This is a genomic window from Psychrobacter sp. 1176_08 (genome assembly GCF_052850615.1).
The window spans coordinates 57,672-173,014 of sequence record NZ_VXCU01000007.1 but is presented as its reverse complement, the minus strand read 5'-3'; the positions used below and the strand labels follow the sequence as shown (position 1 = coordinate 173,014).

General features: G+C 43.6%; 99 protein-coding genes, 2 tRNA genes and 1 riboswitch (2 of these 102 cut by a window edge). Of the genes, 49 read left to right on the top strand and 52 right to left on the bottom strand.

The genetic code is table 11. From position 1 onward, the window contains the following. The 3 genes from FW759_RS10645 to FW759_RS10635 all read right to left on the bottom strand — a co-directional run. Window positions 1-491: the 5' end (the start) of a hypothetical protein gene (locus FW759_RS10645; RefSeq protein ID WP_446442980.1), read on the bottom strand. The gene continues 694 nt to the left of window position 1, outside the view; only the first 491 of its 1,185 coding nucleotides appear in the window; it begins with the start codon at window positions 489-491; its stop codon lies beyond the left edge, outside the window. Between the two features lie 251 nt (window positions 492-742). After that, complete coding sequence (locus FW759_RS10640) at window positions 743-1,240, bottom strand: cupin domain-containing protein (protein WP_062843460.1); 498 nt, start codon at window positions 1,238-1,240, stop codon at window positions 743-745. A gap of 145 nt (window positions 1,241-1,385) precedes the next feature. Further along, complete coding sequence (locus FW759_RS10635) at window positions 1,386-1,517, bottom strand: hypothetical protein (RefSeq protein WP_446442979.1); 132 nt, start codon at window positions 1,515-1,517, stop codon at window positions 1,386-1,388. A gap of 40 nt (window positions 1,518-1,557) precedes the next feature. Between FW759_RS10635 and FW759_RS10630 the strand changes: the two genes are divergently transcribed. Then, window positions 1,558-2,721 (top strand): MalY/PatB family protein, encoded by a 1,164-nt coding sequence (locus FW759_RS10630; protein ID WP_446442978.1) that lies wholly within the window; start codon window positions 1,558-1,560, stop codon window positions 2,719-2,721. Between the two features lie 124 nt (window positions 2,722-2,845). On the opposite strand, the gene FW759_RS10625 is transcribed toward FW759_RS10630, so the two are convergent. After that, entirely contained in the window at window positions 2,846-3,718 is an 873-nt protein-coding gene (locus tag FW759_RS10625) for a hypothetical protein (RefSeq protein WP_446442977.1), read from the bottom strand. A gap of 714 nt (window positions 3,719-4,432) precedes the next feature. Here FW759_RS10625 and guaA point away from each other — a divergent pair. Beyond that, the gene (guaA, locus tag FW759_RS10620) at window positions 4,433-6,043 is read left to right on the top strand and encodes a glutamine-hydrolyzing GMP synthase (protein ID WP_131395816.1); all 1,611 of its coding nucleotides are present in this window, start codon (window positions 4,433-4,435) and stop codon (window positions 6,041-6,043) included. Between the two features lie 132 nt (window positions 6,044-6,175). Here guaA and FW759_RS10615 read toward each other — a convergent pair whose 3' ends face one another. Then, the gene (locus FW759_RS10615; protein ID WP_446442976.1) at window positions 6,176-6,628 is read right to left on the bottom strand and encodes a GNAT family N-acetyltransferase; all 453 of its coding nucleotides are present in this window, start codon (window positions 6,626-6,628) and stop codon (window positions 6,176-6,178) included. Between the two features lie 85 nt (window positions 6,629-6,713). Then, complete coding sequence (gene soxR / locus FW759_RS10610) at window positions 6,714-7,163, bottom strand: redox-sensitive transcriptional activator SoxR (RefSeq protein WP_131395820.1); 450 nt, start codon at window positions 7,161-7,163, stop codon at window positions 6,714-6,716. Window positions 7,164-7,267: 104 nt separating this feature from the next. On the opposite strand from soxR, the gene FW759_RS10605 reads away from it, so the two are divergent. From FW759_RS10605 to FW759_RS10590, 4 genes are all read left to right on the top strand, one after another. Continuing rightward, window positions 7,268-8,443, top strand: coding sequence for an MFS transporter (locus FW759_RS10605; protein ID WP_446442975.1), 1,176 nt, complete (start codon window positions 7,268-7,270; stop codon window positions 8,441-8,443). An 89-nt stretch (window positions 8,444-8,532) separates the two neighbouring features. Then, the gene (locus FW759_RS10600) at window positions 8,533-9,066 is read left to right on the top strand and encodes an NADPH-dependent FMN reductase (protein WP_443570715.1); all 534 of its coding nucleotides are present in this window, start codon (window positions 8,533-8,535) and stop codon (window positions 9,064-9,066) included. 265 nt (window positions 9,067-9,331) lie between these two features. Next, window positions 9,332-10,219 (top strand): sce7726 family protein, encoded by an 888-nt coding sequence (locus FW759_RS10595; RefSeq protein WP_443570714.1) that lies wholly within the window; start codon window positions 9,332-9,334, stop codon window positions 10,217-10,219. Continuing rightward, complete coding sequence (locus FW759_RS10590; RefSeq protein WP_446442974.1) at window positions 10,185-11,117, top strand: sce7725 family protein; 933 nt, start codon at window positions 10,185-10,187, stop codon at window positions 11,115-11,117. The genes FW759_RS10595 and FW759_RS10590 overlap by 35 nt, the downstream gene beginning before the upstream one ends. Window positions 11,118-11,264: 147 nt before the next feature. Here the strand turns inward: FW759_RS10590 and FW759_RS10585 are convergent, their stop codons facing one another. From FW759_RS10585 to FW759_RS10570, 4 genes are all read right to left on the bottom strand, one after another. Beyond that, window positions 11,265-12,269, bottom strand: a complete 1,005-nt coding sequence (locus FW759_RS10585) for an oxidoreductase (protein ID WP_446442973.1) — start codon at window positions 12,267-12,269, stop codon at window positions 11,265-11,267. Between the two features lie 152 nt (window positions 12,270-12,421). Next, window positions 12,422-13,399, bottom strand: a complete 978-nt coding sequence (locus FW759_RS10580; RefSeq protein WP_446442972.1) for a zinc-binding dehydrogenase — start codon at window positions 13,397-13,399, stop codon at window positions 12,422-12,424. A gap of 246 nt (window positions 13,400-13,645) precedes the next feature. Beyond that, window positions 13,646-14,257: a GDYXXLXY domain-containing protein gene (locus FW759_RS10575; RefSeq protein ID WP_446442971.1), complete on the bottom strand. Its 612-nt coding sequence runs from the start codon at window positions 14,255-14,257 to the stop codon at window positions 13,646-13,648. Beyond that, complete coding sequence (locus tag FW759_RS10570; RefSeq protein WP_446442970.1) at window positions 14,254-16,494, bottom strand: DUF4401 domain-containing protein; 2,241 nt, start codon at window positions 16,492-16,494, stop codon at window positions 14,254-14,256. The genes FW759_RS10575 and FW759_RS10570 overlap by 4 nt, the downstream gene beginning before the upstream one ends. Before the next feature lie 1,043 nt (window positions 16,495-17,537). Between FW759_RS10570 and FW759_RS10565 the strand changes: the two genes are divergently transcribed. From FW759_RS10565 to oppF, 5 genes are all read left to right on the top strand, one after another. Further along, entirely contained in the window at window positions 17,538-19,208 is a 1,671-nt protein-coding gene (locus FW759_RS10565; protein ID WP_443570751.1) for an ABC transporter substrate-binding protein, read from the top strand. A gap of 157 nt (window positions 19,209-19,365) precedes the next feature. Further along, entirely contained in the window at window positions 19,366-20,286 is a 921-nt protein-coding gene (gene oppB, locus FW759_RS10560; protein ID WP_446442969.1) for an oligopeptide ABC transporter permease OppB, read from the top strand. A gap of 32 nt (window positions 20,287-20,318) precedes the next feature. After that, complete coding sequence (gene oppC / locus FW759_RS10555; RefSeq protein ID WP_446442968.1) at window positions 20,319-21,224, top strand: oligopeptide ABC transporter permease OppC; 906 nt, start codon at window positions 20,319-20,321, stop codon at window positions 21,222-21,224. A gap of 57 nt (window positions 21,225-21,281) precedes the next feature. After that, window positions 21,282-22,307, top strand: coding sequence for an oligopeptide ABC transporter ATP-binding protein OppD (gene oppD, locus FW759_RS10550; RefSeq protein WP_446442967.1), 1,026 nt, complete (start codon window positions 21,282-21,284; stop codon window positions 22,305-22,307). 3 nt (window positions 22,308-22,310) lie between these two features. After that, window positions 22,311-23,342 carry a murein tripeptide/oligopeptide ABC transporter ATP binding protein OppF gene (gene oppF / locus FW759_RS10545; RefSeq protein ID WP_446442966.1) on the top strand — a complete coding sequence of 344 codons (1,032 nt, stop codon included), beginning with the start codon at window positions 22,311-22,313 and terminating at the stop codon, window positions 23,340-23,342. Between the two features lie 168 nt (window positions 23,343-23,510). Here oppF and FW759_RS10540 read toward each other — a convergent pair whose 3' ends face one another. After that, a complete protein-coding gene (locus tag FW759_RS10540) occupies window positions 23,511-23,765 on the bottom strand; it encodes a DUF2798 domain-containing protein (protein ID WP_446442965.1) in 255 nt (84 codons plus the stop codon). Window positions 23,766-23,869: 104 nt separating this feature from the next. Next, on the bottom strand, window positions 23,870-25,381 hold the full coding sequence (locus FW759_RS10535) for a right-handed parallel beta-helix repeat-containing protein (protein ID WP_446442964.1): 1,512 nt from the start codon (window positions 25,379-25,381) through the stop codon (window positions 23,870-23,872). A gap of 263 nt (window positions 25,382-25,644) precedes the next feature. Here FW759_RS10535 and FW759_RS10530 point away from each other — a divergent pair, with 263 nt between their 5' ends. Next, window positions 25,645-26,364: an aspartate/glutamate racemase family protein gene (locus tag FW759_RS10530; RefSeq protein WP_446443022.1), complete on the top strand. Its 720-nt coding sequence runs from the start codon at window positions 25,645-25,647 to the stop codon at window positions 26,362-26,364. A 93-nt stretch (window positions 26,365-26,457) separates the two neighbouring features. On the opposite strand, the gene FW759_RS10525 is transcribed toward FW759_RS10530, so the two are convergent. Beyond that, entirely contained in the window at window positions 26,458-28,020 is a 1,563-nt protein-coding gene (locus FW759_RS10525) for an MATE family efflux transporter (protein WP_446442963.1), read from the bottom strand. Between the two features lie 499 nt (window positions 28,021-28,519). Between FW759_RS10525 and FW759_RS10520 the strand changes: the two genes are divergently transcribed. Then, window positions 28,520-29,473: an alpha/beta fold hydrolase gene (locus tag FW759_RS10520; protein ID WP_446442962.1), complete on the top strand. Its 954-nt coding sequence runs from the start codon at window positions 28,520-28,522 to the stop codon at window positions 29,471-29,473. Between the two features lies 1 nt (window position 29,474). On the opposite strand, the gene FW759_RS10515 is transcribed toward FW759_RS10520, so the two are convergent. Continuing rightward, window positions 29,475-30,521, bottom strand: a complete 1,047-nt coding sequence (locus FW759_RS10515) for an NAD(P)H-dependent flavin oxidoreductase (RefSeq protein ID WP_446442961.1) — start codon at window positions 30,519-30,521, stop codon at window positions 29,475-29,477. Window positions 30,522-30,763: 242 nt separating this feature from the next. Between FW759_RS10515 and FW759_RS10510 the strand changes: the two genes are divergently transcribed. Then, the gene (locus FW759_RS10510) at window positions 30,764-31,660 is read left to right on the top strand and encodes a hypothetical protein (RefSeq protein ID WP_446442960.1); all 897 of its coding nucleotides are present in this window, start codon (window positions 30,764-30,766) and stop codon (window positions 31,658-31,660) included. 183 nt (window positions 31,661-31,843) lie between these two features. Here the strand turns inward: FW759_RS10510 and FW759_RS10505 are convergent, their stop codons facing one another. The 3 genes from FW759_RS10505 to FW759_RS10495 form a co-directional block, all read right to left on the bottom strand. Continuing rightward, window positions 31,844-32,386 carry an acyl-CoA thioesterase gene (locus FW759_RS10505; RefSeq protein ID WP_446442959.1) on the bottom strand — a complete coding sequence of 181 codons (543 nt, stop codon included), beginning with the start codon at window positions 32,384-32,386 and terminating at the stop codon, window positions 31,844-31,846. Window positions 32,387-32,460: 74 nt separating this feature from the next. Beyond that, window positions 32,461-33,546: a YheT family hydrolase gene (locus FW759_RS10500; RefSeq protein ID WP_446442958.1), complete on the bottom strand. Its 1,086-nt coding sequence runs from the start codon at window positions 33,544-33,546 to the stop codon at window positions 32,461-32,463. Between the two features lie 224 nt (window positions 33,547-33,770). After that, window positions 33,771-34,367 (bottom strand): YigZ family protein, encoded by a 597-nt coding sequence (locus FW759_RS10495; protein WP_446442957.1) that lies wholly within the window; start codon window positions 34,365-34,367, stop codon window positions 33,771-33,773. Window positions 34,368-34,563: 196 nt separating this feature from the next. Here FW759_RS10495 and FW759_RS10490 point away from each other — a divergent pair, with 196 nt between their 5' ends. Together FW759_RS10490 and FW759_RS10485 are read left to right on the top strand one after the other, a co-directional pair. Further along, complete coding sequence (locus FW759_RS10490) at window positions 34,564-35,268, top strand: pseudouridine synthase (RefSeq protein WP_446442956.1); 705 nt, start codon at window positions 34,564-34,566, stop codon at window positions 35,266-35,268. A 481-nt stretch (window positions 35,269-35,749) separates the two neighbouring features. Further along, a complete protein-coding gene (locus FW759_RS10485) occupies window positions 35,750-36,814 on the top strand; it encodes a disulfide isomerase DsbC N-terminal domain-containing protein (protein ID WP_446442955.1) in 1,065 nt (354 codons plus the stop codon). 139 nt (window positions 36,815-36,953) lie between these two features. On the opposite strand, the gene FW759_RS10480 is transcribed toward FW759_RS10485, so the two are convergent. Then, window positions 36,954-37,604, bottom strand: a complete 651-nt coding sequence (locus FW759_RS10480) for a DUF2939 domain-containing protein (RefSeq protein ID WP_446442954.1) — start codon at window positions 37,602-37,604, stop codon at window positions 36,954-36,956. Window positions 37,605-38,029: 425 nt separating this feature from the next. On the opposite strand from FW759_RS10480, the gene dnaJ reads away from it, so the two are divergent. From dnaJ to FW759_RS10465, 3 genes are all read left to right on the top strand, one after another. After that, on the top strand, window positions 38,030-39,163 hold the full coding sequence (dnaJ, locus tag FW759_RS10475) for a molecular chaperone DnaJ (RefSeq protein WP_062843485.1): 1,134 nt from the start codon (window positions 38,030-38,032) through the stop codon (window positions 39,161-39,163). A 185-nt stretch (window positions 39,164-39,348) separates the two neighbouring features. Then, window positions 39,349-40,179: a 4-hydroxy-tetrahydrodipicolinate reductase gene (dapB, locus tag FW759_RS10470; RefSeq protein ID WP_446442953.1), complete on the top strand. Its 831-nt coding sequence runs from the start codon at window positions 39,349-39,351 to the stop codon at window positions 40,177-40,179. Between the two features lie 44 nt (window positions 40,180-40,223). Continuing rightward, window positions 40,224-41,138 carry a hypothetical protein gene (locus FW759_RS10465; RefSeq protein WP_446442952.1) on the top strand — a complete coding sequence of 305 codons (915 nt, stop codon included), beginning with the start codon at window positions 40,224-40,226 and terminating at the stop codon, window positions 41,136-41,138. An 87-nt stretch (window positions 41,139-41,225) separates the two neighbouring features. Here FW759_RS10465 and FW759_RS10460 read toward each other — a convergent pair whose 3' ends face one another. The 8 genes from FW759_RS10460 to erpA form a co-directional block, all read right to left on the bottom strand. Then, window positions 41,226-42,401, bottom strand: coding sequence for a type III PLP-dependent enzyme (locus FW759_RS10460; RefSeq protein WP_062845776.1), 1,176 nt, complete (start codon window positions 42,399-42,401; stop codon window positions 41,226-41,228). 151 nt (window positions 42,402-42,552) lie between these two features. Then, the gene (gene def / locus FW759_RS10455; protein ID WP_446442951.1) at window positions 42,553-43,107 is read right to left on the bottom strand and encodes a peptide deformylase; all 555 of its coding nucleotides are present in this window, start codon (window positions 43,105-43,107) and stop codon (window positions 42,553-42,555) included. Window positions 43,108-43,341: 234 nt separating this feature from the next. Further along, the gene (locus tag FW759_RS10450) at window positions 43,342-43,596 is read right to left on the bottom strand and encodes a GlsB/YeaQ/YmgE family stress response membrane protein (protein ID WP_446442950.1); all 255 of its coding nucleotides are present in this window, start codon (window positions 43,594-43,596) and stop codon (window positions 43,342-43,344) included. A 351-nt stretch (window positions 43,597-43,947) separates the two neighbouring features. After that, window positions 43,948-45,426, bottom strand: a complete 1,479-nt coding sequence (gene mpl / locus FW759_RS10445) for a UDP-N-acetylmuramate:L-alanyl-gamma-D-glutamyl-meso-diaminopimelate ligase (protein WP_446442949.1) — start codon at window positions 45,424-45,426, stop codon at window positions 43,948-43,950. A gap of 397 nt (window positions 45,427-45,823) precedes the next feature. Next, window positions 45,824-46,465, bottom strand: coding sequence for a copper resistance protein NlpE N-terminal domain-containing protein (locus FW759_RS10440; protein WP_446442948.1), 642 nt, complete (start codon window positions 46,463-46,465; stop codon window positions 45,824-45,826). A gap of 480 nt (window positions 46,466-46,945) precedes the next feature. Then, window positions 46,946-47,473 carry a disulfide bond formation protein B gene (locus FW759_RS10435; RefSeq protein WP_062843492.1) on the bottom strand — a complete coding sequence of 176 codons (528 nt, stop codon included), beginning with the start codon at window positions 47,471-47,473 and terminating at the stop codon, window positions 46,946-46,948. 56 nt (window positions 47,474-47,529) lie between these two features. Beyond that, window positions 47,530-49,104, bottom strand: a complete 1,575-nt coding sequence (gshA, locus tag FW759_RS10430; protein WP_443570691.1) for a glutamate--cysteine ligase — start codon at window positions 49,102-49,104, stop codon at window positions 47,530-47,532. A 329-nt stretch (window positions 49,105-49,433) separates the two neighbouring features. Next, window positions 49,434-49,814, bottom strand: coding sequence for an iron-sulfur cluster insertion protein ErpA (erpA, locus tag FW759_RS10425; protein WP_062843495.1), 381 nt, complete (start codon window positions 49,812-49,814; stop codon window positions 49,434-49,436). Between the two features lie 460 nt (window positions 49,815-50,274). Between erpA and FW759_RS10420 the strand changes: the two genes are divergently transcribed. Beyond that, window positions 50,275-52,335 (top strand): ATP-binding cassette domain-containing protein, encoded by a 2,061-nt coding sequence (locus FW759_RS10420; RefSeq protein WP_443508151.1) that lies wholly within the window; start codon window positions 50,275-50,277, stop codon window positions 52,333-52,335. Between the two features lie 107 nt (window positions 52,336-52,442). Here the strand turns inward: FW759_RS10420 and FW759_RS10415 are convergent, their stop codons facing one another. Beyond that, window positions 52,443-52,805 carry a septal ring lytic transglycosylase RlpA family protein gene (locus FW759_RS10415; protein ID WP_062843497.1) on the bottom strand — a complete coding sequence of 121 codons (363 nt, stop codon included), beginning with the start codon at window positions 52,803-52,805 and terminating at the stop codon, window positions 52,443-52,445. A gap of 619 nt (window positions 52,806-53,424) precedes the next feature. Between FW759_RS10415 and FW759_RS10410 the strand changes: the two genes are divergently transcribed. Together FW759_RS10410 and FW759_RS10405 are read left to right on the top strand one after the other, a co-directional pair. After that, complete coding sequence (locus FW759_RS10410) at window positions 53,425-54,438, top strand: DnaJ C-terminal domain-containing protein (RefSeq protein ID WP_062843498.1); 1,014 nt, start codon at window positions 53,425-53,427, stop codon at window positions 54,436-54,438. A gap of 90 nt (window positions 54,439-54,528) precedes the next feature. Beyond that, window positions 54,529-54,852 (top strand): chaperone modulator CbpM, encoded by a 324-nt coding sequence (locus FW759_RS10405; protein ID WP_062843499.1) that lies wholly within the window; start codon window positions 54,529-54,531, stop codon window positions 54,850-54,852. Window positions 54,853-54,987: 135 nt separating this feature from the next. Here FW759_RS10405 and FW759_RS10400 read toward each other — a convergent pair whose 3' ends face one another. From FW759_RS10400 to FW759_RS10380, 5 genes are all read right to left on the bottom strand, one after another. After that, on the bottom strand, window positions 54,988-56,175 hold the full coding sequence (locus FW759_RS10400; protein ID WP_062843500.1) for an MFS transporter: 1,188 nt from the start codon (window positions 56,173-56,175) through the stop codon (window positions 54,988-54,990). A 554-nt stretch (window positions 56,176-56,729) separates the two neighbouring features. Then, window positions 56,730-57,932: a serine/threonine transporter SstT gene (gene sstT / locus FW759_RS10395; RefSeq protein WP_062843501.1), complete on the bottom strand. Its 1,203-nt coding sequence runs from the start codon at window positions 57,930-57,932 to the stop codon at window positions 56,730-56,732. Window positions 57,933-58,136: 204 nt separating this feature from the next. Further along, complete coding sequence (locus tag FW759_RS10390) at window positions 58,137-58,616, bottom strand: DNA polymerase III subunit chi (RefSeq protein WP_446442947.1); 480 nt, start codon at window positions 58,614-58,616, stop codon at window positions 58,137-58,139. 21 nt (window positions 58,617-58,637) lie between these two features. Beyond that, window positions 58,638-60,302, bottom strand: a complete 1,665-nt coding sequence (locus tag FW759_RS10385; protein ID WP_446442946.1) for a leucyl aminopeptidase — start codon at window positions 60,300-60,302, stop codon at window positions 58,638-58,640. Window positions 60,303-60,571: 269 nt separating this feature from the next. Further along, on the bottom strand, window positions 60,572-61,177 hold the full coding sequence (locus FW759_RS10380) for a cysteine hydrolase family protein (protein ID WP_446442945.1): 606 nt from the start codon (window positions 61,175-61,177) through the stop codon (window positions 60,572-60,574). A 564-nt stretch (window positions 61,178-61,741) separates the two neighbouring features. On the opposite strand from FW759_RS10380, the gene FW759_RS10375 reads away from it, so the two are divergent. Beyond that, on the top strand, window positions 61,742-63,043 hold the full coding sequence (locus FW759_RS10375) for an LPS export ABC transporter permease LptF (RefSeq protein WP_446442944.1): 1,302 nt from the start codon (window positions 61,742-61,744) through the stop codon (window positions 63,041-63,043). After that, window positions 63,043-64,251 carry an LPS export ABC transporter permease LptG gene (gene lptG / locus FW759_RS10370; RefSeq protein ID WP_446442943.1) on the top strand — a complete coding sequence of 403 codons (1,209 nt, stop codon included), beginning with the start codon at window positions 63,043-63,045 and terminating at the stop codon, window positions 64,249-64,251. The genes FW759_RS10375 and lptG overlap by 1 nt, the downstream gene beginning before the upstream one ends. Before the next feature lie 293 nt (window positions 64,252-64,544). Here the strand turns inward: lptG and FW759_RS10365 are convergent, their stop codons facing one another. Further along, window positions 64,545-65,153 (bottom strand): class I SAM-dependent methyltransferase, encoded by a 609-nt coding sequence (locus FW759_RS10365; protein WP_446442942.1) that lies wholly within the window; start codon window positions 65,151-65,153, stop codon window positions 64,545-64,547. Window positions 65,154-65,385: 232 nt separating this feature from the next. Here FW759_RS10365 and FW759_RS10360 point away from each other — a divergent pair, with 232 nt between their 5' ends. Continuing rightward, window positions 65,386-66,087, top strand: coding sequence for a hypothetical protein (locus FW759_RS10360; protein WP_446442941.1), 702 nt, complete (start codon window positions 65,386-65,388; stop codon window positions 66,085-66,087). Between the two features lie 55 nt (window positions 66,088-66,142). Here FW759_RS10360 and FW759_RS10355 read toward each other — a convergent pair whose 3' ends face one another. From FW759_RS10355 to recN, 7 genes are all read right to left on the bottom strand, one after another. After that, the gene (locus tag FW759_RS10355) at window positions 66,143-66,604 is read right to left on the bottom strand and encodes a tetratricopeptide repeat protein (protein WP_446442940.1); all 462 of its coding nucleotides are present in this window, start codon (window positions 66,602-66,604) and stop codon (window positions 66,143-66,145) included. A gap of 20 nt (window positions 66,605-66,624) precedes the next feature. Next, window positions 66,625-67,563, bottom strand: coding sequence for a site-specific tyrosine recombinase XerD (gene xerD, locus FW759_RS10350; RefSeq protein WP_446442939.1), 939 nt, complete (start codon window positions 67,561-67,563; stop codon window positions 66,625-66,627). Between the two features lie 48 nt (window positions 67,564-67,611). Continuing rightward, on the bottom strand, window positions 67,612-67,923 hold the full coding sequence (tusA, locus tag FW759_RS10345; protein WP_446443021.1) for a sulfurtransferase TusA: 312 nt from the start codon (window positions 67,921-67,923) through the stop codon (window positions 67,612-67,614). A 201-nt stretch (window positions 67,924-68,124) separates the two neighbouring features. Beyond that, window positions 68,125-68,610 (bottom strand): hypothetical protein, encoded by a 486-nt coding sequence (locus FW759_RS10340; protein ID WP_446442938.1) that lies wholly within the window; start codon window positions 68,608-68,610, stop codon window positions 68,125-68,127. A gap of 95 nt (window positions 68,611-68,705) precedes the next feature. Further along, window positions 68,706-69,236: a Holliday junction resolvase RuvX gene (gene ruvX / locus FW759_RS10335; RefSeq protein ID WP_095569373.1), complete on the bottom strand. Its 531-nt coding sequence runs from the start codon at window positions 69,234-69,236 to the stop codon at window positions 68,706-68,708. A 47-nt stretch (window positions 69,237-69,283) separates the two neighbouring features. Next, window positions 69,284-69,847, bottom strand: coding sequence for a YqgE/AlgH family protein (locus FW759_RS10330; RefSeq protein WP_062843512.1), 564 nt, complete (start codon window positions 69,845-69,847; stop codon window positions 69,284-69,286). A gap of 116 nt (window positions 69,848-69,963) precedes the next feature. Next, window positions 69,964-71,643 (bottom strand): DNA repair protein RecN, encoded by a 1,680-nt coding sequence (gene recN / locus FW759_RS10325; protein ID WP_446442937.1) that lies wholly within the window; start codon window positions 71,641-71,643, stop codon window positions 69,964-69,966. A gap of 718 nt (window positions 71,644-72,361) precedes the next feature. Between recN and ppnP the strand changes: the two genes are divergently transcribed. Further along, entirely contained in the window at window positions 72,362-72,697 is a 336-nt protein-coding gene (gene ppnP, locus FW759_RS10320; RefSeq protein WP_062843514.1) for a pyrimidine/purine nucleoside phosphorylase, read from the top strand. Between the two features lie 213 nt (window positions 72,698-72,910). Next, window positions 72,911-73,681, top strand: coding sequence for a 23S rRNA (guanosine(2251)-2'-O)-methyltransferase RlmB (gene rlmB / locus FW759_RS10315; protein ID WP_446442936.1), 771 nt, complete (start codon window positions 72,911-72,913; stop codon window positions 73,679-73,681). Here rlmB and coaE read toward each other — a convergent pair. The 4 genes from coaE to pilB form a co-directional block, all read right to left on the bottom strand. Next, window positions 73,644-74,327, bottom strand: coding sequence for a dephospho-CoA kinase (gene coaE / locus FW759_RS10310; RefSeq protein WP_446442935.1), 684 nt, complete (start codon window positions 74,325-74,327; stop codon window positions 73,644-73,646). The genes rlmB and coaE overlap by 38 nt on opposite strands. Before the next feature lie 130 nt (window positions 74,328-74,457). Continuing rightward, window positions 74,458-75,357, bottom strand: coding sequence for a prepilin peptidase (locus FW759_RS10305; RefSeq protein WP_446443020.1), 900 nt, complete (start codon window positions 75,355-75,357; stop codon window positions 74,458-74,460). Window positions 75,358-75,364: 7 nt separating this feature from the next. After that, window positions 75,365-76,588 (bottom strand): type II secretion system F family protein, encoded by a 1,224-nt coding sequence (locus tag FW759_RS10300; protein ID WP_446442934.1) that lies wholly within the window; start codon window positions 76,586-76,588, stop codon window positions 75,365-75,367. 219 nt (window positions 76,589-76,807) lie between these two features. Then, window positions 76,808-78,514 (bottom strand): type IV-A pilus assembly ATPase PilB, encoded by a 1,707-nt coding sequence (gene pilB / locus FW759_RS10295; protein ID WP_446442933.1) that lies wholly within the window; start codon window positions 78,512-78,514, stop codon window positions 76,808-76,810. A gap of 435 nt (window positions 78,515-78,949) precedes the next feature. On the opposite strand from pilB, the gene tpiA reads away from it, so the two are divergent. The 14 genes from tpiA to pnp all read left to right on the top strand — a co-directional run bounded on the left by tpiA (window position 78,950) and on the right by pnp (window position 92,844). Continuing rightward, entirely contained in the window at window positions 78,950-79,756 is an 807-nt protein-coding gene (tpiA, locus tag FW759_RS10290) for a triose-phosphate isomerase (protein WP_446442932.1), read from the top strand. 215 nt (window positions 79,757-79,971) lie between these two features. Further along, window positions 79,972-80,280 (top strand): preprotein translocase subunit SecG, encoded by a 309-nt coding sequence (gene secG, locus FW759_RS10285; RefSeq protein ID WP_025652589.1) that lies wholly within the window; start codon window positions 79,972-79,974, stop codon window positions 80,278-80,280. A gap of 146 nt (window positions 80,281-80,426) precedes the next feature. Continuing rightward, window positions 80,427-80,511 (top strand) — tRNA-Leu (locus FW759_RS10280). A gap of 125 nt (window positions 80,512-80,636) precedes the next feature. Then, window positions 80,637-80,713: transfer RNA gene (locus FW759_RS10275), tRNA-Met, on the top strand. A 423-nt stretch (window positions 80,714-81,136) separates the two neighbouring features. Then, window positions 81,137-81,637, top strand: coding sequence for a ribosome maturation factor RimP (rimP, locus tag FW759_RS10270; protein ID WP_062843521.1), 501 nt, complete (start codon window positions 81,137-81,139; stop codon window positions 81,635-81,637). A gap of 187 nt (window positions 81,638-81,824) precedes the next feature. Further along, complete coding sequence (nusA, locus tag FW759_RS10265) at window positions 81,825-83,309, top strand: transcription termination factor NusA (protein ID WP_062843522.1); 1,485 nt, start codon at window positions 81,825-81,827, stop codon at window positions 83,307-83,309. A 146-nt stretch (window positions 83,310-83,455) separates the two neighbouring features. Next, a complete protein-coding gene (gene infB, locus FW759_RS10260; protein WP_062843523.1) occupies window positions 83,456-86,182 on the top strand; it encodes a translation initiation factor IF-2 in 2,727 nt (908 codons plus the stop codon). A 221-nt stretch (window positions 86,183-86,403) separates the two neighbouring features. After that, a complete protein-coding gene (locus FW759_RS10255) occupies window positions 86,404-86,793 on the top strand; it encodes a ribosome-binding factor A (RefSeq protein ID WP_062843524.1) in 390 nt (129 codons plus the stop codon). 9 nt (window positions 86,794-86,802) lie between these two features. After that, entirely contained in the window at window positions 86,803-87,825 is a 1,023-nt protein-coding gene (truB, locus tag FW759_RS10250; protein ID WP_446442931.1) for a tRNA pseudouridine(55) synthase TruB, read from the top strand. Between the two features lie 427 nt (window positions 87,826-88,252). After that, window positions 88,253-88,777, top strand: a complete 525-nt coding sequence (locus tag FW759_RS10245) for a type 1 glutamine amidotransferase domain-containing protein (protein WP_062843526.1) — start codon at window positions 88,253-88,255, stop codon at window positions 88,775-88,777. Between the two features lie 66 nt (window positions 88,778-88,843). Then, window positions 88,844-89,005 (top strand): hypothetical protein, encoded by a 162-nt coding sequence (locus FW759_RS10240; RefSeq protein ID WP_157769645.1) that lies wholly within the window; start codon window positions 88,844-88,846, stop codon window positions 89,003-89,005. 202 nt (window positions 89,006-89,207) lie between these two features. Beyond that, window positions 89,208-89,381 carry a hypothetical protein gene (locus tag FW759_RS10235; RefSeq protein ID WP_446442930.1) on the top strand — a complete coding sequence of 58 codons (174 nt, stop codon included), beginning with the start codon at window positions 89,208-89,210 and terminating at the stop codon, window positions 89,379-89,381. 362 nt (window positions 89,382-89,743) lie between these two features. Further along, window positions 89,744-90,010, top strand: a complete 267-nt coding sequence (rpsO, locus tag FW759_RS10230; RefSeq protein WP_045443035.1) for a 30S ribosomal protein S15 — start codon at window positions 89,744-89,746, stop codon at window positions 90,008-90,010. 731 nt (window positions 90,011-90,741) lie between these two features. Continuing rightward, window positions 90,742-92,844 (top strand): polyribonucleotide nucleotidyltransferase, encoded by a 2,103-nt coding sequence (pnp, locus tag FW759_RS10225; protein WP_446442929.1) that lies wholly within the window; start codon window positions 90,742-90,744, stop codon window positions 92,842-92,844. A 257-nt stretch (window positions 92,845-93,101) separates the two neighbouring features. Here the strand turns inward: pnp and FW759_RS10220 are convergent, their stop codons facing one another. From FW759_RS10220 to FW759_RS10205, 4 genes are all read right to left on the bottom strand, one after another. Continuing rightward, window positions 93,102-93,665: a hypothetical protein gene (locus FW759_RS10220; RefSeq protein WP_446442928.1), complete on the bottom strand. Its 564-nt coding sequence runs from the start codon at window positions 93,663-93,665 to the stop codon at window positions 93,102-93,104. Between the two features lie 35 nt (window positions 93,666-93,700). Further along, entirely contained in the window at window positions 93,701-94,213 is a 513-nt protein-coding gene (locus FW759_RS10215; RefSeq protein ID WP_446442927.1) for a hypothetical protein, read from the bottom strand. A gap of 150 nt (window positions 94,214-94,363) precedes the next feature. Then, window positions 94,364-94,621 (bottom strand): YheV family putative metal-binding protein, encoded by a 258-nt coding sequence (locus FW759_RS10210; protein ID WP_062843530.1) that lies wholly within the window; start codon window positions 94,619-94,621, stop codon window positions 94,364-94,366. Beyond that, entirely contained in the window at window positions 94,622-96,826 is a 2,205-nt protein-coding gene (locus FW759_RS10205; RefSeq protein WP_446442926.1) for a M3 family metallopeptidase, read from the bottom strand. A 498-nt stretch (window positions 96,827-97,324) separates the two neighbouring features. Here FW759_RS10205 and FW759_RS10200 point away from each other — a divergent pair, with 498 nt between their 5' ends. From FW759_RS10200 to FW759_RS10190, 3 genes are all read left to right on the top strand, one after another. Further along, window positions 97,325-98,437 (top strand): AOC03_06830 family ribosome hibernation factor, encoded by a 1,113-nt coding sequence (locus tag FW759_RS10200; protein ID WP_443505359.1) that lies wholly within the window; start codon window positions 97,325-97,327, stop codon window positions 98,435-98,437. Window positions 98,438-99,041: 604 nt separating this feature from the next. Next, window positions 99,042-99,797 carry an endonuclease/exonuclease/phosphatase family protein gene (locus FW759_RS10195; RefSeq protein WP_062845779.1) on the top strand — a complete coding sequence of 252 codons (756 nt, stop codon included), beginning with the start codon at window positions 99,042-99,044 and terminating at the stop codon, window positions 99,795-99,797. A 74-nt stretch (window positions 99,798-99,871) separates the two neighbouring features. Then, the gene (locus tag FW759_RS10190) at window positions 99,872-100,867 is read left to right on the top strand and encodes an NADP-dependent oxidoreductase (protein ID WP_446442925.1); all 996 of its coding nucleotides are present in this window, start codon (window positions 99,872-99,874) and stop codon (window positions 100,865-100,867) included. On the opposite strand, the gene FW759_RS10185 is transcribed toward FW759_RS10190, so the two are convergent. Then, a complete protein-coding gene (locus tag FW759_RS10185; protein WP_446442924.1) occupies window positions 100,864-101,481 on the bottom strand; it encodes an alpha-ketoglutarate-dependent dioxygenase AlkB family protein in 618 nt (205 codons plus the stop codon). The two genes, FW759_RS10190 and FW759_RS10185, sit on opposite strands and share 4 nt — an antisense overlap. 225 nt (window positions 101,482-101,706) lie before the next feature. Then, on the bottom strand, window positions 101,707-103,611 hold the full coding sequence (locus tag FW759_RS10180; RefSeq protein WP_446442923.1) for an ABC transporter ATP-binding protein: 1,905 nt from the start codon (window positions 103,609-103,611) through the stop codon (window positions 101,707-101,709). A 378-nt stretch (window positions 103,612-103,989) separates the two neighbouring features. On the opposite strand from FW759_RS10180, the gene FW759_RS10175 reads away from it, so the two are divergent. Together FW759_RS10175 and FW759_RS10170 are read left to right on the top strand one after the other, a co-directional pair. Beyond that, a complete protein-coding gene (locus FW759_RS10175; protein ID WP_446442922.1) occupies window positions 103,990-104,838 on the top strand; it encodes an EamA/RhaT family transporter in 849 nt (282 codons plus the stop codon). Between the two features lie 160 nt (window positions 104,839-104,998). Further along, window positions 104,999-105,889, top strand: coding sequence for a fructose bisphosphate aldolase (locus tag FW759_RS10170; RefSeq protein ID WP_062843537.1), 891 nt, complete (start codon window positions 104,999-105,001; stop codon window positions 105,887-105,889). Window positions 105,890-105,984: 95 nt separating this feature from the next. On the opposite strand, the gene FW759_RS10165 is transcribed toward FW759_RS10170, so the two are convergent. Both FW759_RS10165 and thiC read right to left on the bottom strand, forming a co-directional pair. Beyond that, the gene (locus FW759_RS10165; RefSeq protein ID WP_446442921.1) at window positions 105,985-109,701 is read right to left on the bottom strand and encodes an autotransporter domain-containing protein; all 3,717 of its coding nucleotides are present in this window, start codon (window positions 109,699-109,701) and stop codon (window positions 105,985-105,987) included. 211 nt (window positions 109,702-109,912) lie between these two features. Next, complete coding sequence (gene thiC, locus FW759_RS10160; protein ID WP_446442920.1) at window positions 109,913-112,060, bottom strand: phosphomethylpyrimidine synthase ThiC; 2,148 nt, start codon at window positions 112,058-112,060, stop codon at window positions 109,913-109,915. 236 nt (window positions 112,061-112,296) lie between these two features. Then, a riboswitch (TPP riboswitch) is annotated at window positions 112,297-112,426 on the bottom strand. Window positions 112,427-112,680: 254 nt separating this feature from the next. Between thiC and pstS the strand changes: the two genes are divergently transcribed. The 3 genes from pstS to pstA form a co-directional block, all read left to right on the top strand. Beyond that, entirely contained in the window at window positions 112,681-113,859 is a 1,179-nt protein-coding gene (gene pstS / locus FW759_RS10155) for a phosphate ABC transporter substrate-binding protein PstS (protein WP_095569349.1), read from the top strand. 217 nt (window positions 113,860-114,076) lie between these two features. Continuing rightward, window positions 114,077-115,030 (top strand): phosphate ABC transporter permease subunit PstC, encoded by a 954-nt coding sequence (pstC, locus tag FW759_RS10150; RefSeq protein WP_062843540.1) that lies wholly within the window; start codon window positions 114,077-114,079, stop codon window positions 115,028-115,030. Between the two features lie 70 nt (window positions 115,031-115,100). Continuing rightward, window positions 115,101-115,343: the 5' portion of a phosphate ABC transporter permease PstA gene (pstA, locus tag FW759_RS10145; RefSeq protein WP_062843541.1), read on the top strand. 663 nt of this gene lie beyond the right edge of the window; only the first 243 of its 906 coding nucleotides appear in the window; the start codon lies at window positions 115,101-115,103; its stop codon lies off the right edge, out of view.

Below are 115,343 nucleotides of genomic sequence, written 5' to 3'. Positions count from 1 at the left end.
GTTTTATATAAGCTTATTAAATATTTGTATCTTGCAAATAGTTCTGAACTATTATTTCTAACACTTAGTTTAGAATCCTCTACAGCTTGAGACGCTAGCCATTCAAAATAAGGTTTAGCTACTTTAATTCCTTTTTGAATACTCCTTACTATTTTTTGAGCATCTATCTCATCCGTTTCTAAATTACTTGCAAACACACCAACACCAAATTTACGGTGTTCGATTAGAAAGGCTTTGCCCTTAAAGTCTATAGGAATTGACCATGAGATCTTTTCAAATTTGCCTAAGTTTCTAAAATTCAGTAAATCATGTAAGAGAAAATAGACAAGATAATATGGTGGTAGCGCTCTTCCTGCTTCTGTGCGTTTAGCCTCGAATAAAAAATTTCTATCTGCTTTCGTTTCTTTAGTTGCAGGCTTAACATCACCTAACACTAACAATGCTCTCTGTCTCATTAACTCAAGATCATCAGGTATATTAAATTTTGACATTCCATTACTACTCCATAATATTCTAATTAGTGTATGTTAGCGATAATATAGTTTATGAAATGTAAATCACTAAATTTTCAAATGATGGCTTATATTTTATCAACTATTTTTGTGTGCTCTTATTATAAGCGCTACAGTTCGTAAATTTAATAATTAATATATCAGGGGCTTTAAGGCGAGTTTCAGCCTCGCCACGCCTAGATAAGCAGATAACAGCGGATGGCAGGATTGGCTACTTTCTACTACACAGTTCAAACCTTACCCAAGTCCTCAAAATCCACATACTCTTTTTTGCCATGAATGTTGTACATTTTGCGGTCAATTTCTGGATACAAGGTAATGTCAATCGGTGGCCTACTACCGCCCATCAAGTAAGTGGCATCGGCATTGCTGTTATTACGCATCGAGTGCGCCGCGCCATGTGCAGGGAAGCCCACAAAGTCACCAGCACGCAATTGATAATGCTCATCGCCATAGCGCAGCGACAGCTCACCTGACAGCACATAAATGAACTCATCGGATTCCTCATGATAGTGGTGCGTCGTCGTCTCATCGCCTGCTTCCACGCGTACGAGGTGCAAGCCAAACTTCGTGAGACCGACGATGTCGCTGAGCGAAACCGTATGGCGAATGGCGTGCTCATTGAACTGATGGACGTGTTTGGTCTCGGGCGTGTTATCGATATCAGACTTGGTTAGGACGTAAGCGTGCGTATCCTTAGGCGGCTTTTGGTCAGGTAGGGTCATCATCTGTCTCCGTGATTGATGTTTTGAGTGTACCTCACTATGAGCCAGTCGTGCTAGGTGTCAAACGTGGTAAAAGAGAGGTGTCTCAGTAGCATGGTGATATAGTCAATTCACTTTAAAAAGCGATACAAAGCTGCTGGGATACATTTTACGCCGCCTCTGTCAGCGCAGACACAGCAAGCAAGTAAAATTTATACCAATAGCGAATCAAGATTGATTTATCGATTTTATTTTGAGATGACGATATACCCATAAAGCGATTGGTTCTGACGGCGCTCATGTTGTACCCTAAGAGATTATTTTTGTGTGAGGAGAGGCCAGTGTTATACAACTTTGATGAAGTCATCGACAGACGGGATACAGGATCGGTCAAATGGCACTACAGCGATGACACAATTCCGCTATGGGTGGCGGATATGGACTTCAAAGCGGCTGCGCCTATTTTACAGTCGATTGAGCAAGTCACGCAGTATGGCATATTGGGATATACCAAACCCACCGAGGCACTATACGAGGCGATTATTGACTGGCATCGCAGTCGTTATAACTTGCAGCTGGACAAAGACAACATCTTATTTTCCCCAGGGGTGGTGCCAAGTTTGGCGCTGATGATGCATGTCTTTACCGAGGTAGGGGACGCGGTACTGATCAATGATCCCATTTATGCGCCGTTTATGAGTAAGGTTGAACAGAATAGTCGCACGCTTGTGACCTCAGCGCTCAAAGACGTTGAGGGACAGTATCGTCTGGATTTGGCAGATATCGAAGCCAAAATCACCCAGCATGACGTCAAGCTGTATTTATTGTGCAATCCGCACAATCCGGGCGGGCGCGTATGGACGGCTGAAGAGCTTGAAGCGATTCTGACCTTGTGTAAAAAATACAATGTCGCCATCGTCAGCGATGAGATCCATCAAGATTTGACCTTGAGCGGACACACATTCACGCCTTTATTAACGCTCGCAACAGGTTATGAGCACAATGTCATGAGTCTGACCTCAATGACCAAGACCTTTAATATCGCTGGTATCAAAGGCTCGATGATATTTGCTAAAGATGAGGGACTAATCAAAAAAATCAGTCAGCAGCAGCACTTAAACGATGAGTATGAGCTGAATTTGTTTGCTTATACAGCGATGCGTAGCGCGTATGGGCAAGGTGGCGCATGGCTCACGCAAGCGCTTGAATATATTGAGGCCAATATTGATTTGACCGTGCGATTTTTAGAAGAGTATTTACCTGATATTAAAATCATGCGTCCAGAAGCGTCTTATCTGATTTGGCTGGATTGCTCTGCGTATGCCAAAGACGATCAAATGCTCTATGACACGTTGAGAGCCGCCAAGGTTGAGTTAAATGCAGGGATCAAATACGGTCAGGAAGGGCATCTTAAAATGCGTATCAACGTGGCTTGTCCCAAAGCGCTACTGACAGAAGGGTTAAATCGTATTTATCAAGCGTTAGAGAACAGCAGCAAGCATTGATAATACCAACATGAGAGCTGGGTACTACTTTTATTTTAGATGAATGAAAGCCATAAAAAAACCCTGCCATTGCAGGGTTTTATTGATTTCGATTAAAGGAATGCTCTCTACTTTTATAATCGGCTTATTGAGCAGACTTATAATAGTCAACCATCATCGTACCCAACGTGCCGTTTTCATCAATGGTTACTATCTTGACAGTACCCGACTGCGATGCTGTACTAGCGTTGACTTGACCAGCATTGCCTAAGACGACTTGATTTCGATTAGCCGCTTTTGTGCTGTTACCGATAGCGATGCTATTTAAACCACCTGCCATTGCCATATTACCAATCGCTACAGAAGACTCGCCTTTTGCCATGGCAGCTTCACCAACGGCAGTGGCACGCATGCCACTGGCATCAGCCAAATGACCAAACGCTTGCGCGCGTTCCCCTGTTGCTTTTGATTGCCAACCAATAGAGGTTGAGCCTAGACCCGCTGCGTTGGCTTGACCGCCGACCGCAGTGGCAGAATTCATACCAGCTTTGGCTTGGTTACCGACCGCAACCGTATCATTATTACCGCCAGCCATTGCCGCTTCACCAACGGCAGTTGCGCGTACGCCACTGGCATCGGCTAAATGACCGAACGCTTGTGCGCGCTCCCCTGTCGCTTTTGACTGCCAACCAATAGAGGTTGAGCCTAGACCGCCTGCATTTAAATCAGTGCCTGCTGCTACGGTTCCAGTGAAGGCTTCGCCGCCGACCGCAGTTGTAGAGTTGCCAGTGGCATTTGCGGCATTACCGATAGCGACGGTGTCGTTAGCACCACCAGCGACTGCGGCATTGCCACAAGCGAGTGCTGTGACACCATTACTGGTTGCGCCTCCAACAGTGCCATCATTGAGTTGACATTCAGCCGCCATGACGGTGGTGGTACTAAGAGAAGCGGCAGCGATTGCAAGGGCGAGGGTGCTGATTTTGAGAGCTGAGGGCGATAACAATTCCATTTTCATTATTTGTATCCTTTTGAGAAAGCCGTCATGGCTTTACGGTGGTTTGGTTGGATGTTGACAGAGATCATTGCGCACTTGGTATCAAGACGCTCCGACATGAGTAATCTAACAATTGACCATCTAGTAGTGCAGGTAGTGGGACTAGGTCACTTACGGGTCACATACTTAAAGGAACGATAATAGATTGGTCTAAACGCTGTCCTGCGATTAACGAACCAACCTACTGCGATATGTCAAAACATAAGCCATTTACCGCATTCAAAACTTTTTTGCTTGGAATAATGGATATTGATGGCTCATATTATTGGCAATCACTTCTTTACTGTACACGGTTATATAACAAAATTCGACTACTAATCGGGGCTTATTGTTAACAAATCCTACATAAACTAAGGGATGAGAAAAGCTATTTTGTAAGCAAAAGTTTCAAGCAAATACAGGATTAGGGAATGACTATCGTTCTCAAACACAGTTGTACCTGACCTTGATAGTAAAGATCATTAAAAATTATTCTCTAGGTTAAAAGTAGAAGAGCAAACTATTAGCAATAAAAGACCGCCTCATGAAGTGCCTAAATAGAAGATAGTTAGTACTATAAAATGTTTTTTCTTAATAAAGTGTTTGAAACACGAAATTTTGCTGAGGAAGTAACCCTGATGCGGCCTAAACTTGTTAAAATAGGGCACCAATTTATCAATTGATGGATATCGATTTATGACTACTGCTGCTGCCACTCCCACCATTAAAGAAGATCGCATCTTAATTCTCGATTTTGGCTCACAATATAGCCAGCTAATCGCTCGCCGTGTACGCGATTCTGGCGTGTTTTGTGAGATGTTACCTTATGATATCGACACCCAGCGCATCACCGAATTTGGCGCAAAAGGCGTTATCTTATCGGGTGGTCCTGAGAGCGTACATGCAGAAAATAGTCCACGTATCAATGACGCTGTATTTGAGTTAAATGTGCCAGTATTGGGTATCTGTTATGGCATGCAAGCGATGGCGGATCGCTTCGGTGGTCAGGTTCATGCCAGTGATATTCATGAGTTTGGCGCAGCGACTATTGAAGTGACAGGTCATTCGCATTTGACTGAAGGCATTGAGGACAGTAAGAGTGAGGCATCGTTAGCCAAGCTTAATGTGTGGATGAGTCACGGTGATAAAGTGATAGAAGCGCCAGAAGGTTTCGATATCATCGCCAGTACACCAAGCTGCCCAATTGCGATTATGGCCAATGATGACAAGCAGTATTATGGTCTACAGTTCCACCCTGAAGTGACGCATACCCTGCAAGGTCAAGCACTACTCAGTCGTTTTGTGCATCAAATTTGTGAGTGTGCAGGCGAGTGGACGCCAGACAACATCATCGATATGCGTGTGGCGCAGCTAAAAGAGCAAATTGGTGACAAGCAAGTATTGCTTGGTTTGTCAGGCGGCGTGGACAGCTCAGTGGTCGCAGCCATTCTGCATAAAGCCATTGGCGATCAGCTGACTTGCGTGTTTGTTGATAATGGTCTCTTGCGTCTGCATGAAGGCGATCAAGTCATGCAAGTGTTTGCCGAAAACATGGGCGTGAAAGTGATTCGCGTCGATGCCGAAGATTTGTTCTTAGATGCGCTAGCAGGCGAGTCTGACCCAGAAAAGAAACGCAAAATTATCGGTAAAACCTTCATCGACGTATTCGCCAACAGCGCACGTGAAGTGAGCGAGCAAAGCGATGGTAAAGTCGTTGAGTTCTTAGCACAAGGTACGATTTACCCAGACGTGATTGAGTCTGCCAAGTCACATCAAGGCAAAGCTCACGTCATCAAGAGCCATCACAATGTTGGCGGATTACCAGACGACTTGGCATTTGAGTTGGTCGAGCCGCTACGTGATCTCTTTAAAGACGAAGTGCGCAAATTGGGTATCACTTTAGGCTTACCAGAAAAAATGATCTATCGTCATCCGTTCCCTGGTCCAGGTTTGGGCGTGCGTATCCTTGGCGAAGTCAAAAAAGAATATGCTGATATCCTGCGTTTGGCTGATGCGATCTTTATGCAAGAGCTTGAGCGTTCAGGCTGGTATGAAAAAACCGCGCAGGCATTTGCTGTATTCCAACCAATCAAATCGGTCGGTGTGGTGGGCGATGGCCGCCGCTATGCATGGGTCATTGCGTTACGTGCGGTTGAAACAGTAGACTTTATGACGGCGCGCTTTGCGCATCTGCCATATGAGCTGATTGAAACAGTCTCAAATCGCATCATGAATGAAATCGCGGAAGTATCACGCGTGACGTACGATGTGTCGAGCAAGCCACCAGCGACGATTGAGTGGGAATAATCCTTCCTTAGACATTGTTAAATAGTTATAAAAAACGCCCACGTGATTGTGGGCTTTTTTGAATCTGAATGTTTGATAAAGCTATTAATAGCAATAAAAAATAGCGTAAGTCAGTTACCGATAGAGGAATATTTATTTTTCCAAAATCATATCAATATGTGGAATGTCATCTTCTAAATACATGTCTGACGTTTTGACAAAGCCATGTTGTGTATAAAACGCTTCTAGATACTCTTGCGCGCCAATCTCAATAGATTCATTGGGCCATAAAGACTGACAAGCTCTCAAGGCTTCTTCTAACAGTTGATGACCAATACCGCCGCTACGATGATTGGCTGAGATAGCAACACGGCCAATACTGACGGATGGATAACTCACGCCTTTTGGTAATAAACGGACGCAGGCGACAAGTTTGTCATTGTCATAACCTAACAAGTGATAAACGTCCTTTTGATGATCTTTGTCATCCAATTCAGGATATGGACATTTTTGTTCAACCACAAACACGTCCACTCTGAGTTTAAGGAGTTGGTACAGTTGGATGGTTGTTAATTCAGTGAAAGGCTTGAGCTGCCAAGTTATCATAAGGTTTCCGTCTGATTATGGATAATACTCTACTGTAGCAAGGTTGGCGTATTAGGTCATGACTCATTGTTGATTAAGACTGTGTTTATCCTGTCAGCCGCTGTGGCCCTGCGCCTTTTTCACCCAATTCATCATAAGGATTGAGCAGTTTACAACGCTCAAGTGATAGGCAACCACAGCCGATGCAGTCGCTCATCATGTCTCTCAATTCTGTCAATTGTACAATCTTGCGATCCAGCTCTCCTTGCCATCTGACGCCCAGCGCCTCCCAATCTTCAAGGGTAATGCGAGTATGATTTGGCAATTCTTGGAGTTCTAATAATATGTCTTCTAGCGAAAAACCCGTACGCTGCGCCACTTGAATCAAAGAGACGATACGAATGACGTGCTTTGGATATTGCCGATGATTTGAGACATTTCTTTGGCTTTTGATTAGCCCTTTTCTTTCGTAGAAATGTAAGGCTGATATCGATACGCCTGTCCTTTCACTAAGTACACCCACCGATATCCATTCAGGAATGAGTTTTTTTTGCATTTTTCGCTTGACCTCAACTTAGGTTTAGGTAGCAGAATAGGTGCAAATTAATATGAGTTCAAGTCAAATATATGAACACATAGCCGACTAAAAGAGAACAATCCATGAAAGCTAACGTATTAGCATCAAGCTCACTATGCTTGCTTTTGATTTCTACTTTAACCGTGATGTCCAATGCGACCATTGCACCTGCGCTACCGGGTTTGGCCAGCGAGTTTTCGGGAACGCCTTCTGCTGAGCTTTTGGTAAAAATGCTGCTACCGATACCCGCACTATTCGTGGTGATTTTTGCGCCTATCTTAGGCTGGACCGCCGATAAGTTCGGTCGTAGAAATCAGATTATTCTCTCAACCCTCATGTTTGCGATATCGGGTGCAGCAGGCGCAAAGCTGGCAGGACTGGAGGCTATCCTCATCAGTCGCGCACTCTTAGGTATCTGTGTCGCTGGTCTGATGACCGCGATCACGGCTTTGATAGCGGATTATTTTTCTGGTCAACAACGCAGTCAGTTCATGGGATTGCAACAAGCATTCTCTAATATTGGCGGCATCGTATTTATCGTCACCGCAGGATATTTGGCCAGTATTAGCGCACGCTTGCCTTTTTATATTTATGGACTCGCCATTTTTTTGGTGCCGTTGGTGTTTGTCTCTATCAAAGACAATAAACCTAGCGATACCAAAGACAATCAACCGCCAGAGGATACCGATGTGAATAGTGGCTGGAAACGAATCCTTGCAGGCTGTGCTGTTTTTCTTTTTTGTCACTTAGTCGTCTTTTATATTCTACCGACGCAAATACCGTTTTTTATGGTTGATATCGGTATTATAGACCCAAGTAAAGCTGGGTTGGCTATGGGTGCAGGCACACTTACAGCAGCGATATCCGGTGTCTTTTTTGGCAAGCTTGTCGCTAAGATTCATAGTCATGGTGTGGCGTTTGCAGGATTTATGGCCATGAGCGTGGGTATGTTGGTGCTCTCACAGGCCAGCTCTTTTGGCTTGGTCACCTTTGGGTGTGCGCTCATGGGCGTTTGTATGGGCCTTGTGATGCCAAATTTTATGGTAACAGGATTGGCGTTTGTCCCCAGTGACAAGCGGGGATTGGCGTCAGGTATACTGACAAGCAGCATTTTTATCGGACAGTTTGTATCGCCACTGGTTACGTCTGCACTTATCTCAGCACTGGCTTATAGCCATTTTTATTTGGTAATGGCGGGCTTCACGTTAGCGCTGGCAGTCGCAAGCGCCTTCATGCTAAAAGCGCAGTCCGTATCATAATATGTGGTGGTGTCGCATCACATCTAACCGCAACGCGTTTTTTACTCTCACGACAAATTAAAAATAACAACGATCATAAGGATTTTATAATGAAAGTACTAGCCTTTGGTACCAGCAACAGCAGAAATTCAATCAATCAAAAATTGGCTCGCTATAGCGCGGCGCAAATCGATGATGCCATAGATAATGTAAATGTCACTCTACTCGACATTCATGATCTTGAGATGCCAATCTTTAGCGAAGAGCGCGAAAAAGAAAGCGGTATCCCTGCTTTCGCGCATGATTTTTATCAAGCGATTGGTGAGGCGGACGCGATTGTCATCTCGTTTGCTGAATACAATGGCTCGTATACGTCTGCTTATAAAAACTTATTTGACTGGGCATCACGCATCGACATGAAGGTGTATCAAGACAAGCCAATGATTATGCTGGCCACGTCACCAGGGCCTAGCGGTGCTCAAAGCGTGCTTGCTGCGGCAGAAGGTTCAGCGCCGTTCTTTGCAGCTGATGTCAAAGGCGCACTGTCATTGCCAAACTTTTTTGATAACTTTGATGTTGAGACAGGCGTTGTCACTGATGAGGCGTTTAATCAAAAATTGAATCAGGCTATTAGTGCGCTTTAACCCTTGATCTGACTGTAAGAAGCGATAAAAAAACACTCAACTTGGTTGGATGTTTTTTTACGTTGACTAACTAGGTGTGAATAGATAAGGCATAAACCTATGTTTTTGTATATATTAACCGCTATAAAAGTATTGACTAGAATGTAACAACGAAACACTACAAGCGGCATTCAATATAATATTGTTTCTAACTTCTCAATTTGCCATTATAGAAACCTTTGAAAGTTACTATGTTAATGAATCTACTAGAAATGCGAGCTAAAAGATGAATTATAGAGAGTTAGCGAAAATATTTACAAGTTCGAATATTAACAAGGTCGCTCAAGGCGATCTTAGTAATATTTATGATGTTATCTCTAACTTTTCAACACTTAGTAGTTGCAATACACTACAAGAAGTATATGACGAATCATATAAGTTACTTTGTAAATACTATCCAAATGAATACGTAGTTAAAAATATTATCGCAAATAATATTTTGATTGGAACTCATTCTATGAATACTGCGAGTATGCTCAGTGAGCTTAGAGTTGGGTCAAATAAGGCAGACTGCGTGATTATAAATGGTTCTTCAACTTGTTATGAAATAAAAACAAAGTTTGATTCATTAAAAAGGCTTTCTGATCAGCTCTCTTCATATGTTCAAGCATTTGATCAAACGTATGTTGTAGCTCATGAGCTACATCTTGATGCAATACTTCAAATTCATTCTGAAAACCCAACATTTGGTATTATCATATCCAATGATCGTAATAGCTTAAGTAGAAAGATTATTGCGCCAAAAAATAATTCTTTTAATGCGGATGTTATGTTCCATACATTGAGAAAAGAAGAGTATACTGACATTATTCGAGAAGTTACTGGAGTGCAGCCTGACTTTCCATCTACAGAGCTGTTTCGAGAATGTAAGAAGATCTTTTGTAATCTTGAAAAGGAAGAAGCGAATAGAGAGTTTAAGAGGGTGTTAAAGAAGTATCGTCGTAATGATGATAGCTTCATCAATAAATTACCTAGATCAATGAAAAACTTAGGGATAAGTTTTAATATTAATAAAAGAGATAAAATTAATATTACGTCGTCTCTTTTAGAAAATAGTCTATTAAACAAGGAAGGAAACAATGTATTTTCCATATATGAGAGGAAAGCAAAATGAATTATCTGCTTTAATAGAGGTAATTACCGGACTACAAATAGATAAGGTTCAACCAGTTATTGAGCCTGTCAACCGCAGTACAAAGCCTCTTATAAATGCTATAAATGCTCTTAATAGTGGGGAAATTATACCTCACATTATCGTAAATCCAGAAGTAGGTCAGTTAGCCAGTGACTACCCTGACCATCTATACAGCCTTCTATCTCAAGAAAATGTAAGGTTCGTCCCTTGTATTCGTTTACACAATCAGAATATTACATCTGTGAATATATTTTTAAATAAGCTTATCAGTCATGAGCTAAAATTTTCCTTAATATTGCAGGAAGATATTATCCCATCCAATGCCAGTTCTGTTATTTCAAAAGCTATTGCAAATTTAATTATAGACCAAAGTAGATATTCTAATCAGTTTACAAACTCTTTACCTAACTGTGTAATTATCAGTAGCTCATTCCCAGCAAAAGATAAGAATGCAAATTATAGTTCTATGTCTCAGTTTTTTTCCGACGCTCATACCACTTATAATCTTCCTTTGGTTCGAAACCAAATAGGTTTTGGAGATTACTTAATCATTAGCAATGTATGGAGTACTAAGGGCGGACCAGCTTATGTTGTAGCTTTACACATTACTTATATTGAAAAAAGTAATTCAAATATGTATGTGAAGCATAGCTTGTCAGTAACGAATCCAAACAATCAAAGTGATACTGCAGGTAAATTTCAAGAAGCTCTTGATACCATGATTCAGTTTGCAAACCAAACTCCAAGTTTGGATCAAAATACTCTAGGTTTCCAACAATATATTAATCTTCACAATATCAACCATTTCCCAGGTTTAGGTATACCGAAAAAGCTAAGTATGATGCATCATATAGAAACGATAAGTAATTGCTTATAATTGATATGTCTTCAGTAGAGCCCTTTATTTGAATTGAACTAAAAGGTAAGTTGATATCATAATAAAGTTTTGACTATTTCAAAAAGTAAAAGCAGCACCTCAAAAGAAGTGCTGCCTTTATTTACATCAATACTTAAACCTAAAATCCTAACCCCGCACATTCACCACATAACGCCCAACCGTTTTACTCGCGATAAACCGATCCAAGTATTCAGGCGTTTGTGCCAATGTAATCTCTTCGCCATAGCTTTCCAGATTGGGCAGTTTCATGTCGGTGGCAACGCGCTGCCAAATCGCCTTTTTATCTTCCAGTGGGATATAGACCGAATCAATACCCAATAACGACACGGCTCTTGTGATAAATGGCATGACTGTCATTGAAAACTCAGGGGAGGCTGCCAAGCCGCAGCTGGTGACCGCGCCGCCAGCTTTGGTTTGTTTGAGCAAGTTGGCTAAGTAATCGCCGCCAATGGTATCAATCGCATTTGCCCACAGCTCACGGCCGATAGGTTTTTGTCCGATCTCATTGATGGTATCGCGATGACGGACTTCGCTTGCGCCCAGTGCTTTTAAGTGTTCGCTTTGTTCAGGTTTGCCTGAGAACGCAATCACCTCATAACCCAAGTGTTTTAAGATTGCTATACTGATGGTACCCACGCCGCCCGTGGCACCTGTAACTGCAACTGGGCCATCGCTAGGTTTTGCGCCCATTTTTTCTAGCTTTTGGATGCTTAAGGCTGCTGTCAAACCGCCTGTGCCGTATATCATCGCTTCTTTTAATGTTAACGATTCTGGACATTCTATCGCCCAGTCAGCAGGTATAGAGATTATTTGACCAAGTCCGCCTGCGGTGTCCATGCCGAGATCATAACCAAATACCACGACTTCTTGACCTTCTTCAAAAGTGCCAGACTTGTCACTAATGACGACACCAGCGGCGTCAATACCGGGTGTGTGCGGGTAGTGCTTGGTGATTCTTTTATTGCCTGATGCTGACATTGCATCTTTATAGTTAAGTGATGAATAATGCACTTCAATGAGTAGCTCGTTTTCGGGTAAGTCAGTGAGACTGCGCTCTTGGATGCTTTTGTTAAAGTTGCCATTGGCGTCTTCTTCGACGACTAAGGCGTTAAAGGTTGGTTGGTTTGACATGGTGATATCCCTATTTATTCTTTGTTATTGGTATTTATGAGTGACTGTTTGCTTATCTATTTAAGCAAAAAAAGCCCACTGTATTGTTATATGAATACCAATGGGCTCTTGCATGTGTTTTGCGTGAGTAGACTTTGACAGTCAGTGAGATATTAAGGTTTTAATAACACTTTACCGTTTTTGCTGGATTGCAAATCACCATCGACCGCCTTTTTGATATCTGCCAAATCAAACGTGGCTTCGACAGGCAGTTTTAGATTGCCATTGGTCGCGCGTTCGATCAGCTCATCAATCAAGCGTTGCTTGTTATCCACACTCATCTCTTGGCTGATTTTACTGCCCCAGAAGCCTTTGATAACTGCTTGTTTAAAGATGATATTGGTTGGGTCTAGGTTCATTGGCTTACCTGACATGATACCAAACGAGGCCAACGTGCCACCATGACCAAGCAATTCTAGTAGGTCATTACTAGACTCACCGCCGATTGAGTCAACCGCCGCGCTTATTTTGTCATCGCCCACAAGTTTACGAACTTGATCTTTCCAGTCGTCATCTGAGGTATTGATGTTATTTTTGATACCCAGCGCGTCCAGCTCTTTTATTGCGTCCGCACTACGGACGACATTGATAGTATTGATACCGCGTGCAGCAGCCAGCATCGCAAGTGATTTACCGACCGCACCATTGGCTGCATTATGAATGACCCATTGTCCTTCTTTTAACTCTAAGAACTCAATAAGCATCAAGGCACTAAGCGGCATGGCGATAAGCTGGCCTGCGATTTGATCTTCTAAGCTATCAGGAACAGCAAACACCATGTCTTTTGAGGCCACAAAGTACTCTGCCCATGTTGCTTGTACGCTGGCAGCCGCGACACGCTGACCGACTTTGACGTCTTTCACATTATCCCCAATCGCATCAACGATGCCGACGGCTTCACTACCACCAATGGCGGGCAGTTCTGGTTTAAAGCCATACTGACCGCGAATGGTGAGTAGGTCATGGTTATGGATAGAGGCCAATATGGTTTTGACTCGTACCTCATCGGCTTTTGGTTCAGGAATAGGGCTGTCGCCAAGACTTAAGACTTCGGTAGGTTTGCCAAATTTGCTATAAGTTGCGCTACGCATGGGTGTGTCCTTTTTATTTATTTTGAATGAAATAATCGTATATGACTGAATAGATTATTATTGGTTGATTATCAGCTCATTCATTATTATCAGTTCATTTATCAATGTTTAGTTATCAGCGCTCCGTCAAGAAGCGCGTTATCCGGTCACCACAGTAGCAAGTCCAGCTTATCGTTATCAGTACTTATTTGGTTAAATAAGGTTAGTCTTTGCTTACAGTTGTGAAGTAGCAGTTGCCTATTTTATTTAATTGTTAACTTTGGCTTTATCTTTATCTGTTGGGTCAATCACTTCAAATGTCTCGTTGACGAGATTGGTCAGTAGCGGATCACCCTTGTCATTGACGCGAAACAAGCCGTATTCTGCTGCTTCAAAAGCATTGGCATGACCTTCTTGAAAGAAAAAAGCATTGGTTGCAAGTTTTACTGAGCCGTTGCGCAGACGGTAACGGATAGCTTTTTCATTGGTCGCCAATGTATTGGGCTGATGACTATCTGCCAAGCGTACAAAGTGCCCGACATCATGCTCATCTAAAGCGACTATCACATAGCCCTCAGCCGATTTAGGACGGTCGCCAGTTTTATCTAATGTATCCAAAACATCACGCTCCAAGGCATAACTGAGTGTCATATAATCGCCTTGCATAAAGCCGCGTGGATCAACAGGCGCCAGTTGTAATAACACAGCATCACCACTGGCAAGATGCGTTTCATACTTCATCACATTCATACTGATAAAGGTCAAAATACCGACCAAACCCAGTATGGCAATAGTGATGGTCACTGCTCGTTTTTGCCACCATCCTAGAGCAGAGGTAGAGACGTTGCTTGCATCAGTACGTTTATGCGCATCATTCATGATAAAGGCTCCTCACTATCGGCCTGACTGGCGTTATGCTGGATGCGCGCTCCAGAGGCGGATAAGCCGTGAGCACTATAGCGTTTGACCAACACCCAACGCAGCAGCAACAGCACGAGACCGACCACCAGCACGGAGACAGATTTGACCAGTAAAGACGTATTGAGTTGGTAGTAGTACCAAAATACATAACAAACCAAGGCGAACACGCCAATACCTAACAGAGTGCGTTTGATATTGGCCATGGCAATTATGATAATCAAACTGGTGGCCAGTAAGCCTGTAACATAGGTCGATACAATACCCAAGACAATGACAGCGCTGCCAGTTATCAGCCCTACGGCAGAGTGCCATTGGACACGGTAACGCTTCAAAATGAGGTAGGCGGCATATAGGCTGGCGAGTGTGAGCAGTCCTTGTGCCCAGTAGTAATGATAACGAAACAGCCCGTCGTTATTATCAGAGCCATAGCGGTACTCGTCGACAATGAAATAGACAGAAATGAATAAAAGCATGAGCGCACTGCCATAACCAATGGCTTTTATCACCTCAGAGCTTACTAAATGCCACCGAGCTGGAATGCGTTGCAATAACCGATAGCGCTGTAAATGACTGACAATTGCAATCAATGCCAATAGACCCAAACTGACTTCGGGTAGCGCGTAATAACCGAGTAAAAAAACCATGCAGCCAAACACCACTAAGCTCCCAATCAATCGATACATAAAGCTTGGCACGATAAAGATCAAAGCACTTTGTAGCAATAAAAATACCCACACATCGAGTGGATGACTGATGCCACTTTCGCTCAAGCCATACACCACGTATGACTGACCTGCCACGCTGATCATAAAAGCTAAACTGCTCAAAAACATGCTGCGCCGCTGGTGTTCATATTTAAATGCGATCAAGCCACACACATTTAACAACAGCCCAATCATGCCTATCATCATTGCATTGTCTAACGCGCCAGTACTTTCTAATATTAAGGTCAAAAAACCAATAAAAAACAGGCTGGCTAACAGCCCACTAAAGCTAAAAAGAATCTGTACAAACCAAGGCGTATCCTCTTGATCATGACCATTGCCAAGGTTGGTTTCACTATTTTTATCAATTGCACTTCTATCAGTCGCATTGACCTCAACCGATTCGTTAACCATGTCACTTGTCGTAGTGCGCTTATGACTTAAACGAGCCGCTTTACGTAGCCAAACAACGGCCGCTGAACTCATGCCAACCAATAGCAGCGCTAACATTAAAAAACCACTGCTATTAGTGTTTTCTAATAAAAATCTACCTGCCCAACACATCACCACGATAATGGCAGAGCCACTGACATAGGTCAGCATCAATACATCAACACGGTATCGGTAAAATCGCCACACCATAAAGCCACACCAAATGGCCCATAGCGATAATAAAATAATGGGTATCTTGAAATTACCGTTGTCAAAAATGGTGAAGATGGCGAGGTGAGTGATGGCGTAGGTACTTAATAGACCCACCACATAAGTGCTCCAGTGCAAACCAGCTCTAGTCTGATTTTGTGTATGAGCGGCGGTAGGAGACGGAGTGTCTATATCTGCATTGGCAGAAGTTGTTTGAGAGGGGCTTTTGTGATCAATAAAAAATAGCCAGAGATTCAGTGCGACAAAATTAATGACGGCCAGCGCGCCTATTTCTATCACGCCTTGGTATACATTATCGTTGAACAAAAAACCAGTCACGTCTAAATAGGACAATAGGCAGGCATTCAGCAGACCCAACCATAACAGCCACAGCGCAGGGAAACGAGCAATCACGGCCCACGGCGTAATCAATAGCGCCCATACGAAAAACAGTTGCCATGTGTCTGCGCCTGTCTGATAAGTCTGTCCAAACAAAGCCAGTAAGCTGCCAGTAATGATACTGGCAATGAGCAAAAGCAGTTGACGAATGAGGAGAAATTGTCGCCTAACACACAAGCCAACGTATAGGGTAATGGTTATAACCAGTGCGCCTTCGACCAACGCAAACTTACCCATTTTGCCCATGTCTAACCAGTTATAAGCGATAAAGAAAACAAGGGCTAACGCCAGTGCGACTGATCCAATCACCAGCAGCGTTTTATCAAAAAAAGCAAGCCATGTCTGCTTGGTGGGGTAGACGTCAAAGTGGGCAGCCGTATCATTGGGGCGTTCGATAGGAGAGGTATCGTGTTTAAGCGAATGCTCAGTCGTGCGCTGTGGGTGATTCATAGCACGCTCTCATTAAAAACAGTGTAAAGACTATCTTATCAAAACTACCAGCTTAACCCAGTCATTTATCGACAATCCTCTTAGTATTATTGTAGCGTTTTTAAGACAGCTCAATTCGATACAGTCTTGGCAAAAATAGTTACAAGATGATGAAACGATAGGGACTCATTTCGTTACTGACCTTGTTCAACAGAAAACTGCTGATGACGCTATTGCCTCCAAATACTTTTTTAACGTTTATTTTTGCCACAGTTTTATCCAAGTCTTACAAAAATAAATGACAGAAAAAAATAAAATATTGAGAGGGTTTTATCACAGAAAATAAGTTTGACGATAGATACCACCGTCACAGGATTGGCGGACAACTATATTCAACGGTCTTTTACGACCAGTGATTAGTTATTAAAAACAATATTGTAAGTGGAAATTACCATATTTTTTTGTGCGTTTTGCTCGATACCTTATAAATACAGACCTTGCGAATCATAACCGTTGGCTAAAATCATAAAGCAAGTCGTATCAAACAGAGAGATATAAACGGTATGTTTATGACGATAAAAGGTTATAAATACAATAAAAAACTTCTGTTATTACTGGATTTTTACTCAATTTTCAGCCATCAAAAAAACTTATTTTTAGATATTTTTCGCACTTATGTTCAATCTGAGCATATTGAAAATTGTTGACATTGATACTGTTTTTTATTACTAATGGTTATCCATAATGTTACTAATAATTATCCAAAGTCATCTCTATTACCATAATTAAGTCTCAATTTCGTTCCAAGATTTATACTTCAACGGTCGAATAAAGCGACGAGTGGTATAAATATTGAGAATTAGTTTGTGCTCAGATCTAACGCCTTCAAGCCTATCAGACCGCGATTTCAGGAGCACTGCAGCATTGGTTGCTGTGACGATGATTGCTGTGAGCGTGGTTAGAGTATGAATAGAGTGGATAAGTATCAGCATACGGATAAATTAAATGGACTTACTACAACTCAGTAAATCCGCCCAGCCACTTACCTGCTAGGATATTACATGATGCGCCCTTCCAACCACCTTCTGACGTCTGTGTTTTTACCCACTTCTCTTGTACTGGCCATGTTTATGACAGGCTGTAGCAACAACTCTACAAGTGATGGCACTGCCAGCCAATCTTCAAATATCGATCCAAACGTATTGGCCGACACTCAAGAATTGGTTGTCAATAACGCTGCCGAGCCAGAGTCGCTTGATCCACACAAAGTCTCTGGCGTCCCTGAAGCAGGTATCGACCGTCAGATGTTTGAAGGGCTGACCAATACGGATGCGGATGGCAAAACCATTCCGGGTATGGCGACAAGTTGGGAGAGTTCAGACAACAAAGTGTGGACGTTTAAGCTGCGTGATGCCAAGTGGTCAAATGGTGATCCTGTGACCGCAGAGGATTTTGTTTATAGCCTGCGCCGTCTGGTCGATCCAAATACCGCTTCTCCTTATTCGAGCTATTTGGTCGATGCCAAGATTGTGGGCGCTGAGCAAATCGTTGAGGGTAAAGCGGGTATAGACACCCTTGGCGTAGAAGCACTAGATGACAAAACTCTGCAAGTGACTTTATCAGAGCCTGTGCCTTATTTCCCAGACATGATGATTCACAACTCGGTCAAGCCCGTCCACCAAAAAACGATCGAAGCGTTTGGTGATAAATGGACAGACCCTGCCAATATCGTGGTCAATGGTCCTTATAAAGTCAGCAAATGGCAGGTCAATGATCAAATCGTCCTAACGCGTAACCCTGCTTATTACGATGACGCCAATACCAAAATTGATACTGTCACGATGCTCGCGATTCCTTCTAGTACCACCGATGTGGCGCGCTATCAGGCAGGCGAGGTCGATATGACCTACAACGAAATCCCAACTGAGCAATTTGCGTCTCTCAAAGAGCAGCTTGGTGATGAGCTAACCGTCTCTCCTTATCTGTGTACTTACTATTATGAATTTAACAATGTCAAACCGCCATTTGATGATGTCAAAGTGCGCCGTGCGCTCGCCTTGGCATTAGATCGTGACACGGTGGTCGATAAGGTCATCGGCCAAGGGCAAACAGCGGCGTATCAGCTCACACCGACCGCGACTAATGGCGGTGTAAAAAACATGCCAGAGTGGGCAACATGGGATAAAGAGAAGCGTCTGGCAGAAGCCAAAAAACTGCTGAATGAAGCAGGCTATAGCGAAAGCAATCCACTGACATTTGAGCTGCTGTACAACACCAATGATCTTCATAAGAAAACGGCCCTTGCCGTCGCCTCGCTATGGAAACAATCGCTTGGCTTCGTGGATGTCAACTTGATCAATAAAGAATGGAAAACCTACCTCGATACTCGCCGTAATGGTAACTATCAAATCGCGCGCGCGGGTTGGTGTGGTGATTACAACGAGGCCTCAACTTTCTTGAACATCGTAAAAACAGGTAATAGTAACAACCACGGCAAATACTCCAATGCCAACTTTGATAGCCTGATGGCACAAACGCTAAAACCAGGTGTGACGCCCGAGCAGCGCGTTGATTTATACAACAAAGCCGAGGCTCAGCTGGACAAAGACATGCCTTTATTGAATGTTTATCACTATGTTAGCCCTCGTTTGGTTAAGCCTTATGTTATTGGTTTCCCAATGAAAGATGCCCTAAATAACTGGCAAGCAAAAGATTTATCCATTGCTAAACACTGATAGATCAAGAGTTTAAAAGTGAGTGCGATGATTGAGACCTCGGCTGACTCATCGCACTCACTGCTATTGCCAGTAAGCCATCATGGCGTGTTAAATCTGCTGTATCTTTCTAGCTTTTATTGAGCCTAGAAGCCAGCATTTCCATAGAAGAGGTATTATGTTAAAACTGATTTTTCGGCGTATTCTAGAGGCCATCCCGACCTTATTTGTTTTGATAACCGTCTCCTTTTTTATGATGCGCTTAGCACCAGGCAATCCTTTCTCAGGCGAGCGTACCTTATCCCCGGCCGTACTGGCCAATATTGAAGCCAAATACAATCTTAATGATCCTCTTTGGTTACAGTATATCCATTATCTGGGACAACTTGCTGTTGGCGACTTTGGACCTTCCTTTAAATATAAAGACTATACGGTCAATGAGCTATTGTCACAGTCATTTCCAGTGTCGATGGAGCTTGGGGTTTATGCGTTTATCTTAGCATTGGTCTTAGGGTTGATTTTTGGAGTAATCGCAGCGCTTAAGCAAAACTCATGGATAGATTATGTGCTCATGGCATTTGCGATGACGGGGGTTGTGATTCCAAGCTTTGTTAAAGCCCCATTATTGGTGCTCATTTTTGCAATCATTTTACACTGGCTACCAGCTGGTGGTTGGAATGATGGCGCGTTACAAAACCTTATCTTACCCGTCACAGCCTTGGCACTGGCATATACCGCCAGTATCGCGCGTATCATGCGCGGGTCGATGATTGAGGTGATGAACAGCCAGTATATTCGAACAGCGAGAGCCAAGGGCTTACCGATGCGCCAGATCATTATGAAGCATGCGCTGAGGCCCGCTATGTTACCTGTGATTTCCTATCTAGGCCCCGCCTTCGTCGGTATTATTACTGGTTCTATTGTGATTGAGACCATTTTTGGTTTGCCAGGTATCGGGCAGCTATTCGTGAATGGCGCACTTAACCGTGATTATGGCGTGGTGCTTAGCTTGACGATTTTGGTGGGTGTACTGACCATTACGTTCAATGCCATTGTCGATATTTTATACGCCGTGATTGATCCAAAAATTCAGTATTAATCATTACTTAAGTAGATATTACAAGGACCACTATGAGCCTTATTGTAGACCAGCCCACCGACGTTATCCTGTCGCCAGCTAAAGAGATTAAAGGTCGGAGTCTTTGGCAAGATGCGTGGCGACGTTTTTATCAAAACAAGGCGGCTGTTGCCAGTTTCTTTATCTTATTACTGATTGGTGCTTTTGTCCTATTTGTCCCTTTGTTTGCTCCTTTTGGCTATGCGGAAACCGACTGGAACTTTATGCAAGCGGCGCCTTCTATCGAAAATAAGCATTACTTTGGTACCGATTCACTTGGTCGCGATTTATTGGTTCGTACCGCTGTTGGTGGCCGCATCTCCTTGATGGTCGGCATTGCTGGAGCGACAGTTGCTGTACTTTTCGGTACGGTCTATGGCGCAACGTCAGGGTATCTTGGCGGCAAAGTTGACATGGTGATGATGCGGTTTTTGGAAATTTTAAGCGCCTTTCCGTTTATGTTTTTTGTGATTTTATTGGTCACGATCTTTGGACGTAACTTAATCTTGATTTTTGTCGCTATCGGACTGGTGTCTTGGTTGGATGTCGCTCGAATTGTCCGTGGTCAGACACTCAGCCTTAAAAGCAAAGAGTTTATTGAAGCGGCTCACGTGGGCGGCGTCTCAGGCTTTAATATTATCAAGCGCCATATCGTGCCTAACGTACTTGGTGTGGTGGTGATTTATGCCTCATTACTGGTACCGACGATGATTTTATTCGAGTCGTTTTTGAGCTTTTTGGGACTGGGCGTACAAGAACCGATGACCAGCTGGGGTGCCCTGCTGCAAGAAGGCTCTCGCACCATGCAAGTGGCGCCTTGGCAGATTTTGATTCCGTCGGCTTTTTTGGTCGTGACTTTATTTTGCTTTAACTTTATTGGCGACGGTCTACGTGATGCGTTTGACCCTAAAGACCGCTAGGAGAGTGACATCGTGGTAACTAAAGAATTCAGTAACACTACTAATGACAGTCTCATTATGCCTTCTAATACCCTATTGGAAGTGAAAGACTTAGCCGTTCAGTTTAAGACCGAAGATGGTCTGGTGACCGCGGTAAATGGGTTAAACTTTGATTTACATGAGGGCGAAACTTTAGGCATCGTTGGCGAATCAGGCTCTGGTAAGTCGCAGACCGCTTTTGCCATTATGGGACTATTAGCGAAAAATGGTCTTGCTAAAGGGTCAGTGCGCTTTCAAGGTAATGAGTTACTCAGCTTGTCGCAAAAGGCGTTGAACAAAATCCGTGCTGAGCAAGTGGCGATGATTTTTCAAGACCCCATGACCTCACTCAATCCCTATATGAAGATAGGCGATCAGCTCGCTGAAGTACTGACCCTGCATAAAGGGATGAATAAAAAGGAGGCATGGGCAGAGTCGATACGTATGCTAGATGCGGTCAAAATCCCCGAGGCCAAAAAACGCATTGGCATGTATCCGCATGAGTTCTCAGGCGGTATGCGTCAGCGGGTGATGATTGCGATGGCATTGCTCTGTCGCCCTAAATTATTAATTGCTGATGAGCCGACCACCGCACTTGATGTGACGGTTCAAGCGCAAATCATGGTGTTATTGAACGAGCTAAAACGCGACTTCGGTACGACTATTATTATGATTACCCATGATTTGGGCGTAGTAGCGGGTATCTGTGATCGTGTCCTTGTGATGTATGCCGGTCGCACGATGGCTTATGGCGAGACGGAGGAGATTTTTTATACCCCGACCCATCCATATACCATCGGGTTATTAAAAGCCATTCCGCGTCTGGATAACGAGATGGGCAAGCTTGAGACGATTCCTGGCAGTCCGCCAAACTTACTGGACTTGCCTGCAGGCTGTCCTTTTTACGAGCGCTGCCCTCATGCGATGGATATCTGCCGTGATACGCCGCCGCCACTTGAGTTTTTGCCGCACGACCGTCAGCGCGCTTGTCATTGGCACCCTGAAATGAAATTAGATACCTTGACGGATATCGATGCCAATCATCCATCAGAGATAGAGGGGTAGACGATGATGACACAGATTACTAATAGCAGCGCAAGCCAGCCTAAAACACCGTTACTCAAAGTACGGGATGTCCATACCACGTTTAATATCAAACAAAAAGGCACTTACTTTTGGCAAAAGCCTGCGACGTTAAAAGCCGTCAATGGTGTCTCGTTTGAGATATTTGCTGGTGAAACCTTGGGCGTGGTAGGCGAGTCAGGCTGCGGCAAATCGACCCTTGCTCGTACTATCGTGGGTTTGATCGAAGCCAACTCTGGTAGCATCTTGTTCAATGAAGAAGAGCTAGTAGGGGCGTCCAAAAAAACCATGAGAATGAAGCGCAAAGACATTCAAATGATTTTTCAAGATCCGCTCGCCTCATTGAATCCGCGCATGACAGTGGGCGATATCATTGCCGAACCGCTACGTACTTATTATCCCAAAATGAAAAAAGGTGATGTACAAAGCGAAGTACGCGAGATCATGAAAAAGGTGGGACTGCTGCCTAATCAGATCAACCGATACCCGCACGAGTTTTCAGGCGGACAGTGTCAGCGCATTGGCATTGCCCGCGCCTTGATTTTAAAACCCAAAATCATTATCTGTGATGAGCCAGTCTCGGCTCTTGATGTCTCTATTCAGGCGCAGGTCATCAATTTGTTGCAAGATATCCAAGAGGAGATGGGACTCGCGCTTATCTTTATTGCCCACGATCTGTCGGTGATTAAGCATATCGCGGATCGAGTACTGGTCATGTATTTGGGCAATGCCGTCGAGCTTGGGGTCAATAAAGCTGTGTACGGTAAGCCGACTCATCCTTATACCCAAGCCTTGATGTCGGCTGTGCCACTACCAGACCCTATTGCTGAGCGTAATAAAACCATTCAGCTATTAGAAGGCGATCTACCAAGTCCGATAAATCCGCCTTCAGGTTGCGTGTTTCGAACCCGCTGCCCATTAGCCGATGAAGAATGTGCCCAGATCAAACCTGTGCTAGAAGGTCATATCAATCATCGTGTGGCTTGTCTGAAAAACAAGGTTGAGGTGGTATCGTAAGCTAGTAGGCGTTTAAAAATAGAAGGATTAGGAGCCGTTTATAGTCTATTTATTTCAAAAAAAGTGCAGTTCTACTGGGGTAAAAATAGACAAGGATTTTTAACAATACCAAAGGTGAATAAAATCATCTTTGGTATTTTTTTCGTTATAGGCTTAAAAAACAGTTTTTTAATAAAACTCAATACGACTGAGCACATGTTCTTGAATCATGTAGGCGCAGATATAGGCGCTCGGCCAAGCGACTAAAAAGGCGTATTTCCAAGCATGAAACAGCGTGACAAAGAAGTGATCGACAAACCCAACATTAATGAGCAGCAATGCGGTTGAGATAATAGCCGACATCAGTAGCGCCATTAAAAAGGTAAAAATCAAGCGATAGTATTTGCGGCGTGTGCGTATTCTGATGGTAGGTATTTTAGTCATAGATTGGCTTAACTCGGTAATAACAGGTCAGTAATAGAAACCAGCTAAATTACAACCAGACTCAAATATTCATTTGAGCCTAGGGCATAGTCAGTATTTATACTCTACTTGCATTGTAGCAATACTGCACAGTTTTCAAAAGCTGTACTACTAGTAAACTCTTTGCTGCCTAGTACCCATATTAAGGATAAATTGCTGCTTTGTGGGAGGTAACGGTTATTGTCAAAGCTGACTTCGCCGCGATCAAGCTGATTGGCAACGATCATATAGCGCGAGGGCGAACTGGTAAATGTATTATCCTTAATATCTAACTTTTGAATATTAAATTGCAGTAGCAGTTGCCCACCTTGTTGCTTACCAAGATCATTGTTAGTGACGGTATTATTAATAAGGGTGATTTGTCTGACGCCGCCACGTTGCTCATCATAGCCACCGACTGCGAGACCAGCATAGCTGCTATCGGTGACAGTATTGCCCTCTACCCAGACCTCTTCTGTTATCTTTTGGAAGTGTTCACTGGCGACTTCGATACCAATATCATTGCCAGTCACGGTATTGTTTTGAATAAATACTTGTTTGCCACCATCGACATAGATACCACCCGCTGAAGGATCATCACCTTTGTAACCGGGATTGCCAACGATGCTATTGCGCGTGACCGTATTGCCGATGATATCGCCTCGTCTGGCATAGTCGTTATCGGTCTCTGCTGTTCCTTCAAAACCAATGATGTCGATACCAATATTATCGTTGTTATTGACTTGGTTATGGTTCACTTCAAAGTTAGTCACATCCCCATTGAGTACGATCGCTTCACTACGACCTAAGGTGAGGTTTTCGACTCGATTGTTATTTATTTGAATATCTCTAATAGGCTGAGTACCGTACACCGCAATGCCATGCGCATTGCCGTTCTCATTCTTAACGCGTGTGCCTAGATTATGAATATAGTTGTTTTCGATGAGGATATTATGGCTACTACCTGTCACATAAATAGCAGTGGGCGTAACCTGATCGCTGGTTGTCCAGAAGTTAGTAAATTCTAAACCGCGAATGATCACATAAGCTTGGTTTTCGACATGAAACAGATGCTCATCATCAGTGCTTGGTGTGTCTGTGATGACTACTTTTGCGGATGGCATTGGCTCAAAAATAATAGGCTGCGCCAGTGTGCCAGAGTTTTCAATATAGACAGGCCCTTTATAAGTACCGGCGGCAATGTGAACCGTCGTACCAGCGGTAGCGAGATCTGCGGCTCTTTGTAATGTCAGTACTGGCGAGTTAGCACTACCTGTTGCCGTATCGCTACCCGTTGTCGCCACGTAGATATGTTTACGCGTACTGTCATCGAGCGTTACATCATCAAGGGCTGAGCTGCGATCATAAAATGCTTGGCTATTAGATGTCGGTGGTACTGTTTCAGGCGGTGTCGGGATATTTGGTATTGCGGGCGTGGCTGGTTCAGAAGTAGCAGGAGGCGTTGAAGCGTTTGAGTCTGTATCTGAGTCGCCACCACCGCAAGCAGGCAATACAATCACTACGGATGCAAGTAATCCAATAGGCAATAGCATGGATGAACGAATCTTTGAATACAGCGTTGACTGACGAGTCTTCATAGTACTTCCTAATAGTAGGATATAAGCTATCGATGAACAAAAAAATAGATAAGTCCGAAGTGATCTTTGCTATAGCGGTTATAAAAATTGTCTTAAAAATGATTTATATCATATAACGATTTTTGCTACGATTGAATGACTTTTTACGCTTACGCGTTTGTCTCTAGTCCGTTTAGATGACCATTGATTGAATTGAGGACACCTCTTAATAAGGAAGAAAAATGCCTAACCAGAATCCGCAACACTCATCCTCCCAGCAAATTATGCCTCAATACAGTACTCAAAGAGCGCTTGGCATTATCGGTGGCATGAGCTGGGAGAGTACCGAGAGCTACTATCGTCTGATTAATGAAGGCGTCAAAGCCAAGCTGGGTGGATTGCATTCAGCAGATTTGCTCATACACAGTGTCGATTTTGGCCCTATCAATACGTTGCAAGAAACGGGAGATTGGGAAGCACTGGGCACGATGATGGCGAGTAGTGGTAAACGCTTGCAAGCGGCTGGCGCGCAAGGAATCATGATCGCTTCTAACACCATGCACAAATTATTCGACGATGTGCAATCAGCCACAGACCTGCCATTGATTCATATCGCAGACGCCACTATCGATGCCATCAAAGCACAAAATCTCACCAAAATAGCGCTACTCGGCACGCAGTTTACGATGACCCAAGATTTTTATAAGCAGCGTCTGATTGATGCAGGCCTGCAAGTATTGATACCTGCCGAGGACGAACGTGCCGAAGTACATCGTGTTATAAAAGAAGAGCTGTGCGTCGGTGAGTTCAAAGCCAGCTCACGGGTATATTATCGTCAAGTGGTTGAAGCTTTAGCGGCGCAAGGAGCAGAAGGTGTGATATTAGGCTGTACTGAGATTGGTCTACTCATCACTCAAGCAGACAGCCCAATCTCAGTGTTTGATACCACCGCCATTCATGCCACCGCTGCGGTAGATTTTTTATTGTCTGATACAGGGCTTTAGTATATGCAGCAATAAGTCGAGATTATATACAGCTTACTCCTTATACCAATGAACCAGAGCCTTCAAGCTAAGCATGTATATATCGCGCCATTGTCATTTATTATTCTTTATCATACGGTGTCTATAAAGTCGTCTGCGAAGTCGTCGATGTAACCTTGTGATACGGCGTAACGGGAGCAGCTTCCACACAGTCGTTGGTGCGATATCTCGGCACGACGCAGAGGTGCCACCATGCACGCGATAGCCTTCACTGCCTTGAGCAGCCTCTTCTGCGACCAGTTTTTTACCCTTGCGCCATCCGCCATGTACATATAGTCCTGCCCCCATCAGCGCGGTGGCTACCATGCCTGCTGGGAACGACAGCCACAGTGCGTCGTCCCCAAGGAGTGGGTAAAGCCCGAACGCAAATCCAAGGCGCACGGGGTACATCGAAATCGCCATAACGATCAATGGCCAAATCACATAGCCGTTCGCCCGCATGGTGCCAAACAGCACTTGCGCTATCCCAAAAAAGACGAAACCCCATGTTGCCATTAACTGAATGTGTTCTCCAATTGGCAACGCCTCGCTATCACTACCGAGGAAAAAGCCCAAAATAGTGCCATCAAAAATCGTCAGCACCGCGATAATTGCACCGGTCAATATCACGTTAAAAATGAGTCCCCATCGCGTGATGTCTGAGACTCTACTCCATTTATTAGCACCGATATTTTGTGCAACCATCGCACTGGCGGCGGCACTGAGCGCCATCGCTGGCATCTGCACGTATGTCCACAGCTGCTGGGTGGCACTGTAAGCGGCGGTCGTCTGTACCCCTTCGCGGTTGATCAGTGACAGCATGGTCAACGCTGCCGAAGAGATAACGATCATTTGCAGACCCATCGGCAACCCTTTTGAAAACATTGACTTTAAGATTTCTCGGTCTGCACGTAAAAAGCGCAGCTCTGGCATCTTAAGTGTCAGCACAGAGCCACGCAGGTACATGGTGATCACCATGCCAATAAGTGCTAGCGTGTTTGCGGTGGCGGTTGCGAAGGCTGCGCCAAATATACCCCACTCGGGAAAGGGGCCTAGACCCAAAATCAATGTCGGTGTCAAAATTACATCAAAAATCACCGATATAATGATAAACCAAAGCGGCGTCGTAGAATCGCCTGTCCCACGCAGTGCCATCATGATCAGCGTAAACGTGAGTGTGACAGGCATTGCAACGAAAATCATGCGTAGATAGGTCAGAGCAAGATCTACTGCACTGGCTGGCGTGCCAAGCAAATCCAGTAGCATTGGCGCAAATAGCCACCCTACTGCCGACACCACTATACTGATCGGAATAATGCTGCCGAGTGCCGTTCCCATGGTTCTTTTAACCATAGTCTCGTCACGGCGACCCATGGCTTGACCAATCAAAATAGTAGACGCCATACCAAAACCAAAAACAAAGGAGATGAGTATAAACATCAAAATGTTGCCGTTCGCTGTCGCGGCGAGCGCCTCTTCCCCTAAAAACCGCCCCACCCAGACAGCATTGATTGAGCCGTTTAACGACTGTAGCGCTGATGATCCAAGTGTTGGCAAAGCAAATAGGAGCATCGTTTTGGCAATTGACCCTTCAGTGAGGTCACGCCGTTTATCAGTGGCAATACTGGTGTCGCTCAATGTCTTTCCTTTTGCACCGTTCAATTGGGCCTCGGTTTATTATAAGAATGCGTCCTAAGAAAGGTGTTAGATAACAGACTTAGGATTGATGGAATAAAAACGCTCATTATAAATGACAATGCCTATGCCATCTTGATTAGAACGGTAAACAAATCAAGTGCTGACATAAGCCCTAGTACTAACTTTGTTACTTTCCTTTTGATGTTGTGTCTTATATACGGTTAGGAGGCCAGTCCGGTTTCTACTGATGATAAAATCCTGATGGTTATAAAAATCCTAAAAAGTATGACGCTGATTTGACTACAAAGTAATAGATTTATAAATACGAAGAAGCATTTATCGTTAGAATCATAGCGTAAATACTTTTTATACTATAGTTGATGCAATTTAAGAGTGGTACAAGGCAACCGAGCGCAGAGGTATAGGTCATGCTTCAAGCGAGGTTAACGCTGTAACGCTTTTATAGTGGATTGACTATATTTCTAACAAGGATGTTTCGATGACACTAAAACGTTTAAGCCTTGTCGCACTATTTAGTCTGTCAGTCGTCGGCTGTACCACCGCGCCTAATACGCTTGCCGTCAATGCGACCCAAAAATTGATACAGTTTGAGCGCAATAAAGCCAACCTTGAAAAAAAGGTATTGACGCTGGCCTCTGGCGATACTTTGACCTATCTAGAAGGTGGCAATATTAACGGCGAGCCTTTATTGCTCGTTCATGGATTTGGGGCAAACAAAGACAATTTTACCCGTATCGCCAAGGAGCTGAGCGATTATCATCTGATCCTGCCAGACTTACTGGGCTTTGGTGAATCCAGTAAACCGCCGCAAGCTGACTATCGCGCCGATGCTCAGGCGCAGCGTTTACATGAGCTGCTGCAAGCCAAGGGCATGGCATCCAATATCCATATCGGTGGTAACTCAATGGGCGGTGCGATCAGTGTTGCTTATGCGGCCATGTATCCGGATAGCGTCAAAAGCTTGTGGCTACTCGACAGCGCAGGTTTTTGGTCAGCAGGATTCGCTCAAGATCGATTTGGCGATGGCGGTATAACAAGCAGCCCGCTATTGATCGAAACCAAAGAGGATTATTTTGCCTTATATGATTTGGTCATGTACAAGCCGCCTTACATTCCCAAAACCGTGCAAGCGGTCTTTGCTCAGACCAATATTGCCAACCGCGAACTACACGGCAACATCCTTGAACAAATCACAGCAGACAATGTGGAAGCACGTGCCAAAGTGATTGCGCAGTACGACATACCCACGCTCATCGTTTGGGGTGCTGAGGACAAAATCATCAAGCCTGAAACCGCCGTCATAATGAAACAAATCATGCCGCAAGCACAGGTGATGATGATGCCTGAGGTTGGGCATGTACCGATGGTCGAAGCGGTAAAAAAGACGGCCCATGATTATAAAGACTTTCGTGCAACGCTTATGGACAAGTAACTCACAAGTTCTTTGTTAATCGCGTCAGCAAGGCGTCTGTACTTTCGTTTCTGACCAACGTGACGCCTTGTCCTGCCCATAACGACAAATGCTCGGCGTCCAAATGCTTGGTCGCATCCGCCCGCATAAATTTAGTCATGGCATTGAGTTGCGGGTAGGGCGGTAAGTTATGCTTGCTTTCAAATTGAGCAAAGTCCCGCAGATAATCGTTTAATAAACCACGCGCAAGCTTGCCTGAAAACAGTCGCGTTAAGCGTGTCTCGCTACTGCGTACTCCTTGACTGGCATCAAGTAGCGCTTGCTTATACGTATCATTGATACCGCACTGATCTGTGGTCAAAAACGCCGTGCCCATTTGTGCAAGCTCAGCTCCTGCTACCTGCACTGCCTTTATATCTTGCGCCGTCATAATGCCACCTGCGGCAATCAATGGAATGTCGGTGAGGGCGCGTGTTTGGCTAATCAGTGTCAATAATCCCAATGGATCGGTTTCGCTTTGAGCCAACCAACCACCGTGATGCCCGCCTGCCTCGTTTCCTTGTACACAGACCGCATCTGCACCAATATCGCTCCATGCTTTAGCTTCAAGTGGATGATTGGCCGTACCGATAACACGCGTGCCCACACTTTGTAGACGCTGAACTTGCTCGGCACTGATAATATCAAAGGTAAAGCTGGCGACAGGTACAGGGTTGTCATAGAGCGCTTGCAACTGTTCAGCAAAGCTGTGTGCAGGACGCTCGGGTAACGTAAATTCGATATTATGCTCTTGATAGTAATTACTCAGCCAAGTAGGCATATCGGTATCGAAGATGCTCGACTCGTACTCAGATAACACCATTAGATTGACCATAAAGGGTCGTTCGGTCAGGGTTTTAATCGTATTGATTTGACTATCCAAAACGTCTGGTGCAGTCATGCCAGCCCCCAATGAACCTAGACCTCCAAAGTTACTGACGCAGGCGATCAACTCAGACGTGGTCGCACCGCCTGCCATTGGCGCTTGGATGATTGGGTAGGTTAGGTTAAGCGTATTGAGTAAGCTCATGACTGGCTCCGTATTATTAGGATATTTGCATGACTTACTGTAGCAGAGGAAGGCGGTGCGCGTGTTGGATAGTGTTTATTTAGTTGCTGAATAGGGTAGTGAGTTTTGACTACGAAGTTGTAGTTAAGGTGGTTGACTATGGATTTGTAGTTAAGTAATAGCATTATATAAACTAAAAAAGCTATAATACATTTTAATCAAACCAATGTTGGTACAAACTTATTAATATTCTCATTACTAATATGTTCAAAAACATAGCTAGAAAAATACGAAAGAAAAAAAATAAGTATTCGATAGTTGAGAATTATAATATTCACTATCAATCTCTCAAGATAGCTAACCGTCCTATTGAAAAAGATAAATATAGAAAAATAGTTATTAGTAATAATCAGATAAAGAATCTTTCAAATGAATTCTACTCTGAACTGTATTCTCTTAAAAATCTAACTATTCATTATTTGTTATTGATAGTAATAGTTGTTCCTCTTATATCGATGATAGCAGTATATCTTTCCTTAAATCCTGTCTCAAAATATTCTAGTCACGTTTTCCCATTTATATTAGCTATAACAAGTTCATTTATTTTTAATATATGTCGTGAAAAAAATAAAAATCTAATAATAGAAAAACAGTCAGGAATCTATAATAGAAGCTTTACTACAATTGATGAAGTAAGATTTTTTTGGCTTAAAGAAAAAATTGGTTGGGAAAGCGACTTTTATGAGTTTGCAAAAAAACTATCTGAATGGAGGCAGTTGAAAGAGAAATATAATAAAAGAAGTAGAATTGATTGGCTCAACTATATCTATGATCCTCAGTCAAAACCTAGAATTTTAGCTTTATTTATTGCTCTTGTATCCCTATGTACAATTATCATAATAAATACATTTGAAATCGATCCTTTTACAGTATTAGTTGCCTTTTTTGGTTTCAAACATATTCTAACAGAACTGACATTTCTTGTTATTTTCTTAATATTTTTTATATGCTTCTTGTCATGGCAGTTGATATTTTTAGGGCATATTTTTAGTAGAGGTATATTGTATCTTACAGATTCTCTAAACAAAAATAATTTAAGTGAAATAAAATTCAGTGTATTAATAAATTTTTTATTAGATCATTCAGATTTTTACGAGTAGTATCTAATACTAAGTACTTAAATCTAATAAGAAACTCTACCATAAATTTTGAACAGCTATTATACATACCGATTTTTTAGAATTCTAATAGATTATTTAGTTTATATAATAAAAGAGTTAATACGAAAAATTATTATAAAGAAGCTAAAAAAACCAACCTATTCATCTAACCCTAAAACTATTCTAATCGACAGGAGGCCACGGACGATCGGCATCACTCTCAATCCATTCAGCCACGTAGCCTGTTGGCGGTAGATCCCAATCAGACTGACCCAAAGCCGCCAGCACTTTTGATGTATCAATGACTCTACCGCCTTTGGTCACGCCCGTACGCAGCAACCCAGACGAGCAAGGCTTACCCTTAACCCACATCGACTGCTCGATATAGAGCCAGCGTGCATCGATACCGACGATTTTGGTTTTTAGCGTGACTTTTTCAAACGCACGAATACGCTTGCGATATTGAATGGTGCTGCCAGCGATGACCAAACCCCAGCGCTGTTTTAGTAGCTGCTTACCAAGTCCGCTACGCACTGCAAAGTCCATACGCCCCAAATCATAGAGGGTGAACACGCGACCATTATTCATCTCCAAGAAATTATCGATGTCGGTCAGACGACAGCGAAACTGAATCTCGCTGGTTTCTTTGAGCGTTAACGTATTGCCCTTTTTTGCTTGTAGAGCCGCGTGGGCGATGGTGCTGGCATAACGGATAAATGGGTACATAAAGCAGCCTTAAAGGGTTAAAGGATAGAGTGGATAGTCTTCACATCAGAGTGTATGGTCAGGGCTACTTATACCTATTTTTTACATGATTCGACGCCAATCCAATTAAAGTACGCACTCACGGTTTCGGGTATCCAATTGATATCAAACTTTGATTTTTTGCCTTTTTTATTATAAACAGTCGATGCTTGATCATAATTTTTATCTTCGGCTTGTTCGTTGTGAGAGCGATAACGCAAATACCCAATATGTCCACCATGAGCCGTATCGAGAATAGTGACACTGTCAGAGACATCATTTGGCGTAGCGGTAAAACCGATAAACGGATCGTCCTTGGCGCTAATGAGTAATAAAGGCTTGGTCACTTTTATCAAATAGGGAAGGGCTGATGAGGCTTGATAGTAGTGATTGTTAGATCGGTAGCCGTGACGCGGCGCGGTAAAGATATCATCAAAGTCGCTGATACGGTTGACCGATTTGATCGAGTCAATCTCTTCTTGAGTGATGTCATTGGCTAAAGCTTTTTTGATGATTGGGTTGAGCAAATAGGGCGTATAAATGCGATGACTCAGAAAGCTGTGCATACTAAGCGCCGCTGAGGACATATCGACTGGCGCAGAGATCACCACCGCACCACGACACAGCGCCTTATCCGCGTATTCGCCCATGTATTTGGCCAGCGCATTGCCCCCTAGCGAGACGCCAACGGCATAGATATTGGCATACTGCTGACGTAAGTTTTGTAGCGCATGATGTACCTCGTCCGTGTCACCCGCGTTGTAAAAGACCGTACCACTAGCAGGAATACCGCCACAGCTACGAAAGTGTGCCACGACAAAATGCCAGCCCTGAGCGTGCATTTGATACGCCAATGCCCGTGCATAATGACTGTCGCTGCTGCCTTCCATCCCATGAAACAAAACGATCAATGGCGTTTGTTCAAGTTCACCATCTGTCGCTGCCTCTACAGGATGCGCATCATAAAAATCGTAGGCAATATCGCTTTCATCCAAAGAATCCTTTTCGACCACACGGCGATAAGTTGGTGTTTTGGGCGCAAAAAACTTGGGCAAAATGCTTTGCAAATGTGGATTGGTGAGCCAAAACGGCGGTTTAAAAGGTGCTGGCGAAAAAGGCGTGGTTGGTGTTGACTGTGACATAGAGAGTTTCTTATTTTATTGGGTTAAAAAGTAATGCGTTATCATAGCGCCCGCCAGTATCAAAACCAACGCTTTTCAGTGAACGATTGGTTACTAAAGACTGGTTACTCAAAAGCAGTTAATCAAGACTGGTCATTTATTACTTAACATCAGTCATTCAAGGTTAATCAGTTAAAGCCAATTATTCAAACCATAGCCAATCAACAGCTCACTGGTTAAAAAGTTTACGACGGATCTAACACTCGCCCATCCATGGCAAGGCGCTCTTTTAGCGAGTCTATATTCGCCTCAGCCAGCGTCGCGGTCAATAGCACTTGCTTGCTATACGTCACCTCATCAATACGACCATTCAAGCTATCCACCACATAACGGCACTGCGCTTCGGTCGCAAACTCTGCCAGTATCTGTACTTGAATCATTGGCACATGCGCAAGCAGGGTCATCATATCCACAGCTGCTTGTGCTGATCCGGCATACGCGCGCGTCAAACCACCGGCACCCAGTTTAATCCCGCCAAAATAGCGCACCACAATGATAATCACGTTGCCAATCGACTTATGCTGCAAGACATTCAATATCGGTTTGCCTGCGGTGCCGTTTGGCTCGCCATCATCATCGAAACCTGCGCTGGTGGTATTATTGGGGTCACCAATGATATAAGCCCAGCAGTGATGGCGCGCATCGGCGTATTGTACGCGCAGTTGTTCCACGTGAAACATAGCGTCTTCTCGTGAAGTGACTGGATAGGCGTAAGCAATAAACTCAGATTTTTTGATTTCTAAGCGTGTGGTGACAGCATGTTTTAGCGTTTGATAGCTCATATTTCATCAGGTCTAGGTTGGATATGGTAAACTGGTCTAACTTTCACTGCCCGCCGTATTTGGCGCAGTGTTCATTTTATTTTTTATTATAGTACCACTTCTGACCCGTTAAGATAGCGAACAAGAGTGATGTGAAGGCTTGTGAGGTTGGCTTTTAGGCAGAATGGGTATCCCAAAACGGATGGTAGTTAAGCGTATGCGTCTAGATAAATTTATTAGTAAAGCCACTGAGCTGTCGCGCAAAGAATCAAAAAAGATTATGCACGCAGGCGAAATCACTGTGAACGATCAAATCGTCAAAGATCCAGGATTGCATGTCGATATCGCTAATGATGATGTGATGTGGGCAGGCGAGCCGTTATCGGTGGCGACTGGCAACCGTTATATCTTATTGCATAAGCCTGAAGGGTTTGAATGTACCCTAAAAGCCAAAGAATACCCAATCGTCACCGAACTGATTGCTGTACCAGAGCTGGGCAGCTTACGTATCGCTGGTCGACTCGATGTCGATACCACGGGTGCGCTGCTTATCAGTGATGATGGTGGTTGGCTACACCGTGTAACCAGTCCGAAGCATGAGCATGCCAAAGTCTACGAGCTAACTTTAGCAGATGCGATGGACAGTGATGCCCAAGAAAAAGCGGTCAAAAAGGTTGCCGAAGGGATTTTGTTAGAAGGCGATCATGAACCCACTAAGCCTGCGATTCTTGAATTCATTGATGAGACACATGCGCGCCTGACGCTAGAGCAAGGCAAATATCATCAAGTCAAACGTATGATGGGTTACTTTGGCAACAAGGTCGTCGAGCTGCATCGCGCCAGCATTGGCCATATCAACTTAGACGGTCTAGACAAAGGTGACAGTCGTCTCTTAACCGCAGAAGAAGTGGCCAAATTCTAAATTCGTCTTATTCTAAGTGTGTCCTATCTTTGAGTTTGTAGTGTCAAAAGTGGCTTTTAAACCTTAGTGGCTTTAGACATTGCCTCAAAATAATTAGCAGCATACGTATCGTCAGTTCAATATAAAAGAAATACGTTCAAAATAACATTCTGTTAGGATAAATTTTGCGAAGCATACAGCAAGCGAAATTTATCCTAGAAGCAGGGTACTCTTTTTAAATGAAATTGACTGTATCGTGTGCTGCTTTTTTTGTTAACTATGTCTCTATCCTGACTATATTGCCTGCCTCTTAAAGCTGGGTAGCAATTTTGCAATAATGCGTTTTTAAGCCTTTGCAAAAATCCTCCTCGTGCTACAGTCTATTTTTCTTTTCAATATATGTTTTTGCATAATATAAGGCTTATCTGCTTTTTATTTTCTAAGCAGTTGGGTCATTATCAGTAAAGCATACTCATTGTTAAAAACAGATAGGACGGTCTTCGTGAAACTCTCTTTCGTAACATTTGCCAGTTTGATTGGCGTCATGTCTTTGGCAACCACTGCTTGCGCTCAGCCTAGCGCCAAAGATGTCATGAATAAAAACACCAGCCAAAATGTCGCAAGTAGCCAAGCAGCTGGCACGATGAATCAATCCATCGACAGCCATTTGCGCCAAGTGCTCACGCAAGCAGGCATCAAGGCGCAGATCACCTCTATTGCGCCCTCAAACTTGCCCAATATGTATCAGGTGACTCTTGCAGGACAAGCGCCACTACATATCACCAAAGACGGCAAATACGTCATTCAAGGCGAGCTACAAAAGAACCCAAGCAAGCGGGTAGTGACCAAAACGTTGCCGCGCAGTCATAGTGAGCAAATAGGGCAGCCAGTCAGTGCAACCGTCAAATCAGCGATGCTTGCCAATACGCGTGCGCTCAAAAACATGAGCACCAAAACGCCGTTTTTTTACACCGCTGTACCGGGCGTGATTTGGGGTGCAACTTTAGAAGGCGTGCCTTTTTTACTCTCAGATGATGCGCAATATATCACCGATGGCGAGATATCTGTCATCGAGAATGGTCAGTTCGTGGGTCTGGACACAGCATTTGAACAACGCAAAAATCAGTCGGTACTGGCGACATTGGATGACAAACAGCTGATTCGCTACCCAGCTACCAGTACCGAGAAAGCCGTGATATATGTGGCTGACGACGTCAACTGCCCGTATTGCCGCCGATTGCATCAGCAAATACCCATGCTTAATGCAAAAGGGGTCACGGTAAATATTATCGGCTATCCGATCTATGAGCAGTCGCCTGCGCAAATGCGCGGCATCTGGTGCCAAACTGATGCAAACAGTCGTCGGCAAGCATTTGATAAAGCCATGTTGCAAGGTGAGATGACGCCCGCCTCTGCCAGTTGTGAGGTCGATCACGTGACGCCAAATCGTGACAAAGCGGCAGGCTTAGCTGTAATGGCGACACCTGCTATTTATCGTGAAGATGGCGTGCTATATCAAGCAAGTTTTGAGAGTCCTGAGTTTTTAGAGTTTTTAGGCATAGAATAACCATATTAGTGCCACTTAAGTTTTTCACCACTAATTACTTCAATTGACGCAAAAAAAACCGCTTTATGAATTAAGTCATAAAGCGGTTTTATCGTTTAACTTATCAATATGTTGAATATTAAAAGCGGTCTCAACTTGTCTATGGCAAGACAATATCGACGATCTTCCATTCAATAAGCCCTTGGCGCTGCATTTCTATAGTAAGCGGATAACCTTTAACTTGACCACTGATATTGAAACAATTGATACCGCAATAGCTCAGGGATGGTTTATCGCTGTCTGTGCCTTGGGCAGCCTGCTGCTCAAGCTCTGCTGCTTGTTTTTTCATGATTTGCTGCATCTGGCTTTGCACCACGGCATTCACATCACCGCGCTGGAGGATCAAATTTTGAATCAGGTTCTTTAAATCCACTTGGTTGCTCGCGATGGCCCAAGCAGCAGCCAGCTCTTTAGTGGCGGTATTGGCTTGACCTTGAGTATCAATGATCTTTTCAACGTTTTGTGGCGTAATGGCACCATCCACGGCTTCAGTAATGAAACGATTTGCCGCTTGCGTTAAGGGTTCACCGCCCAGCTCTGCGACCAAAGGATATTTGCCCATGGTCGTAGTAAATTGCGTGGTCAGCTGATTTTGAATACTAGGCTTTACTTGGTCGTAATCGATGGCGGCGGCAATGGTAGCGCCATCTTTATCTTCATAAGCATTTTTGAGCTGATAAGCACTGTAATAAGGCGAGCCTGCATATACAGCTATCGCAATCACGATTAATAACACAATCAGCTTCTTCATAAAAATGGATACCTTATCGCAAAATTAACAGAGTCAAATATAAACAAGAGATTCAATCAAACCGTTTGAATAGTGCTAAATACTAGCATGGCCTATACAAATTAAGGTATGAAAACCTTTATCCGTTCCTTAATAGAACCTTTTTAACTGGTACAAATGATTTTAGCGCGCACTTTCCCTATCTAAGCGCTTGATAAATGGCCATACCATCTCCATAAATAGCGCAAACTTTTAATAACTGATTTGGCTAAGCAGCATCCTGCCGTATTTGCTTGTAAGATTCATATTCTTCTTATTTTTGACTTTTTTATCCCCTATGTTTCATGTGAAACCTTTGTAGACGATGAAGGGTCATAGATAAAGTAGTGAAGCGTAAAATCTATGAATCGACTGGCCGGTGGACTGTAAAGACGATAGGAGAGCCCATGAGTAAGCGCGATTTTTATGAAGTATTAGGTGTCAGTAAGACGGCTGACAGTAAAGAGATTAAGCGAGCCTACCGCAAGCTGGCGATGAAATACCATCCAGACCGCAACTCTGATGATCCTGATTCTGAAGATAAATTTAAAGAAGCGTCTATGGCTTATGAAGTACTGAGCGATGAAGAAAAGCGTTCAGCGTATGACCGTATGGGTCACTCTGCATTCGAAAATGGCATGGGCGGTGGCGGCTTTGGCGGTGCAGGCGGCGGCAACTTCCAAGATATCTTTGGCGATATCTTCGGTAACTTTGGCGATATTTTCGGTCAGTCGCGCGGTGGCGGTGGACGTTCGCGCCGTGGCTCAGACTTGCGTTATGTGATCGAGTTGACATTAGAAGAAGCGGTACGCGGCTGCAAAAAAGAAATCAGCTTTACCGCCCCTGCACCATGTGATACCTGTGACGGCAAAGGCGCAAAAGATGCCTCTGATGTCGTGACCTGTCAGATGTGTCATGGCCAAGGTCAAGTACGTATGCAGCAAGGTTTCTTTGCGGTTCAGCAAGCTTGCCCGCAATGTGGCGGCACTGGTAAGCAAATCAAAAACCCTTGCCCTGACTGTCATGGTAATGGCGTCAAAGATAAGTCGCGTACCCTCGAAGTCTCTATCCCAGCAGGTGTCGATGATGGCGATCGCGTTCGCCTAGCAGGTGAAGGGGAAGCGGGCGGCGCAGGCGTGCAAAATGGTGACTTGTATGTCGAAGTACGCGTCAAAGCGCACAACGTCTTTACGCGTCAAGGGGCGGACCTTTATATGGATGTGCCCGTGAGCATCACTGATGCCGCACTAGGTAAAGAAGTTGAGATCCCAACTTTAGATGGCAAAGTAAAAATCAAAGTTGCAGAAGGCACGCAAAGTGGCAAGTTGCTACGAGTACGCGGTAAAGGCGTGACGCCAGTGCGTACCACCATGAAAGGCGATTTGATCTGCCGCGTCGTTATTGAGACTCCAGTCAACCTAACCCGTGAACAAAAAGACCTGCTACGTCAGTTCCAAGATACTTTGGATGGCGATAGTAAGCATCAGCAATCGCCTCATAAAAAATCATTCTTCAAAAAAATCGGCGACTTGTTTGACTGATTATTTAATTAAGACAGGCTGTCTTTAGGTAGCTATACTGAAAGTAAGCCCAAAGGTTTCACATGAAACCTTTGGGCTTTTTCTTGTACCGATAAAAAACCACTCAGGTAGCGATATTTGTTAAACTGACGATAAATGATATCCAAAAATAACCCCGCCAAATATAAAGTATTTAAGGTAGAGATATGAGTCAACAAACAAAAGAACAAGCCATCAAGGTTGGTGTCATCGGTGCAGGCGGACGTATGGGTCGCATGCTCATTGAAGCGGTCAATGACAATCCACAAACCACCCTCAATGCGGCGATTGAGCGTCAAGGCTCAAGCCTTGTTGGGGCAGATGCAGGTGAAGTCGCCGCTATTGGACACTTGAATGTGCAGATTGTCGATGACTTGCAAGCCGTGGTTGACGATATCGATGTGCTGATTGATTTTAGCCTGCCTGATGCCACTGAAAAAAATATGCAAGTTTGTGCTGAGCACAACGTGGCTATGGTTATTGGTACGACAGGATTTAACGAGCAGCAAGAGCAAGTATTGGAAAAGGCCAGTGAAAAGATCGCTATCGTCTACGCAGGCAACTATTCCACAGGCGTCAATCTGTCCTTAAAACTATTAGAAATGGCTGCCAAAGCGTTTGGAACAGAGGCCGATGTAGAAGTGATCGAAGCCCATCACAAGCACAAAATCGATGCGCCATCTGGCACAGCTTATATGATGGCAGAAGCCGTCGCAGATGCTCGTGGACAGAACCTCAAAGACGTTGCTGTCTATGGACGTGAAGGCCAAACGGGCGAGCGCGAAGCCGGTACGATTGGTATTCATGCCATTCGCGGTGGCGAAATCATCGGTGACCATACGGTGATGTTCATCGCTGATGGCGAAGTGGTTGAAATTACGCATAGAGCACGGGCGCGCATGACGTTTGCGGCTGGTGCAGTACGCGCGGCGACTTGGGTAATTCAGCAAAAAGTTGGGCAATACAACATGCAAGATGTGCTGGGGTTAAACGAGTAGTTACTACTTAATCATCAGGGTTTAATCATCGCTAGGAGTGAAACATGGATAAGTCGAGAGTCAATTTATTGGCGAGGCTTAGCTATACGTTTGTTGCTATGAAAAATGCTGGTTATGTTTGCCAAACTGCGTTTGTTCTTAGTGTAGCGGTGATGCCTATCGTAGGGCATACGGCGACCAATCAAAGCCGCTATCAAACCTACGTTATCCCAACTTATGGCGGTGATGCTTTACTGCCAGCAGTGCGTCAGCAGTTAAGCAATAGTCGTGACGGTGGTACGGTGGCCACTTACCAAGGCAAGCTGGTACTACAAACGACGCCCGCCAATTATCAAGCGGTACAGCAGTTATTGGCACAAATCGACAGTCAGCCGCAAGCCTTGACGGTTTCTGTACGTGTCGGCAATGACAGCCGTACTCAATACGATAATCAGCAAGGTCAGGTCGTGATTACGAGCCGAGGTATCCAAGGCACAGGAATTATCAATCAGCGTAATAACCAGCGGCAAGGCAGTAGTTTGTATCAAGTTCAAACCTTATCTGGCAGTGCGGCAAGTATTGGGACAAGCACGTTGTGGTCATTGGCTCAAAGCTACTATCCAACGGCGCCAGTGTATTCTCGTTCGCTAGGGCAAATCGTTATTCAGCAGCAAGTCTTGCTACCAACGATCCAAGGCATTAGCGTGACACCGCGGCTACTACCGAGTGGTCAAGTCGAAATAAAGCTATCACAAGTTGAAGAGCGACTGGCGCGATCTAACTCATCTTACAATCGATACGGCATGAGCAGTAACAGCATTCAGGGTCAAAGCCTCAACAGCACTATCATCGTGCCACGTGGACAATGGGTAACGATAGGTCAAATCGTTCAAAATAGTCAAAATCAACAAGTAGGGGGTAGAGGCTACGGAGCGACCAATAGTTATAATAGCGTACCGATTTCGCTATTGGTGCAGTAGTTGAGAATGGCAATAACAACCCACAAAAAAGCGCGGCACTGTGATTTACAGTGCCGCGCTTTTTACTCAATGATTTCTTAGCGATTACTAGTCAACATAGACCACTTCTAATGGCGGAAACCCATTAAACTCAACCGATGAGTACGAATTGGTATACGCACCTGTGGTCAACCAAAAGATTTTATCACCAATTTCAAGCTCTTCTGGTAATTGGTAGCCTGCCTCTTCATACATAATATCGGTCGAATCACAAGTCGGGCCTGCCAATACGACCGTACCTTCACTGGTCGAGGTTTCCATCTTTGGCGTATAGACAGGATATTTGATAGATTCACCAAGCGTCTCAATCAAACCTTGGAACAAGCCCACATCCGTATATACCCAACGCGTCAAATCTGTGTTTGATTTACGAGAAATCAATACCACATCACTGACTAGTACGCCTGAACCACCAACCAATGAACGTCCTGGCTCAAGAATGATTTCAGGCATATCTTCCGCATCATAGTCATCGGTCAAATAACGATTGATTTCTTCAGCATAAACTTTAATAGGATTTACTTCACTGATGTAATTCGCTGGAAAACCGCCACCCAAGTTAATCATTTGCAACTTGATGCCTTCTTCATTTTTCATCCAGTCAAACATGTATTTGACCTTGGCAAGCGCATCATCCCACGCAGCGACATCTTTTTGCTGACTGCCTACATGGAACGAGATACCATAAGGCACCAAACCCAATTCGCGAGCTTGAATCAAAAGCTCAATCGCCATATCAGGATGGCAGCCAAATTTACGAGACAATGGCCATTCAGCAGTTTCTGACCCTTGCACCAAGATACGCACAAATATTTTTGAACCAGGCGCGTACTTAGCGATGTTTTTTAAATCCGCTTCTGAGTCGGTCGCATACAAGTCGATGCCTTTTTCAAACGCATATTTGACATGTTCTGCTTTTTTAATGGTATTACCATAAGAGATACGTGACGCGTCCACGCCGCAATCAAGTACTCGATCTAACTCATAGATAGACGCACAATCAAAATTTGAACCAAGCTTGGCGAGTAAGTCAATGACTTCGACAGCAGGGCTTGCTTTCATTGCATAATGGATTTTGGCATTCGGGAAAAATCCCACCATTTCATGAAATTTCGTTTTGATGCGGCTTAAATCCACTACCAAAAGAGGCGTCTCGCGACCTTCAGCTGCTTTGGTGAATTTCTGCCAGCCGGCAGGGTCAAAATATTGGTCAATTTTGATCATGGTCATGGTAGGAAACCTTTAATGAAAAAACATACGTTAAAAAATGAAGGCCTAGGCCACATCGCTAGTGTAACGTCACATTATTATCATAATGTGTCATAAAGCGACGAGAATGGTACTCATGCAACATTTGGCCTAAAAAATAAATACATCAAGAGTTGGTCGGTTGTGGCTGCTTATCAACGGATTGCTCGCCTTGTTTTTCGCGAATTTTGATGACTTTACGTACCTTATCACGAGCACGCGTTTGTTTTAAACGCGATAAATAATCAACGAAGATGACACCGTTTAGATGATCCATTTCATGTTGGATACAGACGGCGAGTAACCCATCAACTTCTTCATCGATTTTTTCACCATTTTCGTTCAAAGCTTCGATACGCACTTTATTAGGACGTTCAACCTTGTCATAGACGTCAGGTACAGACAAACAACCTTCTTCGTAAGCTTGTTTGTCTTCTACCAATGGGGTCACCTTTGGATTGATGAAAACCCGAGGGCTGTTTTTATCTTCAGACAAATCCATGACGATCAGTTGAATATGTTGATCCACTTGACTGGCAGCCAGACCAATGCCTTGTGCATCATACATGGTCTCAATCATATCAGCGATTAAGGTTTTGATTTCAGCAGTCACTTCCTTGACAGGCTTTGCAATGGTGCGCAAGCGCGGGTCTGGGTAATTTAAAATAGGGAGTAATGCCATAACGCTCACCTCAATGATAAGGATAAAATAGGGTTGGTATTATAAGATAAATGGGGACAAAAGTAATGCTTATCAATACTTTGCTTATTAATACTTGCGCGCGTATATCCTCTTTTAGATTTTTATAGACGCCATATTATGACTTTCGCGAATTCAACAAAAAGCCCTGCAATTTGCAAGGCTTTTTTATCGTGAGTTTAGGATTCTTATTCACATCTTATTTATCATATAAATTTATATGCGGCGTTTACTGACAATCATTTCATACAAGAATAGGAGAATAATAGCACCGATTACAGAGAAAATTAGACCAGTAAAGCCACCATCTGCGTCAATACCGATAAGTCCTGCAAGGAAACCACCCAACATGGCACCTACGATACCCAGTACAATCGTCATAATCCAGCCCATAGGGTCACTGCCTGGTTTGATAGCACGTGCCAACAGACCTGCAACCAAACCTACGATAATCATCCAAATAAAGCTCATGTTATTCTCCTAATTTATTGTCATTTATAATAGTTTGCGAGTTTTGATAAGCTCATTGTAATGACTGCAGAAAAATAAAGGTAAGCGCGAAATGTTACCAGTGTATGAGCTATGTGAGAAAAACAAGGGATTTGCTAAGATGGAGGGAGGATAAGTAAATGAAAGGTTACAAAGGTAATTAAGACGCGAATAGCGTTCGTACCGAATCCTTAAAATCACTAGTAACCATTCGCTAAATTTTGACAATAAAAAAGCGTCGCTTGTCTACTACGACGCGACGCTTCATTTATGCATCGGAGAAACAGATACATGAAGGGAATAAGAAATCCCTTAGTTACACTGAATTTTTTACTAGCGCTGACGCAATGATGTCAGTAGACGCTGATGTATCCCTTCAAAGCCGCCGTTCGACATAATCACAATCGCGTCACCTGCCTGTGCATGGACGACAATGTGCTCAATAATGGCATCGATACTAGCAAGGACTTGTTGATCGCCGATGTTATTGTGCGCAGCATTGGCTTTTTCAATCACTTCTTTTAATCCCCATTCCAAACCTGTCGGCTCGTACCATAGGGTATGGTCAGCGAGGGCAGCAGATTCAGCCAAGCTGTCTTGATGGATACCCATCTTCATGGTGTTGCTACGCGGTTCGATAATGGCCCAAATTTGTCGACCTGCCAGTTTCTTTTTGGCGCCGTCTAGTGTGGTCGCAATGGCCGTTGGATGGTGAGCAAAATCATCAAACACCAAAATATCATGCGCATCACCGATAAGCTCCATACGGCGTTTGATACCAGCAAAGGCAGATAATGCAGCACAAGCGGTAGCAACGCTGACGCCAACGTTATAGGCGGCGGCTACCGCAACCAAGGCATTATTCACGTTATGAATACCGCTCATTGACCAATCGACAATGGCTGTTTCATTATTGTCCGTAAAAATAACTTTAAATTGACCGCCGTCTTTACTGATTAGCTCAGCTTGCCAGTCGCTACTATTTTTTAGATCAATATCTTTTGCTTGTTCATCCGTAGCATTGAGCACTGAGGTACGCCAAATTGGCGTCCATACGCCTTTTGTTAAGGTGTCTTCTAAGCTGATGGTCGCAGCTGGCATGATGATTTTGCCTGTGCTTGGAATCATGCGTACCATGTGATGGAACTGCGTTTGAATGGCATTGAGATCCGCAAAGATATCAGCATGATCAAATTCAAGGTTATTTAAAATGGCCGTACGCGGTCGGTAATGAACGAATTTTGAGCGCTTATCAAAAAAGGCTGAGTCGTACTCATCTGCTTCAATAACAAAATACCCAGTCTGTGACGTGCCATTGCTGTCTTTTTCTGCACCCAGATAACTGCTGTGTGCGAAGACCTGCTGTAGATGGACATCAGGCGTATTGACCAAGGGAACTCCCCCAATCAAAAACCCCGTATCAATACCAGCATAATGCAGTATCCAAGCCAACATCGTAGTGGTTGTGGTTTTGCCATGAGTACCAGCAACGGCGATCACATGACGCGATTGTAGGACTTGCTCAGATAAAAACTGTGGTCCTGATGTATAGCGAAGCCCTGTGTCCAGCATATACTCGATGACATCCATACCACGCTTCATGGCATTGCCGACGACGACCAAATCTGGCGCAGGTTGCAAATGCTCAATCAGATAGCCTGACTCAATCGTGACGCCTGCATTCTCAAGTTGGGTCGACATGGGCGGGTAAACATTGGCATCTGATCCTGTGACTGTATGCCCAAGTGCACGCGCGAGCAGCGCCAGCGAACCCATAAAAGTACCACAAATACCAAGAATATGAATATGCATAGACGTTCCGTACAAGCTTAATTAAGAGAATAAAAGAATAGAGTGATCCGTAATTTCAACAGGGACTTATTATCGGATATACTCGGCCTAACGATTATAAGTAGTGATGATATCTTGTTATAAAAGAGCAAGTCACGATCAAGATATCAGCGCGCTAAATAGCCATTCATTGTAAAGTAAACACCATGAGATGACCAATAAAAAACGCCTAACAAGTAGGCGTTGTTTGGTCCACACATTCGACTCATTTCATCATATTACGTATGGCATTTAAAAACTGAAAAGGTTATTTTTGTGTCTCTAACGGCATCTATATAAAGATATGCTTATCTAAAAAATGGTTCTCTAAAATTATATCCTGTAAATAAGTATCTTTTTAAAACGTTATATGATGTGATTATTGACGCGACAAAATATAGTCATTATTCGGGGTTTTGTCCGCATGCATCAAGATAAGATGATTGTCTTGGATATCATAACTTTCGATTTTCTTATCTTCATAAACAATCGTAATGGTATTGTTGTCTTGGCGATACACACCCGATTCAAGTAATGGTGCACGCGGGCTGTCAGGATTGTTATAGATACTGGTCTTTGATACTGAGCCGTCAGCGAACAGATTTAAGGTAACATCGATACTACTACAAACATCACAGGGCACCATGCCACCGTAATCTCCCATTAGTGTGGCCTGCAATGTGTTATTACGATTACTTGATTCTACTCCCATAAGAGACTGGCTGGTATTGGCATCGTTACTTGATTGCGCAGCTGCGATTAAGGACTGTCCTTGCTCTGCTTGGTCCATCGACTCATTTGACAGCTGAAGGCTATCATCTTGCAAATTTTGGGTCAGATTTTCCGAGTCATGTGCTACGTTGTCAGAAGGGGAAAGCGTATTTGCTAAATTTTTGTCATCATTAGAAGAGGCGCTATCGCAACCAATCAACGCGACACAAAGTGGCAGCACAAGTAGAGAGCGGCCAAAGCATTTGGCTACAGTAAGCATGGTCGCGCAGGTAGGCGCAGAATATATCATGGTCACCCCAAAGAACGGTTTATCAAACAGTATTTCTTGTCACACAAGGTTTTTTATCAAGCAATGCTTCTATAGATCACCAGCATTACTAACAACGCGATATGATTATAAAAAATATAAGTATGTTAAAAATAACGAATAAAAAGTGTCAGCAAATTATTTGATGTTTTAAAGCTACAATCAAGGATTTATCACTAACAATCTACGAAAAAACGATAAATATCTAATGATATCAGGCAATTAAAAATGCAATAGAATGAATCAAGATATCAAAGGTTAAGTATATCTCTGTGGACTTTTTGTTATAAACAAAAATTAAGGAGATAAAAGTAGCCGTTTAAGGAGTCACCAAGGTAACTTATAAAGGTTGTCAAAGAGACTTAACAGTCGCCTCATCCAAACAGGGACAAATAATCATATACTTATGCCTGTTTAGATGAAGGATTATATCGGAAAAATAAGTTGAATTCTAACCCTCTTTTAGGCAAGACGGTTGTGGCTAGCAGGTCGTACGATACGCCATAGTATCAGCACATGTACGATCAATAGCACAGCAAATAAAATCAAAGATTGCTCAGGAATACTCAATCCCATAAATGTCCAGTCAACCGTGGCACATTCACCAGAGCCTGCAAATACTTCTTTGAACACCTGTAAAATAGGTAAGGTATCCATCCAATAGTCCAAACCAGGTCCGCATGAAGGTACTTGGTCGGCAGGTAAATGCTGGAGCCAAACATGACGAGCTGCAACTAGCGTTGCCCAGCCAATACCTGCTAAGCTACCAATCCATAGTATCAATCTTACCACCATCGATTTTGGGTTGAATAGTGCCGATATTAAAGCGAATCCACCCATTATAATCAGACCAATACGTTGGAAAATACAAAGCGGGCAAGGTGTGAGACCTAAATGACGCTGTAAAAAGAACAGCGCAAAACTCATACCTATCACGGCCATTATCACGAGAAATACTTGTAAATTGCGGTAAGTGGTCAGCTGTAGCATCAGGTGGTTACTCTTGTAAAGTTAGTCATCTATAAAGGGTAAATAGCCATTAAGACTTAGCGATATTGCTGCAAAAATTCCATAAAGTCTTGTGTTTCGGCGGCTTCAATCTCAGCTTGCTGTAGTATGGATTTTTCTGCCAGTACTTCATACTTTGCCTGAGTATTTGGGCTAAGTGTTTGCTGCAATAAAGACTCACGATGCTGCTCAGCCAATGTAAAACCAAGCTGCCATAAGCTACCTAAGCGCTTACTATCAGAGTTGACTTGTGCTGAGATGGTTGACTCAGGATGTCCTGCTTTGCCTTGCATTAAAGCCACAGCAGCACGGTAATCATTGCCACCATAATGAGCATCTAACAAAGCTGCCAGTGGTTGCATACGCTCTAGATGGGTCAACATCCAGCTCTCAAGCAACTGCTCTTCACCATTGTCTAAGATATGCAGACCTTCGCGGCGACCTTCATTGACCACGCGCTCAAGGTTGATAGCCAACGTCTCTTCTTCTTCTGGTAGCAGATCCGGTGAGTCACTGAGTAGGCAATACAGTGCCATGACTTCTAGAAAGCAAGCGCTTGAAAGACGAATACCAACATCGCTATACGGATCGAGGTCGATGGCACGAAACTCAACATAGGCAATACCGCGACGCTCAAGCGCCTCGGTTGGCGTCTCGCCAGTCAAGGTGACTTGTTTTGGACGAATAGGGCTATAGTATTCATTTTCTATCTGTAGAATATGATTATTGATCTGAATGGGGTTGCCATCCGCATCTTCTAGACCCAGCTTCTCAAAGCTTTCATGCGGTGTTTGAATGGCACGGCGCAGTCCTTCGACATATTCTGGCAAATAATTATAGCGAATATCAAGATGCTCTTGCACGCTGTTGGTATAGCCAAGCTTGCCCATGCGCAGGCTAGTTGCCGTAGGCTTGTAGTAAGTTGACTCATTGAGCAGCTCTAAGTCATGCTCGCGGCCCGCTATAAAACAAGGACAGACGCTTGGGCTGGCACCCAATAAGTAAAGAACAAGGCTGGTCAGACGCTTAAAGTTACGGATAAGACCTAGGTATTTCTCATTTTTAAATTCTGTCAGCGTTTGGCTTTGCGTAGCAGGGGTTTGGGCTTGCCAAGCTTCAAACAACTCGTCACCAAAAGACAAGTTGTAATGCAAACCTGCAATCGTCTGCATGCGGCGACCATAACGAATACCAAGACCACTACGATACAAGGTTTTAAGCTTGCCTGTGTTAGAGCTGCCATAATCCGCCAAAGGAATGTCTTCATCGTCAGATGACAGCATACATGGCATTGAGAGTGGCCACATGAGCTCGCCTTCAGGTATGCCCTGATAGACCAATACATGCAGCTGACGGAGCATGTTTAGTGTCTCTTTTGGAGAGGTTTTGGGATCAGTGATGAGCTCAAGTAGGCTTTCTGAATAATCTGTGGTGATAAAAGGATGGGTAAGTTTTGACCCAAGTTTGGTAGGATGCGGCGTTTGAGACAAAAAACCATCAGGCTTAACGCGCAGGCCTTCTTTTTCGATACCACGCAGCATACCTGTTAAATGTTTGCTGTCAAACCAGTTGGGAATGTCAAAGCTGACAAAGCTACTCGCTGAATTACTCATAATAGTCATCTATTGTTATTTATTATGGCGAATCAAAACACGACTGACGTTTGACCATAAAAGAAGTAAATATTGGATTTAGAATTCCGTCAGTTTAGCTCAAAGCTGCTTTGAAAACCACGAGCGATTACAAATACAATAAGCTTTGCAAAGGCACACCCGCCTATCTTTTGGCAGCTGTTTGGCTTCCATAACATTTCTGCTAGACGATATAAAAATCGATAAAAAAAGCATCTACCAAATAGATAGATGCTATGAATGTACTGCACTAGGCGATGTACCATAGCGTCAGCTCACCATATAAGGCATCCTGATAATATACCGATACCTTAAATCGAGAATGACGAGCCACAGCCACAAGTGGTGGTGGCATTGGGGTTGGTCACTATAAAGCGCGCCCCTTCTAATCCTTCCGTATAATCTACGGTAGAACCTTGTAAGTACTGATAACTGAGCGAGTCTACGACCAGCGTCACATCACCATTATCAAAATTGGCATCGTCTTCGTTTAAGTCATTGGCGAAATTAAAGCCATAAGAAAAACCTGAACACCCACCGCCTGTCACGTAAACACGTAGCATAAGGTCACTGTCACCTTCTTCTTCACGTAGGCGACGTACTTTTTGCGCGGCACTATCGGTGAGTCTTAATACCGTTGGGTCTACAGGCTGGCTTGCGCTTGGATTAAATTGGTTGGCTGATTCGTTCATATCTACCTCAGTTGCTAGGATCAAATGCTTTCGTCATCCTGTTTGGGTTTGCTATATATAGGTTGCAAATAAAGATACGTACGGCGTTTGATTCGATTGGGTGCTGTCATTAGGGCGGTGCTATGGGTGCATTTTTTCTATTCTATCGAATGCCATCGCCACCATTTTGTGGCGTGCTGACACTCATCTGGTAGCAGTATATCATAATGGGGATAAGGATTCGTTTGTCAAGCGTGTGACTGCCAACCAAATTTAATGCTCTGGTACAAATCACTTATCGCGCCATTATTTGCAATAAATCACATCAATTATTCATCAAATAAATACTTAGTTTTGAAATAGTTATTTAATCATTTGCCTATGCGCCAAGCGTTTGAAATAATAGCCGCCATTAACATGCCAGATGTGTGTTTTTCTGCTTGCCCCATATTTTATATTACTGTTGAGATGAAGAAATTATATGATCGAATTTAAAGACGTTGGTGTTCGCCGTGATGGTCGAGAATTGTTTGCAGGTGCAAGCTTCCAGCTACATCCGGGCCACAAAGTTGGCTTAACGGGCAATAACGGCACAGGCAAATCTACGTTGTTTGCTTTATTGTTGACGCAGATGGGTAAGGGCGATACCGAAGTCACACTGGATAGGGGGGAGGTCAGCATTCCTGATAGCTGGCATGTGGCACACATGGCGCAAGAAGTGGGTGCCAGCGCTCAGACCGCGATTGATTATGTACTCAGTGGTGATGAGCAGTGGTATGAGATTAATGCCGCTTTGAATGATTTGAGTAGCGTGAGCGATGAGCAGATTGGTGTATTGCATCAGCAATTTGATGAGATTGATGGCTATCGCACACCAACTAAGGCGGCGCAAATCATGGCAGGTCTTGGTTTTAATACCAGCCAGCATGAGCTACCCGTAGAAGGGTTTTCGGGAGGCTGGCGCATGCGCTTAAACCTTGCCAAAACCCTGATGAGCCGTGCTGATTTGATGTTGCTCGATGAGCCAACCAACCATTTGGATTTGGATGCGATCTTGTGGCTTGAAACGTGGATTAACGCGTACACAGGGCTGGTCATTGTCATCTCGCATGATCAAGCATTCTTGGATGCGACCGTTGGTCATATCTTGCATGTCGAACAACAAAAAATCACCCTTTATACGGGTAATTATCAGCAGTTTATTCGTACGCGTCATGAGCGTATGGCGCAGCAGCAGCAAGCGTTTGAAAAGCAGCAAGCGACCAAAGCACATTTGGATGATTTTATTCGTCGCTTCCGTGCTAAGGCCAGTAAAGCCAAACAAGCCCAAAGTCGTATTAAACAGCTTGAGCGTATGGCAGAGTTGTCACCCATGATGGCAGACAATCCTTTTTCTTTCCGATTTTATGAGCCTGCCAACATGAGCTCGCCACTGATTGAGCTGACACAGGCAGACATCGGTTATAGCGACACGCCGCTATTGCACAACGCCAATGTGCAAGTCACGCCCGACACGCGTCTTGGTTTGCTTGGGATGAATGGCGCGGGTAAATCCACCTTAATCAAAGCCTTGGTGGGTGAGCTTGGGGTGTTATCAGGCACATACCGTGCATCTGACACTCTCAAACTTGGTTACTTTAACCAGCATCAAATGGACGTGCTTGATGCTGCCGCAACGCCGCTACAAATGATGCGCCGCTTGGCAGGCAAGACCTCGGATGCCGAACTGCGTTCTTTCTTAGGCAGTTTTGATTTTCGCGGTGATCGCATTGATACCCCAAGTGAGTTATTTTCTGGTGGCGAACGCGCGCGCCTGACTTTGGCTTTGATTGTCTGGCAACGTCCAAATGTCCTTGTTCTCGATGAGCCAACCAACCATTTAGATTTACAAATGCGTCAAGCCTTGACCATTGCATTGCAAGGCTTCCAAGGAGCAGTGGTACTGGTGTCGCATGACCGTGAGCTGATCGCCAATGTCTGTGACGAGTTGTTTTTAGTCCATGATGGTCAAATTGATGAGTTTGAGGGTGACATCAGTGACTATGGTAAATGGCTTGCTGAAAAGCGTAAGCAAGAAAACGCGCAAGACAAAACTGCCAGCAAGAAAAAGAACAAAAAAGACAGTAAAAAGTTTGTTTCACGTGAAACAACAAATGCAAAATCTGTTCATCAAGCGGCGTCTGGTTCAGAGACCAAATCAGGTTCAGCTTCGAGTAGCACAGCAGCGCACAAGAAAGTTTCTACTCAACCGACGCTAAGCAAAGAAGAACAGCGTAAATTGGCCGCAGAACAACGCAAACTGACTGCACCTGTACGCCGTGATATTGAGAATACAGAAAAAACATTGGCTAAAATCAATGAAAAACTGAATGCGCTTGAAGACAAGCTGGCTGACACCAGTCTCTATGAAGACAGTCGCAAATCTGATTTGATGGTGTTATTGAATGAGCAGACAGCATTACAACAGCAGCACAGTGACAATGAAGAGCAGCTATTGCAGTCAATGACGACGTTAGAAGAGATGGAAGCAAATTTTGAGTAAATAGTTAAATGTAGAGGTTTTTAACTATTTATTAGACAGTATTCTGTCTGAAAAACAGTCGTAAAAAAGGGAAGGCATAGGCCTTCCCTTTTTTATTACATCATTCTTTATTCTTTACGGTATTTACCATCTCCATACGAGAGGATTTTCATCGTAGTGGTACATAGCTGACAATCTATTTGACTGGCAGCAGCTTTTGATAAATCAAGAATACGGCCTCTAATATAGGGGCCTCGATCTGTGATTTTGACCACAACACTTTCTTTCGTCTTTTGGTTGGTTACTTGTACTTTTGTACCAAACGGCAGGGTTTTGTGCGCCGCCGTGAGAGAGTTCATATTGAAGATACTACCACTTGCGGTACGTTTACCATGAAACTTACTACCGTAATAACTCGTGTTACCAGCAAACACCGTGGTACTCAGCAATATTGACAACGTCACAACCAGAGACTTAATTAAATAAGACATTTAATACCTTTTTTCTATGAACGAAATAGACAGAAATATCTGCCTATGTTATCCATACCCCCTATGAGTATAAATAATGGGGGTATTCTACAAGCAAGAACTTGTTATATTCTTACCGTGATGTAGGAGAACTTTCAAAGGCAAATGTCTGTTTTTTAAGAGAAAAAAGTGTTTTTAAGCATAAATGGGTACGTTATAAATCTGCATAATAGTCTGTGAAGCATTGATTCTTATAAGCGAGACTATAAAAACTCTCACCAAAACCAGTTAGAAAAAATATTTTTTATTCTCATGACAGCGTGTGTACCCAAAAAGCTACGAGTAACATTTGAAGTTGGCAGTAACATTTGTAGGAGAATATATTTGTGACGTAGTTATAGTTAACCATTTATGGATCTTATATTTTCTTATCTATATCGCTGCTTTACTGAGAAAGAACGACAGCTTGGTATCACTACTGGTAATATTTATATAACGGTATTTGTTTGTTTTATTGATATCATCGTTTATAGAAGATAGTCATCATCTGTTATGTCGCAGTCAAACAAACTTCCACATTATAACGTTTTAAATTGGCATATCAGTATCATTTACCTGCTTTTATTTTGAGGAAAACAACATGGCAGAGAAAAATTACTATGACATTTTAGGGGTCAAAAAAGACGCTTCAGACGCTGATATCAAAAAAAAATACCGTAAGCTTGTGCGTCAATACCATCCAGATGTTAGCGATGATCCAGATGCTGATAATAAGATTGCAGAGATTAATAACGCCTATGAAACCATTAGAGATAAAGACAAGCGCGCTGAATATGATGCCATGCTAGACAATCCTTTTGCTGGTCAAGGGAGGGGCTTTAATGGTCAATCCGCTGGTGGGCAAGGTGGGTTTCGCTGGGAAGATATTAAGGGACAGTTCGGTGACGGCGAAGCGTATGGCGATGGTGGCTTCCGTTTCGACGATATATTTTCAGCGTTTGGCCGCGGCGCACGTGGCTCAACCAATGATCAAGCAAGCGGGCAGTCTCAACGCGGAGGTTTTGATCAATTCGGTGGCGGATTTGGTCCGCAAGACAGCAAAGGTCAAGATCAGCATGCCGAGATTATGGTTGACCTAGCCTCTGTTTATAATGGGGACGACTATAGTATTAAGTTAAATGTACCCGTTCGCCAGCCTAATGGTAGCGTCGATTATGACAACAAAACGCTCAAAATTAAAATTCCTAAAGGCATCACTGATGGTAAACAAATCCGCTTAGCAGGACAAGGTGCTGCTGGTAGTGGTGGTGGTAAAAACGGTGACTTATTCTTAAAAGTAAAAATTCGCCATGCAGACAATATTCGTATCGAAGGTGCGGATGTCTATCAAACCGTGAACATCGCACCATGGGAAGCAGCATTGGGTGAAAAAATAAACGTCACAACACCAGCAGGTACGCTGGCAGTCAGTATTCCCAAAAATAGCAAGTCGGGTAGCAATTTACGTCTAAAAGGCAAAGGCATTCCGGCCAAGCAAGCAGGTGATTTGTACTTGACCTTAAATATCGTCAATCCTGATATCACGACTGACGCAGCCACCCAAGCTTATGAGCAGTTAAAACAAGCCTTTGCCGATACCAATATTGACCGTTAATGACAGTGATTCATCATCGCTAAAAACCATTGTAAGAGAGATAAAACCATACGAGAACGACGACATAAAGCGTAAACGAGGATAATAACTATGAAACACTCGCCTGAATTTACCGATATTATCATGAGCCTAGATGAGCTGGTATCTACCTGTGGTCAAGAGCGCCAATGGGTCATCGAATTGATTGAAGAAAATATTATTGAATATGATGTGCCAGAGCGTGAGCAGTTCACGGGTTACCAGCTAACGACTGTGCGCCGCGCGTCACGTTTGAGTCGCGATTTTGACGCCAGTGTGCCAGCGATTGGTCTGATACTTGAGCTGTTGGACGAGCTTGAGCAGTTACGCCAACTAAAACGTCAGCTAGACACACAAACGCCAGTAATTGAAGTGGATATCGACCATTTGAAGTAGTGAGATAATCATACAGAATAGACGATAAAAAAGAGCCAAGTGGCTCTTTTTTATGTTTATAAATAACCGAAAATAGCAGATATACGTTGATATTTCATCAAGCGTATTCTCTTTTGGGTCGTAGTATTTTGAGTTTTAGCTCGAAACAAACCCATTTCTTCTAGCAGACCATACTACTGATAGTCCTAATAAGGCAAGCGCAAGGACTGCCCACGGAAACGATACCGCCCCAATGCGTTGTAATAGTATCGCCCCCGCTACCCCGCCGCAGGCTATCGCTAGGTTAAATACGGTCACAAGCATGGACTGTGCAACATCAGCGTTATCGCCTGCGGCTCCTGCAAGCGCAGTCTGTAGTAATATTGGTGCGCCGCCAAAGGTCAGTCCCCATATGGCTATACCCACCAGAACAATAGCTGTAGAACCACCAGAGAAACCCAATACTAATGCTCCTATCGCAAACACACTCAGACTTATCAAAGCCATCAACCGTAGCCAGTTATCTACTAGCAGTCCAGTAAGCCAAATTCCTACTATGGCAGCAATACCGAATAACAGCAATATAGCATCCACTCGCTGTGCCAGCCCAACCGATGCTAAAAATGGCTCGATGTAAGTATAGAGAATGTTGTGAGCCGCGATCCATACAAACAACGTTAGCAATACAGGGCGAATACCTGGCATCGAAAAAACGTGCCGGATTGATAGGCGCTGTTTGGCTGACTGACCGGCGAAGTCAGGTAATGCCAGACGTACCCAGATCAACGATAGCAATGTTAACGCTGACATGATCCAAAACACGCCGCGCCAGTCTAATAGTAGACCGAGCCATGTTCCTAAAGGTACGCCAAAGGCCAGCGCAATTGGCTGACCCACTCCTGTTATTGCTAACGCACGTCCCCGCATATTGTCTGCCACCATACGCAATACATAGCCAGGTAGTAATCCCCATATGACTCCAGCTGCCATACCCGCAGCAAAGCGTGCCGCTATAATGATTGCATAGCTGCTTGACAAGGCAGTAACAATATTGAATACCAATAGGCTACCAATTGCCAATAAGAATAACCGGCGGCGATTCCAACTACGAGTGGCGGCAATCACTGGGATGGCGGCTAGCACAGAACCTAGTGCATAAAACGTTATCAACTGGCCTGCTAGCGCTTTAGAGACCCCTAATGACTCACTAATTTGTGGTAACAAACCAGCTGGCATGGTTTCGGTCATGATAGTGAGAAAGCCTGCTAATGTGAATGCCAGTAGCTTCCAGATAGGTAAACTTGGGGCGTTAAGCTCAGAGGTTTTAGGTTCGTCGATATTCATATCGCTTTTGCCTCCGTTACCGTACAGAAAACAAAATTAATATAGGATATAGGGAAAATGATGCTGTTAATGTTCATGTTAATTTCTTTTAATAATAGGTAAAACCCCTGTCCATAAATGGCTAGGGTATTCGTGTATTTTGAGTATCTATCGATCGATGCGATTAAGCACCAAAACTGATGTAGACAAGGCTACAAGGGTGACTGTGGAATAGATTGAATTGTACAACTAGGGTGTGTCCTCAATTCAAACGGTTGTATCTAAATAGGCTAGATTTTGCAAAATACTATCAAATAGTTGATTGATAGCTTGATATTATTTGCACTACTTTCCTCGTTTGACTGCCATCTATCTCATTTTACGACCCTTTTTAAAATAAGGACACGTCCTAGAGTCTAAAGTAGATGTGAAGTATAACTGGGTTTTTAAAACAGACGTATGGTGCTATGTATCGTTTTCAGATTGAGAAAACATCCTAGTTCATAGGACCAAATTTTTTAGCAATAAAAAAGAGCCAAATGGCCCTTTTTTATTTGTGAGCGTGTTTTTAACTATTAACGTGAATAGGTAGGATCAGCCGCCGCTGTAAACAACACATCGGTTGATGAGTTCAGGGCCGTTTCTGCTGAGTCTTGAATCACACCGATGATAAAGCCAATGGCAACCACTTGCATGGCGATGTCGTTTGGAATATTAAACAGACTAGCGGCAAGAGGGATTAGCAGCAATGAACCACCAGCAACCCCAGAGGCGCCGCATGCACTAATCGTTGCAACCAAGCTTAATAAAAGCGCTGACGCGAAAGTCACTTCGATACCAAGCGTATGTGCAGCGGCAAGCGTCAACACGTTAATAGTGATTGCCGCGCCTGCCATGTTGATAGTGGCGCCTAAGGGAATCGTCACCGAATAAGTGTCTTCATGTAGACCCAGTTTGCGCGCCAAATTCATGTTGACAGGAATGTTGGCCGCTGAACTACGGGTAAAGAATGCTGTAATCCCTGACTCACGCAAACATCTAAATACCAATGGGTAAGGGTTTTTGCCCGTTTTGACAAGGACAATAATAGGGTTGGCGACGAGAGCGATAAATAGCATACAACCGATCAGTACCATCAAAATACGTGCATAACCAGCTAAAGCCTCAAAGCCTGTCTCAGCTACCGTATTGGCGACCAAACCCAATATACCAAAAGGTGCTAAGGCAATGACCCATTTTACTACTTGTGAGATCGCATCAGAAAAGTCGCTGACCACCGCACGCGCAGTGTCGCTGGCCTGACGTAAGGCAAAACCGATGATAATTGCCCAAGCCAAAATACCAATATAGTTGGCTTCAGCGATTGCATTGACAGGGTTTGCGACCAGATTCATCAGTAAGTTGGTCAACACTTCTTTTAGACCTGCTGGTGGTACTTGCTCAATCGTAGCATTTACCAACACCAACTCGGTTGGGAATAAAAAACTTGCCATGACTGCGGTGAGGGCTGCCAAAAAAGTGCCGAACATATACATAATCAGCACTGGCTTGACATACACTTCATTGCCACTGCGATGTTGACTAATGGCGGCCATGACCAGAACAAAGACCAACACGGGAGCAACTGCTTTTAAGGCACCAACAAATAGTGTCCCTAACAATCCCAATGCGACACCAACGCTTGGCGCTAACCAACCAATCAATACTCCCAATACTAAACCGATAATAATCAGCGGTACCAGTCCTATACGCTGATACATCGCAATCAATGAACGCATCTATACACCCTCGAATTAGTCAGTAAACAAACAAATAATGATAAAAAGTAAAAGTAGGCGCAAGATAGTAACATTTTTCAACATGAGCGCCTACCTTTAACCCTTCTCTATACGGACTGATATATCATAAAAAAAACGCCCGTATCACAAAGGATAGAGCGTTTTTTAGGGTTACAACACTGAATAATACAGTACCTTTATGCATTAGACTTTAAAGTGGGTCAACTCATAGCCCAATTGCTGATAACTTTTGTACTTATGACGACCTGCGTCCACGCTGCTAGAATCTGGTTTGATTAGCTCAAGAACCCGCGTAGGATGCGCGTTATGAGTAGCCGTCATAAATTGATTCACAGGATGTGCGGTGGTATTCAGTACAATCCCTTTAAAATCAGCTGGCATGTGGTTACCCAGCAAAACGGGAGTAGATGTTTTATCATTCATAGAAGAAGTAGCGTCAGGACGAGTAACTGTATCAGAGTCATCGATAAGCTGATGCGGTATAAAGCTGGTTGCCTCTTGTGCCCATAAAGACGCATCAAGTGACGCCAGCAATGCTTCGTCCTCAATCAGTATCAGTACCGATTGGGTGCTCTTGTTAAGGGCTGTTTGAGTGAGCTGACAAATAAAGCCCAAGAAATCTTGGGCCTTATTTTCGCTTAAAACATAAAAGCTAATATTCATAAAGTGGTGTTCATCAATGGATTAAACCATAGCGGCGCTGTTTTTTAAGTATTGCATAAACAGCGGTACAGGACGACCAGTGGCGGCTTTATTGGCACCTGAGTTCCATGCCGTGCCAGCGATGTCTAAATGCGCCCATGCTTGACCTTCTTCAACAAAACGCGATAAGAAGCAAGCTGCAGTCACAGCGCCTGCACCTTTACCACCAATGTTTTGCATGTCAGCGATAGGCGAGTCGAGCTGCGCTTGATACTCGTCATCCATCGGCATATGCCAGATAAGATCGCCTGATAGATTACTGGCGTTTTCAAGATCAAACAAAACGTCTTCATCATTACTAAAGACCGCTGAACGGACATGACCTAACGCCACCACACAAGCACCAGTCAAAGTTGCCACATCGATAATGGCTTTTGGTTGATAGCGTTGTACATAGCATAGTGTGTCTGCCAATACCAAACGACCTTCGGCGTCTGTGTTCAAGATTTCAACAGACTTGCCGTTCATGGCTTTGACGATGTCACCTGGACGAGTCGCATCCCCTGAAGGCATGTTTTCAGCACAAGCAAGAGCACCAACGACATTGATCGGTAGGCGCGCTTCACACAAGGCTTTAATCGTGCCGAGTACTGAGGCCGAGCCGCCCATGTCAAACTTCATCTCATCCATTGCCGCACCAGGTTTGATTGAAATACCACCTGAGTCAAAGGTTACGCCTTTACCTACTAAGACGATAGGAGCATCATCATTAGTCACTGGAGCAGAGGTCTCGTTATTTTTGTCTGTCTTTTTAGACGCTTTCTTACTTGGAAGCTTGGTTGGCAATTTATCAGTTAGGGCTTTTAGGCCGCCTGTTACTTTTGCACTATTAACAGACGCTTTGCCCGCGTTGGCACTAAATGCTGACTTACCTTGATATTCCATCAATACCAGCTTGCCTTCTTTGGTAGAGCCTTGCGCCACTGCTAAGAAGCAATTCATACCCAATGCTGACATCTCATCTTCACCCAATACGGTGACTTTTAATAGATCAGGATAGGTTTTGGCCAATGCTTGTGCTTGTTCTGCCATATAAGCTGGGAAGCAGATGTTACCCGGTTCATTAGCAACGTCACGAGTCAGGCTTTGACCTTTAAAGACAGCTTCAGCAAATACGAGTGAATCTTGCAATGACTTATCAGCCAACAAATAAATATCGGTCAATACAGGCGTTTTTTGTTCAGACTTATATTTATCAAAACGATAGCTTGCGGCCAATAAATTCAGCGCAAACTGACCAAATTGATTTTCTTCCAACGCATCGCCTAGGGCGACAGTAATAGAATCCACACGTTTTTGTGTGCTTTGATGAATGGTATTGGCAATTTTTTGCAAGGCGCTCTGGTTAAGCTTCTCAAGCTTACCAACACCTACCAATAATAATTGTACAGGGTTTTGCTTGGTGGTCTTTTTATCGCCTGCCAGCGCATAATCTTCTACTGTTTCACAAGCACTACCACTGAAGTGTGAGACTTCAATCAATTGTTCAATGCGTGTTTGATAGTCGCTCAAGGCTGATTCAGCAATGATGTTTTTCTTATCATCGACCAAGACCACAAGACAAGCGGCATCTTTGCTCTTGGCTTCTTTTTTGAGAATTTTTTGCGTGTGCGTCTTTGGTAAACTTTGGGTTAATTTGATATTCATATAATTATCCTTATTAGAGTTATAAAATCAGATTCATAAAAATGATCGCGTTTATTTAATTGGTTTTACTTATTAGATCCTTTGGCCTATTGAGCCACCGCTCTAGTGTAGCATATTGCAAGACCAGTGCGCAGTGAGCAAGGCTTAGGTAATATGTTAGAACAAGTTTGCTAATCTAGTTTACGTTTATCAGTATTATTAAAGGTAAATTTTTATTATAAAGTTGATGATGTAGTACATTGTGTCAAAAAATAATGGATGGATTGATGCTAGCCATTGATTAAATCATTTGTCGTCACCAAAGCGGCAAACCTGTCTTGTAGCGCTGCCATCGCGGTATCGTGCATTATCTCAGCACTGATGGTTTCTCTTTGAGCGCTTGGCAAATCGCGAGTGGCACAGGCGTCGTGACAGACGACATTATCAAACCCTAAGTCAAACGCGGCTCTGACACTTGAGCTGACACACATGTGACTCATAAACCCAGCAAAGATGATTTGCTGCTTTTGCGCTTTTTTAAGCAGGGCGTCAAGCTGCGTCTCATAAAAGGCATTGGGGTGTTTTTTGATGATAATGGTTTCATTGTCTTGAGGCTGTAAGTCGCTAACAATATCGACATTGGCCGATAAAGGGTCGAACACTTGACCGTTTTCTGCACCATGATGCGTGATATGGAAAATAGGTACGTCTTGTTCACGAGCTTTTTTTAGCAGTAGGCGTGCATTTTCAGTCGCTTTTGCACCGGCTTGCCCTAGCGGCATGGCACCATTGACGTATTCGTTTTGAAAGTCAATCAATACGAGAGCGCAGTTAGACCAATCAGGGGGCGCAAAGGCACCGCCAGCAAGTTCAAGTAAGGTAGAGGGCGTAGACATGGTAAAGTCCTTAATCAATATGATTTGTGATATTTGAAGAGTCGTATAAAATCACAGAAGCGAACGCTTTAAAAATATGGAGAGATTAGTCTAGCAATTATTGTCAAATATACGAGCGTCATGATACGAATGACAAACAAACCTTTCTAAAGTACATAAACCAAAAACGTCTAAGTAGAAATATACTCAATTTCAAACAATTGTATGTTTTGTGCGCCCTTTAATTTTTGATTATTGCCTTTATATTAGGCAGATATAACAAGCCACCAGCAAGGTGAGCGCAATCTCTTTCAAACACATTTCACAGCCATTTTTAACCAAAATATGCTAGGATTAGCGGCTATCTTTATCGCTGATATTTGTAGAGTATGGCGCAAAAATGATGCCGTTATTACGGTCACGATATTATGGTCATTATGTATATAGTCGATTGATCAGGATAGAGCCGATACAGCGTTAACATAGTGCCGATAACTGTGCTTGAAATTCCCTATAATTTATCGATAAGCATGTGATGACTCACGCGACTGCCAATCCATTACCAACCCATGAAGAGTACCTATTGTGATATTACGCCGCTATATGACTCAGCAAGTTGCCTCAACGACCGCTTTGGTGTTGGGGTTTTTAGTGGTAATAATGCTGGGCGGTCGTTTGATCCGTTACTTTGGTATCGCAGCAGAAGGCAATCTGGATATCAGTTTGTTATTCACTATTATCGGTTATAACCTGCCGTACTTCTTAGAGTTGATCTTGCCGCTGGCATTTTTTATTGCATTGATGCTGGTTTTCGGACGCTTGTATGTTGACCAAGAAGTGGCAGTAATCAATGCCAGTGGCATCTCGCGTGGTAAGCTTGCGCGTCTGATGACGCCATTGATATTAGCCTTGTTTGTGGGCGAGGCGGCGCTCTCGGTGGTTGGAAAACCGTGGGGCGTGCGATCATCCGAGAGCGTTTGGCAGCAGCAAGCATTGACCAGTGCTTTTGATTTGATTCGCCCAAACCAATTTATTAGTAGTGGCAATTATCATTTGTACGTGGGCAGTTTGAGCGATGATAAGAAACAACTGCAAGACGTGATACTTATCCAGTCGAAGCCCAAAGCCAAAGGCAGTAAATCTGTTGATATGGATGACAGTACGTCTGTTGATATGGATAACCGCATCGATGCAGAAACTGCTGAGCAGTTGGACATTCCAGAGCTGCCGAACGCACTGATGAGCAAGAACGATATTAGCAAAGACACCATCACGTTAGCCAAACGGGCTGAGCAAGTAGATACAGAGGCGAGTGGTGTGACGCAATTGGACTTATTCCAAGGACGTCGCTATGAGGTTGGCGCAGGCAATCTAAAGTATAACCAAGTCGGCTTTGATCGCTATCGCATCACGTTGACGGAATCCTCAAAAGAAGTCGTTACCGAAGACAATATCGAAACTCAAGCGATTGGGCCGCTATGGCAAGCTGCCACAGGTGGGCAAGTGGGCAGTGATAATGCGTTGCGAGCCGCACAAGGTGAGCTTGGTTATCGCTTGGCGCTGCCGTGGTTGATGATTATCGCACCAATGCTGGCCGTACCACTTGCGCAAGTACGCCCACGTCAAGGGCGCTGGTTACGTCTGTTTCCCTCCATCTTATTATTTGTCAGCTGTGCACTCGGTATTATTTCACTTAAAAATGCCGTGAGTAAAGGCAGTGTCAGCGTTTGGGCATACGCGTGGTTTATTTTAGGATTTATGGCGTTGGCACTTTATATGAATTGGGGTAGCCGTGTGCAGCATCGATTACGCTTTCGCAAGCAAGAGAATGAGCCGTTGATGACAGCTGATAGCCAACATAGTGGCTCACAAGGAGGGCAACCATAATGCGCTCCTTATTTTCAAAATCCTCAGCGACCGATCAGCTGGCAAGACTGCCGAGCAACCTCAAGGTGCTGAGCCGTTATGTCAAGCTCAATGCCTTGCTCGCCATCATTGGTGCTGTACTTGGTCTGTGGGCGCTGCAACTGGTATTTTCTTATTTATCTGAGCTAGATTCGTTGGATGACAGCTATACGATGGGTGAAGCCATCAAATACATTTTTTACCGCTCGCCTTACTTTTTAGAGCAGTTTATTCCGACGGGCGCCTTGCTTGGTGCGGTGGTTGGTTTGGGATTACTGGCAAACAAAAGTGAGCTGGTCGTGATGCGCGCGGCTGGGGTCAGTGTGTATCGTATCGTCAGCTGGGTGCTACAACCTGCCTTGATTTTTGTGATTTTGGCTTTGGCAATCAATCAGTTTGTTTTGCCGACCTCCAATCAACTGGCAAAAGAGATCAACGATGCTGACAGCAAATCGCTAGTGACGTCGGTACGAGGCTATTGGACCGTGCAGCCACGGTTTGAAAAATCAGAAGATGGCGGTGCCAAACCGGATGGTAGCGACATTCTTTATATCGATTACGCCGATGTTAACGGCAATATCGGTGAGGTCAAGCGTTGGCATTTGGACAATAGTGGTAACTTACAAACCGCAGTGCATGCTGAGGGTGGGAAGTATATTGGTCGTGAATCTTTAAACACCACCACTGACAAACTGAGCGAGCAGTATCGTTATGAGTGGCAACTGAACAATATGACTGAGCTAAGTATCAATCAAGGGTTTGAAAGCAGTCAGGCCATCTCGACATCTGATACGTTAAGCTTGCCATTTGCGCCTGAGTCCGTGTATTTGCTGACCCGTAAAGCAGAGGATTTGTCATTGACGCAATTGTATGAGCATCGGCAGTTCATGCGCCAACAAGATCAACGCTCCTTGAGTCATGAGCTGGCATTTTGGCAAAAACTACTGTCGCCGTTGTCTATCTTGTCTTTGGTCATTGTGGCCTGCTCATTCGTTTTTGGCTCGCTACGGACGCACAGTTTGGGCTTGCGTATCGTCGTGGCGTTACTATTTGGCTTGCTGTTCAGTTATGTGCAGGATTTGGTCGGTTTTGTCTCGCTGGCTACTGGGTTTTCGCCCATGCTGATGGTGATACTGCCGATTATTGGCAGTGCGATCTTGGGTGGCTATTTACTCAAACGGCAAATGTAGGTAACAACGGACAATGCAAAACCAAATCGCCCTGTACATAGTGACAAGTATTTATAGTGATAAGCGACTGGTATAAAACTTCCTTGCTTGCTGTAACACAGAGGCTGCAAAAACTTTATCCCAGTCGCTCTGTACATTATCAAAGCTCATCAACTAGCCAGTTCACCATAAAAAAGCCCGTCAAAACGATAAGTTTCGACGGGCTTCTTATTTACTCAACTTTAAAAGATTCAATTTTAAAAATCTTGAGCTTTCAATCAGCTAAGTTTTAACCACCTATTTTTTCTAAAAAATTAGTCTTTGGTTGCCATGGTAATCGTATACGTTTTGCCTTGTTTGACCTTTTCACTATTGCCAAACACTTCGGTAAACGAGCGCTTCATAAACTGGCGCAAACCATTGATGGTCACGACATAAAAACGGCCACCTTGACGCATGCGTGTATAGGCATCGAGGAAATACAGATAGTGCTGCTCTTTGCCGACTTTGGCGGGTAGGTTTGACATTACAAGGCTAAAGTCTTTGTCCTTTGCCACATGATTAAAGCCATTGGATAAATGCACGTCGACATTCTTTAGACCGTTTTTCTCGCAATTTAAGCGCGCATATTCTACTGCCATAAAATCTTTATCAATCAAGGTGTGCTGACCGTTTGGACATTCACGCGCGGCCGTCATACCAAGCACGCCATAGCCACAGCCCAAATCGATCGAATCATCATCTGCTTGAAAATCGACGTAATCAAGTAGCATTAGGCTACCGTCATCGAGCTTTTGCGGTGAAAAAATACCCCACGTGGTCGCAAAATCAAACGGCTTGCCCAGCACGTCTTGGCGAAAATTGATGTCTTCGCGCCAGTGTTGGGCGTTCTTTAGCAGGTCAGCAGGCGGTCTATGGCTCATGATATTCTCAAATAATAGATAAGTAAGAGGGGGTGCGTGGTGCAACTAGACAGCTCACGCAGTATGACGAGTATTGTAACGAGAAAAGGGCAGGTTTGCAGCTATGGATTATAGTCGTTTCTCAGATTACTCTTTTAAATAGAAAAATGTTGCTATGACTGAAAGAAAAATTATACTTTTATCAAGATAGGCAAGTGCATAATTCTACAGCGGTGACTTAAAGGAAAACAATGTGACAAGTGATCTTAATAAAGACTGGACACCAACATTTGGTACCGTTTATACATGGTTTGCCATGGATAAAGAAGGGCGAATTGCTGTTATGGTAAATAACTGCTGGGGTGACCTACCGCAATCAGTTTTAAATATTCATAATGCTGAACCGTTATTGGATGATTTAAATGATTATATATGGGAAGAGTCGAATAAGTACACGGACTACCCTCAAGATAAAGCAGGAGAGCTAATAGTGGATCTATATTCTTATTGGAGTAATAAGGATAGGTACCGCAAAAAAGTTTCGATAAGAACAGTGGGTAGAATTGGGAGGTGGCATAGATACATTATCGACTTCTACTGCTTTTTCGAAAATAAAACAATGAGTCGTCGTAAGATTGCTAAAGAATTAACTGCTGAGCTTAAACGAATAAAAAATTATAGTGACGCGAATTTTTCAGTAAACAAAGGTTACTTTTTATACTTTGCAGTAGACGGGTATAACGAAGGTGATGATTATCCAGTAGGCTATAAGGGCGCGACCAAAATAGGTGATTATTACCGTTATCTTGTACCTACAGTCTACGCGTCAATTGAGGATTTTCCGCAAGAGTTATGGCACGGTATAGCCGTTTCAGATACTCTAGATTTTACCAAAGATAGAATGCTTGATAATGATAAGATTAATACTTATTTTCCTAGAAATTATCGTAACTAACCAGCTATGTAGCTTGGTTGGTTCGAGAGTAACTTATTATCCAATGTTTCCATGCTTACATTTTTCTTAGAGAATTTAAGCTTTTCCTTATATTAATGTCTTCTGGATCTATAGCCATAGCATCCTCATAGCACTTCCTTGCAGAGGCAAACTCTCCTATACTTGCCATCAAAGCTCCTAAATCAATATAGGCATCAACAAACTCTGGGTCTAAATCGATAGATTCCTGATAGTATTCAAATGCCTGAACTAAATCACCTTTAGCAAAGAAATCAGAAGCCCATAGATAATAGTATCTTGATATTCTGTACTCATTATCTATATCAGTCACTTGACCATAAATTTCAAAAGCATTCTGATAATTTTTTTTATAAAACTCAGCATTGCCCTCACATTCTAGAGTAGCTGCATGTAACAAATTTGAACTTTTGAGCATCTTGTAGCCTGCATCAAAGTCCATATTTTTAAAATGCTCAGTAATTTTTTTAATAATATTATGATCGTTATGTCCTATCATATGTTCTTTCCTTCAAAAGGCTAACCTCTCGGATGATGCTCTGCATGCAACTGCTGCAATCTCGCTGTCGCCACGTGCGTATAGATCTGCGTGGTAGACAAGTCACTATGCCCAAGCAACAACTGCACGCTACGTAAGTCTGCGCCATGATTGAGCAGATGCGTGGCAAAAGCGTGACGTAAGGTGTGCGGTGACAACTCTTTATCGATACTGGCGACTTTCGCGTATTTTTTGAGCAAATACCAAAAGTTTTGCCGAGTCATATAACCACCTTGCGCCGTCAAAAATACCGCTTGGCAGTTGCCTGATTTTAGATACGCAATCAAATCCCCACGTCCATGCGACAGATAATCTTCTAGCGCGTCTGCTGCATATTCGCCGAGTGGCACCAATCGCGTTTTATTGCCTTTACCTGTAATCTGCAACCAGCCTGAATTGAGATTGACTTGTTCTAATGACAGATTAATCAGCTCACTGACGCGTAGACCGCAAGCGTAGAGCACCTCTAACATGGCTTTATCACGCAGTCCCAGCGCCGTACTGGTATCGGGCGCGGCAAGAAGGTTATCGACATCTGCTTCGCTCAAATCTTTTGGTAGGGGACGACCAAGTTTGGGGCTTTTGATACGCTCGCAGGGATTGTCCTCACGCAGGTTGCTTGCAATCATCCACAAGTAGAACTGACGCAAGCTTGAGAGCATACGCGCTTGGGTACGAGGGGTTTTCCCGTCTTGAGTGAGTAGGGAGAGACAGTGCAGCACATCATCAGGCTGCCAGCGTGTCAGCGCGATAGGGTTGTTCAACTCACAAGAACGCAAGTCGCGCACATAAGCGTTACGGGTACGCGTCGCTAAACCACGAGCCAGCATGGCTTGACGAAACTCTGTCATATAAGATGGCTCATCATCGACGGCCAAGGACTTGGGCTGCCTTTGTTGTACGGCGCGGTCACGGCTCATAAGACGATTCTCAGTGAATGACGAAAGATAAAGAATAGGTTAGAGCGATCATGCGCTTTTTTTCTTCACCAAATAACGATATAGCGTACTATTTACAGGCGTCTCATTATCGCCAGCGACAGTGATTTCATCAGGATCAATATCCAAACTTACATGGTCAGCCAACGTTTCTTGACCGAGCAACTCATGACCCAAATGACGACAAAAATTAGGAATGTCGCGTGTAGTGGCGGGGTCAGTGGCGAGTATCTCAATCACCTCACCGCTATCTGCTTTACGGATCACTCGGTGTAGCATCATCACAGGCTCAGGACAGATCAGGCCTTGCGTGTCTAAATGATGGTGAATAGTCGTTTGCATCGTTGAGGTCGTCATAATGTATTATTTGAATCAATTAGGTGAGTTTATAGTATAAAAGTGACGCATAAAAAGTGCGCGGCTTAGATAATTTTTTTACTTGCTGTGCCGTTGCAGACAGAGGCTTCAAAAAATCTATCCCAGTAGTACGGTATGCTTTTTAAATAAACGATGCATTCATTACAGTGATTTCATTCGTACCACTTACGTCTCTTCCATGATATCAGCGTCTTCTTGTATTTCTAAAAAGTTAAAAAAGCGTTTAAACGTCACTTTGAATAAAAACGCCACGCCCAGCCAGCAGGACAATCCCAACCACGCCGTATTAGAAAACAGTAACTCACCGATCAGAATAAGGGTAGACACACCGATACTCATGGCAATCATTGAGGGCTGGTTGAGTCGATAACGGTAAATCACTAAAGCATCATAAATGGTAATAGGAATGGTCAGTGCCACCAACGCATAAGGCAAATTGTAAAACAATTGATACAGCAACTGATTGTCATGGAAAGCCTTGATACTGGCAATGGTACCAAAAATCACAAATGCCAAAATCGCGGCATAAATAAGATAAATTGCTATCTGATTTACGCGCTGAGCACCCTTGATACGTGCGATCGCAAGCGGAGCAAAACCATGTTGCGACTTATTTTGCAAGGCTTGGTCTGAAACAGAGGTCATAGTCATCAATCACGCATTCGTTTGGAGGGGCAATAGGGTAAAAAACAACAAAGCTACAATGCCTGCCATTTATGTCTGTCACTTTTGACGCTGCTGTATCTTCATTCTGGTTTGATAGCATCAATAGCGATACTGCTATTAGGGTCAGCAAAATAAGTCGACATCAAAATACAGGCAGAGATATCATCAATGGGGTCGCGCTCATGTTTGATCCAGCCATTCTCCCATGCTATTTCTCTGGCGGCGACAGACGTCAAGCGCTCATCACATAGAGACACCGTCACAGGCAAATGCTGCTCCATGATTCTATGTGCCAAGCGACGGGCAAACTTGTGCGCCCGCTTCGACAGCATGGAACTGCTGCCATCCATGTTCAGTGGCAAACCAACCACCACTCTTGCCACGCCCCACACTTTGATAATACCCAGTAAATTATCCCAGTCTGGCTGACCATTATCCATGGCCAAAATATCAAAGGCACGCGCAGTCTCGGTGACTGTGTTGCCTAAAGCCATACCCATCTTTTTGACGCCATAATCTAGCGCCAAGATCAGATGTGGTTTGACGGTTGATTCAGAAATGCTGTCATCAATCGCTTCTACGGCATCTTCTATAAGCGTGCTATCTACCATAATAAGAGAAGTTTCCTATCGTTGAGTGTGCTATTAAGCTTGGAAGATTAAGCATGACCAATATCACTGCTCAAATAATCAAAATTCACACCAATTTTGTCAGCGGCGATTTGCCAACGTTCTTCAAAGGGCGTATCAAACAATAAGTTCAAATCAGCGGGACAGACCAACCAATCGCCATTACCCAGCTCTTTTTCCAGCTGTTTTTTGCCCCAACTGGCATGTCCCAAGCACAACTGATAATGACCCACGCCTTGACCGGCTGCAATACGTTTGAGAATGTCCTGACTGGTGGTAATACAGACGTTTTCTGAAATGGCAAAAGAAGACGCCCACTCCGGTTGTCCTGTATGCAATACAAACCCCACCTCTGGATACATGGGACCACCTTCTAATGCCAAGTCTTCCATCACTTGGCGGTTGGTCACTTCAATATCCAAGTCTTCCAAGAGTTTACCAACGCGCGCTTGCTCTAATGGACGATTGACCATAAGACCAAGTGCGCCATATTTATCATGACGACAAATATAGATTAAAGCCTGTGCAAACCTTGGATCTGATAGCTCTGGCGCCGCAATTAAGAAATGATGGGTCAAATTGGCTTTAGACATAAAAAAACACGTAACCTAAATAAAGGTGAGAGACCACTATATGGCGATAATGAGGTAAAAATCAACCAAAGTTGTTGTTTATCAACGCCTAGTCAAGAATTGAGAGTCGGTTATTTTTACTTAACATCGGTCAACAAACTACGCGCATGTTCGCGTGTCACATCAGTGATGGTCACGCCGCCCGACATACGTGCCAACTCATCCACTTGCGCATGGCCTGTTACGATGAGCAGCTCGCTTTCTGTCTGTTCTTGATGATGTTTTTGTACCAAGATATGCTGATGGGCTTGTGCGGCGACTTGGGCTTGGTGAGTGATGGCGAGCAATTGCTGCGTTTGTCCAAGTGCGCGTAATAGCTCACCGACCACTTGTGCGGTGCCACCACTGATACCGACATCGACCTCATCGAATACCAGCATCGGCTTGGCGGCATTGTTATCAGCACTCGTTGCTTGCAATACTTGCATCACAAGCGCCATACGCGACAGCTCACCGCCTGAGGCGATTTTATGTAGTGGCTGCATGGGCATACCCACATTGGCACTAAACAACAAGTCAATATCAAAGCAACCTTGTGCATTATATTGGCTGGTTTCTGCTTTTTTGGTAAACACAAACTCGCAGCGAGCATTGGGCAAGGCAAGAGGCTGTAGTTGCTCAATCAGCTGTTTACTCACCATGGGTGCAGCTTTCGTTCGCGCTTTATTCAATTGTGTGGCAAATGCCAAATATGCTTGCCATGCTTGTTCGATTTGCGACGCCATGGCATCACTGCTTGGCTCATTTTCCAATTGATCTAATTGTTCTTGCCAGCCTTTTGCTTCATGAACCAATTCACCAGCGGGCAAATTGTGCTTGCGTGATAAGCGGTGACCTAAGCTTATTAAACTGTCTAGCGTTTGCAGGCGCTCAGGGTCAGGCAATTGTTGTTCTGCATAATCCGACAGTAACGCAGTCACTTCCGTAATTTGCTGCTGTGCCAAATGCAATTGCTCAGAGGCTTGCTCAAACGTTTGGCTGACACCCACTTGGTGGTCACAGATTTTGATTGCTTGACCCAGTAAGGTCATGACATCTGGCTCATCGGTATCATTGTCTAATAAATATAAACCATGACTGGCCTCGGTCATTAGCGCTTCGATATTAGATAGCTCTTCATGCTCCGCCTCGACATCTGCATAGTCGACCGCCAGCAAGGGCGCTATGTCTGCCAGCTGGTTTTGCAAAAGCTGAATACGATCTTGACGCTGGGATTCGCGGCTAGCGATATCATCGGCACGGCGTTTGAGCTGCTGGTACTGCTGATAGCTATTGGCTGTTTGTATGGCAAGAGGCGTGGTTTGCGCCATCTCATCTAACCATTGCACCACAAATTGCGGCTTTAATAAGGCCTGCTGAGCATGTTGGCTATGAATATTGACCAGTAATGCACCCAAGCTTTTTAATTCAGCGAGACTGACTGGTGTACCGTTTAACCAGGCTTTTGAGCGCCCTGTATTGCTTAGTTGACGACGAATCAATACTTCAGGTTCTTCTAGTAGCCGCTCGTTTTTTACAAACCACTCGGCAACGATAGGATTGTTTTCTACATCAAACTGCGCATAGATATCTGCGTGCGCTGCGCCATGTCTGACCATGGCACTGTCTGCGCGCTCGCCGATACATAATGACAAAGCATCAAGTAATAGCGACTTGCCAGCGCCCGTCTCACCGGTGATGACATTAAAGCCACAAGCCACGTTTAGCTCATGTTGAGCGATCAACGCAAACTGATGTAAAGTTAATGATACTAGCATCAACGCCTCTCATGACAGATTGAAAGCTTTATATAGGCTCAAAAATCATGTCTAAAATAGGATAAAAAAAGAATAAATAGGTTCAGCTAACAGCGCGAATAGATAAATGTGATTGGCAAATATTATGGTGTTAAATGTCTTTAAATACAAATATTAAAGGCAGCAAATCTAATAAATGGGTCTGGCAAGACTACCACAAAATCGGTGGAGGTTGACTATGTGTGGTCTTTCTTTTTCTTATAATACTGATGATAAAGGTGAGCCCTTTGGCCAAATAGAACCTATCAAAGTAAAAGTCTCAAACCAGTGAAAGTGGCTAACTGTAGTCACGAAAGTAGCGAGGAATAAGGAAGTGTGACAGCATCATGATCTGCCTAGCCAAGAGAATTTACCTGCCGCTGTAACAAACTTTATAGAGATAATGTGGTAGCATAATCTCACATAATGATAAACTCTGACTATGGGTTCCATCCACTCTTTATCATGTTGCAAGTCATGGTTTCGTAAAATTAGAGGCTTATAGTAAAAGAACAGAGAACTCAGTGATGATGTCAAAATATTTTTATAGAATCTGCTCCTACAGTTAGCGGGCAGGTCTTTACCGTAATACAATCCAGCATTTAAGATTGAGCGCTTCTTCAAAAACGCCCACACTAGCTGACTCAACTCAGTTACTTATTTTTTAGTTTTATAATAATTATTTGATAAGGAAGCCACTATGACAGCGGCGCAATTTACTAATGTAACCGTCAATGCTCACGCAACCGTCTCTTATGATGGTCGCTGTTCAAGCCATACCATTATGTTTGAAGATGGGCGCCATAAAACGCTAGGCGTGATCTTGCCTTGTGACAACTTGGTTGACCACTATCACTTTAGTACCAATACCTCTGAGCGTATCGAAATCACTAGCGGTGAGTGTGAAGTCAAAATAAACGGTGATGAAGAATTCAGCTACTACCGTGCAGGTCAATCATTCGTGGTTGAAGGCAACAGCGGTTTTAATCTGCGTACCGAAGAGATTGTTCAGTATGTTTGCCACTTAGAAGGCTAATCGACAGCCAGATGAATGTCACGATAAGGTGACCTATCACGCTGTGCAGATAGGATTCAAAAAATAAACAATATCGGATTGGTATTGTTTATTTCTTTTTTTGGCCAGTATTACTGATAGCCAACCATTGATTGACTGGTACAATTGGGCCACATCTCCTTTTTTATCTTGTCGCAATATGCGATACCCACTTATATTTATAGTAGGCCTATTATGGCAAAACCCATTTATTTTTATGGTATTCACGCGATTGATGCCTTACTTGAACACCGTCCACTTGATGGACTTAGCCTGTTCGTACAGCAGGGACGTGAGAGCGACAGTCATGTACAAGCGATCATGGCGCAAGCGCGCGACAATGGTATTAGTATCCAAACCGCACAAAAAGACAAGCTAACGCAATTGTGTGATAGCCCGCAACATCAAGGCATTGTATTGCATGCCCGTCCATTGGGCTTCGCTGATGAAGGCTTACTGGACAAGATTGCTGGACGTGATCAGTGCTTGTTATTGGTGCTCGATCAAATCACGGATGCCCATAATTTTGGTGCTTGTTTGCGTACCGCTGTGGCGATGGGCGTGGACGCCGTTGTTTGTCCTAAACATCATGCCGCAAGCCTAACACCAACCGTTGCCAAAGTCTCAGTTGGCGCGGCCGAGATGATGCCTATTATCAGTGTGACCAATTTGGCGCGTGCGTTGTCACAGATTAAAAATGCAGGGGTATTTGTTTTTGGTACCGCTCTTAATGCGAATGCCAAACCCTTACATGCTGCTGATTTGACAGGTAAGACAGCAATCATTATGGGCTCAGAGGGGGAAGGGATGCGCCGTTTAACCACAGAAAGCTGTGATGAGCTGGTTTACATCCCGATGTCAGGCAATGAGCATGGCAACTTGCAAAGCTTGAATGTCAGTGTTGCCACTGGTATGGCACTGTATGAGGTCAATCGGCAGCGTACTTTAGCTGCTGGGCAAGCGTAAGATATTGTTGATGTAAGGGCTCAAGCTTGACGTAAAGAGAAGCCAAATCACTTTCATTGAGAATGACATGATCTGCATGGCGATTGCGCTCTTCTCGGCTAAGCTGATTGGTCATAATGGCTTTAATCTTTTGTACACTTTGCTCATCACGTCGGCTTGCGCGTGCTAGCTGAGTCTCTTCAGTCGCATCCATCACTAAGATGCGCTGACACAAATTGGCCAGTCCAGCCTCTGCGCCTTCAATAAGCAGGGGTGCTGACAACACCATATAGGGCGATGTACTGGCGGCCAGTTGCAGCTTTGCGGCCTCACGTATCGCTGGATGCGTGATCGCCTCTAGCTCAATAAGTGCTTCAGGGTACGTAAATACGTGTGTTCTGACCGCCGCTCTGTCCATTGTGCCGTCACTGTTCAATACCCAATCACCAAATTTTTTCTGAATCTTGCGTAAGGTTGGGCTGCCTTTAGCGGCTACTTCATGAGCAATGATATCTGCATCAATGATATCGATACCTTGCTCAGCAAACCAAGCACTGGCAGCAGACTTGCCACTACCGATGCCACCCGTCAAACCGACTACTAGCGTCTTGTTTTTGGTTTGCAGGTTTTGTGATTGATGCGAATAAAGGGTCGTCTGTTTTGACATAATGGTGACTTATCTGACTGATATAATGAGGATGGCAGTGACTTATTAATAATCACACCTCAAGGCCAAATGGCCTTTAAAGGTTGATAATAATTAAAAATGACTACCGCCAATTGGCTAAAAGAGTTTGTTAAGTATACATGCCAAGATACCAGCTGACGATATCTGAACCGTATAATAATGCAACGATTCCCGCAATAGCGATATAAGGCCCAAAAGCGAACGGCCGGCTCTCACCCTGTTTTTTCATCAAGATCAATCCAACGATAGATCCCAATAAGGAAGACAACAATATAATGAGCGGTAACATCAGTGGCCCAAGCCAAGCACCCAGTACGGCCAGTAATTTAAAGTCTCCTTGGCCCATGCCGTGCTTTTTGGTAATAAGATAAAAAATCTTAACCACTATCCACAATGACAAAAATCCAAGCAATAAGCCCCAGATGGACTGAGTAGGGGAGACAAACCAACCTTGTGAGTTGACGGCCAATCCCAAACCTGCCAATGGAAAGGTTAGACGGTCGGGCAATAGCTGGGTATCAAAATCAATGCCTGTTAAGGCAATAAGCGTCCATACCAAGACTAATGCGGACAACCCAGTAGCATTGACCCCAAATTTGTAAATTACTAATACCGATAGTAGGGCAGTAACCAACTCAACCAAAGGATAGCGCAGATTAATCGAAGCTTTGCAGTCTGAACAACGACCGCGCAACACCAACCAACTGATTAAAGGGATGTTTTCATACCATTTAATTTTATGAGCACAATGAGGGCAGCGTGAGGCTGGTCGACTCAAGGTAATGGGTTGATCATTTGCGACAATGTTGGTTAAAGGTTGCGTATGTTCACGTGGCATATCGACCTGATCAGAGATGAACTGACTGCACTCTTGTCGCCAGTCATAGATCATTATTAGCGGGGTACGATGAATAACCACATTCAAAAAACTGCCAACACAAAGACCCAGTAAACCAAATACGAGTAAAGCTAGGGTCATATTGTCTTGTAGTAACTGCATAAATTGCATCAAATCGTTATCCTACCACTGAACCCATTTGGAAGATTGGCAAGTACATTGCAATGACCAACCCTCCTACTAAAACCCCTAACACTGCCATAATGAGTGGCTCCATCAGACTGGTTAAGCCATCCACGGCATTGTCGACTTCGTTCTCGTAATAGACAGCCACTTTATCAAGCATCTCTTCTAGACTGCCTGACTCTTCTCCAATGCCGACCATTTGAATGGCCATACTTGGAAACAGATTGGTCGAGCGTATTGAAAACTGTAGCTGTTGCCCAGTTGATACATCATTTTTGATCTGCTGGATGGCATTATAAAAAACGACATTGTTTGCTGCGCCTGCCGTAGAATCTAATGCATCAATAAGTGGTACACCAGCCGCAAAAGTCGTCGATAGCGTACGAGCGAAACGGGCAATAACCGCTTGATAAGCGATGTTGCCGAATATGGGCGCTTTTAAGGCGGCGCGATCTAAAAAATCACGGAATTTTTTGGAGCGTTTTTTAGCCTCTGAAAAACCAATAATAGCACCACCAATAAGGATAATTAGGATAAACCACCGAGCCTGCATCCATTCAGACATGCTTACTACCATCTGCGTAAATGCAGGGAGCTCAGCACCAAAAGATTCAAATAGATCTGAAAACACAGGTACTACTTTGATGAGCAAAATCATGGTAACAATAATGGCTACAATAATAACCGCAATCGGGTACTTCATGGCCTTCTTAATCTTGGCCTTCAGTAATTCGCTCTTTTCTTTATAAGTAGCAACCCGCTCCAGCATGGTCTCAAGCGCACCTGATTGCTCACCAGACTCAACGAGCGAACAAAAAAGGTCGTCAAAATAGCGCGGATGTTTACGTAAGGCAGAAGCAAAGGTGCCCCCTGCCTCAATATCCGCCTTTATCTGTAATACCAATTCTTTCATGCTCGGATTGTCTAGTGAGTCAGCCACAATTTCAAAAGACTGGGTCAGTGGTACACCTGCTTTCATCATGGTTGCCAACTGCCTTGCAAAAATAGCAATATCAATGGCTTTGATAGACTTTTTAAAGGTATATAGGGGTTTGGGTTTTTTCTTAATTCCTTTGACGGTAATGCCTTGTTTACGTAATGTGGCTTTTGCTAGCTCTAAACTACGACTGGTGGTTTCGCCTTTTACTTTTTGTCCGCGCCGGTTCACTCCATCATAGACAAAGTCTAACAGCATATCGGTCTTAGCTTTTGCCATATTATTATCCTTAAAAATTGTCTGATGAAGTGTCAAGAAGTAAAATAATGCTTAGCTCACACTTTCAATTTTATGTACTTCATTTTAGCGTAAAAAACCAGACCTTATCTGTTTTATTTTTAAGCGCTTAAAGTCATTGTTGCTTGCTAATAGCTGTTATATAAGCAACAAACCCAAAATATAAAAGAAGCTACTCATAAATTGTGTGAAACTTTACCCTTATTCCGAGGTTACTCTCATCATTTCTTGGATACTGGTGACCCCTTGTAAAACCTTTAAAACACCTGAGCGGCGCAGATCTCGGAAACCATTTTTGAGTGCCGCATCTTTGATATCTATCGCATTCCCATCTTCCATAATAATGCGTGAAATATCAGGCGTGACTTTCATGACTTCATAAATACCGACACGTCCTTTATAGCCTTCACGGCAATCGTTACAACCTACCGGCTCATAAATAACATTGTCTGGATTGTCTAAATCGACATCCTTAAATCCAAGCTCAAGTAGGCTTTGGCGAGGGATATTGATAGGCTTTTTACAGCTTTTGCATAGACGTCGTGCTAAGCGCTGAGCGATAACCAAGTTGACGGAAGTAGCGATATTAAAAGAAGCCACACCCATGTTACGCAGACGGGTCAAGGTTTCAGGAGCGGAATTGGTGTGCAAGGTTGAGAGTACCATGTGACCCGTCTGAGCGGCTTTAATGGCAATCTCTGCCGTTTCAAGGTCACGAATCTCCCCAACCATCACAATATCAGGATCTTGGCGCAAAAAGGACTTAAGGGCGTTAGCAAAGGTTAACCCCACTTTGGGATTGACGTTAACCTGATTGATACCCTCTAAATTGATCTCGACAGGATCTTCAGCAGTTGAGATATTGGTCGCGCCTGTATTTAAGATATTGATACCGGTATATAGTGAAACAGTTTTACCGGAACCCGTAGGACCAGTAATCAATAGCATGCCTTGCGGCTTATGCAGCGCTTCTAAGAACATCTCTTTTTGATCAGGCTCATAACCTAAGGCTTCAATACCTAGCATGGCTGAAGAAGGATCCAAAATACGCAGAACGATTTTTTCACCGAACAGCGTTGGTAAAGAGTTCACACGAAAATCAATGGCTTTACTTTTAGATATTTTAAGTTTGATACGTCCATCTTGTGGCACACGGCGCTCTGAGATGTCCATTTGTGACATGACCTTTAAGCGTGCTGCGATTTTTCCTGCTAGCTGTACGGGCGGATTAGACATTTTCTGCATCACGCCATCGACACGAAAGCGAACACGATACGTTTTTTCATAAGGCTCAAAATGCAAATCAGAGGCGCCCATACGAATGGCATCCACCAGCATTTTATTAACAAACTTTACCACAGGGGCCTCATCCACGCTGTCTGTAAGTTTGACTTCACCTTCTTCTTTATCTTCTTCAAAGTCAACATTTAAGTCACTGTCAGAGAAGCTATCGAAGCTTTGCATGGTATCAGCATAAATTTTTTCGATATGCCTTTTGAGCTTGTCTTCTTCGACGACAATGGTTTCAATAGAAAGTCGAGAGTTAAAGGCGATGGCATCAATCGCATCGACACGGGTTGGGTCACTTAATGCAATAAATAAACGCTGTCCTCGCTTAAAGAGTGGCAAGGCATTAAATTTACGAACGATTTTTTCGTCCACCAAATCTCTTGGAATGACATCAAGATTGAGCGCATCTAAATCGAATAAAGGATCGCCAAAGGCCTGTGACAGCATCTGAGCAAGGTGGGACGCGTCGGCCAGTTTGTTGTCTACCAGATACGGCACTAATCCTATTTGCTGCTGCTGAGATTCGGTTTGCGCCGTTTTCATATTCGCTTCGCTAACGACACCTTCACTGATTAGCTGCTGCGCCAACCCGCCATATTTACTCGTTGTGACAGACATTACGACTTCTCCTTGATACCAAGTACTCAGCATACTTATCCAAAATTCACAGACTATTTGTAGTGCCTTTAGGTATATTTTATGAGTCAGCAAAACGTTACTTTCGCAAAAGATCTCGCTATCCTTACCTTTTATTAATAGTCTATATTTTTGGTCGTGCACGCTATAAGCATTTCAATGAATTAAGTTTTTGATAATATTGCGTTATTTATGAATGTTATACTATTAAAGATTTGCTTCAGTTTAAAGGCTTTATATACACTATATAACCTGTCGCACGAAAAGAATCCTTACGGGTATCAGGTTGGTTGAATCGGTACTTCAAGTGTCTTTCCATTTCTGGCGATGGCATACTATAGCACTTGTTAATTATTTGTTATACTGGCGCGCATATTAGCCGAATTGGCATGAATACATGAGACAAGGTAGATGAGTATGCAAGCTTGGGTAATTGGCAACTGGAAACAAAATCCAGCAACGAACCACGACGTGAATGCACTGTTGAACGACTTACTGGCTGTGACCGATGCACAAGCTGATACGACGCCAGTGACAAGTCGTTGCCAATTGATGGTGGCACCAAGCTGTATTCATTTGGCGGCCGTTAGTGCGCGTTTGAAAGGCACTACCATACAATGTGCTGCGCAAGATATTAGCCAACATAGTGCGAGTACAGGCGCATACACAGGCGATTGTTCAGCGCAACAAGTGGCAGATGCTGGGGCAACTTGGACAATACTGGGTCACTCTGAGCGCCGTCAATACCATAAAGAATCTCACGATACCTTAATCAAAAAGCTGACTCATGCCTTTGCAAAAAACCTAGGCGTGGTTTTCTGTATTGGTGAGACTCAAACTCAGTATGATGATCAGCAAACCTTAAACGTCATCAGTGAGCAGTTGTCAGTGCTCAAAGATTTACTTACCCAGCAGCCAGAACTTCTCTCATCGTTGTCTGAGCGCTTAATTGTCGCTTATGAGCCAGTATGGGCAATTGGTACTGGAAAAGTGCCAACGGTAGAAGAAGTCAGCAAAACGCATCAGTATATAAAACAAACGATTGCCAGTTTTGCCAAAACAGTAGACAACATGACCGTGTTGTATGGCGGTAGCGTAAATGCCAGTAACGCTGATAGTTTCGCTGCTGACGCTATGATTGATGGCGCATTGGTTGGTGGTGCTTCTTTAAAAGCTGAGAGTTTTTTAGCTATTGCTAATGCTTTTAGCTATACCCACACATAATACTCTGAACAAAGCTTGGCGCAGGCATTGCTAACTTGCCCAAAAAGTATCTTTTTCAGTTGAAAAAAGTAGGTTTAACAGTGCCCTTGCAATCGTGTACAATGCGCCTTATTTATAAAAATGATTTGGCATCAACATATATTGATCGCTATCCCTATTAAAGTTAAGATTTATTTTCCGTTATTAGTCGTCATCACACGGCAAAAGAGGACACCATGTTTACGTTTATATTAGCCCTGCACATCATCGTGGCCATTGCCATGATCGGCTTGATTTTGATACAGCATGGTAAAGGGGCAGATGCTGGAGCTTCTTTTGGTGCTGGCTCATCGGGTACCGTATTTGGTGCAGCGGGAACGGCCAACTTTTTGACTCGTGCAACCGCCGTGCTTACCGTCATCTTTTTCATCACCAGTATGACCTTAGCTGTCCATGCTCGTAAACAGGCGGAAGATCAGTTTCGTTTAGATGCACCAGTTTCAGCGCCACAAACACCGCGCCCGTTGACACAAAATCCGCAATAAAAGGATTTTAAACAAGCAGCCCTTGCTATTTTGCTACGTTAGATTTACAATGCTTTTCTGTTTTTACAGGTCCTTTTCTATCAACGCCTACCTTAAGCGTTATTCAGGATAGGTTTGAGACTAAAAGACAGAGTAATGAGAAAGATGCGATTGTGGTGGAATTGGTAGACACGCCATCTTGAGGGGGTGGTGGCGCAAGCTGTGGGGGTTCAAGTCCCCCCAATCGCACCAAGTTTTTATTACGCAGCACAGCGTAAGGTTGTTTTTATAAATAGTCATTTGGTTCATTTAAATTTATTTTAAAATAAACATTGACACTTCTATAAAACCTCCCTATAATGTGCGTTCTAGATTGATGCGGGGTGGAGCAGTCTGGTAGCTCGTCGGGCTCATAACCCGAAGGTCGTTGGTTCAAATCCAGCCCCCGCTACCACTTTTTATACTGATGTTTTGTACACTAAATTTGTCAGTAACGATTAGCCCACCATTATGTTTGTGGGTTTTTTTGTATCTGATGGTCAGTGTTATCGCGGTATCTATCCTACTTGTGCTAAGCTCTAGGTCTATAGAGTAAAATACTCTTCGTCACTTACCGCTACTAACGCGATTTTTCTTAAGCGACACTATCTGCTATTCCTTACTCTTTTATCGATAGTATTGCTTTATGAATCATAAAAGCATTGTCTGACTGAGCTTGATGTTTTCTGTGCTCGTCCCTATATAAATGCATAGCATACGAAGATTATGGTTTAAAATACAGTATCAACTATGGTGCTGACGAGTAAGAAATACATTAAAATTTTGAGACGGTTTATCAAGTACGATAGATGAGTGAATAGGAAAATACAAAGAGATTATGAAGCTTTCGACCAAAGTTGCAGAACTGACCAATATTATTGCTCCAGCAGTAGCCGCTTGTGATGTGGCACTATGGGGTATAGAATTCGCGCCACAAGGCCGTCGTTCTTTGTTGCGTATTTATATTGAGGCATTGCCCGAAGAGCAAGCTCAAGATAAGCATGTCACGATTGAAGATTGTGCTGCGGTAAACCACCAAGTGAGCGGTATTCTTGAGGTTCATGATCCTATTGCTGGTGAATATATTTTAGAAGTATCATCGCCAGGGTTTGACCGTGCGTTTTTCTCAGACGAACAAATGCATGCGTATGTTGGTCAAAAAGTGAGCTTACGTCTGATTCAGGCTATTGGTGAAGGCGATCAAAAACGCCGTAAAGCAACAGGTACTTTAGATAGTATCGATGCGAACGTTTTGACACTCACATCAAATGATGGTGAGCAGTTCGAAATTGCCCTAAGTAACATAGATAAAGCCAATTTGATCTATGAAGATGCATAATCTATTGAGAGGTTGCATTTAAGGACATTCTTAAATGAATACAATAGGCTATATAGGTTACGAGAAATAAGAAGATTATTCTCCAAACACATATCTTTAATTAAATAATAGCTTGCGGTAAAACCATACTATTGATACACAAATTATAAAATTTAAGTCAATTAAAAAATGATAGGACAGGTATAGCATGAGTCGTGAAATCTTAACGGTAGTAGAAACTGTCAGTAATGAAAAGGGCTTAAATCCTGAAGATATCTTCGAAGCCATAGAAGACGCTTTGGTGGTATCGACTAAGAAAAAAGTCTACACCGAACAGCCAGAAGTGGCTGTACGCGTTGCTATTGACCGTGCAACAGGTGACTATGATACGTATCGTTACTGGACAGTGGTTGCAGATGAAGACCATGAAATGCCTGCCTGCCAGTTAGCTATCAGTGACCTTGATGAAAATGAATGGTCAATCGGTGATGTTAAAGAGGAGCAGATTGAATCCATTGAATTTGGTCGTATTGCTGCGACTCAAGCCAAACAGGTCATCATCCAAAAAATTCGTGAAGCTGAGCGTGCATTAGTAGCCGATGCTTTCGAACCACGTGTGGGTGAAATGATGTATGGCGAGGTCAAAAAACAGACACGCGATGGTTATATCATTGATTTGGGTGACAATGCAGAAGGCTATTTGTCACGTGATCAGATGTTGCCACGCGAACAACTACGTGCAAAATCTCGTATCAATGCGATTTTGTACCATGTAAACCGCGAAAACCGCGGTGCACAGCTATTGCTTTCTCGTACACATCCAGAAATGCTTTCAGCATTGATGCAAAAAGAAGTACCTGAGATTGCAGAACAAATTATCGAAATTCGTCATGTTGCGCGCTTGCCAGGTACACGTGCCAAGATCGCAGTAAAAACAAACGATCATCGTATTGATCCAGTGGGTGCCTGTATTGGTATGCGTGGTACGCGTATCCAAGCAGTACAGCAAGAGCTTGATGGTGAGCGCATTGATGTGGTCGTTTGGTCAGATGATCCTGCCCAGTTTATCATCAGCGCTTTAGAGCCAGCTGACGTTAGCAGTATCATCCTGGATGAAGACACTCAAACAGCTGACATTATCTTTAGCACCAATGATCAGTTGGCGCGTGCGATTGGCTCACAAGGCCAGAACGTACGTTTGGCTTCTGAGTTGACAGGCTATAAGCTAAATATGATGCTAGAAGAAGAGTATCAGCAGCGTCAAGAAAATGAATCAAAAGCCTTTATCGAATTGTTCTATGAACGTTTAGAGGTCGATAAAGACTTGGCACAAGCGCTTGTGGATATTGGTTTTACCAGTATCGAAGAAGTGGCTTACGTACCTGTTGAGACTTTCTATGATATAGAAGGCCTAGACGATGAAGCGATTGAGATGATTCAAGAGCGTGCGAAAGAAGTGGTCATCGCTGACGAGCTGGTCAAACAACAAAACATGAAAGAGCCAAGTCAAGAACTTCAAGATCTTGAAGGTATGACTGTCAGCTTGGCCTATAAAATGGCACAAAAAGACATTCTTACCGTTGATGACTTGGCAGAACAAGCCGTCTTCGATCTAGAAGATATCGAAGGTTTAGATTCTGAAACCGCAGGAAAACTCATTATGAAGGCTCGGGAATCTTGGTTCAATGAATAAGCGGTAACTGCATATCGCTGTCTTTTAGTGATATGCTATCGAAATAAAGCGCTGGTATGTAATATAAATACTGGCCTTACCCCAATCATTTGTAGCCAACAACTGAATTGAACATATAGCAAATAATAGACAGTAGGTGATAATAAATGGCAGATAAGACCGTCAAAGAACTGGCAGATATGGTAGGCAAAACGCCAAGCGCTGTAAAACAGCAATTGGTAGATGCTGGACTGCCTGCTCGTGCAGAAAGTGACCTAGTCACTGAGCTTGAGCAAGAGAAGTTGGTGACGTATTTAAAGCAAAGTCATGGTCAGCAAGAAAAGCGTCGTATCAGTCTGAAATCTAAGACGACTAGCACTGCGCGTGTGACCGGCTCTTCAGGAAAATCTAAGAGCGTCAATGTTGAAGTGCGTAAAAAGAAAGTTTTCGAAAAGCCTGATCCAGAAAAAATGGCTGAAGAATTGGCTGCGCGTGAGCAAGCGATGATTGAGTCGCAAGAACGTGCCGCTAAAGAAGCCGAAGAACGTGCAGCTACTAAGAAAAAAGCTGAAGAACGTCAAGCAGCAACCTTAGCAGCAATGCGTGCAAGTTTGGGTTCTAGCAAAAAGTCAGACGATAAGAATGACGATATCTCGACATCAGTGGTCGTGAAAAAAGGCGGTAAGGCTACGGTAGAAGTTAAGCCAAAAGAGCAACCGAAGAAAAAAGTTGCTGCCACAAAACCAAAAGTTGAAACAGCGACTGAGCGTAAAGCGCGCGAAGCACGTGAGAAAGAAGAAGCTCGTCTGCGTGAAATCGAGACTGAAACACGCCGCGTTCAAGCCGAAGAAGCACAAAAACGTACGCTTGAGCAGATGCGTAAAATGGCTGGCAAATATACAGATCAACCAGCTTCTGAAGTTCGTAAAGACGAACCATTAGCAGAAGGTTTGGTAGGCGATGCTTTAGAAGAATCGTTTGAAAAAGAACGCCGCGAAATCAAGCGTGGCACCAGTAGTACTAGTGCACGTGGTCGTGGTCGTCGTAAGAATCAAGACGAGCGCGAGATCAAAAACCGCAAAAATGGTTTACGTTCAACACAAGCATCACAGCATAAGTTTGAAAAACCAGTCGAAAAAATTGTCTATGATGTTGAGATTAGCGAGCACATTACCGTTGCCGATCTTGCTCAACGTATGGCAGTGAAAGCTCGTGAAGTCACCAAATTGCTCATGAAAATGGGTGAAATGGCTCGTGAATCAGATATGATTGACCAAGCCACAGCAAGCTTGCTTGTTGAAGAAATGGGTCACAATCCAGTACCTGTCAGTGATACGAAGGTGGAAGACGATCTGCAAGACGCAGTTGATGAGCGTAGCAGTAATGTACAAACACGTCCGCCAGTCGTGACTATTATGGGTCACGTTGATCATGGTAAAACATCATTGCTAGACAAAATCCGCGAAACGAAAGTGGCAACGGGCGAAGCAGGTGGTATTACCCAGCATATTGGTGCTTACCATGTAAAAACTGATCGTGGCGTCATTACTTTCCTTGATACTCCAGGTCACGCAGCTTTTAGTGCGATGCGTTCACGTGGTGCTCAAGCGACTGATATCGTTGTATTGGTTGTTGCAGCTGACGATGGCATGATGCCGCAAACCGCAGAAGCCATTGATCATGCACGTGCTGCTGGTACACCAATCATTGTCGCTATTAACAAAATGGATAAGCCAAGTGCCGATCCTGACCGTGTTCTTAATGAGTTGACCACAAAAGAAGTGGTTTCAGAAGAATGGGGCGGTGACACACCAATGGCTCGTATCTCTGCCAAAACTGGTGAAGGTATTGATGAGTTGCTAGAATTCATTAGCTTGCAAGCTGAGCTTATGGAGCTAGAAGCCCCACTAGATGGTGCTGCTCAAGGTGTTGTTATTGAGTCAAGACTTGAGAAAGGTCGTGGTCCAGTGGTTAGTGTCCTTGTTAAGAAAGGTACACTGAAGCAAGGCGATTTGGTGCTAGCGGGTGAGCATTATGGTAAAGTCCGTGCAATGACGGATGAGAATGGTCAACGTATCAAATCTGCGGGTCCTTCTATTCCTGTTGAGATCTTAGGTTTGCCTGAAACGCCAGCTGCTGGTAGCGAATTCCTAGTAGTGACAGATGAGAAAAAAGCACGTGAAGTGGCTGACTTTAGAACCAATCGTGAGCGTGAGCGTCAACTTGAACGTCAGAATGCGATGCGTTTAGAAAGTATGTTTGACCAGATGGGTCAAGGCGATGTGTCTTTCTTAAATATCGTATTGAAAACAGATGTACGTGGCTCACTCGAAGCATTACTGTCAGCATTGAACGAGCTGTCAACTGATGAGGTCAAGGTCAGAGTCATCAGTTCAGGGGTTGGTCCTATTTCTGAGTCTGATGTTACATTGGCAGAGTCTAGTGAAGCTGTGCTATTGGGCTTCAACGTTCGCGCAGACGCAACTGCACGGCGTAAAGCAGATTCGGCTAACATGGATATTCGCTACTATAGTGTTATCTATGGCTTGATTGATGATGTCAAAGCCGCAATGAGTGGTATGCTTGCTCCTGAACATCGTGAGAAGATTCTTGGCGTTGCAGACGTTCGTGAAGTCTTCCGTTCTAGTAAGTTTGGTGCGGCTGCTGGTTGTATGGTGGTTGAAGGTACAATCTATCGCAACAAACCAATCCGTGTATTGCGTGATGACCAAGTTATCTTTACGGGTCAATTGCAATCATTACGTCGCTATAAAGAAGACGTTAATGAAGTACGTACAGGTATGGAATGTGGTCTGGCTGTTCGTGGCTATGACGTCGAAGCGGGTGATAAGATCGAAGTATTTGAAATCCAAGAGTTCGCTCGTACGATTTAAAGCGACGACTTGATAGTATGATATCTAGCCATACGATACGCCATATCGGCTAAGTAGGTAGATATCCTCTTAACCTCTAGCTGTACTTAGGCCTAACAGGTACACCCTGCTAGGCCTTTTTTAGCAATATAGTTATTATCAAATTATTAATCAGCATCACACTATCAATCAGTAAATGTATTCACAAATAAAATGAGCCATATTAGAGACAAGGTAAAAACATGAACCAACGTTTACAACGCTTAGCCGATCAAATTCAGCGTGAGCTTGCTGTACTTATCCGTGACGAAGTCAATGACCCTCGTCTAACGGGTTTTGTCACTATTTCTAGCGTTAAAGTTAGCCCAGATTTAGGCTACGCTGATATCTACGTCACCATCATGGAGCCTGAGCTTAATGATGCCATGACGAAGACCAATCATGAAGAGAGCATCAAGGTATTAAATAAAGCCGCAGGATTTTTGCGTACTGAGCTAAGCCATAGCCTAAAAACACGCACCACACCGCGCTTACGTTTTCATTATGATGAAGTCACTGCTCGTGGCAATTACATGATGGATCTAATCAACAAAGCCGTCACTAAGACAGAACAAAATGAAAATGACGAGTAAATAACCATTATGTCCATACCGATCAAGCAAGCCGATAAAATAAGAGTCTCTGGAGTTGTCTTAGTAGATAAACCTCAAGGGATGACTTCTCAGCAAGTCGTGTCAAAGGTGAAGTATCTGTTTCAGTCGCCAAGCCATGACAGTAAAAAAGCGGGACATACGGGCACGCTTGATCCAATGGCAACTGGTCTATTGCCTATTTGTATGGGCGAGGCGACTAAGTTTAGTCATTATCAATTGGATGCTGACAAGTCTTATCAAGCCACCATCTTACTTGGTCGTCAGACCGATACTGGCGACGCCGATGGTCAAATCATTGAACAATCACCTGTACCAACATTTGATGATGTGTCATTGAATAAAGTTGCTCAGCAGTTTTTGGGCGCTCAGCAGCAGATACCACCGATGTATTCTGCTTTGAAAAAAGATGGCAAAAAGCTATACGAGTATGCTCGCGCGGGCATTGAGGTAGAGCGACCGCCAAGAGACATCATTATCAAAGCCATTGAGATAAAAAAGATTGATAATGAGCAGATTCAACTGACGGTAACCTGTACCAAAGGTACTTATGTACGTGTATTGGGCGAGGATATTGCCAAAGCAATGGGGACGTTAGGTCATCTGACGACGCTTCGACGTACGCAGGTTGGGAAATTTACTATTGATGATGCGATTACGTTATCAGCGTTAGAAGCCATGACACTGGCTAATCGAGAAGAGCGATTGATGCCAGTTGATGCTTGCATCGATATCGACGCCACTTTGCTACTAACATCTGAGCAATGTACGCGTATACATATGGGTCAACGATTAAACGTGTTTGAACAGCTTACAGACGATCTTAAAGGATACATATCAGAGAAAGTCAATAAGCAGCTTTTGAGAGATAAAGATGAGGCTCATAAAGAGCAGCAGATTGAGCACGAAATACCCATCGATGTCCGTTTGGTCAATGAAGAAGGCGAGTTTCTTGGGTTGGGAGCGATCAGTCTAAATGGTCGGTTACAACCCAAAAAGCTGATTCAACGTTGATGGTAGCTTTTGACAGCACCTTGAGATTAAACCGATTTACTAACAGTTTACACTAATCACATATCGTCACATTTCATTGCAGGTTTCGCCTATAGCGAAACCTGTTTTTTTTGTACATTAGTTACACCAGCTAGGGAGAGCGGACAAAAAAATAATAATGAAAAACTGTAACGATAATGAATGGACTAATAAGAATCATCAGACGTCACTAAGCAATGAAAAATAACTAAAACGATTGTCGACTATGAAGATGACCAAAGTAGAAAAAAAGAAAATATAAAATAAAAAGTATGGATACCTACAGACAGGACGTTTTTTTATAAAAAGAAGAAGTAAAGCTTCCTATATATAATAACTAGAAATAATAAAATAGCCAGACAGACAACTTGTTGACTAACCATTCACTAATAGAAAAAGAAGAGATATTATGAAAACGATTGCCTTTTTACTCCATAGCAACTTTGAACAAGCAGAGTATGAAGATGTCAATAACCAGTTAAAAGACAAAGGTTATAAGACAGTTCTCATTACTACTAATAAAGAAAAAGAAGTTCAAGCAATGAACCAAGATGTGGATAAAGGCGATACCTTTACTGCCGATATCTTTGCAAGCGAAGCAAATGTAGATGATTATGATGCCTTGGTTCTACCAGGCGGTACGGTAAACGCTGACACCATTCGTGGTAACGAAGAAGCTCACAAAATTATCAATGCGATTAATGATGCTGGTAAAACACTAGCTGCTATTTGCCATGCACCTTGGGCACTTATTAATACAGGCATTGCTAAAGGTAAGACGCTTACCGCTTACCAATCACTTCAAACAGATTTGGAAAATGCGGGTGCCAATTTTGTAGACAAAACAGTACAGGTAGATGGCAACCTCATTACCTCACGTAATCCAGATGATATCGATAATTTTGTCGAAGCAATTGACAAAGCGCTTTCTTAATTCGATATTTTATAATGCATGACATAACGTAAGAAACCAATCATAACTAAAACTAAGGATATCCTCATGTCAAACCCTAATCCAAATGATACCGCTCTTGAACAAGAACGTTCTGAATCTGCAACTGCTGCTCTTAAGAGCCAAACTGAAAATAATCACACAGAAGACTCTGAAGGTGCAGCAGATCGTATTGCTGATAATTTAAACAGTGCAAAAGAAGACAAGTAATTGATCAATTGCCCTATAACTTCAACAGTTATGGGGCAATGATTACTGAGTTGATAGTGATCGATAGTCATAAGGGAAAGAAAGCTTTTGCTTTTTTTAATGCCTAATATTTGAAAAGCAATAACTGAATAAATTACGTTTATACAAATCGTAGCTAAACATGTAAAAGGGATACTTTACTAATAATAATTTAGGAGCCAAAATGAATAACGCATCCAACGAACTAGATGAACAAGAGCAAGAGATTCAAGAACTTGCAGCAGATATCAACCCTAGTGAAGAAACTACGCCTGATAGTCTAGCAGAAGCGACTACTGCGCCTCTTGCAGACAATGAGCTGGGCGATAACGCGACCAATGATGAGGCTAAAAAATAAGTATACTGACTTAAGACAAGTGATTTCATGCTTATTGTGTTAATAAAACTATTATGAAAAACTGCTGCTAGTTCAGCAGTTTTTTGTTATAATTGCCCGCACATTTGAATTGAGTTTTAGATAGCGCGTTGTTCTTAATCTTGCTGCTTTAGATAGTGAGCTGAGTTCTGTACTATTTCGCGTTGATTTACTTCTATTTTAAATGATGGTTACAATAATTGAGCTTATCGTACACTAGGTCAACTCTAGTAATGCAGGGTTGTCCTGAATGGCGTATGAGTTACTTTATTTATTATTTTACTGTTTTTATGAAGACTCAATTTGAGTCTGTCTGAGAACTTTTAGCATTGCCGGAGATATTTATGCTAACTAATACCGATCGTGAACAAATCATTGCACAATACCAGCGCGGCGAAAACGACACTGGTTCACCAGAAGTTCAAGTAGCTCTATTGAGTGCTCGTATCAACGATTTGCAGAACCATTTCAAAGCACACAAAGCTGACCATCACAGCCGTCGCGGTCTTATCCGTATGGTTAACACCCGTCGTAAACTGCTTGATTACCTAAAAGGTAAAGATCTTGGTCGCTATACCACCCTTATTAGCCAGTTAGGTCTACGTCGTTAATTTAGCGACAAAAGTGCAAGTGGTTGCTGAAATAAAAAGCGCCATCATATGGTATCTTTTTAAGATTTTTGCTAAACCGCTTAGAACTTACTTGCTGATATTGATACAATGGATTTTTCTAAAAACGGTGTGGAATAGTTTCACGCCGTTTTTTTATGCGTATTGGAATGGGTTTTGATGTATAGACTATTTACGCTACTATAACGGTCTGATATCAGTTTGCGAAGATAGTAAAAAACCCAGATTCACCGTAGCATGAGCAGACTAAGATTACAGTAATCAGAGCTATCAAAAATGAGTAGATGCTCAGTTTTGCAATTCATTGGTCAATGCCTATAAATCACTGTAAAATAATGTATTGTGAGTTTTACCCATGACCATTGTTCATACAGCAAGTAGTGATAGTTGATGGTCAATTAAAGAAAGTAATAAACGATAAAGTGAAAATGATCCTTGCAAGGGCTTATCGAAACTAAAAAATATCTTGTGGGTTTCATTTTTACCATTTGACAGTATTTATAATAATATCGATATCAAATGATGAGACACATATGATAGTGCAATGACTATCGTAGATATACAGATAATTAAATCACAGTATGAATCCTAGTTTATATGGCTTTTCATGAAAAGCATATCGATTAGCGGTTATATACAACGCATTTTAATGACAGATATCAGCTTGTTAATATGCTGATATTATTTTTGTCAGTCAACATTAGGAATATTATATGACAATGTTTAATACCATTAAGCGTGAATTCCAGTATGGCAACCAGCAGGTTGTTATCGAAACTGGTCGAGTTGCACGTCAGGCCAATTCTATTTTGGTACACATGGGCGGTGTGACGGTACTAGTCGCAGCGGTTGTAAAATCAGAAGCCAAAGAAGGACAAAACTTCTTTCCACTTACCGTAAACTATCAAGAAAAAATGTATGCGGCAGGTAAAATCCCAGGTGCTTATGGCAAACGTGAAGGCCGTGCTAGCGAATTTGAAACGCTAACCTCACGCTTGATTGATCGTCCGATTCGTCCACTATTTCCAGAAGGTTATGTAAACGAAATCCAGATTACAGCTACCGTTGTATCATCAGATAAGACTCAGTCTGCAGATATCGCTGCATTGATTGGTGCTTCAGCGGCATTGGCTATCTCTGATGCGCCATTCAACGGCCCTGTTGCTGCTGCGCGTGTTGGTTTCATCAATGGTGAATACGTTCTTAACCCAACCCTTGAACAGCTTAAAGAAAGTGATCTTGACTTGGTTGTCGCTGGTACCAAATCTGCGGTATTGATGGTTGAATCTGAAGCGGCAGAGCTGTCTGAAGATCAAATGTTAGGCGCTGTATTGTACGGTCATGAGCAGCAGCAAATCGTCATTGACAATATTGCCTCAATAGCAGAAGAAGTGGGTACGGCTAAGCAGCAGTATTCTGCGCCTGAGCGTGATAAGGCCTTAGAAACCAGCATGAAAGAGCAGTTTGGCGAGCAAGTGGCTGACGCTTACACCATTACTGATAAACAAGAGCGCTATACCAAACTTGACGACATTAAGCAGTCAGTTATTGATGCGCTTGCTGGTGATGCTGAATCAGAAAACTATGCTGAGACCGTATCTGAGCTAAAAGAAATCTATAACGACCTTAAATATCGTACGGTTCGTGACAATATCTTGTCAGGTAAGCCACGTATCGATGGCCGTGATCTTGAAACCGTTCGTGCGCTTGATGTACAAGTTGGTGTACTCCCTTATACGCATGGTTCAGCACTATTTACTCGCGGTGAGACGCAAGCATTGGTTACGACCACGCTTGGTAACAGCCGTGACGTTAACATGATTGATTCACTAGGTGGTACGATTCGTGATCATTTCATGTTGCATTATAACTTCCCACATTTCTCTGTTGGTGAGACAGGCCGTGAAGGTATTCCAAAACGTCGTGAAATCGGTCATGGTCGTCTAGCGCGCCGCGGTGTAGAAGCGATGCTACCAGATAGCGAACGCTTCCCATATGTTATTCGTGTGGTGTCAGAGATTACTGAATCAAACGGTTCATCTTCTATGGCTTCTGTTTGTGGCGCAAGTTTGGCATTGATGGATGCGGGTGTACCATTAAAAGCCCCTGTTGCTGGTATCGCAATGGGTCTGGTTAAAGAAGGCGAACGTTTTGCTGTCTTATCAGATATCTTAGGTGATGAAGATCATCTTGGCGATATGGATTTTAAAGTGGCAGGGTCTAAAAATGGTATCACTGCGCTACAGATGGATATCAAGATTGAAGGCATCACGCCTGATATCATGGAACAGGCGCTTAAACAAGCCCATGCTGGTCGTATTCATATCTTGGACGCCATGAACAAAGTATTGCCAGAAAGCCGTACTGAAATCAATGCTCATGCGCCTAACTATGCTGTTATCGAAATCAACCCAGATAAGATTCGTGACGTCATCGGTAAGGGCGGCGCAATGATTCGTCAGCTAACTGAAGAGACCGGTGCGGTTATCGACATCGATGATGGTGGCACGATTCGTATCTTTGGTGAAAACAAAGCAGCAACCAAAGCTGCTATCGGTAGAATCGAAGCATTGACGGCAGAAGTTGAAGTTGGCAAAACGTATGAAGGTACGGTTGCTCGTATCGTCGACTTTGGTGCTTTTGTGAATGTTCTACCAAATACAGATGGTTTGGTTCATATCTCACAAATCGCAGAAGAGCGCGTAGAGAATGTATCAGACTACCTAAAAGAAGGTCAGGTTGTTAAAGTCTTTGTACAAGACGTTGATAATCGTGGTCGTATCAAGTTAACGATGAAAGGTATCGAGCAAAACTAATTTTTAACCATTAGTTTGGTCTAGATATTTAAAAACCGCTTTGAAAGACTTTTTATGAGTCCTCAAGGCGGTTTTTTTTATGTGTTAGAGGTATGGTCAATCCAAAGTAAAAGTGGTAAATACGGTCATCATGTTCTACTGGTATAAATTCGACTCACTGGCTGTTCGCAAGCGTGACAGATACTTCGTAAAATTGACCCCAGTAGAACCGTACTCTTTTTAAGACGGGTCGACTATAGTCAAAGGCTGTGATGGATTTATATAATAATGCTTTTAGGAAGATGAATATCAATACGAAGTTTGGGTAAGGGTTGTAGATGCTGAGTCAATAACGGCAACGTATCGTGGTGCCAATCTAAAGGCAGTATATTAACTGAGCCGGACGAATCAGTCTTATAGTCTCGCGGGTTATCATACACCAGTGGGCGGGCAAGTAGAGCTACTCTACGGATGCCTTGGTAACGAATCAGCGGTAAAAGCTGCTGTTGTAAATCCAGTAAAGCCGCATCAAGCCAACTTGTGCGTGCTGGATGATAAGGGTGATCAGATACGACGAGGTTGGCAATATAACTGGGCTGATTACCACTACTGCTGGCACCTAGACCTGTTTGCTCAAGTGCGCGCTTAATCAACAAGCAGCTACCAACATTTAGATTACCATCACGACACGCTTGGTAGTAAGACTGATAATTATCAGAAAATAAGGTTTTGGTTCGTGCCAGCACAGGATCTAAAAGAATGCCTGCTGTATTCACTGGCAAGATAAGTAGCTGTGCACTGCTATTTAAAATAGGGGCATGCGTTAATTGTATGTTCGCCATTTTTTACCTTTAGCCCCTTGATAAATACAGTGATTCTATTCTACAGCTGTCTCATTCGCTTCAAGCTCAACAATTTGTTGTTCTAGTAACGCGATTTGTTCTGCTTTCATTTCAGTCAGTTTTTTGTTCATGGCCAATTGCTCAGCTGCCAGCTTTTCCTGCTCAGCCATGCGTTGACGCTCATCTTCTAAGCGATCAATCTCTTCTTTGGCGAGACTGTTTGTTTTTGGTAGGGGTGCATCTAATATAAGTTTGGGATCAATGGGTTGATTGATTGAATTGTTATCAAGGTCTGAGTCCTCACTTACTATTTCATTATTTAACGGCGTAAGTTCATTTAGCTCTGGATCCTTTATTTGCCCAGTTACTGAGCTAGAAGCGATTGGTTTAGCATCAGTTTGTTCTACTGTTGAGGGCGCAGTCGCGTCAACAGGCGCAGTATCCGATGAAACACTTCTCCAAACCAAATAACCAATCAATAGTGCTACCAATACAACGAGTAGCCACCATTTTTGAGGGAACTTAGAAGAGGTTTTTTTACGGTTCATACGATGGTCAAATTTAGGTTAGAAATATAGGTAGGTATAATATAACAAACTCAAAATAAAAAGCCTATCTATTGCTAGATAGGCTTAAAACACTATTAAATATCAGTACTCTCAATATTTTTAAAAAGCTTTAGTGGTGACAGAAACAAGTCAAGGTTTAAACTTGACTGTACCACTGGTTCCCGTAACCATTGCATCGCGAGCAAGCTGATCCTCAAGATTGTTTTTGGCACTAATGGCATCAGGGTCAGGGCGATGCTCAGTATGACCACACTGGGTGCATTCGATGTACTCATCAGGCGTCGGCGTGACGATATTCACTTGTACAACAGCATCCATCGTCTGGCACTTGGGACAGCGCACCCCTGCCAAAAATTGACGCTTTGGACGTGATGACTGATAACGCATTTAGATAACCCCGCGCGTCGTTTGAGTATTATCAGCATTAGCGGTAGCGTTGGCAAACCCACTATGACGCAACAAGGCGTCGATACTGGCACTACGACCACGGAAGTTCTCAAAATTGGTCTTGGCTGGAAAACTGCCACCAACTGACAAAATCGTATCGCGGAACGCTTTGCCAGTGTTTGGATTAAAAATACCGTCTTCTTCAAACTTACTGAACGCATCTGCCGAGAGCAGCTCAGCCCATTTATAAGAATAATAACCTGCGGCGTAGCCTCCAGCAAAAATATGACTAAAACCATTGGCAAAACGATTATAGTCAGGTGTTTGCATAATAGCGATATCGTTTCGAACAGCGTTCAAAGTGGCGAGAATACCCTCATAATCGAGTGCTGGCGTGTGTGCATGAATCAATAAATCAAACAGCGCAAATTCGATTTGACGCAATGTTTGTAGTCCGCTTTGAAAATTCTTGACCGCCAGTAACGCGTCTAGCTTATCCTTAGGTAAGGCGTCGCCTGTCTCGACATGACTACTAATCAGCGCAATGCCTTCAGCATCCCATGCCCAGTTTTCCATAAACTGGCTGGGTAGCTCGACTGCGTCCCATTCCACGCCATTGACCCCAGCGACATCGCCTACAGTCACTTGCGTCAGTAAATGATGCAAACCATGACCGAATTCATGGAATAAGGTCAGTACTTCATCATGCGTCAATAAGCTTGGCTTGCCATCCAGTGCAGGCGTAAAGTTACCAACCATAAAGCAAACAGCCAGCTGTTGATGCCCTTGTTCTTCGTAGCGATAGCGCGCTTGGAAACCATTCATCCATGCGCCGCCACGTTTGCCACTACGAGCAAACAGATCAAAATAAAAGCCACCGATCAGCTGACTATCTGCATCGAATAATTGATAAAAACGTACGTCACCATGCCAGCGAGAGACTGATTGTTCAGTCGTATTTTCTATACTTTCAATAGGTTGTTCTTTGACTGTGATGCCGTATAAACGTTCCACAATGGCAAACAGGCCACTAATAACTTTTGGTAATGGGAAGTACGGACGGATTTCTTCTTGCGATAAGCTAAACTCGGTTTGTTTTACTTTTTCGGCAATGTACGCGCTGTCCCAAGGTTGCAGCTCGTCAATGCCATAGTCATAGGCATACTGTTGCAATTGAGCCAAATCTTGTTTGGCGGCTGGCGTTGCTTGTGCTGCCAAATCTCTTAAAAACGTTTCAACTTCTGCCACACTATCAGCCATTTTGGTCGATAGCGACACGTCTGCATAATGCTCAAAACCCAGTAGTTTGGCTTTTTGTTCTCGCAATTGCAAAATTTCACTCATGATAGCTGCATTATTGAGGGAGTCACCTTTTGCATTGGTATGCTCGTCAAACTCAGAGGCGCGGGTGACATAGGCTCGATATAGCTTTTCACATAGACCACGGTCATCTGCATGAGTCATCACTGCCAGATAAACAGGGATGTTTAGACTGGCAACATAATAAGGTGTTGGTAAAGCCGCCACTGCTTCTTGCGTCAATGTACCGCTGGCAAGCAGCTTTGCTTTGTGCTGCTCGCCTGCATCAGCCAGTAGCGCCAGACCGCTTTCTGTCAATCCTGCCAATTGCTCATCATTGAGCACCAAAGCATACGCTTGAGTTGCATCCAAAACATGATCAGAAAAAGTCGCTGATAGCGTTGAGAGTTTGCTTTGAATAGCGGCGAACTGCTCTTGTTTGTCTGTTGGCAAAGCGACCCCCGATAGCTCGAAGCTCTGTAGCGCAAGCTCAATAGCACGCGCACGGGCAGGTTCAAGTGTCGCAAAAAACGCCGTATCGTTCACGATCGTTTGATAGCGACTGAATAAAGGCTGATGCTGTCCCACGCGCGTACCGTAGGCGGAGAGGGTGGGCAGTAGCTCATGATGGACATGACGAATGTCATCAGTACTTGTCACGCTATTTAGGTGCGACAAAACACCCCAACTGCGATCCAGTGCCAAATTAAGATGGTCAAATGCCATGACATCCATCAATGCTTGTTCGGCGCTGATATCGGCATCATGGTTAGTCTCTGACGCCGCTGTCATATCGTCCAAAAAGGTATTGGCCTTATCAATAGCGCTAATGACTTCGTCGTGTAATGTATTTGGTGCGACATTGGCAAAATCAATGAGATGCAAGTCTGTAAAAGTAGCGTTCATAAAGGTATCCGATATCAATGAGTGAAGTATAAAAGGATCAAATGGATGTTATTAATAGTCGTATGCTGCCGTCATCATGGACGGTATAGAATCTTTTTAATTTTTTATATAGGTTATACAAAAGATGGGTTCATTTACCAAAAATGCAACCTAGCCACCTATAACCTATCTACCTATATAGTTGATTGACTTTAAAAACGGGCAAAAGAAAACCATTCAAAATAGATAGAAGGTAATTTTAACAATACTGATTGTTCTACTTACAAAGCATCATCATTTGCTTGCAAATTCATCCTATAGTGGTTGATATCCAACTGTTAGCATCAGGGTAATGGAATAAAAAATAACTATTAAAACAAACCAGAAGCGTTCAAAAGTCTAAATCCTAATATTAATACTAAGAAAAGTGATCGTATTAGGGTTATATAATAAGTAAAAAATGCTTAATAAATGAAAATAACCGTCGAACATAAATGATAATAAAACAAGGAGTCATACATGAAAGCCACCCTTAAAAGCTTACGTCAGACCAAAGCCAATCCTGCGGTCAGTATCTTTGTGAAAACGCATCGCGCGCATCCTGCCAATGATCAAGACCCGATTGCCTTAAAAAATCAATTAAAAGTAGTCGAAGATCGCTTGACCAACGAGTATGACAAGCGCACGGCTACCACTATTTTAGAAAATATCCATGCTAAGACGGATGAGCTCAACCACAACTACAATCTCGATACCTTAGCGATATTTGCCAGCACAGATGATGTACAAATCATCCGTATGCCAATTGATACCCAAGAGCGCGTGGTTATCTCCAACCGCTTTGCCACTCGCGACTTGGTACGCGATATGGCAAGTGCGGTTCATTATTACACGGTCGTGCTAACGCGTGACCATGCACGTCTGATCGAAGCGTCTAATGATCGCGTCGTTAAAGAATTCGATAAAGATGATAATGCGCAAAACAATATGGAAAATATCCCATTCCCTGTTGAAAATAATGGCCTATATACTACAGGTGACGCTGGTTCGGATCGCTCAGCAAACAATGAAAGCAGTTATTTAAAAGAGTTCTTTAACCAAGTGGATAAAAGTGTACAAGAGCTGTGGGGCGAGCATAAGATGCCATTGGTCGTTGTTGGTGATGCAAAAAATATTGCTTACTATAAAGAGGTCTGTGATCGTCCGGACAATATTATCGCCACAGTCTCGAACGCGACTCACCTAGATGACGGTAGCGCTCAGCATATTGTCGATAGTGTACAAGAAGCGGTAGAAGAATATCGTGCTTCGCTGCATCAAGCGGCCTTAGGTGAAATTGATAAAGCACGTGGCGCCAATATGCTGCAAACAGACTTGCAAGAAGTGTATCGCAGTGCTTTCCAAGGCGCAGGCGAGACCCTTTATGTGCGTCGTGGTTATATACAATCAGCTAAAATTGACGAGAAAGCGCAGACGTTGAGTGTGACAAATGATCCTGCTGCTGAAGGCGTTACCGATGATGCCATTGGTGAAGTGATTGAGCATGTGATTCATAATGGTGGTAAAGCCGTGTTTATGCCACAAGATATTATGAGCGAAGATCAACCGATTGCTTTGGTGACCCGTTACTAGTTTGGTAAAACACATCGATTGATGTTACTGGCAAATGCATAAGTCAGTAATACAACTTTGCTATCTTTCAAAAGCATTGGTTTAACATAAGCCAATGCTTTTTTATGGACGGTCTCATATCTATTTTGTCCCAAAAACGGTGTCATTTATTATATGTGTCAGCAGCACTGATGCATATAAGGTCAGTGCTTTTTTGTGGTTAATTCTTATTTTGCCACATATATTTGGGTTTTATCCGTTGACGAGGTGGTGCAGAATATGGCGCTATTTATCACTGTGGTGCACGATATACTACGATAGTGCGCTCGGCAATTTATTGGTATTGCCTTAAATAAGTATCTGTACTGTAGTCAAATGGCATGACGATAGGAGTTTTTGGCTGGCATAGGGATTGCACCATTGTTATAAATCACACAAGGCAACGGTTGTGTATCGCCGCGATGGTTTATAAAAAGTGAGTCATAATAAATATGCGTTATAGGTCAGGCTCGCTTAGCAATACTACAACGCGTTATCTCTGATTAACTACTGTTGATGAATCAGACTGCTGTTATACTCAATAGCGTATTCATCTGCTTATCGACCTTTTATGACGACTGAATTTATGACTACTCCCTCTTTTGTTTTGACCAGCTACAATATTCACAAAGGCATGTCACCGCTAAATCGCCAAGTAAAATTACAAGGCATTGCCAAAGCGCTTGAGATCATCGGCTCTGACGTGCTGTGCCTACAAGAAGTGCAAGGCCAAAACCTAAAGCGTAATATGCAATATAACGAATACCCCGACCAATCGCAGCACGAATGGTTTGGTGAGTATTTGCAGCTGCAAAATAGTTATGGTAAAAATTCTGAATATGACAATGGTCATCATGGTAACGCGGTGCTTAGCCGCTTCCCTTTAGACCCAAAACACAACGTCAATATCACGGTCAACAAGCTTGAACAACGCGGTGTACTTCATTGCGAAGTACAACCAGTTGGGTGGGAGACGCCTGTAGTGGTACTGTGTGCTCATTTAAATCTGCTTGAGCGAGATCGTATCAAACAGTATCAGGCGATTAGCGATTATGTGCGCAATGAGATCGCCCATGACCAACCGCTGATCTTGGCAGGCGACTTCAATGACTGGAAAAAAATGTCTTGTGATAAGCTTGCTACCAGCTTAGGAATGACTGAGGCTTTTAAACATTGTCATGGCAAACTGTCAGCGACCTTCCCAGCCAAACTACCCGTGCTCAGCTTGGATCGAATCTACACCCGTAATCTGGGCGTCAAAGATGCGTGGGTACATACTGGCAAACCGTGGTCGACATTGTCAGACCATCTGCCAATCAGTGCAGAGCTGGTATTATTGTGATAGGGTGCTAAAGCAGGTAAAACTGAGATGTAGTGCAAAAATAAAATAATAGCAACTTATAAGGATATAAAACGATGTCTAACAATCAATTACCAACCACCCAACACGCCGTGCTCATACATGAATTTGGCGAACCAGAAGTCATGAAATATCAGGACAGCGTTGCCATTCCTGAATTAGCAGACAATCAAGTATTGGTCAAAATTGCTTATGCTGGTATCAATCCAGTTGATTACAAAACCCGTCAAGGAAAAGGCTGGGGCGCCGATAATATTCGTAAAGAAAAATTTGATAATGATCAGCCCGCTATTTTAGGCTTTGATATGGCAGGGGAAGTAGTTAAAAGCAATAGCGGTCAGTTTAGTGAAGGTGAGCAAGTCGCTGCACTGTCATTCAATGGCGGATGTTATGCTGAGTATGTGGCCATCGATGCCAACCTGTTGGCCAAAGTACCAACCTCTGTCACGCTAGAGCAAGCAGGCGCGTTACCTTGTATCGGGCAAACGGCACTACAATTTGTAGAGTTTGCCGATATAAAAGCAGGCGAGCATGTGGTCATCAATGCACCCGCAGGCGGCGTTGGTCACTTGTTGATTCAACTATTAGCAGAAAAAATTGCCAAAGAGAATATCAAAGTCACTGTCATTTGCTCACCAGAAAAATACGCCAAACTTGAACAATTAATAGATACCAGCAAGTTAACAGGCTGGATCGATTATACCAAGGATGAAGCGTTTCCTGATCTACAAGCCGATATGTTATTGGACTTGGTTGGCGGTGAAGCAGGGGTTCGCGCACTGAGTGTGCTCAGATCTGGCGCACGAGTGAACGTATTACCTACTATTTGGGTTGATAAACTCAAAGAAGCGGGTCAGCAGAAAAACTTAGATGTGGCGGGTTATAAAGCACAGCGTAGTGGAGAAGACATGGCGTGCGTTTTACAGCTGGTCGCGGATGGCAAGTTGACCTTAATCATTCAGCAAGTGTATCCATTGTCAGAAGTCGTTACGGCCCATCATGCGCTTCAAAATGGTGATGCGTTTGGTAAAATAGTTCTGAAAGTTGATTAGACATTATGCATGCGTCGAAACGTTAAACTAATACGCCCCGTTGCGACGGTTTTCGTTTTAGTAATGGTGTGCTTCCAAAATGTTTGGGTGTCACCATGCATGACGATGAGCTGACCAGACTCAAGACCAAGCGCCACTTTGTCTTGAGTTTTTTTATGTTTAAAAACAAATTTGCGCGTGGCTCCTAACGACAATGAGGCGATGATTGGCTGATCACCCAATTCTTTTTCGTCGTCAGCATGATAGCCCATACCGTCAGTACCCGACGGATAATAATTGAGTAGGCATGAGTTAAAATCTGCCGTAATGCCTATGTCACTTAATAGTTGTTCAATATGCTGTTTCACGTGGAACACTGAATCTGACCATGGAATGGCTCGCCGTGCATGCCCTGAATAATGATACATCACATCTTCTGCACCCATCCAAACAATCTGACGAGTCGTCACATGGGTTTTTCCAAACAGCGTTACAATATCAGACTGCCAAGGCAGCTCTGCTAATAAGGTGTCATACAGCGTACCAGCATCGTCAATGACAATACCCAAGTCATTTACTTGGCCGTCATAGGGCAATAGATTTTCTGTGGGCGCAGGCGCGAAGAGGTCGGTCATGGTTATGCCTATTCATCGTGGGGATAATGATTAATGAGAAATTGAGAAGCTGGAAAGTAATGACAGGCAGTAAGAGGTGCTTGGTTTTTAAATAAATGCTACGTTTTTGGGCGATGACTAAACTAAGTGACTACTAAGTTGAGTGCATATTAAATAGCGAGTCTAAAATAAGAATCGACACGTCCTTGTGTCAGATTTTTAGTGACAGTTTTTAAATTATAGCGATTAGCTGTCTTCGCCCAAGAAGCCGCCGCTTTGACGATGCCACAAGCGCGCATACACACCTTGCAACGCCAATAGCTCATCATGACTACCTTGCTCAATGATCTGACCTTTGTCCATCACCACTAGTCGATCTAATGCTGCAATGGTTGAGAGACGATGCGCGATCGCAATCACTGTCTTGCCAGTCATGATGTCGTTTAGACTCTCAGTAATGGCAAACTCAATCTCAGAATCAAGCGCACTTGTTGCTTCATCTAACAATAAAATGGGCGCATTTTTTAGCATGACTCGTGAGATAGCGATACGCTGACGCTGACCGCCAGAGAGTTTGACACCGCGCTCGCCCACTTGCGTATTCAGCCCCGTGTTGCCTTTATCATCATATAAGTCTTTGATAAAGTCCCATGCTTGCGCTTGCTTCGCAGCTGTTATGATCTCTTCGTCAGTTGCATCAGGACGACCGTAAGCGATGTTTTCTCGTACCGTACGATGCAGCAGTGAAGTATCTTGAGTAACCATGCCGATCTGTTGACGCAGTGACTCTTGAGTGACGTCATCGATAGCCTGTCCATCGATTAAGATTTTGCCTTTATCCACATCAAAGAAGCGCAGTAACAGATTCACTAACGTAGATTTACCCGCACCTGAACGTCCAACTAAGCCAATCTTTTCACCCGGTTTGATATCTAAATAAAAGTTATCAAGAAGTTTGGTCGTCTTGGTCGCTGAGGCATTGACTTCGTCTATATGCTCACCTTCTATATCAGTGTTATCATCATGCTCATAACTGAAATCAACATGATCGAATACGATACGACCCTCGGTGACTTTGACCGTCGGCGCATTGGGTTTATCGACGATGGTTTGTGGCGCAGATAATGTGCGCATGCCATCTTGTACCGTACCGATGCTCTCAAATAGGCTGGCAGTTTGCCACATAATCCAGCGTGTCAAACCGTTTAGGCGTAGTGCCATTGCGGTCGCGGCTGCGATAGCACCCACACCGACGGCACCTTGTTGCCATAAATAAATACCAATACCCGCTGTACCACTGACCAAAATCACACTGATCATATGGGTGGACACTTCTAAATAGCTGACCCAGCGCATTTGTGCGTGTACAGTACCCAAAAACTGACCCATGGCGTTTTTGGCATAGCTCAACTCACGGCGCGAATGACTAAACAGCTTAACCGTCATGATATTGGCATAAGCATCCGTGATACGCCCAGTCATCAGCGCACGGGCATCGGCTTGTACGATGGCAGTGAGCTTTAACTTAGGAATAAAATACCAGATGCACAGAGCGACCAAGACAAACCAGACGATAAAAGGAATCAGCAGTAGGCTGTCTAGATTAAAGAGAATAACACCTGAGGTAATAAAGTAGACGGCAACATACATGAACATGTCGGTGACCGTCATAACGGTATCACGTACAGCCAAAGCTGTTTGCATCACCTTGGCTGACACGCGTCCTGAAAATTCATCTTGATAAAACTGCATCGATTGCCCGAGCATGCGTTGATGAAAGCGCCAGCGCATCTGCATGGGAAACACCCCTTGCAAGGTCTGGAAGTGCACCAATGATGACAAGGTAATCCAGATGGGGCTCACTATCATGACGGCAAGCATCAAGAGTAGCATATCGCCTTTTTCTGCCCATAGGTTTTGCGGGGTATAGACACCCAGCCAATCAACGATGTTACCAATCCAAGCAAACAGCATGGCCTCATAGATACCGATTCCTGCTGACAAGACCATAAATAGCAAAAGCCAGCCGCGTAGACCATTGGTACACGCCCACAAAAATTTAAGCATGCCGTCACGAGGTGAGGGCAGTGGCATGGGCGTTTCAGGAAAGGCAGGTAGGCGGTTTTCAAAAAATCGAAATAGAGCATTCATAGGCAGTCATAAAGCATCAATAGCAGTACGCCAAAATCAACGATATCACTCGTTATTTTGAATCGTTACTGTTGTTATTAGGGATATGGGCTATTTTAACAAATTTCATAATTAGACCTGCAGGCGAATTGTAATTTGCACCCTTTATACTGTCTTTACCATTCATCAATTCATGTATAAATGCATTGCTGTAATAGAAATACTTTGTTACCTTCCATAGGTTTAAAACACCTGAGAATCTTTATTCTAGGCTCATAAAATTTATACCAGCAGCATATGGCTGTCGATGTATCGATCTCATTTCTAAATCACGATATAAATGACTCAATATATAAATAGTCATCATACGAAAATGGCGGCTTTAAAAGGTAGAAGTAAATGATGTATTTAACGATGGCGGTACTCTGTAGTGTCGCTGTGTCAGTATTGCTAAAAATATTACGGCAAAAACAGATAGACATTCGTCAAACTATTGTTGCTGGTTATCCAGTGGCCTTTTTGTTGACTTGGTTTTTATTAAAACCAGACCTTGGCGCAATCAATACACTTGGCGATGCATGGGGCGTCATTATTGCACTTGGTATCATACTGCCGACTGTGTTCATCTTACTTGGACGTGCCATTGAAGCCGTCGGCATGGTGGCAACTGATGCCGCGCAGCGTTTATCTTTGATCATTCCGATTGTGGCCGCTTTTTTATTATTTGGTGAAGTATTGACGGGTACACGTGTTTTCGGATTGGCCTTGGGGTTCTTAGCACTCGGCGCTTTGGTATATCGCCCACAGTCTGGCAGCATCAATAAAGTAGCCAAAAATACGCCACTCTGGCTGTTGGGCGTATGGCTCGGCTATGGGATCGTCGATATTTTATTCAAGCAAGTTGCCAAGCATGGAACGGCTTTTCCACTCACGCTGTTTGTCAGTTTTGGTTTGGCAGGACTGCTATTGTTTGGGTATCTATTGCTCACTCGCGTACGCTGGCAAGGGGAAGCGCTTGCAGCAGGGCTACTCTTAGGAGCGCTTAACATGGGAAATATTTATGCCTATGTTCGCGCCCATCAAGTATTGTCCGAATCACCAAGTATTGTCTTTACAGGTATGAACGTTGGTGTCATTGCGGTCGCTACCGTGATCGGTGTTGGTGTATTTAAAGAGACGCTCAATCGCGTTAACATCGTCGGTCTATTGCTTGCGGTTTGTTGTGTGGGTGTTTTGTTTTTGGCCTAAAAATAGAATCCAGTTTTATAAAAGCGTTAACGTATCGTATATAGGCAGGCAGAGTGTCCTATGCTAAGGTTAGCTAAAAATAGTGAGGCTTATAGCACTAATAATAAGCCAATCATTTGTGACCTTTGACTTCAATAGATAAAAATAGGATGCACTCTCAATGGAATACGAAAAACAATTACAACGTATCAAAAACGGTTCAGGTTTTATTGCAGCACTCGATCAAAGTGGCGGCAGCACCCCAAAGGCACTAGAAAACTATGGTGTCAATGGCGATGCTTATGACAGTGACGAAGCGATGTTTGATTTGGTGCATGAGATGCGCGCGCGTATCATAACCTGTGATGCTTTTGACAATGAGCGTGTGCTTGGTGCGATTTTATTTGAAGACACGATGGAGCGCGAGGTCAACGGCAAATCGACTGCCAACTATCTTTGGGAAGACAAAAATATCGTCCCATTTTTGAAGGTAGATAAAGGTTTGGCTGAGCAAATGAATGGGGTGCAAGTCATGCGTCCCATGCCAGAGTTAGACCAATTGTTGGACAAGGCCAAAAATTATCCAGTATTTGGCACCAAAATGCGTTCTGTTATTTATGAGCCAAGCGTGGATGGTATCGAGCTGGTCGTACAGCAACAATTCGATGTAGCAAAGCAAATTATCTCAAAAGGCTTGATGCCGATTGTTGAGCCAGAAGTGGACATTAATAGTGATAAAAAACACGAGAGTGAGTTGATACTTAAAACCAGTATTTTGCATAATCTAGAGCGTTTGAATGACGATCATCAAGTGATGCTCAAACTGACGTTACCGGAAGAAGCAGGATTTTATCAAGAGTTGATTGATCATCCAAAAGTACTCAAAGTGGTCGCATTATCTGGTGGTTATAGTCGTAGCGAGGCGTGCGCCAAGCTCAAGCAAAACCCCGGTATGATTGCCAGCTTCTCACGTGCTTTCACTGAAGGCTTGAGCAAACAGCAAAGCGATGAAGCCTTTGCTAATACGATTGATACTTCCATCCAAGAGATTTATGAGGCATCGAAGGTTTAGGTAAGTAGTAATCTCATTTCTTTAAGCTAATTTGTGAAAAAGCCCGAACCTAGTAATTAGGTTCGGGCTTTTTTATGCTAAAAATATATTAAGCTTTAAAAGGTGGTTTGAAGCGCGATACTAGCACCTTGGTCATCATAATTCTCGCGCCACTCACTGCGATAGCCGGCAGATAAGGTGGTTTTAAGCGTAGGCATGTAGCTGATGCCAATACCTACGATACCAATCTCACGTCCAACTTCTTGTCCAATCGTTGTAAAACTATCATTTGGCATACCAACGAAGTTCGCAGTGATGTCTGAGTGCTGATCACCATTTTCGATAGCGGCTGCTAACTGTCCTGTAATAGCAAACTGCGGCGTAAGATACTGTGACATTTTTAGACCTGCCGTCCAGCGCATGGACTCATATCTGTTTTCATCAACGTTTAAGTTATAAACGCCAGCGCCTGTTTCACGATAGCTATCGCTCTTCGCTTGCGCATAATTTACTTTTGCAAATGGTGTTACATGACGCTGTTCACTACCAATGCGATGATCGACACCCAATCCCGCTCGTAAGGTATCGACATCGTAGTCAGAACGAGCAACAGCATTAGTCAGGATGGACAAATGACGCTCGCCTTTAACTGAGCTTCTACCAGCGCCAATATGGAAATTCACATCTGTGGCATCACTCGCTCCATAATTACCGTAGCCTAAGACCTGCCAATTTTTGGCAGTCAGTTTATGATCCAGACGGCTACCATCAGTATCGGCATCAGTGTCAATATAAGACACTGCTAAGCCTAAATTAAGGTCGCTATTTATTGGTGTATCTAAACCAGCAATAGCGCCATAGCTATCTGCTTCATAGCCTGTCACTCCGTTTTCGGCGTCATGACTGCCTGTATTACCGATCAGTTTCGCCCAAACATTTCGCTCGGTTGTAGTAGCGCGATGCTCAGTAACAGCCTCACTTGCCGCATAATTAGTATCTGTAATGATACGATTGGCTGCACCCATGAATAATGGTTGCAGTTGGTTGGCAGCGACTGCCAACTGATTTTGATTAAAATTGGTGGTTGAACTAATAAGTGCTTTAGCCAGATCATTATCGCCATTTACAATTTGATCTTGAATGGCTCGGTCTAGCGCGTAAGCAATACCGACATCATTACGTTGTGATTGAGTATTGACTGACTCTACAAAGGTAGTATCAGTAACTGGCGGCTCAGGCGTAACTACTGGCGGCTCAGGTGTGACTACTGGTGGTTCAGGTGTGACTACTGGTGGTTCAGGTGTGACTACTGGCGGTTCAGGCGTGACTACTGGTGGTTCAGGTGTGACTACTGGTGGTTCAGGTGTGACTACTGGCGGTTCAGGTGTGACTACTGGCGGTTCAGGTGTGACTACTGGCGGCTCAGGCGTGACTACTGGTGGTTCAGGTGTGACTACTGGTGGTTCAGGTGTAACTACTGGCGGCTCAGGCGTGACTACTGGCGGTTCAGGCGTGACTACTGGCGGTTCAGGCGTGACTACTGGTGGAGTAGGTGCGCCCATTTTTAGATGAACGGCATTAGGATCACTATAGTCTGCATAGAAGTTTACTAATGGGCTATTATCGCTTACTTGTGTAAACTCACCTACGCGAGTCGTGGCTTTTACAATATCCTTCCATTCATTATTGCCGGACAAGTTAGCAACTGCTTCTGAGGCATTGACTTCTAACTGACCTTGACTGATATTGGCTCTTCCTTGAACAACCAACTGACCGTAATCATCAAGCGTGTTTAATCCAATTCCCAAGATTTCGCCATCTCTCATGGTATAGTTGCCATCAAGACGTAGTGTTCCCTGATTGATATTAGTAGCGCCTGTCCATTGTTTGGCAGTTGTCGCCATAGCTAGTAAGCCAGTGCCTTCTTTGGCAAAGTCACCTGCACCAGTGATAACAGCACTATTAACTACCTTCGTATTAAAGCCTTGCGTGTCTATATTAGCACCGCCTGCTTTGACGTTAATGCTACTTTCACCAAAACCGCCAAAGCCATTAAATAGAGCATCTTGATCGGCTGTCAAGCGCAAAGTACCACCATCAAAATTAACTACGGAATTTGAAGTGGCACTAGTAGCGCGCACGAGTGACTCAGTTGACAATACGCCCTTACTATTTAGATTGACAGTGGCTGAGCCATTATTACCGACTACTAAATCTTTGGTAGCAAAGGTACTATTACTGCTGATATCCAATGACCCTGCTGCACTAATATCTTCACCTAAATGAGTAGATTCAGCAACTTCCACTCTACCATTATTGTCAAGAGTTAAAGTACCGCTACCACTGCCACCTATTGAAAGGTTATCGGTAGTTAGCGCTGAGTCAGCATCAGTGACATTGACAATACCTCGACCCATACCTTGTAGGCCAATGACTGTTAAGTCAGCAGTTACCTTGCCACCTTTGGCAATATCTAACTGTCCGTTATTATTAAAGCCAACTTGTAGTTCTTTACTATCCATGGTAGAGCCCGCATCACTGATACTGACGCGATTTTCGTTGTTGCCTATACCTTGACCTAAACGCACAATATCATTAGCCGACGCTTTGGCACCTTGAGCGACGCTAAGACTGCCTTGACCATTATTACCTATGATGATATTTTCGCTAATAAGTGCACTGTTATTGCCCGTTACTTCAATCAAGCCTTCACCTGAGAACTCATCTCCTATGATACTTGAATTATCTATAGTTACCTTGGCACCATCTTGAATTTTTAAAGTACCGTTACCGCTTTGAGCGATAGTAATCTCTGGTGCTATTAATACAGAGTCTGTACCTTTGACGTCGATAGTCCCATCACTGTCTCGGACAAGGCCTGTACCTGCAGCTATTGTACTAGTTACTTTGGCACCATTACTGATGATCAACAAACCTGTGCCTCTACCGCCAGAAACAATTCGCGCTGCTGTAGCCGTAGTGCCGCTGCCATCGACAGTAGCAGTACCGTTACTACCAACGCCAATACCAACACCAATATCACTAGTGGCTGTTAGTTTGGCCGAGTCGTTGACCACTAAAGTGCCTTCGCCTGTATCACCGACTATAATTCTATCAGTGCTTAAGCTGGAACCTGCACCTGTGATAGTAATCTGACCTTTAGAGTCGCTAGCGATGCCAGCACCTACCTCAGACTGAAACTTGCCAGCTGCGCCATTTTTTATTGTCAGAGTACCTTCGCCCTCATCGCCTACTAAGATGGACTTACCGTTGAATACGGTATTTTTATCCGTCAAAGTCATATTAGCGACGCTACCTACTTCTAATCCCAAAACGGTTAAATCATTTATCGTAATATTAGCACCGTTTTGTGCGGTCAGCTCAGCCTGACCCTCTTCAGAGATAGTAAGGAATTCGGCGTTCAGTGAGCTACCAGCGCCGTCAAGGGTAACGACACTAACGCTATCAGGTCTTACTGCCAGACTAATGAGATCATTTGAGACCACGCTACCAGCAGTATTGATATTTAGAGCAGCGGCGTCTGCAAACCCAAATACCATCTCACTACCAGTGACTTTAGAGCCATTGCTGACTGTTACGACTTCATCCACAGCAAAACTACTCGGCAAAGCTGTTGTTGCGCCATCATCATAAGTCACATCAGCCAGTGCTGAGCCAGAAGCGCAAAGCATCGCTACCGCCAATGGAGTTAATAAAAGCTTGCTCGCTACTTGAGACTTACCAGAAGACTTACCACGAGATTTGGCAAGTTCAGACACGCATTGATAAACACCTAGAGAATGATTAAAAACAATACGATAGACATGATTCATAAATGGACCTTATTAGTAGATGATGAGGACATAACAATTGCTTGTAAAGTTACCCGTATCTTACTCCAAGTAATGGTTTTGTCTATCTATTTTTACACAAATGTTTATATGTTAGATTCCATATATAAGATAAATATTGCATTACTCATTAAAAAAGCTCGAACCTAACAACTAGGTTCGAGCTTTTTTAATATTTTTATACTAGCGTCTATTAAACTTCTTTATATAGCTGACGTCCTTCCTTATTGTATTTTTCTGTCATCTCCGCCATACCTTGGCGGACTTCCTCAACGCTGGCTTCGCCAACTTGCCCAACAAGTTCCGTATCTACTTCTTTAATCAGATGATCGGCATCGGTCAAATCTCCTGATTGCGGCGCAACTTTTTCGTTAGCTACTTTTTTGTCAGTGGCCTTTGTATTCAATCCTGCTGCATACTCACGCACATTTTGTGTGATTTTCATCGAACAAAATTTCGGTCCACACATTGAGCAAAAGTGCGCAGATTTATGCGCGTCTTTTGGCAAGGTTTCATCGTGGAACTCTCGCGCCGTATCTGGATCAAGTGCGAGGTTGAACTGATCGTCCCAGCGGAACTCAAAGCGGGCTTTTGACAAGGCGTTGTCACGCGCTTGTGCACCAGGATGACCTTTGGCAAGGTCGGCGGCATGAGCAGCGATCTTATAGGTGATGATACCGTCTTTGACATCTTTTTTATTGGGCAGACCTAAATGCTCTTTTGGCGTGACATAACAAAGCATTGCTGTGCCAAACCAGCCAATCATCGCCGCGCCAATCGCGCTGGTGATATGGTCATAACCGGGAGCGATATCAGTCGTCAAAGGCCCCAAGGTATAAAAAGGTGCATCGGCACATAGCTCAAGCTGTAAGTCCATATTCTCTTTAATACGGTTCATCGCTACGTGCCCAGGCCCTTCGATCATCACCTGTACATCATGCTTCCAAGCCACTTGAGTCAACTCGCCAAGTGTCTGTAGCTCACCAAATTGCGCCTCATCATTGGCATCTTGCAAGCAGCCAGGACGTAGGCCATCGCCCAAACTAAACGCCACATCATACTGCTTCATAATCTCGCAGATATCTTCAAAATGCGTGTATAAGAAGCTCTCTTTATGATGAGCCAAGCACCACTGTGCCATGATAGAACCGCCACGTGACACAATACCCGTCAAGCGCTTGGCGGTCAGTGGGACGTAGCGAAGCAGGACGCCTGCGTGAATGGTAAAGTAATCTACCCCTTGCTCAGCTTGTTCGATCAAGGTGTCGCGAAAAATCTCCCAGGTCAAATCTTCTGCCACGCCATCGACTTTTTCCAACGCTTGATAGATGGGCACCGTACCGATAGGTACAGGCGAGTTGCGAATGAGCCATTCGCGCGTTTCATGAATATGATTGCCCGTTGATAAATCCATGATGGTATCGGCGCCCCAGCGCGTCGCCCATGTCATCTTTGATACCTCTTCATCAATAGAAGAGCCAAGCGCTGAGTTGCCAATATTGGCATTGATTTTTACCAAAAAATTGCGCCCGATAATCATCGGCTCGGATTCAGGGTGATTGATGTTATTTGGGATAATAGCGCGTCCTGCTGCCACTTCACTGCGCACAAACTCAGGTGTGATGGTTTTGGGTGTATTGGCACCAAAGCTTTCGCCATCATGTTGGCGTGTATCCGTCAGCTCGTGCTGCTTTTGCGTCTCGCGAATGGCGATATATTCCATCTCAGGGGTGATGATGCCGCGGCGCGCGTAATACATTTGCGTGACATTGCCTGACAAGCCGTTGCCTGTTTTGGCACGGCGCGGCTTATCAATATGAGCAAATCTTAGGTTAGCGGTACTAATATCACGTGCGCGCGCTTGTCCGTATGAGCTGGATAAACTGCTGAGCTGTTCGGTATCGCCGCGCTCTGCAATCCAGTGTTCGCGCAGTTTTGGCAAGCCACGGGTGAGGTCAATATCGACATTGGGGTCGGTATAAACGCCGGAGGTGTCATAGACATAAAATGGCGGGTTTTTTTCCCAATTCGCCTCATCTGTGCCTTGAATAGGGGTTGGATCAAGAGAAATTTCGCGCATCGGTACTTGAATATCAGGACGCGAGCCTTCGATATAGACTTTACGAGATGCGGGGAGAATGCGATGAAGGTCACGGGCGTCTTCTTCAAAACGCGCATCACTTGCCGTACGATGAGCAGGGGTTTTTAGCGCCTCAGATTTTTTATCGGATTTGCTGCTGGTCTCATCTATAGTTGTCGGCTTAACAAGCGCGTCACTATTTGGAGTATGGACTTGAGGGTTTTGAGTGTTTGTCGTTGTCTGAATATTTGAAGGTTTCATATGCTGTCCTAGCGTGTTGGTTTTTGAATAAAATCAACACCGCCAGTAGCTGCGGGGTAAAGCCATGTGACATGAACAAATACAATCAAAAAGCAAACGTACACCCGAAACGAGACGTAGTGAGTCACTAAAAGGTTGATGGACACAAATTATTAGCGCCATACACCGGTAAAAAAACCGCTGTCAAACATTGGCAATAATAAAAAGGCATTTCTGCGCGCCCTTTGTACATATAGAACATAGGCTTAAGACTTCCCTGCGTCGGTACTAACCGCATCAGGTTCGGCGGGTGATCTCTCAGCGAATGTATAAAGGCAACTGTTTGGTAAAACAGGCCAATATGACACCGCACCCCGAGTCTGTCAGTGTTGTAAATCAACTTCATACTAGCAAAATTCTGTCATAACGGCTAATGGTATTTAAAGAAAACCTCGGGCTCGAAAAACCATTGCCTTATGTACTGAGCTTATAAAGGCAGGCAGAAGGGAATAATGCGCTGTTATGGCCCAAACTAAAAGATTAAAGTCATTGTCATTAAACTGTCATAAAAACTTGTCACTATAGCTCGCATGTCACAAACAATGTTTTTTTGTATCGTTGTCAAACTTTAGGAGTCTTACATGCGTTATTCGTTATTAGCAGTGGCCGTCAGCTGTACCTTAGTACTTACGGCGTGTAACAAATCGACCGATACGACAGAGCCGGCTGCTGATACTAGCAGTAGCGCTGCCGCAACGACTGAAACAACTGGCAATGCAACCACCAGCACAGCATCTGCTGCTACTTCAGGGTTCAAGTCTGCTGAAAACATTGCCATGAACATCACTGGCGCAGGTGCTTCTTTCCCACAGCCTATCTATGCCAAATGGTCTGCTGACTACAATGCTGATACTGGTGGTCAGGTCAACTACCAATCAATCGGTTCTTCTGGTGGTATCAAACAAATTCAGTCAAAAACAGTCGATTTTGGTGCCTCTGATGCGCCAATGACGCCTGAAGAGCTTGAAGAATCTGGTCTTATCCAGTTCCCAACCGTTATTGGCGGCGTTGTACCAATTGTCAACATCGATGGTGTTGAGCCAGGCGCGCTAAAATTGGATGGTCAGACATTGGCTGATATTTATCTAGGCAAAATCAGTAAATGGAATGACCCAGCTATTGTAGCCATGAACCCAGATTTGACCCTACCTGATGCGGCTATTACTACTGTTTTCCGTTCAGACGGATCAGGTACGACTTTTAACTTCACAGATTATCTCGCCAAAGTGTCACCGGATTGGAACGATACCGTTGGTGTTGATAAAACGGTTAAATGGCCAACCTCTGCGACAGGTGCTGGTGGTAAAGGTAATGAAGGCGTTTCAAGCTACGTTAACCGTATGAAAAACTCTATCGGCTACGTTGAGTATGCTTACGCTAAGCAAAACAACATGTCACATACGGCTCTTAAAAATGCCGCCGGTAACTTTGTACAGCCTTCTGCCGAGACGTTTGCAGCGGCAGGTGACATCGATTGGTCAAAACAAGAAGGCTTTTATAAAGTCATCACCAATTCTGAGACTGCTCAAGCATGGCCAATCGCTGCCGCTACCTTCATCTTGGTACATAAGCAACCAGAGAATCCTCAGCAAGTGGCTGGTGTGTTGAACTTCTTTGATTGGGCATATACCCAAGGCGATGATGATGCCATGGCGTTAGATTACGTTCCTTTCTCTGATACTGCCGTCGCATTATTCAAAGAAAAATGGAATGAAGTGAAAGGTAGTGATGGACAGCCTGTTTATAAGCCTGCTCAGTAATTGACCTACTTTAGAGACTGTTTCATACATCTCTAAACGCCCTCTCAAACCACTATTCTCCGGTAGCGGTTTGAGAGGTTTTATCACAGTGAATTTAAGGACGATGCTGGTGGGTTGTCTCTATAGATAGTTCATCCTACTTTTTAAGTTTACTGTCATAAAACCTGCGTAACCTTTCTAACATTTTGACTTGATCCTATACAACGCTGAGACACTTATGAATGACTTAAGGTCCCAATTGGCCAAACAAAAACGTTACGATACGCTGTTTGTCAATGCAACCAAGGCTTTTGCCATACTGGTACTCCTATCTTTAGGCGGTATTTTAGTCTCCTTAATTATCGGAGCATGGCCCAGCATTCAAGCGTTTGGACTTGGTTTTTATACTAGTAATAACTGGGATACGGTTGCCAATGAATACGGTGCATTGGCGCCTATTTACGGCACGTTGGTGACGTCATTTGTGGCGATTATGATTGCTGTACCAGTCAGCTTTGGTATCGCTATCTTTTTGACTGAGATGTGCCCGAAGTTCTTAAAAAAGCCTTTGGGTATCGCGATTGAGCTTTTGGCCGGTATTCCTTCTATCATTTATGGTATGTGGGGATTATTCGTGTTTGCACCATTTTTTGGCGACCACATTCAGCCATGGTTTATCGAGCATGTGGGGCCTTTGCCTATCATTGGCAAGCTATTCACTGGTGCGCCAATGGGGCTTGGTTTATTTACCGCGTCCTTGGTACTTGCCATCATGATCATTCCTTTTATTGCGGCCACCATGCGCGATGTTTTTTCGGTGGTACCAGACTTATTAAAAGAGTCGGCTTATGGCATGGGTGCCACGACATGGGAAGTCATGTTTAAGATTATCTTGCCTTATACCAAAGCGGGCGTTGTGGGCGGTGTTATTTTGGGATTGGGCCGTGCATTAGGCGAAACCATGGCGGTGACTTTCTTGATTGGTAATGCCTTTAATATTAGCCCAAGCTTATTCACCTCTGGCGTCACGATCACTTCTGCCTTGGCCAATGAATTCGCTGAAGCGTCGAGTGAGCTGCATTTGGCTTCGTTACTCCATTTAGGCTTAATCCTATTTGTCATTACTTTCATCGTCTTGTCCCTTGCAAAGCTGATGCTGATGCGCATGGACAGCAAAGCGGGCAATCGGTAGATAGATATCTGGTTGTTTTGAGAAGTTTTGATGGTTATTGGTATTGACAAAAAAACGGGACACAAACTTTATGCTTTCTAACAATACAATCAATGCGCCACTACCAGCGAATACAGGCTTTGAAGGTCGTTACAACCGAAGTCTCTATAACAAGCGCCGCTGGGCCAATAAGATTGGTTTGGGCTTTGCCATGTCGGCGATGGTGTTTGGTTTGTTTTGGCTGTTTTGGATTTTGTTCACGCTTTTTATCGAAGGCTTTCAGGGCCTTATACAACTGCCTGTATTTACCGCCGATACACCGCCGCCAATGAGT

What these genes read in the sequence shown, in the direction of transcription:
- FW759_RS10640 (WP_062843460.1), bottom strand. Translation starts at nt 1,240, where the DNA reads ATGATGACCCTACCTGACCAAAAGCCGCCTAAGGATACGCACGCTTAC.
- FW759_RS10635 (WP_446442979.1), bottom strand. Translation starts at nt 1,517, where the DNA reads ATGAGCGCCGTCAGAACCAATCGCTTTATGGGTATATCGTCATCTCAA.
- FW759_RS10625 (WP_446442977.1), bottom strand. Translation starts at nt 3,718, where the DNA reads ATGAAAATGGAATTGTTATCGCCCTCAGCTCTCAAAATCAGCACCCTC.
- guaA (WP_131395816.1), top strand. Translation starts at nt 4,433, where the DNA reads ATGACTACTGCTGCTGCCACTCCCACCATTAAAGAAGATCGCATCTTA.
- FW759_RS10615 (WP_446442976.1), bottom strand. Translation starts at nt 6,628, where the DNA reads ATGATAACTTGGCAGCTCAAGCCTTTCACTGAATTAACAACCATCCAA.
- soxR (WP_131395820.1), bottom strand. Translation starts at nt 7,163, where the DNA reads ATGCAAAAAAAACTCATTCCTGAATGGATATCGGTGGGTGTACTTAGT.
- FW759_RS10605 (WP_446442975.1), top strand. Translation starts at nt 7,268, where the DNA reads ATGAAAGCTAACGTATTAGCATCAAGCTCACTATGCTTGCTTTTGATT.
- FW759_RS10600 (WP_443570715.1), top strand. Translation starts at nt 8,533, where the DNA reads ATGAAAGTACTAGCCTTTGGTACCAGCAACAGCAGAAATTCAATCAAT.
- FW759_RS10595 (WP_443570714.1), top strand. Translation starts at nt 9,332, where the DNA reads ATGAATTATAGAGAGTTAGCGAAAATATTTACAAGTTCGAATATTAAC.
- FW759_RS10590 (WP_446442974.1), top strand. Translation starts at nt 10,185, where the DNA reads ATGTATTTTCCATATATGAGAGGAAAGCAAAATGAATTATCTGCTTTA.
- FW759_RS10585 (WP_446442973.1), bottom strand. Translation starts at nt 12,269, where the DNA reads ATGTCAAACCAACCAACCTTTAACGCCTTAGTCGTCGAAGAAGACGCC.
- FW759_RS10580 (WP_446442972.1), bottom strand. Translation starts at nt 13,399, where the DNA reads ATGCGTAGCGCAACTTATAGCAAATTTGGCAAACCTACCGAAGTCTTA.
- FW759_RS10575 (WP_446442971.1), bottom strand. Translation starts at nt 14,257, where the DNA reads ATGAATGATGCGCATAAACGTACTGATGCAAGCAACGTCTCTACCTCT.
- FW759_RS10570 (WP_446442970.1), bottom strand. Translation starts at nt 16,494, where the DNA reads ATGAATCACCCACAGCGCACGACTGAGCATTCGCTTAAACACGATACC.
- FW759_RS10565 (WP_443570751.1), top strand. Translation starts at nt 17,538, where the DNA reads ATGCGCCCTTCCAACCACCTTCTGACGTCTGTGTTTTTACCCACTTCT.
- oppB (WP_446442969.1), top strand. Translation starts at nt 19,366, where the DNA reads ATGTTAAAACTGATTTTTCGGCGTATTCTAGAGGCCATCCCGACCTTA.
- oppC (WP_446442968.1), top strand. Translation starts at nt 20,319, where the DNA reads ATGAGCCTTATTGTAGACCAGCCCACCGACGTTATCCTGTCGCCAGCT.
- oppD (WP_446442967.1), top strand. Translation starts at nt 21,282, where the DNA reads ATGCCTTCTAATACCCTATTGGAAGTGAAAGACTTAGCCGTTCAGTTT.
- oppF (WP_446442966.1), top strand. Translation starts at nt 22,311, where the DNA reads ATGATGACACAGATTACTAATAGCAGCGCAAGCCAGCCTAAAACACCG.
- FW759_RS10540 (WP_446442965.1), bottom strand. Translation starts at nt 23,765, where the DNA reads ATGACTAAAATACCTACCATCAGAATACGCACACGCCGCAAATACTAT.
- FW759_RS10535 (WP_446442964.1), bottom strand. Translation starts at nt 25,381, where the DNA reads ATGAAGACTCGTCAGTCAACGCTGTATTCAAAGATTCGTTCATCCATG.
- FW759_RS10530 (WP_446443022.1), top strand. Translation starts at nt 25,645, where the DNA reads ATGCCTCAATACAGTACTCAAAGAGCGCTTGGCATTATCGGTGGCATG.
- FW759_RS10520 (WP_446442962.1), top strand. Translation starts at nt 28,520, where the DNA reads ATGACACTAAAACGTTTAAGCCTTGTCGCACTATTTAGTCTGTCAGTC.
- FW759_RS10515 (WP_446442961.1), bottom strand. Translation starts at nt 30,521, where the DNA reads ATGAGCTTACTCAATACGCTTAACCTAACCTACCCAATCATCCAAGCG.
- FW759_RS10510 (WP_446442960.1), top strand. Translation starts at nt 30,764, where the DNA reads ATGTTCAAAAACATAGCTAGAAAAATACGAAAGAAAAAAAATAAGTAT.
- FW759_RS10505 (WP_446442959.1), bottom strand. Translation starts at nt 32,386, where the DNA reads ATGTACCCATTTATCCGTTATGCCAGCACCATCGCCCACGCGGCTCTA.
- FW759_RS10500 (WP_446442958.1), bottom strand. Translation starts at nt 33,546, where the DNA reads ATGTCACAGTCAACACCAACCACGCCTTTTTCGCCAGCACCTTTTAAA.
- FW759_RS10495 (WP_446442957.1), bottom strand. Translation starts at nt 34,367, where the DNA reads ATGAGCTATCAAACGCTAAAACATGCTGTCACCACACGCTTAGAAATC.
- FW759_RS10490 (WP_446442956.1), top strand. Translation starts at nt 34,564, where the DNA reads ATGCGTCTAGATAAATTTATTAGTAAAGCCACTGAGCTGTCGCGCAAA.
- FW759_RS10480 (WP_446442954.1), bottom strand. Translation starts at nt 37,604, where the DNA reads ATGAAGAAGCTGATTGTGTTATTAATCGTGATTGCGATAGCTGTATAT.
- dnaJ (WP_062843485.1), top strand. Translation starts at nt 38,030, where the DNA reads ATGAGTAAGCGCGATTTTTATGAAGTATTAGGTGTCAGTAAGACGGCT.
- dapB (WP_446442953.1), top strand. Translation starts at nt 39,349, where the DNA reads ATGAGTCAACAAACAAAAGAACAAGCCATCAAGGTTGGTGTCATCGGT.
- FW759_RS10465 (WP_446442952.1), top strand. Translation starts at nt 40,224, where the DNA reads ATGGATAAGTCGAGAGTCAATTTATTGGCGAGGCTTAGCTATACGTTT.
- FW759_RS10460 (WP_062845776.1), bottom strand. Translation starts at nt 42,401, where the DNA reads ATGATCAAAATTGACCAATATTTTGACCCTGCCGGCTGGCAGAAATTC.
- def (WP_446442951.1), bottom strand. Translation starts at nt 43,107, where the DNA reads ATGGCATTACTCCCTATTTTAAATTACCCAGACCCGCGCTTGCGCACC.
- FW759_RS10450 (WP_446442950.1), bottom strand. Translation starts at nt 43,596, where the DNA reads ATGAGCTTTATTTGGATGATTATCGTAGGTTTGGTTGCAGGTCTGTTG.
- mpl (WP_446442949.1), bottom strand. Translation starts at nt 45,426, where the DNA reads ATGCATATTCATATTCTTGGTATTTGTGGTACTTTTATGGGTTCGCTG.
- FW759_RS10440 (WP_446442948.1), bottom strand. Translation starts at nt 46,465, where the DNA reads ATGATATATTCTGCGCCTACCTGCGCGACCATGCTTACTGTAGCCAAA.
- FW759_RS10435 (WP_062843492.1), bottom strand. Translation starts at nt 47,473, where the DNA reads ATGCTACAGCTGACCACTTACCGCAATTTACAAGTATTTCTCGTGATA.
- gshA (WP_443570691.1), bottom strand. Translation starts at nt 49,104, where the DNA reads ATGAGTAATTCAGCGAGTAGCTTTGTCAGCTTTGACATTCCCAACTGG.
- erpA (WP_062843495.1), bottom strand. Translation starts at nt 49,814, where the DNA reads ATGAACGAATCAGCCAACCAATTTAATCCAAGCGCAAGCCAGCCTGTA.
- FW759_RS10420 (WP_443508151.1), top strand. Translation starts at nt 50,275, where the DNA reads ATGATCGAATTTAAAGACGTTGGTGTTCGCCGTGATGGTCGAGAATTG.
- FW759_RS10415 (WP_062843497.1), bottom strand. Translation starts at nt 52,805, where the DNA reads ATGTCTTATTTAATTAAGTCTCTGGTTGTGACGTTGTCAATATTGCTG.
- FW759_RS10410 (WP_062843498.1), top strand. Translation starts at nt 53,425, where the DNA reads ATGGCAGAGAAAAATTACTATGACATTTTAGGGGTCAAAAAAGACGCT.
- FW759_RS10405 (WP_062843499.1), top strand. Translation starts at nt 54,529, where the DNA reads ATGAAACACTCGCCTGAATTTACCGATATTATCATGAGCCTAGATGAG.
- FW759_RS10400 (WP_062843500.1), bottom strand. Translation starts at nt 56,175, where the DNA reads ATGAATATCGACGAACCTAAAACCTCTGAGCTTAACGCCCCAAGTTTA.
- sstT (WP_062843501.1), bottom strand. Translation starts at nt 57,932, where the DNA reads ATGCGTTCATTGATTGCGATGTATCAGCGTATAGGACTGGTACCGCTG.
- FW759_RS10390 (WP_446442947.1), bottom strand. Translation starts at nt 58,616, where the DNA reads ATGAATATTAGCTTTTATGTTTTAAGCGAAAATAAGGCCCAAGATTTC.
- FW759_RS10385 (WP_446442946.1), bottom strand. Translation starts at nt 60,302, where the DNA reads ATGAATATCAAATTAACCCAAAGTTTACCAAAGACGCACACGCAAAAA.
- FW759_RS10380 (WP_446442945.1), bottom strand. Translation starts at nt 61,177, where the DNA reads ATGTCTACGCCCTCTACCTTACTTGAACTTGCTGGCGGTGCCTTTGCG.
- lptG (WP_446442943.1), top strand. Translation starts at nt 63,043, where the DNA reads ATGCGCTCCTTATTTTCAAAATCCTCAGCGACCGATCAGCTGGCAAGA.
- FW759_RS10365 (WP_446442942.1), bottom strand. Translation starts at nt 65,153, where the DNA reads ATGAGCCATAGACCGCCTGCTGACCTGCTAAAGAACGCCCAACACTGG.
- FW759_RS10355 (WP_446442940.1), bottom strand. Translation starts at nt 66,604, where the DNA reads ATGATAGGACATAACGATCATAATATTATTAAAAAAATTACTGAGCAT.
- xerD (WP_446442939.1), bottom strand. Translation starts at nt 67,563, where the DNA reads ATGAGCCGTGACCGCGCCGTACAACAAAGGCAGCCCAAGTCCTTGGCC.
- tusA (WP_446443021.1), bottom strand. Translation starts at nt 67,923, where the DNA reads ATGCAAACGACTATTCACCATCATTTAGACACGCAAGGCCTGATCTGT.
- FW759_RS10340 (WP_446442938.1), bottom strand. Translation starts at nt 68,610, where the DNA reads ATGACTATGACCTCTGTTTCAGACCAAGCCTTGCAAAATAAGTCGCAA.
- ruvX (WP_095569373.1), bottom strand. Translation starts at nt 69,236, where the DNA reads ATGGTAGATAGCACGCTTATAGAAGATGCCGTAGAAGCGATTGATGAC.
- FW759_RS10330 (WP_062843512.1), bottom strand. Translation starts at nt 69,847, where the DNA reads ATGTCTAAAGCCAATTTGACCCATCATTTCTTAATTGCGGCGCCAGAG.
- recN (WP_446442937.1), bottom strand. Translation starts at nt 71,643, where the DNA reads ATGCTAGTATCATTAACTTTACATCAGTTTGCGTTGATCGCTCAACAT.
- ppnP (WP_062843514.1), top strand. Translation starts at nt 72,362, where the DNA reads ATGACAGCGGCGCAATTTACTAATGTAACCGTCAATGCTCACGCAACC.
- rlmB (WP_446442936.1), top strand. Translation starts at nt 72,911, where the DNA reads ATGGCAAAACCCATTTATTTTTATGGTATTCACGCGATTGATGCCTTA.
- coaE (WP_446442935.1), bottom strand. Translation starts at nt 74,327, where the DNA reads ATGTCAAAACAGACGACCCTTTATTCGCATCAATCACAAAACCTGCAA.
- FW759_RS10305 (WP_446443020.1), bottom strand. Translation starts at nt 75,357, where the DNA reads ATGCAATTTATGCAGTTACTACAAGACAATATGACCCTAGCTTTACTC.
- FW759_RS10300 (WP_446442934.1), bottom strand. Translation starts at nt 76,588, where the DNA reads ATGGCAAAAGCTAAGACCGATATGCTGTTAGACTTTGTCTATGATGGA.
- pilB (WP_446442933.1), bottom strand. Translation starts at nt 78,514, where the DNA reads ATGTCTGTCACAACGAGTAAATATGGCGGGTTGGCGCAGCAGCTAATC.
- tpiA (WP_446442932.1), top strand. Translation starts at nt 78,950, where the DNA reads ATGCAAGCTTGGGTAATTGGCAACTGGAAACAAAATCCAGCAACGAAC.
- secG (WP_025652589.1), top strand. Translation starts at nt 79,972, where the DNA reads ATGTTTACGTTTATATTAGCCCTGCACATCATCGTGGCCATTGCCATG.
- rimP (WP_062843521.1), top strand. Translation starts at nt 81,137, where the DNA reads ATGAAGCTTTCGACCAAAGTTGCAGAACTGACCAATATTATTGCTCCA.
- nusA (WP_062843522.1), top strand. Translation starts at nt 81,825, where the DNA reads ATGAGTCGTGAAATCTTAACGGTAGTAGAAACTGTCAGTAATGAAAAG.
- infB (WP_062843523.1), top strand. Translation starts at nt 83,456, where the DNA reads ATGGCAGATAAGACCGTCAAAGAACTGGCAGATATGGTAGGCAAAACG.
- FW759_RS10255 (WP_062843524.1), top strand. Translation starts at nt 86,404, where the DNA reads ATGAACCAACGTTTACAACGCTTAGCCGATCAAATTCAGCGTGAGCTT.
- truB (WP_446442931.1), top strand. Translation starts at nt 86,803, where the DNA reads ATGTCCATACCGATCAAGCAAGCCGATAAAATAAGAGTCTCTGGAGTT.
- FW759_RS10245 (WP_062843526.1), top strand. Translation starts at nt 88,253, where the DNA reads ATGAAAACGATTGCCTTTTTACTCCATAGCAACTTTGAACAAGCAGAG.
- FW759_RS10240 (WP_157769645.1), top strand. Translation starts at nt 88,844, where the DNA reads ATGTCAAACCCTAATCCAAATGATACCGCTCTTGAACAAGAACGTTCT.
- FW759_RS10235 (WP_446442930.1), top strand. Translation starts at nt 89,208, where the DNA reads ATGAATAACGCATCCAACGAACTAGATGAACAAGAGCAAGAGATTCAA.
- rpsO (WP_045443035.1), top strand. Translation starts at nt 89,744, where the DNA reads ATGCTAACTAATACCGATCGTGAACAAATCATTGCACAATACCAGCGC.
- pnp (WP_446442929.1), top strand. Translation starts at nt 90,742, where the DNA reads ATGACAATGTTTAATACCATTAAGCGTGAATTCCAGTATGGCAACCAG.
- FW759_RS10220 (WP_446442928.1), bottom strand. Translation starts at nt 93,665, where the DNA reads ATGGCGAACATACAATTAACGCATGCCCCTATTTTAAATAGCAGTGCA.
- FW759_RS10215 (WP_446442927.1), bottom strand. Translation starts at nt 94,213, where the DNA reads ATGAACCGTAAAAAAACCTCTTCTAAGTTCCCTCAAAAATGGTGGCTA.
- FW759_RS10210 (WP_062843530.1), bottom strand. Translation starts at nt 94,621, where the DNA reads ATGCGTTATCAGTCATCACGTCCAAAGCGTCAATTTTTGGCAGGGGTG.
- FW759_RS10205 (WP_446442926.1), bottom strand. Translation starts at nt 96,826, where the DNA reads ATGAACGCTACTTTTACAGACTTGCATCTCATTGATTTTGCCAATGTC.
- FW759_RS10200 (WP_443505359.1), top strand. Translation starts at nt 97,325, where the DNA reads ATGAAAGCCACCCTTAAAAGCTTACGTCAGACCAAAGCCAATCCTGCG.
- FW759_RS10195 (WP_062845779.1), top strand. Translation starts at nt 99,042, where the DNA reads ATGACTACTCCCTCTTTTGTTTTGACCAGCTACAATATTCACAAAGGC.
- FW759_RS10190 (WP_446442925.1), top strand. Translation starts at nt 99,872, where the DNA reads ATGTCTAACAATCAATTACCAACCACCCAACACGCCGTGCTCATACAT.
- FW759_RS10185 (WP_446442924.1), bottom strand. Translation starts at nt 101,481, where the DNA reads ATGACCGACCTCTTCGCGCCTGCGCCCACAGAAAATCTATTGCCCTAT.
- FW759_RS10180 (WP_446442923.1), bottom strand. Translation starts at nt 103,611, where the DNA reads ATGAATGCTCTATTTCGATTTTTTGAAAACCGCCTACCTGCCTTTCCT.
- FW759_RS10175 (WP_446442922.1), top strand. Translation starts at nt 103,990, where the DNA reads ATGATGTATTTAACGATGGCGGTACTCTGTAGTGTCGCTGTGTCAGTA.
- FW759_RS10170 (WP_062843537.1), top strand. Translation starts at nt 104,999, where the DNA reads ATGGAATACGAAAAACAATTACAACGTATCAAAAACGGTTCAGGTTTT.
- FW759_RS10165 (WP_446442921.1), bottom strand. Translation starts at nt 109,701, where the DNA reads ATGAATCATGTCTATCGTATTGTTTTTAATCATTCTCTAGGTGTTTAT.
- thiC (WP_446442920.1), bottom strand. Translation starts at nt 112,060, where the DNA reads ATGAAACCTTCAAATATTCAGACAACGACAAACACTCAAAACCCTCAA.
- pstS (WP_095569349.1), top strand. Translation starts at nt 112,681, where the DNA reads ATGCGTTATTCGTTATTAGCAGTGGCCGTCAGCTGTACCTTAGTACTT.
- pstC (WP_062843540.1), top strand. Translation starts at nt 114,077, where the DNA reads ATGAATGACTTAAGGTCCCAATTGGCCAAACAAAAACGTTACGATACG.